The 114,257-nt window shown below is 71.9% G+C and carries 101 protein-coding genes and 2 riboswitches (2 of these 103 running past the window's edge); of the genes, 32 read left to right on the forward strand and 69 right to left on the reverse strand.

Translation table 11 applies throughout. The features are described from left to right. A protein-coding gene (locus AC0B9F_RS01040) for an alkaline phosphatase D family protein (RefSeq protein ID WP_471998091.1) crosses the window boundary here: on the forward strand, positions 1-753 show its 3' portion. Its footprint begins 921 nt before the window's first position; 753 of the gene's 1,674 nt are visible here — the last part of the coding sequence; its start codon lies off the left edge, out of view; the stop codon is at positions 751-753. Between the two features lie 258 nt (positions 754-1,011). Next, entirely contained in the window at positions 1,012-1,995 is a 984-nt protein-coding gene (locus AC0B9F_RS01045) for a zinc metalloprotease (protein WP_471998092.1), read from the forward strand. Between the two features lie 6 nt (positions 1,996-2,001). Here AC0B9F_RS01045 and AC0B9F_RS01050 read toward each other — a convergent pair whose 3' ends face one another. Next, complete coding sequence (locus tag AC0B9F_RS01050) at positions 2,002-2,571, reverse strand: dienelactone hydrolase family protein (RefSeq protein ID WP_471998093.1); 570 nt, start codon at positions 2,569-2,571, stop codon at positions 2,002-2,004. Between the two features lie 78 nt (positions 2,572-2,649). Between AC0B9F_RS01050 and AC0B9F_RS01055 the strand changes: the two genes are divergently transcribed. Then, positions 2,650-3,762 carry a mechanosensitive ion channel family protein gene (locus tag AC0B9F_RS01055; protein WP_471998094.1) on the forward strand — a complete coding sequence of 371 codons (1,113 nt, stop codon included), beginning with the start codon at positions 2,650-2,652 and terminating at the stop codon, positions 3,760-3,762. Positions 3,763-4,046: 284 nt separating this feature from the next. On the opposite strand, the gene AC0B9F_RS01060 is transcribed toward AC0B9F_RS01055, so the two are convergent. The 6 genes from AC0B9F_RS01060 to AC0B9F_RS01085 form a co-directional block, all read right to left on the reverse strand. Next, on the reverse strand, positions 4,047-4,787 hold the full coding sequence (locus AC0B9F_RS01060; RefSeq protein WP_471998095.1) for an SDR family NAD(P)-dependent oxidoreductase: 741 nt from the start codon (positions 4,785-4,787) through the stop codon (positions 4,047-4,049). A gap of 36 nt (positions 4,788-4,823) precedes the next feature. After that, complete coding sequence (locus AC0B9F_RS01065) at positions 4,824-6,410, reverse strand: Na+/H+ antiporter (protein WP_471998096.1); 1,587 nt, start codon at positions 6,408-6,410, stop codon at positions 4,824-4,826. A 140-nt stretch (positions 6,411-6,550) separates the two neighbouring features. Next, complete coding sequence (locus tag AC0B9F_RS01070; protein ID WP_471998097.1) at positions 6,551-7,021, reverse strand: GNAT family N-acetyltransferase; 471 nt, start codon at positions 7,019-7,021, stop codon at positions 6,551-6,553. Beyond that, positions 7,018-7,962 carry an RluA family pseudouridine synthase gene (locus AC0B9F_RS01075; RefSeq protein WP_471998098.1) on the reverse strand — a complete coding sequence of 315 codons (945 nt, stop codon included), beginning with the start codon at positions 7,960-7,962 and terminating at the stop codon, positions 7,018-7,020. The genes AC0B9F_RS01070 and AC0B9F_RS01075 overlap by 4 nt, the downstream gene beginning before the upstream one ends. A 63-nt stretch (positions 7,963-8,025) precedes the next feature. Continuing rightward, positions 8,026-8,625: a signal peptidase II gene (lspA, locus tag AC0B9F_RS01080; RefSeq protein WP_471998099.1), complete on the reverse strand. Its 600-nt coding sequence runs from the start codon at positions 8,623-8,625 to the stop codon at positions 8,026-8,028. A 70-nt stretch (positions 8,626-8,695) separates the two neighbouring features. Then, entirely contained in the window at positions 8,696-10,291 is a 1,596-nt protein-coding gene (locus AC0B9F_RS01085) for a TraR/DksA family transcriptional regulator (RefSeq protein ID WP_471998100.1), read from the reverse strand. Between the two features lie 613 nt (positions 10,292-10,904). Between AC0B9F_RS01085 and ileS the strand changes: the two genes are divergently transcribed. After that, entirely contained in the window at positions 10,905-14,048 is a 3,144-nt protein-coding gene (gene ileS / locus AC0B9F_RS01090) for an isoleucine--tRNA ligase (protein ID WP_471998101.1), read from the forward strand. Between the two features lie 191 nt (positions 14,049-14,239). Here ileS and AC0B9F_RS01095 read toward each other — a convergent pair whose 3' ends face one another. The 16 genes from AC0B9F_RS01095 to rsmH all read right to left on the reverse strand — a co-directional run bounded on the left by AC0B9F_RS01095 (position 14,240) and on the right by rsmH (position 32,539). Next, positions 14,240-15,385, reverse strand: coding sequence for a DivIVA domain-containing protein (locus AC0B9F_RS01095; RefSeq protein ID WP_471998102.1), 1,146 nt, complete (start codon positions 15,383-15,385; stop codon positions 14,240-14,242). A gap of 52 nt (positions 15,386-15,437) precedes the next feature. After that, complete coding sequence (locus AC0B9F_RS01100; protein WP_471998103.1) at positions 15,438-15,728, reverse strand: YggT family protein; 291 nt, start codon at positions 15,726-15,728, stop codon at positions 15,438-15,440. A 51-nt stretch (positions 15,729-15,779) separates the two neighbouring features. Further along, positions 15,780-16,421: a cell division protein SepF gene (locus AC0B9F_RS01105; protein ID WP_471998104.1), complete on the reverse strand. Its 642-nt coding sequence runs from the start codon at positions 16,419-16,421 to the stop codon at positions 15,780-15,782. Positions 16,422-16,549: 128 nt separating this feature from the next. Further along, positions 16,550-17,269, reverse strand: coding sequence for a YggS family pyridoxal phosphate-dependent enzyme (locus AC0B9F_RS01110; RefSeq protein WP_471998105.1), 720 nt, complete (start codon positions 17,267-17,269; stop codon positions 16,550-16,552). A gap of 6 nt (positions 17,270-17,275) precedes the next feature. Continuing rightward, complete coding sequence (pgeF, locus tag AC0B9F_RS01115) at positions 17,276-18,004, reverse strand: peptidoglycan editing factor PgeF (RefSeq protein ID WP_471998106.1); 729 nt, start codon at positions 18,002-18,004, stop codon at positions 17,276-17,278. Beyond that, a complete protein-coding gene (gene ftsZ, locus AC0B9F_RS01120) occupies positions 18,001-19,200 on the reverse strand; it encodes a cell division protein FtsZ (protein WP_471998107.1) in 1,200 nt (399 codons plus the stop codon). Before ftsZ ends, pgeF begins: the two co-directional genes overlap by 4 nt. Positions 19,201-19,478: 278 nt before the next feature. Next, positions 19,479-20,273 carry a cell division protein FtsQ/DivIB gene (locus AC0B9F_RS01125; protein WP_471998108.1) on the reverse strand — a complete coding sequence of 265 codons (795 nt, stop codon included), beginning with the start codon at positions 20,271-20,273 and terminating at the stop codon, positions 19,479-19,481. 137 nt (positions 20,274-20,410) lie between these two features. Next, positions 20,411-21,505, reverse strand: a complete 1,095-nt coding sequence (murG, locus tag AC0B9F_RS01130) for an undecaprenyldiphospho-muramoylpentapeptide beta-N-acetylglucosaminyltransferase (protein WP_471998109.1) — start codon at positions 21,503-21,505, stop codon at positions 20,411-20,413. Positions 21,506-21,511: 6 nt separating this feature from the next. Then, positions 21,512-22,873: a putative lipid II flippase FtsW gene (gene ftsW, locus AC0B9F_RS01135; RefSeq protein ID WP_471998110.1), complete on the reverse strand. Its 1,362-nt coding sequence runs from the start codon at positions 22,871-22,873 to the stop codon at positions 21,512-21,514. A 69-nt stretch (positions 22,874-22,942) separates the two neighbouring features. Beyond that, on the reverse strand, positions 22,943-24,376 hold the full coding sequence (gene murD, locus AC0B9F_RS01140; RefSeq protein ID WP_471998111.1) for a UDP-N-acetylmuramoyl-L-alanine--D-glutamate ligase: 1,434 nt from the start codon (positions 24,374-24,376) through the stop codon (positions 22,943-22,945). After that, the gene (gene mraY, locus AC0B9F_RS01145) at positions 24,358-25,428 is read right to left on the reverse strand and encodes a phospho-N-acetylmuramoyl-pentapeptide-transferase (protein ID WP_361632849.1); all 1,071 of its coding nucleotides are present in this window, start codon (positions 25,426-25,428) and stop codon (positions 24,358-24,360) included. The genes murD and mraY overlap by 19 nt, the downstream gene beginning before the upstream one ends. Beyond that, entirely contained in the window at positions 25,428-26,843 is a 1,416-nt protein-coding gene (locus AC0B9F_RS01150) for a UDP-N-acetylmuramoyl-tripeptide--D-alanyl-D-alanine ligase (RefSeq protein WP_471998112.1), read from the reverse strand. Before AC0B9F_RS01150 ends, mraY begins: the two co-directional genes overlap by 1 nt. 4 nt (positions 26,844-26,847) lie before the next feature. Continuing rightward, positions 26,848-28,503: a UDP-N-acetylmuramoyl-L-alanyl-D-glutamate--2,6-diaminopimelate ligase gene (locus AC0B9F_RS01155; protein ID WP_471998113.1), complete on the reverse strand. Its 1,656-nt coding sequence runs from the start codon at positions 28,501-28,503 to the stop codon at positions 26,848-26,850. A 133-nt stretch (positions 28,504-28,636) separates the two neighbouring features. Continuing rightward, on the reverse strand, positions 28,637-30,616 hold the full coding sequence (locus AC0B9F_RS01160; RefSeq protein WP_471998114.1) for a peptidoglycan D,D-transpeptidase FtsI family protein: 1,980 nt from the start codon (positions 30,614-30,616) through the stop codon (positions 28,637-28,639). A 5-nt stretch (positions 30,617-30,621) separates the two neighbouring features. Beyond that, on the reverse strand, positions 30,622-31,179 hold the full coding sequence (ftsL, locus tag AC0B9F_RS01165) for a cell division protein FtsL (protein ID WP_471998115.1): 558 nt from the start codon (positions 31,177-31,179) through the stop codon (positions 30,622-30,624). A 403-nt stretch (positions 31,180-31,582) separates the two neighbouring features. Next, positions 31,583-32,539: a 16S rRNA (cytosine(1402)-N(4))-methyltransferase RsmH gene (gene rsmH, locus AC0B9F_RS01170; protein WP_471998116.1), complete on the reverse strand. Its 957-nt coding sequence runs from the start codon at positions 32,537-32,539 to the stop codon at positions 31,583-31,585. Between the two features lie 734 nt (positions 32,540-33,273). Here rsmH and AC0B9F_RS01175 point away from each other — a divergent pair. Genes AC0B9F_RS01175 through AC0B9F_RS01185 form a run of 3 tightly spaced genes read left to right on the forward strand, consistent with a single transcriptional unit; the run spans position 33,274 to position 38,146 of the window. After that, the gene (locus AC0B9F_RS01175; RefSeq protein ID WP_471998117.1) at positions 33,274-34,308 is read left to right on the forward strand and encodes an AAA family ATPase; all 1,035 of its coding nucleotides are present in this window, start codon (positions 33,274-33,276) and stop codon (positions 34,306-34,308) included. Next, positions 34,308-35,684 carry a DUF58 domain-containing protein gene (locus AC0B9F_RS01180; protein WP_471998118.1) on the forward strand — a complete coding sequence of 459 codons (1,377 nt, stop codon included), beginning with the start codon at positions 34,308-34,310 and terminating at the stop codon, positions 35,682-35,684. Before AC0B9F_RS01175 ends, AC0B9F_RS01180 begins: the two co-directional genes overlap by 1 nt. Beyond that, on the forward strand, positions 35,684-38,146 hold the full coding sequence (locus AC0B9F_RS01185) for a transglutaminase TgpA family protein (RefSeq protein WP_471998119.1): 2,463 nt from the start codon (positions 35,684-35,686) through the stop codon (positions 38,144-38,146). Before AC0B9F_RS01180 ends, AC0B9F_RS01185 begins: the two co-directional genes overlap by 1 nt. 542 nt (positions 38,147-38,688) lie before the next feature. Here AC0B9F_RS01185 and AC0B9F_RS01190 read toward each other — a convergent pair. The 3 genes from AC0B9F_RS01190 to AC0B9F_RS01200 all read right to left on the reverse strand — a co-directional run bounded on the left by AC0B9F_RS01190 (position 38,689) and on the right by AC0B9F_RS01200 (position 40,841). Next, the gene (locus tag AC0B9F_RS01190) at positions 38,689-39,081 is read right to left on the reverse strand and encodes a DUF3040 domain-containing protein (RefSeq protein ID WP_471998120.1); all 393 of its coding nucleotides are present in this window, start codon (positions 39,079-39,081) and stop codon (positions 38,689-38,691) included. A gap of 287 nt (positions 39,082-39,368) precedes the next feature. Beyond that, positions 39,369-40,139, reverse strand: a complete 771-nt coding sequence (locus tag AC0B9F_RS01195) for a methyltransferase (RefSeq protein WP_471998121.1) — start codon at positions 40,137-40,139, stop codon at positions 39,369-39,371. 135 nt (positions 40,140-40,274) lie between these two features. Beyond that, complete coding sequence (locus AC0B9F_RS01200) at positions 40,275-40,841, reverse strand: SAV_6107 family HEPN domain-containing protein (protein ID WP_471998122.1); 567 nt, start codon at positions 40,839-40,841, stop codon at positions 40,275-40,277. A gap of 166 nt (positions 40,842-41,007) precedes the next feature. Between AC0B9F_RS01200 and AC0B9F_RS01205 the strand changes: the two genes are divergently transcribed. From AC0B9F_RS01205 to AC0B9F_RS01220, 4 genes are all read left to right on the forward strand, one after another. Beyond that, complete coding sequence (locus tag AC0B9F_RS01205; RefSeq protein ID WP_471998123.1) at positions 41,008-41,889, forward strand: ATP-binding cassette domain-containing protein; 882 nt, start codon at positions 41,008-41,010, stop codon at positions 41,887-41,889. Then, positions 41,861-43,945, forward strand: coding sequence for a YhgE/Pip family protein (locus tag AC0B9F_RS01210; RefSeq protein WP_471998124.1), 2,085 nt, complete (start codon positions 41,861-41,863; stop codon positions 43,943-43,945). Before AC0B9F_RS01205 ends, AC0B9F_RS01210 begins: the two co-directional genes overlap by 29 nt. A gap of 71 nt (positions 43,946-44,016) precedes the next feature. Continuing rightward, entirely contained in the window at positions 44,017-44,643 is a 627-nt protein-coding gene (locus AC0B9F_RS01215; RefSeq protein WP_471998125.1) for a TetR/AcrR family transcriptional regulator, read from the forward strand. 445 nt (positions 44,644-45,088) lie between these two features. Beyond that, positions 45,089-46,600 (forward strand): phytoene desaturase family protein, encoded by a 1,512-nt coding sequence (locus tag AC0B9F_RS01220; protein WP_471998126.1) that lies wholly within the window; start codon positions 45,089-45,091, stop codon positions 46,598-46,600. A gap of 16 nt (positions 46,601-46,616) precedes the next feature. Here AC0B9F_RS01220 and AC0B9F_RS01225 read toward each other — a convergent pair whose 3' ends face one another. The 6 genes from AC0B9F_RS01225 to AC0B9F_RS01250 form a co-directional block, all read right to left on the reverse strand. Continuing rightward, the gene (locus AC0B9F_RS01225; protein WP_471998127.1) at positions 46,617-47,555 is read right to left on the reverse strand and encodes an SCO2102 family sporulation regulator; all 939 of its coding nucleotides are present in this window, start codon (positions 47,553-47,555) and stop codon (positions 46,617-46,619) included. 56 nt (positions 47,556-47,611) lie between these two features. After that, positions 47,612-48,535, reverse strand: coding sequence for a methylenetetrahydrofolate reductase [NAD(P)H] (gene metF / locus AC0B9F_RS01230; RefSeq protein ID WP_471998128.1), 924 nt, complete (start codon positions 48,533-48,535; stop codon positions 47,612-47,614). A 150-nt stretch (positions 48,536-48,685) separates the two neighbouring features. Next, a complete protein-coding gene (thiE, locus tag AC0B9F_RS01235; RefSeq protein ID WP_471998129.1) occupies positions 48,686-49,336 on the reverse strand; it encodes a thiamine phosphate synthase in 651 nt (216 codons plus the stop codon). 1,660 nt (positions 49,337-50,996) lie between these two features. Continuing rightward, on the reverse strand, positions 50,997-51,362 hold the full coding sequence (locus tag AC0B9F_RS01240; protein WP_471998130.1) for an Rv2175c family DNA-binding protein: 366 nt from the start codon (positions 51,360-51,362) through the stop codon (positions 50,997-50,999). A gap of 135 nt (positions 51,363-51,497) precedes the next feature. Then, positions 51,498-52,736: an NAD(P)/FAD-dependent oxidoreductase gene (locus AC0B9F_RS01245; protein ID WP_471998131.1), complete on the reverse strand. Its 1,239-nt coding sequence runs from the start codon at positions 52,734-52,736 to the stop codon at positions 51,498-51,500. Positions 52,737-52,768: 32 nt separating this feature from the next. Then, positions 52,769-53,140: an avidin-fold protein gene (locus AC0B9F_RS01250; protein WP_471998132.1), complete on the reverse strand. Its 372-nt coding sequence runs from the start codon at positions 53,138-53,140 to the stop codon at positions 52,769-52,771. Positions 53,141-53,192: 52 nt separating this feature from the next. Further along, a riboswitch (TPP riboswitch) is annotated at positions 53,193-53,306 on the forward strand. Between AC0B9F_RS01250 and thiO the strand changes: the two genes are divergently transcribed. From thiO to AC0B9F_RS01280, 6 genes are all read left to right on the forward strand, one after another. After that, positions 53,304-54,494, forward strand: a complete 1,191-nt coding sequence (gene thiO, locus AC0B9F_RS01255; RefSeq protein ID WP_471998133.1) for a glycine oxidase ThiO — start codon at positions 53,304-53,306, stop codon at positions 54,492-54,494. (Overlaps the previous riboswitch by 3 nt.) Then, on the forward strand, positions 54,491-54,691 hold the full coding sequence (gene thiS / locus AC0B9F_RS01260; RefSeq protein WP_471998134.1) for a sulfur carrier protein ThiS: 201 nt from the start codon (positions 54,491-54,493) through the stop codon (positions 54,689-54,691). The genes thiO and thiS overlap by 4 nt, the downstream gene beginning before the upstream one ends. A gap of 3 nt (positions 54,692-54,694) precedes the next feature. Beyond that, positions 54,695-55,489 (forward strand): thiazole synthase, encoded by a 795-nt coding sequence (locus tag AC0B9F_RS01265; RefSeq protein ID WP_471998135.1) that lies wholly within the window; start codon positions 54,695-54,697, stop codon positions 55,487-55,489. 116 nt (positions 55,490-55,605) lie between these two features. Beyond that, positions 55,606-57,570, forward strand: coding sequence for a Stk1 family PASTA domain-containing Ser/Thr kinase (gene pknB, locus AC0B9F_RS01270; protein ID WP_471998136.1), 1,965 nt, complete (start codon positions 55,606-55,608; stop codon positions 57,568-57,570). A gap of 179 nt (positions 57,571-57,749) precedes the next feature. Beyond that, on the forward strand, positions 57,750-58,646 hold the full coding sequence (locus AC0B9F_RS01275; protein WP_471998137.1) for a deoxyribonuclease IV: 897 nt from the start codon (positions 57,750-57,752) through the stop codon (positions 58,644-58,646). Between the two features lie 198 nt (positions 58,647-58,844). Continuing rightward, positions 58,845-59,351: a DUF4396 domain-containing protein gene (locus tag AC0B9F_RS01280; RefSeq protein WP_471998974.1), complete on the forward strand. Its 507-nt coding sequence runs from the start codon at positions 58,845-58,847 to the stop codon at positions 59,349-59,351. Between the two features lie 20 nt (positions 59,352-59,371). Here AC0B9F_RS01280 and AC0B9F_RS01285 read toward each other — a convergent pair whose 3' ends face one another. Beyond that, on the reverse strand, positions 59,372-60,004 hold the full coding sequence (locus tag AC0B9F_RS01285) for a sulfite oxidase-like oxidoreductase (RefSeq protein ID WP_471998138.1): 633 nt from the start codon (positions 60,002-60,004) through the stop codon (positions 59,372-59,374). A 185-nt stretch (positions 60,005-60,189) separates the two neighbouring features. Between AC0B9F_RS01285 and bfr the strand changes: the two genes are divergently transcribed. After that, complete coding sequence (gene bfr / locus AC0B9F_RS01290) at positions 60,190-60,669, forward strand: bacterioferritin (RefSeq protein WP_471998139.1); 480 nt, start codon at positions 60,190-60,192, stop codon at positions 60,667-60,669. A gap of 79 nt (positions 60,670-60,748) precedes the next feature. Here the strand turns inward: bfr and AC0B9F_RS01295 are convergent, their stop codons facing one another. The 3 genes from AC0B9F_RS01295 to AC0B9F_RS01305 all read right to left on the reverse strand — a co-directional run bounded on the left by AC0B9F_RS01295 (position 60,749) and on the right by AC0B9F_RS01305 (position 64,114). Continuing rightward, positions 60,749-60,982, reverse strand: coding sequence for a (2Fe-2S)-binding protein (locus AC0B9F_RS01295; protein ID WP_471998140.1), 234 nt, complete (start codon positions 60,980-60,982; stop codon positions 60,749-60,751). A 191-nt stretch (positions 60,983-61,173) separates the two neighbouring features. Beyond that, entirely contained in the window at positions 61,174-62,523 is a 1,350-nt protein-coding gene (locus AC0B9F_RS01300; RefSeq protein ID WP_471998141.1) for a class II 3-deoxy-7-phosphoheptulonate synthase, read from the reverse strand. A gap of 118 nt (positions 62,524-62,641) precedes the next feature. Continuing rightward, positions 62,642-64,114, reverse strand: coding sequence for a hypothetical protein (locus tag AC0B9F_RS01305; protein ID WP_471998142.1), 1,473 nt, complete (start codon positions 64,112-64,114; stop codon positions 62,642-62,644). A gap of 85 nt (positions 64,115-64,199) precedes the next feature. Between AC0B9F_RS01305 and AC0B9F_RS01310 the strand changes: the two genes are divergently transcribed. Beyond that, positions 64,200-64,256: a trp operon leader peptide gene (locus tag AC0B9F_RS01310; protein WP_471998975.1), complete on the forward strand. Its 57-nt coding sequence runs from the start codon at positions 64,200-64,202 to the stop codon at positions 64,254-64,256. A gap of 98 nt (positions 64,257-64,354) precedes the next feature. Then, positions 64,355-66,277 carry an anthranilate synthase family protein gene (locus AC0B9F_RS01315; protein WP_471998143.1) on the forward strand — a complete coding sequence of 641 codons (1,923 nt, stop codon included), beginning with the start codon at positions 64,355-64,357 and terminating at the stop codon, positions 66,275-66,277. 90 nt (positions 66,278-66,367) lie between these two features. On the opposite strand, the gene AC0B9F_RS01320 is transcribed toward AC0B9F_RS01315, so the two are convergent. From AC0B9F_RS01320 to AC0B9F_RS01335, 4 genes are all read right to left on the reverse strand, one after another. Then, positions 66,368-67,396 (reverse strand): 6-phosphofructokinase, encoded by a 1,029-nt coding sequence (locus tag AC0B9F_RS01320; protein WP_471998144.1) that lies wholly within the window; start codon positions 67,394-67,396, stop codon positions 66,368-66,370. 89 nt (positions 67,397-67,485) lie between these two features. Beyond that, positions 67,486-68,163 carry a response regulator gene (locus AC0B9F_RS01325; RefSeq protein WP_471998145.1) on the reverse strand — a complete coding sequence of 226 codons (678 nt, stop codon included), beginning with the start codon at positions 68,161-68,163 and terminating at the stop codon, positions 67,486-67,488. Then, on the reverse strand, positions 68,160-69,383 hold the full coding sequence (macS, locus tag AC0B9F_RS01330) for a MacS family sensor histidine kinase (protein WP_471998146.1): 1,224 nt from the start codon (positions 69,381-69,383) through the stop codon (positions 68,160-68,162). Before macS ends, AC0B9F_RS01325 begins: the two co-directional genes overlap by 4 nt. Before the next feature lie 30 nt (positions 69,384-69,413). Then, a complete protein-coding gene (locus AC0B9F_RS01335) occupies positions 69,414-70,160 on the reverse strand; it encodes a lysophospholipid acyltransferase family protein (RefSeq protein ID WP_471998147.1) in 747 nt (248 codons plus the stop codon). Between the two features lie 169 nt (positions 70,161-70,329). Here AC0B9F_RS01335 and AC0B9F_RS01340 point away from each other — a divergent pair, with 169 nt between their 5' ends. Together AC0B9F_RS01340 and AC0B9F_RS01345 are read left to right on the forward strand one after the other, a co-directional pair. After that, positions 70,330-71,109, forward strand: a complete 780-nt coding sequence (locus AC0B9F_RS01340) for an alpha/beta hydrolase (protein WP_471998148.1) — start codon at positions 70,330-70,332, stop codon at positions 71,107-71,109. After that, positions 71,102-71,680 carry a hypothetical protein gene (locus AC0B9F_RS01345; RefSeq protein ID WP_471998149.1) on the forward strand — a complete coding sequence of 193 codons (579 nt, stop codon included), beginning with the start codon at positions 71,102-71,104 and terminating at the stop codon, positions 71,678-71,680. The genes AC0B9F_RS01340 and AC0B9F_RS01345 overlap by 8 nt, the downstream gene beginning before the upstream one ends. Positions 71,681-71,686: 6 nt before the next feature. Here AC0B9F_RS01345 and AC0B9F_RS01350 read toward each other — a convergent pair whose 3' ends face one another. The 6 genes from AC0B9F_RS01350 to AC0B9F_RS01375 form a co-directional block, all read right to left on the reverse strand. Further along, complete coding sequence (locus AC0B9F_RS01350) at positions 71,687-72,433, reverse strand: endonuclease/exonuclease/phosphatase family protein (RefSeq protein ID WP_471998150.1); 747 nt, start codon at positions 72,431-72,433, stop codon at positions 71,687-71,689. 127 nt (positions 72,434-72,560) lie between these two features. Further along, a complete protein-coding gene (locus AC0B9F_RS01355; protein WP_471998151.1) occupies positions 72,561-73,514 on the reverse strand; it encodes an ROK family glucokinase in 954 nt (317 codons plus the stop codon). Between the two features lie 107 nt (positions 73,515-73,621). Next, entirely contained in the window at positions 73,622-74,113 is a 492-nt protein-coding gene (locus tag AC0B9F_RS01360; RefSeq protein WP_471998152.1) for a DUF5304 domain-containing protein, read from the reverse strand. A gap of 57 nt (positions 74,114-74,170) precedes the next feature. After that, positions 74,171-75,343 (reverse strand): ArsA family ATPase, encoded by a 1,173-nt coding sequence (locus tag AC0B9F_RS01365; protein ID WP_471998153.1) that lies wholly within the window; start codon positions 75,341-75,343, stop codon positions 74,171-74,173. Between the two features lie 72 nt (positions 75,344-75,415). Then, positions 75,416-75,856: an SRPBCC family protein gene (locus AC0B9F_RS01370; RefSeq protein WP_471998154.1), complete on the reverse strand. Its 441-nt coding sequence runs from the start codon at positions 75,854-75,856 to the stop codon at positions 75,416-75,418. Positions 75,857-75,985: 129 nt separating this feature from the next. Next, positions 75,986-76,783 carry a metallophosphoesterase family protein gene (locus tag AC0B9F_RS01375; RefSeq protein WP_471998155.1) on the reverse strand — a complete coding sequence of 266 codons (798 nt, stop codon included), beginning with the start codon at positions 76,781-76,783 and terminating at the stop codon, positions 75,986-75,988. Positions 76,784-77,100: 317 nt separating this feature from the next. On the opposite strand from AC0B9F_RS01375, the gene AC0B9F_RS01380 reads away from it, so the two are divergent. Next, positions 77,101-78,897 (forward strand): AMP-dependent synthetase/ligase, encoded by a 1,797-nt coding sequence (locus AC0B9F_RS01380; protein ID WP_471998156.1) that lies wholly within the window; start codon positions 77,101-77,103, stop codon positions 78,895-78,897. 64 nt (positions 78,898-78,961) lie between these two features. Here the strand turns inward: AC0B9F_RS01380 and AC0B9F_RS01385 are convergent, their stop codons facing one another. Continuing rightward, a complete protein-coding gene (locus AC0B9F_RS01385; RefSeq protein WP_471998157.1) occupies positions 78,962-80,104 on the reverse strand; it encodes a glycosyltransferase family 4 protein in 1,143 nt (380 codons plus the stop codon). A 96-nt stretch (positions 80,105-80,200) separates the two neighbouring features. Here AC0B9F_RS01385 and AC0B9F_RS01390 point away from each other — a divergent pair, with 96 nt between their 5' ends. After that, positions 80,201-81,448: a glycosyltransferase 87 family protein gene (locus tag AC0B9F_RS01390; protein ID WP_471998158.1), complete on the forward strand. Its 1,248-nt coding sequence runs from the start codon at positions 80,201-80,203 to the stop codon at positions 81,446-81,448. Between the two features lie 97 nt (positions 81,449-81,545). Further along, positions 81,546-82,076, forward strand: coding sequence for a PadR family transcriptional regulator (locus AC0B9F_RS01395; RefSeq protein ID WP_471998159.1), 531 nt, complete (start codon positions 81,546-81,548; stop codon positions 82,074-82,076). Between the two features lie 194 nt (positions 82,077-82,270). Here AC0B9F_RS01395 and AC0B9F_RS01400 read toward each other — a convergent pair whose 3' ends face one another. From AC0B9F_RS01400 to AC0B9F_RS01420, 5 genes are all read right to left on the reverse strand, one after another. After that, positions 82,271-83,464, reverse strand: coding sequence for a hypothetical protein (locus AC0B9F_RS01400; RefSeq protein ID WP_471998160.1), 1,194 nt, complete (start codon positions 83,462-83,464; stop codon positions 82,271-82,273). Positions 83,465-83,493: 29 nt separating this feature from the next. Then, a complete protein-coding gene (locus AC0B9F_RS01405; RefSeq protein ID WP_471998161.1) occupies positions 83,494-84,519 on the reverse strand; it encodes a C40 family peptidase in 1,026 nt (341 codons plus the stop codon). 274 nt (positions 84,520-84,793) lie between these two features. Continuing rightward, the gene (locus AC0B9F_RS01410) at positions 84,794-85,828 is read right to left on the reverse strand and encodes a C40 family peptidase (protein ID WP_471998162.1); all 1,035 of its coding nucleotides are present in this window, start codon (positions 85,826-85,828) and stop codon (positions 84,794-84,796) included. 211 nt (positions 85,829-86,039) lie between these two features. Next, the gene (locus AC0B9F_RS01415; RefSeq protein ID WP_471998163.1) at positions 86,040-87,383 is read right to left on the reverse strand and encodes an NYN domain-containing protein; all 1,344 of its coding nucleotides are present in this window, start codon (positions 87,381-87,383) and stop codon (positions 86,040-86,042) included. 58 nt (positions 87,384-87,441) lie between these two features. Next, positions 87,442-87,681 (reverse strand): hypothetical protein, encoded by a 240-nt coding sequence (locus AC0B9F_RS01420; protein WP_471998164.1) that lies wholly within the window; start codon positions 87,679-87,681, stop codon positions 87,442-87,444. A gap of 156 nt (positions 87,682-87,837) precedes the next feature. Here AC0B9F_RS01420 and AC0B9F_RS01425 point away from each other — a divergent pair, with 156 nt between their 5' ends. Continuing rightward, positions 87,838-88,581 (forward strand): rhomboid family intramembrane serine protease, encoded by a 744-nt coding sequence (locus AC0B9F_RS01425; protein WP_471998165.1) that lies wholly within the window; start codon positions 87,838-87,840, stop codon positions 88,579-88,581. Continuing rightward, a complete protein-coding gene (locus AC0B9F_RS01430; protein ID WP_100572304.1) occupies positions 88,578-88,859 on the forward strand; it encodes an Lrp/AsnC family transcriptional regulator in 282 nt (93 codons plus the stop codon). Before AC0B9F_RS01425 ends, AC0B9F_RS01430 begins: the two co-directional genes overlap by 4 nt. A 72-nt stretch (positions 88,860-88,931) precedes the next feature. Here AC0B9F_RS01430 and AC0B9F_RS01435 read toward each other — a convergent pair whose 3' ends face one another. The 6 genes from AC0B9F_RS01435 to ctaE all read right to left on the reverse strand — a co-directional run bounded on the left by AC0B9F_RS01435 (position 88,932) and on the right by ctaE (position 96,240). After that, the gene (locus AC0B9F_RS01435) at positions 88,932-90,293 is read right to left on the reverse strand and encodes an aminotransferase class V-fold PLP-dependent enzyme (protein ID WP_471998166.1); all 1,362 of its coding nucleotides are present in this window, start codon (positions 90,291-90,293) and stop codon (positions 88,932-88,934) included. A gap of 141 nt (positions 90,294-90,434) precedes the next feature. Then, positions 90,435-90,551, reverse strand: a riboswitch (SAM riboswitch). Positions 90,552-90,626: 75 nt separating this feature from the next. Further along, positions 90,627-91,691 carry an anthranilate phosphoribosyltransferase gene (gene trpD / locus AC0B9F_RS01440; RefSeq protein ID WP_471998167.1) on the reverse strand — a complete coding sequence of 355 codons (1,065 nt, stop codon included), beginning with the start codon at positions 91,689-91,691 and terminating at the stop codon, positions 90,627-90,629. A gap of 351 nt (positions 91,692-92,042) precedes the next feature. After that, on the reverse strand, positions 92,043-93,680 hold the full coding sequence (gene qcrB / locus AC0B9F_RS01445) for a cytochrome bc1 complex cytochrome b subunit (RefSeq protein ID WP_471998168.1): 1,638 nt from the start codon (positions 93,678-93,680) through the stop codon (positions 92,043-92,045). After that, complete coding sequence (gene qcrA, locus AC0B9F_RS01450) at positions 93,677-94,732, reverse strand: cytochrome bc1 complex Rieske iron-sulfur subunit (protein WP_471998169.1); 1,056 nt, start codon at positions 94,730-94,732, stop codon at positions 93,677-93,679. Before qcrA ends, qcrB begins: the two co-directional genes overlap by 4 nt. Further along, positions 94,729-95,541, reverse strand: a complete 813-nt coding sequence (gene qcrC, locus AC0B9F_RS01455; protein WP_471998170.1) for a cytochrome bc1 complex diheme cytochrome c subunit — start codon at positions 95,539-95,541, stop codon at positions 94,729-94,731. Before qcrC ends, qcrA begins: the two co-directional genes overlap by 4 nt. A gap of 78 nt (positions 95,542-95,619) precedes the next feature. Beyond that, positions 95,620-96,240: an aa3-type cytochrome oxidase subunit III gene (gene ctaE / locus AC0B9F_RS01460; RefSeq protein ID WP_471998171.1), complete on the reverse strand. Its 621-nt coding sequence runs from the start codon at positions 96,238-96,240 to the stop codon at positions 95,620-95,622. A 179-nt stretch (positions 96,241-96,419) separates the two neighbouring features. On the opposite strand from ctaE, the gene AC0B9F_RS01465 reads away from it, so the two are divergent. After that, the gene (locus tag AC0B9F_RS01465) at positions 96,420-96,821 is read left to right on the forward strand and encodes a response regulator (RefSeq protein WP_363267111.1); all 402 of its coding nucleotides are present in this window, start codon (positions 96,420-96,422) and stop codon (positions 96,819-96,821) included. 111 nt (positions 96,822-96,932) lie between these two features. On the opposite strand, the gene AC0B9F_RS01470 is transcribed toward AC0B9F_RS01465, so the two are convergent. The 4 genes from AC0B9F_RS01470 to ctaC all read right to left on the reverse strand — a co-directional run bounded on the left by AC0B9F_RS01470 (position 96,933) and on the right by ctaC (position 101,432). Continuing rightward, positions 96,933-98,189: a L,D-transpeptidase gene (locus AC0B9F_RS01470; RefSeq protein ID WP_471998172.1), complete on the reverse strand. Its 1,257-nt coding sequence runs from the start codon at positions 98,187-98,189 to the stop codon at positions 96,933-96,935. 152 nt (positions 98,190-98,341) lie between these two features. Next, the gene (locus tag AC0B9F_RS01475; RefSeq protein WP_471998173.1) at positions 98,342-98,740 is read right to left on the reverse strand and encodes a cytochrome c oxidase subunit 4; all 399 of its coding nucleotides are present in this window, start codon (positions 98,738-98,740) and stop codon (positions 98,342-98,344) included. Next, positions 98,737-100,476, reverse strand: coding sequence for an aa3-type cytochrome oxidase subunit I (gene ctaD / locus AC0B9F_RS01480; RefSeq protein ID WP_471998174.1), 1,740 nt, complete (start codon positions 100,474-100,476; stop codon positions 98,737-98,739). Before ctaD ends, AC0B9F_RS01475 begins: the two co-directional genes overlap by 4 nt. Beyond that, positions 100,473-101,432 carry an aa3-type cytochrome oxidase subunit II gene (gene ctaC, locus AC0B9F_RS01485; RefSeq protein WP_471998175.1) on the reverse strand — a complete coding sequence of 320 codons (960 nt, stop codon included), beginning with the start codon at positions 101,430-101,432 and terminating at the stop codon, positions 100,473-100,475. Before ctaC ends, ctaD begins: the two co-directional genes overlap by 4 nt. Positions 101,433-101,714: 282 nt before the next feature. Between ctaC and AC0B9F_RS01490 the strand changes: the two genes are divergently transcribed. Further along, entirely contained in the window at positions 101,715-103,091 is a 1,377-nt protein-coding gene (locus tag AC0B9F_RS01490) for an aminotransferase class V-fold PLP-dependent enzyme (RefSeq protein WP_471998176.1), read from the forward strand. 114 nt (positions 103,092-103,205) lie between these two features. On the opposite strand, the gene AC0B9F_RS01495 is transcribed toward AC0B9F_RS01490, so the two are convergent. Beyond that, a complete protein-coding gene (locus AC0B9F_RS01495) occupies positions 103,206-104,180 on the reverse strand; it encodes a carbohydrate kinase family protein (RefSeq protein ID WP_471998177.1) in 975 nt (324 codons plus the stop codon). A gap of 130 nt (positions 104,181-104,310) precedes the next feature. Between AC0B9F_RS01495 and AC0B9F_RS01500 the strand changes: the two genes are divergently transcribed. Continuing rightward, positions 104,311-104,520, forward strand: a complete 210-nt coding sequence (locus tag AC0B9F_RS01500; RefSeq protein WP_471998178.1) for a hypothetical protein — start codon at positions 104,311-104,313, stop codon at positions 104,518-104,520. A 235-nt stretch (positions 104,521-104,755) separates the two neighbouring features. Next, the gene (locus AC0B9F_RS01505; protein WP_471998179.1) at positions 104,756-106,318 is read left to right on the forward strand and encodes a hypothetical protein; all 1,563 of its coding nucleotides are present in this window, start codon (positions 104,756-104,758) and stop codon (positions 106,316-106,318) included. A 94-nt stretch (positions 106,319-106,412) separates the two neighbouring features. Here AC0B9F_RS01505 and AC0B9F_RS01510 read toward each other — a convergent pair whose 3' ends face one another. Further along, entirely contained in the window at positions 106,413-106,769 is a 357-nt protein-coding gene (locus tag AC0B9F_RS01510; RefSeq protein WP_471998180.1) for a HesB/IscA family protein, read from the reverse strand. Between the two features lie 269 nt (positions 106,770-107,038). Between AC0B9F_RS01510 and nadA the strand changes: the two genes are divergently transcribed. Continuing rightward, complete coding sequence (gene nadA / locus AC0B9F_RS01515) at positions 107,039-108,223, forward strand: quinolinate synthase NadA (RefSeq protein ID WP_471998181.1); 1,185 nt, start codon at positions 107,039-107,041, stop codon at positions 108,221-108,223. 78 nt (positions 108,224-108,301) lie between these two features. Here nadA and AC0B9F_RS01520 read toward each other — a convergent pair whose 3' ends face one another. The 5 genes from AC0B9F_RS01520 to AC0B9F_RS01540 form a co-directional block, all read right to left on the reverse strand. Continuing rightward, positions 108,302-111,415, reverse strand: coding sequence for an efflux RND transporter permease subunit (locus AC0B9F_RS01520; RefSeq protein ID WP_471998182.1), 3,114 nt, complete (start codon positions 111,413-111,415; stop codon positions 108,302-108,304). 203 nt (positions 111,416-111,618) lie between these two features. Next, positions 111,619-112,308 (reverse strand): response regulator, encoded by a 690-nt coding sequence (locus AC0B9F_RS01525; protein ID WP_471998183.1) that lies wholly within the window; start codon positions 112,306-112,308, stop codon positions 111,619-111,621. Between the two features lie 299 nt (positions 112,309-112,607). Next, the gene (locus AC0B9F_RS01530) at positions 112,608-113,828 is read right to left on the reverse strand and encodes a sensor histidine kinase (protein WP_471998184.1); all 1,221 of its coding nucleotides are present in this window, start codon (positions 113,826-113,828) and stop codon (positions 112,608-112,610) included. Between the two features lie 61 nt (positions 113,829-113,889). Beyond that, on the reverse strand, positions 113,890-114,168 hold the full coding sequence (gene pspAA, locus AC0B9F_RS01535) for a PspA-associated protein PspAA (protein WP_471998976.1): 279 nt from the start codon (positions 114,166-114,168) through the stop codon (positions 113,890-113,892). A gap of 36 nt (positions 114,169-114,204) precedes the next feature. After that, positions 114,205-114,257, reverse strand: the 3' portion of a protein-coding gene (locus AC0B9F_RS01540) for a PspA/IM30 family protein (RefSeq protein ID WP_471998185.1). 733 nt of this gene lie beyond the right edge of the window; the window shows 53 of its 786 coding nt (coding positions 734-786); the start codon falls outside the window, past its right edge; its stop codon occupies positions 114,205-114,207.

A 114,257-nucleotide genomic window follows, 5' to 3' on the forward strand; every position in this document is an offset into this window, starting at 1 on the left:
CGCCGGCTGCGCTTCGGCAAGCTCGCCGACCTGTCCCTGCTGGACCTGCGCTCCTTCCGCTCCCAGCAGGCGTCCACGGCCTCCGGTTCGGTGGACGACCCGGACCGCACGATCACCGGGCGGGCGCAACTGGACTGGCTCAAGGCCGGGTTGAAGGCCTCGGACACCACGTGGCGGCTGGTCGGCAACTCGGTGATGATCTCGCCGTTCGCCATCGGCTCGCTCTCCGCGGACCTGCTGAAGCCGCTGGCCAAGCTGATGGGACTGCCGCAGGAGGGCATCGCGCTCAACACCGACCAGTGGGACGGCTACACCGACGACCGCCGTGAACTGCTGGCCCATCTGCGGGCCAACGCCATCCGCAACACCGTCTTCCTGACCGGCGACATCCACATGGCGTGGGCCAACGACGTGCCGGTGGACGCCGGGACGTACCCGCTCTCCCCGTCGGCGGCCACGGAGTTCGTGGTCACCTCGGTGACGTCCGACAACCTCGACGACATCGTCAAGGCGCCCGAGGGCACGATCTCCGCGATCACCTCGCCGGTGATCCGGGCCGCCAACCGGCACGTCCACTGGGTCGACACCGACCGGCACGGCTACGGCGTACTGGACCTCACCGCCGGCCGGGCGCAGATGGACTATTACGTGCTGTCCGACCGCACCGACCCGGACGCGACCTCCACCTGGGTCCGCTCCTACCGCACCCGCAGCGGCACGCAGAAGGTCGAGCGGACCTACGACCCTGTGTGACAGCTGTGAGCGAAGGACGGTTTTCAGCCATCGCAACGGCTTCGTTGAATGGCTGACTTCTCGTCGCGCCACCCGGGCGGGTGGTGTGATCCGCAGTCGAATCCGGACACACCACCCGCCCGGTACAGGGGTATCCCTATAAGCCGATGTGGCTTGATCACTGCTCTTCCCGCTTGGTCATGTGCACGTAATCTCCGGGCCACGACACAGGAAACCCCCCTGCGTCGCATACCCCACCGCCTCCACCAGGAGACACCCATGCGTGCGCTTGCCCGGATATCCCCCTCCACGCGCAGACGCCTGCTCGGCACCGCCGCCGTGGCCGGAACCCTCCTGCTCTCCCCGCTGTCCGCCCCCACCGGCGTGGCCGCGGCCGCCCCGGCGGCCACCGCCTGCGCCGACAGCGGCAACGCCGCCGCCCGCGCGGCCCGCCCCGCGGACGGCCGGCACGTCGCCGAGCCCAACGAGGTCACCGCCGCCAAGGCCCAGGCCATGGACGCCGACCTGCACAAGAAGCTCGACCAGCTGCGCACGAGCGGCCGCAGCTCGCTGGCGGCCGCCTCCACCACCATCCCGGTGTACTTCCACGTCGTCCACGACGGCGCCGCCGGCAACCTGAGCGCCACGGACATCAGCGCCCAGATGAACGTGCTGAACGCGGCGTACGCCGGACAGGGCACCGGCAACAACGACTCCGGCTTCCAGTTCACGCTGGCCGGCACCGACTACACGGACAACGCCGCCTGGTACAACCTGACCGACGGCTCCGCCGAGGAGAAGGCGATGAAGACCGCCCTGCGCAAGGGCGGCGCGAACGCGCTCAACCTCTACACCGCCAACCTCGGCGGCGGGCTGCTCGGCTGGGCCACCTTCCCCAGCTCCTACAACTCCAGCCCCGCCATGGACGGCGTGGTCATCCTGGACGCCTCGCTGCCGGGCGGCTCCGCCGCCAACTACAACGAGGGCGACACCGCGACCCACGAGGTCGGCCACTGGATGGGCCTGTACCACACCTTCCAGGGCGGCTGCACCGGCAAGGGCGACTACGTCGACGACACCCCGGCCGAGAAGAGCGCCGCCTACCAGTGCCCGACCGGCCGGGACACCTGCACCACCAAGCCGGGCGCCGACCCGATCCACAACTTCATGGACTACACGTACGACGCGTGCATGTACCAGTTCACCGCCGGCCAGGTGACGCGCATGCAGCAGAGCTGGGCGGCCTACCGCGCGGCCGGCTGACCTGACCTACAGACTGCCGAGGAAGCCGAGCGCCACCTGCCAGGTGGCCTCGGCGGCCTCCGCGTCGTAGTCCGGCAGACCGGGGTCGGTGTAGAGGTGACCGGCCCCCGCGTAGCGGTACACCTCGACGTCCGCACCGGCCCGGCCCATCTGCAGATACCAGGCGTTCAGCCAGTCGTCCGTCTCGAACGGATCCGGCTCCGCCACGTGCAGCTGCACCGGCAACTCGTCCACCTGCGCGTTCGGCGCGATGTCCGACGTGCCGTGCAGCAGGAGCAGCCCGCGCGCCTTGTCGTCGCCGAGGGCGAGAGTCTGCGCGATGGACGCGCCCAGCGAGAAACCGGCGTACACCAGGCCCCGCTCCGAGTAGGGCGCGGCGGCCAGCACGGCCCGCTTGAGCAGCTCGTCCTTGCCGAGCTCCTCCTTGTACGCCATGCCCTCCTCGACCGTGTCGAAGGTCCGTCCCTCGAAGAGGTCCGGGGTCCACACCTCGTGTCCGGCTTCCCGCAGCCGGTCCGCGGCCTCGCGCACCGCGGGGCGCAGGCCGTAGGTCGAGTGAAAGAGCATGATGTTCATGACCTCAATGGTGCCGTACCCACCAGGCCCCGGAACTCACATGTTCATCAGCCGCCGGGCCCGGTTAGGAGCGGAGGCATGGAAGACGTACTCCGCCCACTGATCGTCATCGGGGGCTCAGTCGTCCTCACCCTGGCCACCGGCTGGGCCACGGACCGGCTGCTGCACAAGGCCGACGCCCGCACCCCGCACACCCCGCTGTGGGGTCTGCTGCGCCGGGGCCGCATCCCCTACCAGGTCGTGCTGTGCGCCGCCCTGCTCAGAGGGTCCTACGTCCAGGCGGGGGTACTGCCCCACCACCGGGTCGGCGTCGGACGGACGCTGACCCTGGTGCTGATCGGCTCCACCGCGTGGCTGGTGATCCGGATCGCCGCCGCGGTCGTCGAGTCCTCCTACACCCGCTACGCCAGCGCCCGTGCGCACCGCGACCCCGCCCGGGTCCGCCGGGTGCGCACCCAGGTGACGCTGATCATGCGGGTGGTGTCGGCACTCGTCGGTGTGGTGGCGGTCTCCGCGATGCTGCTGACCTTCCCCGAGATGCGCGCGGCCGGCGCCTCGCTGCTGGCCTCCGCCGGCATCATCGGCGTGGTCGCCGGTGTCGCCGCCCAGTCCACGCTGAGCAACATGTTCGCCGGCTTCCAGATCGCCTTCGGCGACATGGTGCGCATCGGGGACACCGTCGTGGTGGACGGCGAGTGGGGCACGGTGGAGGAGATCACGCTGACCTTCCTGACCGTGCGGACCTGGGACGAACGCCGGATCACCATGCCGGTGTCGTACTTCACGTCCAAGCCGTTCGAGAACTGGTCGCGCGGCACCCCGCAGATGACCGGCACCGTCTTCTGGCACCTCGACCACTCCGCGCCGGTCGACGCGATGCGCGAGAAGCTGCGGGACATCCTGCGCGAGTGCCCGGCCTGGGACGGCCGCGACTACAGCCTGGTCGTCACCGACTCCACGCCCAACACCCTCCAGGTGCGGGCCCTGGTCACGGCCAAGGACGCCGACGACATCTTCATGGTGCGGGTCACCGTCCGCGAGCAGATGATCGCCTGGCTGTGCGACCACCACGCCTACGCCCTGCCCCGCGTCAACACGGCGGACGCCGTACGCCCACCGGGCGTCCCGTCGGCCCGCACCACACACCGCGCCTACGAGACGACTCCCCCCTCGGGCTCCGGCCGCGGCTGACGACGCCCCGCAGCCGCCGACGGCGGGAAGGGGCCGGGGTGGGGGGTACCCGCCCGCAGCGTCCGGCACCGACCAACAGCGAGCGCGTCGGAAACGGCCGGCCGGACCGAGGACGGACACCCCCCACCCCGGCCCCGACCCACAACGCACCGCAGGCGCGACCAGCCACCCACCGGACAGCAACGGGCCGCCGCAGGCATCAAAGGGGCGCGGGGAACGGCGCGACCAGCCACAACGAAACCCGCAGACGACCACGCACCCAGCGCCGCAGGCACCCGCAGGCATCAGTGGCCGCGCTCAGCCCCCCCATTGACCTGGATGATCTGCGAGGTCACATGCGCGGCCCCCGCCGAGGCCAGCCAGTGCAGCGTGGCCGCCACATCGCCCGGCGTCCCCGCCCGCCCGTTCGACGTCTCCGCGATCCGCAGCGCCCGCCGCTCGTCGGTCATCGTGTCCCCGAAGAACTCGGTGTCCTCGATGTAGCCGGGCGCGACGACGTTCACGGTGACCCCGCGCGGCCCGAGCTGCCGGGCCAGGTCATGGGCGTACGGATGCAGCGCGGCCTTGGCCGCCGCGTACGCCCCGCTGCCCGAACCCCGGTAGGCGGCGATGGAGCTGAGGAAGAGCACCCGGCCGCCGGGGTCGGCGAGCCGGTCCCTGAGCGCTTCGGTGAGCAGGGCCGCGGTGAGCGTGTTCTGCCGGAAGTTGAGGTTCCAGTCGTAGGCGACCCGCTCCAGCGGGTCCTCGCTCCCGCTCGCGGGCTCCAAATAGCCGGCCCCGCCCGCACTGTGGATCAGCACGTCCACCGTGCCGAACTCGTCGGCGACGAACCGCTCCACGCGCCGCACCTCGGCCGGCTCGGCGAGGTCGGCGGCGAACGTCAGCGCCCCCGGCACCCCGGCCTTCTCGAGCACCTCGGCCCGGCGCCCGAGCAGCAGCACCTGGTCCCCGTCCCCGGCGAACACCCGCGCCGCGGCGAGCCCGATCCCCGTTCCTCCACCACTGATCACCACGTTGCGCGTCATGATCCGATCATAGGCACGGGTCTCCCTGAGGGTGTGTCAGCGAAGTGAACGTACGTCCAGGTGCCGCAGCACCCGGTCCACGATCTCCGGGTCCGCGCCCGGTTCGCTGCGCGCCGCCAGCACCTCGTGCCGCGCCGCGCTCAGCATCTCCTGCTGGATCCTGCGCACCCGCTTCAGCCGCCGCACCCGCTGCTCGTGCGCCTCGCGCCGCTCCTCCTCACCGATGTCCGGGCTGATGCGCACCCCGATGTCGAAGGCCCGGCGCAGCATCTGCTCGGACAGTTCCTCCGGCAGCTCCTCCACCGTCTCGATCTCCCGCAGCCGCCGCTTGGCCGCCTTGGCCGCGCGCACCGCCAGTTCCTTCTCGAAGTCCTTCTCCCGCTCGGTGTCGGCCCGCACGCCGAGCCGCTTGACCAGCCACGGCAGGGTCAGCCCCTGCACCACCAGCGTCGCCATGATCACCCCGAAGGCGATGAACACGATCTCGTCGCGGTCCGGGAAGGGCCCGCCGGCGTCCGTCTTCAGCGGCACCGCCAGCGCCAGCGCCACGGAGGCCACCCCGCGCATCCCGGACCACCACATGACGACGGTCTCCCGCCAGCTCATCGGGATGTCCTCGTCGTAGTCGCGCCGTGCGTGCAGCCGCTTGGTCAGCCAGGTCGCCGGCAGCAGCCACGCCAGCCGCACGAGGATCACCACGCCGACCACGGCGCCGGCCCAGCCGAGCATCTCGCCCCAGCGCCCGGACGCGGTGCGGATCGCGTTGTGCAGCTCCAGCCCGATCAGCCCGAAGGCGACGCCCGTGACGAGCGTGTCGACGATGTCCCAGAAGGTGTGCCCGGCGAGCCGCGTCATCACGTCGTCGGCGTCCGTCGCGTACTCCGCGAGGAAGAGGGCCGTCATCAGCACGGCCAGCACTCCCGACCCGTGCAGTTCCTCGGCGAGCACATAGGAGGCGTACGGCACCAGCAGGGACAGCCCGATCTGCAGGGTGGCGTCGCCGAGCAGGTCCATCAGCTTGTTGGCGCCCCAGCCGAGCGCCAGGCCGATGGCGACCGCGACGACGGCGGAGAGCAGGAAGTCCAGCCCGGCCCGCCACGGCGAGAAGGTGCCGCTGACGGCGGCGGCGATGGCGACGTGGTAGAGCACGATGGCCGTCACGTCGTTGAACAGGCCCTCGCCCTCCAGGATCGACACCAGACGGCGCGGCAGCCCGAGCTGACCGGCCACGGCGGTCGCCGCCACCGGGTCCGGCGGCGCGACCAGCGCGCCCAGCGCGACCGCGGCGGCGAGCGGCAGTCCCGGCACGATGGAGTGGGCGACGGTGGCCACGCACAGCGTGGTGACGAACACCAGCGCGACCGCGAGCAGGAAGATGGGCCGTCTGTTGGCCGCGAACTGCCGCCAGGACGTCCGCCGCACGGCCGCGTACAGCAGCGGCGGCAGCAGCGTGGGCAGGATCAGCCCGGGCGGGATGTCGACATTCGGCACGAAGTCCAGTACGGCGAGGACGACGCCGAGGATCGTCATCAGCACCGGCGCCGGCAGCCCCCACCGGTCCCCGGCCGGGACGCTGATCACGGCCCCGAGCAACAACACGAACAGCAGGGCCAACTGATCCACGGTCAGCGCTCCGGAGACGAGACGACGGGGCTACGGGAGCTGGGCGATCAAGCACGTCCAGACGTCCAGCGTGCCACGCCTGCCGCTTTGCCGCCCTCAGCACACGGAGTACCCCGGCGGCCGGCGAGCGCGCCCGCCGCTCACAGCACGCGGCGCATCGCCCGGTGCGGGATGCCCGCGTCGGGGAACTCAGGGCCGTACACCTCGTAGCCGAGGCGCTCGTAGAAGCCCAGGGCGTGGGTCTGCGCGTGCAGGTCCACGGCCCCGAGGCCACGCGCGCGTGCCGCCTCCTCGATGGCCCGCACCAGCGCCGCGCCGACGCCGAGGCCGCGCGCCGCCCCGGTCACGGCGAGCCGGCCGAGGGAGCCGACCGCCGGGTCGCCGCCGTTCTTGGCCGCGGCGGCCTCGCCGTACAGCAGGCGTCCCGTGCCGAGCGGCACGCCGTCCGCGCGGACCGCGAGCACATGCACGGCGTCCGCGTCGTAGGCGTCGTACTCGATGTCCTCGGGTACGCCCTGCTCGCGGACGAAGACGTCCTTGCGCACCGCGAAGCACGCCTCACGGTCGGCGGGGTCCTCGGCGACCCGCACCTCGTACACCGCGCCGCTCACGCGTACGTCTCCTCACGGACCTGGTCGAGGGCCTTCTGCAGGTCCTCCGGGTAGTCGCTGGCGAACTCCACCCAGTCACCGCTGCCCGGGTGCTCGAAGCCCAGCCGTACGGCGTGCAGCCACTGGCGGGTGATGTGCAGCCGCTTGGCGAGGGTGGGGTCGGCGCCGTAGGTGAGGTCGCCGACGCAGGGATGGCGGTGGGCGGCCATGTGGACGCGGATCTGGTGCGTGCGGCCGGTCTCCAGCTTCACGTCGAGCAGGGAGGCCGCGCGGAACGCCTCGATGAGGTCGTAGTGCGTGACGGACGGCTTGCCCTCCGCCGTGACCGCCCACTTGTAGTCGTGGTTCGGGTGGCGGCCGATGGGCGCGTCGATCGTGCCGCTGGTCGGGTCCGGGTGGCCCTGGACGAGCGTGTGGTAGCGCTTGTCGACCGCGCGCTCCTTGAACTGGCGCTTGAGCGAGGTGTACGCGTACTCCGACTTGGCGACGACCATCAGGCCGGACGTGCCGACGTCCAGGCGGTGCACGATGCCCTGGCGCTCGGCGGCGCCGGAGGTGGAGATCCGGTAGCCGGCCGCGGCGAGCCCGCCGATGACCGTGGGGCCGCTCCAGCCGGGGCTGGGGTGGGCGGCGACGCCGACCGGCTTGACGATCACGACCACGTCGTCGTCGTCGTGCACGATCTCCATGCCCTCGACCGGCTCGGCGACGATCTGCACCGGCGCGGGCGCCTGCGGCATCTCGACCTCCAGCCAGGCCCCGCCGCTCACGCGCTCCGACTTGCCGACCACCGCCCCGTCGACCATGACCTTCCCGGCCGCGGCCAGCTCGGCCGCCTTGGTGCGGGAGAAGCCGAACATGCGGGAGATGGCGGCGTCGACGCGCTCGCCCTCCAGGCCGTCGGGCACGGGCAGGGTGCGGATCTCGGGAAGCGTGCTCACCCGTCGAGTATGCCGGACGGGTCCGGCAACGCCGTACGGCGCCTGTGGACGACCCCGGCTCGCTCAGTCCTCGTGGACAGTGCCGTCCGGGTCGAGCCCCTTGAAGGACAGCAGCACGATCAGGATGCCGCCGCACACGATCGCCGAGTCGGCGAGGTTGAACACGGCGAAGTGCTTGGGCGCGATGAAGTCCACGACCGCGCCCTCGAACACGCCCGGCGCCCGGAAGATCCGGTCGGTGAGGTTGCCCAGCGCGCCGCCGAGCAGCAGGCCCAGCGCGATCGCCCAGGGCAGGCTGTACAGCTTGCGCGCGAGCCGGGCGATGACGACGATCACCGCCGCCGCGATCACCGTGAAGATCACGGTGAAGGCCTCGCCGAAGCCGAACGCGGCGCCCGCGTTGCGGATCGCGTCCAGCTTCAGCCAGTCGCCGACCAGCTCGATCGGCGCGTGGTGCTCCAGCTTCGCGACCACCAGCAGCTTGCTGCCCAGGTCGAGGAGGTAGGCGAAGGCGGCGACCGCGAACAGCACGGCGATCCGCCGCCTGCCCCTGGGCCGCGCGTCGGCGCCGGCCGGCCCGCCCGGACCGGACGACTGGTCCGGTCCGGATCCCGGCGCCTCAGGAGTCTCCGGCGTACCGATGATGCGCTCCGCCTCTGCCACGTGAGTCCCTCAACCTAGGTGCCTGACTGAGCACGAGGGTACGGCACGCCTACCGGCGCCCCGGTCCCCCTCAGTACCTGCGCTCCTGCTTCTGCTTGCACTCCACACACAGGGTGGCCCGCGGGAACGCCTGCATGCGGGCCTTGCCGATCGGGTTGCCGCAGTTCTCGCACAGGCCGTACGTGCCCGCGTCGAGCCGTTCCATCGCGTGCTCGATCTGGGTGAGCATCTCGCGCGCGTTGGCGGCCAGCGCCAGCTCGTGCTCGCGGGTGATGTTCTTGGTGCCGGTGTCCGCCTGGTCGTCGCCGGCGCCGTCGCCCGAGTCGCGCATGAGCCCGGCCAGGGACTTCTCCGAGGAGTCCAGCTCCGCGCGCAGCCGGTCCCGCTCGGCCTGCAGCTCCGAACGGGCGTCCTCGACCTCCTCGGGGGTCCAGGGGTCCTCGCCGGGGCGCACCGCCAGCTCGCCGGGCTCCGCCGCGGCGACGCGTGCCTTGGGAACGGCGGTCGTGGCCGCCGTGGCCGTGCCAGGAGTCTTCTTCGCAACCACCGTCGTGGCTCCCGTCTGCTCCGCGGCCTCAGCCGCGCCCGCCTTCTTGGCCGTGCTCTTCTTACGGGTCGTGCTCTTACCCGCGCTCTTCACAGGGGCCGCGCCGGTCGCGCCGCGGGTTGTGCCCGTGCCGGCGGCCGCGCCGTGGGGCGTGGACTCGCCGGCGGCATCGGCCGGGGCCGGGGCTCGGGCCGGTTTCCCTGCGGCGACCCTGCGAGCCGCGACCTTCCGAGCCGCGGTCTTCCTGGCCTGGGACGTCTCGGGCGGGGGCGACTCGGCGGCCCCCTTCTTGGCGGCGCCCTCGGTCACCGCGGTGGTCTTCTTCGCCGTCGGCTTCCCCGCCGGCGTCCTTCCCTCCGTGGCCTTTCCCGCCTCGCTCTTCTTGCCGGCTGCCTTCTTCGACGCCGCCGTCTTCTCCGCCTTCTTCTCCGCCGCCGTCGCCTTCTCGGCAGCCGTCGCCCTCTCCGCCGCCGTCCTCTTCTCCGCCCCCTTGGCCGGGGCCGCAGTCTTGTGCGCCGCCGCCTTCGATGGGGCCGCAGTCTTGTGCGCCGCCGCCTTCGGTGCCGCCGCCTTCTTCTCCGCCGTGGCCTTCGGTGTCGCCGTCGCCTTCTTGGCCGCGGTCCTCCCCGTCGCCGACGTCTTCTCTGCCCCGGAAGACCGCGCGGCAGACCTCCCCTCCGCAGATCTCCCCTCCGCGGACGCCTTCGTCCGCGGTGCCTTCCTGGCGGGCGCCTTCTTGGCGGACGCTTTCTGCCCGGCCGCCTTCTGCGCAGCGGCATCCTTCACGACCGCCTTCTTCACGACCGCCTTCTTGACGGCCGCCTTCTTCACGACCGCCTTCTTGGCGGCCGTCTGGTTGACTGCCGTCTTGTCGACGGCCGTCTTCCTCACTGCCGTCTTCTTCGCGGCGCCCGTCGCAGCCGATGTCTCCCCCGGCAGCGTCCCCGCGCCGCTCGTCGCCGCCGCGACCTTCTTCCCGGCCGCTTTCCCTGCGCCCGCTCTTCCCGCAGCCGTCTTCCCCGCGGCAGCGGTCCCGCTCACGTCCTTGGCCGCACCGCCGGAGGCCTGCGTGGGCTCGCGGGACGCCGACTGCTGTACGGCGGTCTTTTTCGCCACCATGGCCGCGGCCCCTTCACATATTGTGATCTTGCTCGCGAATCGTGCTGGGACGATAAATCGACTTGAGTCCCGCGGCAACGGGGCACGCCGCCCGATTCGCCCACCCCGCGCCCCCCGCGCGGCAGGTCTGCATGCGTTGTGCCCAGCTCTCCGCCGGGTATGCCGCGCAGCCGCAGGTACCGGAATCCGGCCACCCGGCCCCTGACCATTCGGGTCACCACCGCGGCCCCGGCGCCCCTCCTCCCACGCGGGAAAACCGGGGGCCACGGGAAAACCGGTCGGCCGCTGTCCGTGCGGCGCCGTACACTGGGCTGAGCGAAAAGCGTGGATGGGGACGAGTAGCGGCGTACGCAGCCCAGAGCGACCCGGGGACGGTGTGAGCCCGGGGGCGAGCGCGACGTGAAGATCACCCCGGAGCCGCCGGAAGAACACCCCCGCAGGGGCCAGTAGACCCGGCATCGCGACCCCAATGAGGGGGCTCACCGGCGCATACGACGCACCGGAGGGCCAAGGAGGGTGGTACCGCGGGAGCGCGCCGACAGCGGCGTAAGGCACGACAAAGGCTCTCGTCCCTCCGACGGAAGGCAGAAAGTCCGTTGGAGGAAGCTCGCAGATGACAGCGCCGACGTACCGCCAGGTACCCGCTCAGGTCGACCTGCCCGCGCTCGAGCACGCGGTGCTCGACTTCTGGCGCGAGCAGAAGATCTTCGCCAAGAGCCTGGAGCAGTCCGAGGGCCGCCCCGAATGGGTGTTCTACGAGGGGCCGCCCACCGCCAACGGCATGCCCGGCGCGCACCACATCGAGGCGCGCGTCTTCAAGGACGTCTTCCCCCGCTTCCGCACCATGCGCGGCTACCACGTGGGCCGCAAGGCCGGCTGGGACTGCCATGGCCTGCCGGTGGAGCTGGCGGTGGAGAAGGAGCTGGGCTTCTCCGGCAAGCAGGACATCGAGGCGTACGGCATCGCCGAGTTCAACGCCAGGTGCCGAGAGTCCGTCACCCGGCACACCGACGCCTTCGCCGAGCTGACGACCCGCATGGGCTACTGGGTCGACCTCGACGACGCCTACCGGACCATGGACCCCGAGTACGTGGAGTCCGTCTGGTGGTCGCTGAAGGAGATCTTCAACAAGGGCCTCCTCGTCCAGGACCACCGCGTCGCCCCCTGGTGCCCGCGCTGCGGCACCGGCCTGTCCGACCACGAGCTCGCCCAGGGCTACGAGACGGTCGTCGACCCGTCCGTGTACGTCCGCTTCCCGCTGACCTCCGGCCCGCTGGCCGGCGAGGCCGCGCTGCTGGTGTGGACGACGACCCCGTGGACCCTGGTGTCCAACACGGCCGTCGCCGCGCACCCCGAGGTCACCTACGTCGTCGCGACCGACGGCGAGGAGAAGCTGGTCGTCGCCGAGCCGCTGCTCGCCAAGGCGCTCGGCGAGGGCTGGGAGAGCACCGGGCAGACCTTCACCGGCGCCGAGATGGAGCGCTGGACCTACCAGCGTCCCTTCGAGCTCGTCGAGTTCCCGGAGCCTGCGCACTTCGTGGTGAACGCCGAGTACGTGACCACCGAGGACGGTACGGGTCTGGTCCACCAGTCCCCCGCCTTCGGTGAGGACGACCTCAAGGTCTGCCGCGCCTACGGCCTGCCGGTGGTCAACCCGGTCCGCCCGGACGGCACCTTCGAGGAGGACGTGCCGCTGGTCGGCGGCGTCTTCTTCAAGAAGGCCGACGAAAAGCTCACCGAGGACCTCCAGCAGCGCGGCCTGCTCTTCAAGCACCTGCCGTACGAGCACAGCTACCCGCACTGCTGGCGCTGCCACACGGCGCTGCTGTACTACGCGCAGCCGTCCTGGTACATCCGCACCACGGCGATCAAGGACCGCCTGATCGCGGAGAACGAGAAGACCAACTGGTTCCCGGAGACGGTCAAGCACGGCCGCTTCGGCGACTGGCTGAACAACAACATCGACTGGGCGCTGTCCCGCAACCGTTACTGGGGCACGCCGCTGCCGATCTGGCGCTGCGAGGACGACCACCTCACCTGCGTCGGCTCCCGCGCGGAGCTGACGGCGCTGTCCGGCGCCGACCAGTCCGGGCTGGACCCGCACCGCCCCTACATCGACGACGTGACCTTCGCCTGCCCGCACGAGGACTGCGGCAAGGCGGCCACGCGCGTGCCGGAGGTCATCGACGCCTGGTACGACTCGGGTTCGATGCCGTTCGCGCAGTGGGGCTACCCGTACAAGAACAAGGAGCTGTTCGAGAGCCGGTACCCGGCGCAGTTCATCTCCGAGGCGATCGACCAGACCCGCGGCTGGTTCTACACGCTGATGGCGGTCGGCACGCTCGTCTTCGACCAGTCGTCGTACGAGAACGTCGTCTGCCTGGGCCACATCCTCGCCGAGGACGGCCGCAAGATGTCCAAGCATCTGGGCAACATCCTGCAGCCGATCCCGCTCATGGACCAGCACGGCGCGGACGCGGTGCGCTGGTTCATGGCGGCCGGCGGCTCCCCGTGGGCGGCGCGCCGCGTGGGTCACGGCACCATCCAGGAGGTCGTCCGCAAGACGCTCCTCACGTACTGGAACACGGTCGCCTTCCAGGCCCTGTACGCGCGCACGACCGGCTGGGCGCCGAGCGAGGCCGACCCGGCGCCGGCCGAGCGCCCGCTGCTGGACCGCTGGCTGCTCAGCGAGCTGCACGCGCTGACCGACCAGGTCACCCAGGCCCTGGAGGCCTACGACACCCAGCGCGCCGGCAAGCTGCTCTCGGCGTTCGTCGACGACCTGTCGAACTGGTACGTGCGCCGCTCGCGCCGCCGGTTCTGGCAGGGCGACAAGGCGGCGCTGCGCACGCTGCACGAGGTGCTGGAGACGGTCACCAAGCTGATGGCGCCGATCACCCCGTTCATCACCGAGCGGGTGTGGCAGGACCTGGTCGTCCCGGTCACCCCGGGTGCGCCGGAGTCCGTGCACCTGTCCGGCTGGCCCGAGGCGGACCTGTCGGCGATCGACCCGCGGCTGTCGCAGCAGATGCTCCTGGTGCGCCGGCTGGTGGAGCTGGGCCGCGCCACGCGCGCCGAGTCCGGCGTGAAGACGCGTCAGCCGCTGTCCCGGGCGCTGATCGCGGCGGCGGGCTTCGACGCGCTCCACCCCGAGCTGCACACGCAGATCACGGAGGAGCTGAACGTCTCCGCGCTGGCCTCGCTGTCCGAAGTCGGCGGGTCGCTGGTCGACACGACGGCGAAGGCCAACTTCCGGGCGCTGGGCAAGCGGTTCGGCAAGCGGGTGCAGGACGTGGCGAAGGCGATCGCGAACGCCGACGCGGCGGCGCTGTCGCTGGCGCTGCGCGAGGGCAGGGCGTCGGTCGAGGTCGACGGCGAGACGGTCGACCTCGCGCCGGACGAGGTGATCATCACGGAGACGCCGCGTGAGGGCTGGTCGGTGGCCTCCGACTCCGGTGCCACGGTGGCGCTGGACCTGGAGATCACGGAGGAGCTGCGGCAGGCGGGCCTGGCCCGTGACGCGATCCGCCTGATCCAGGAGGCCCGCAAGAACAGCGGCCTGGACGTCGCGGACCGGATCGCGCTGCGCTGGGTCTCGACCGACCCGGCGGTGATCGCAGCGCTGGCCGAGCACGCGGAACTGATCGCGGAGGAGGTCCTGGCGACCGACTTCGCCCAGGGCGAGGCGGACGGCAGCTTCGGTGAGCCGTTCACCGACGAGGGACTGTCTCTCACGTTCCGGCTGCGCAAGGCGTAAGCGCCGAGCGGATCGAGAAGGGCCCGGTCTCCCCTTCAGGAGGCCGGGCCCTTCTTCATGTGCGCGGTCGGTTCAGTCACTGTGCGCGGTTCCTCGCGCGCACAAAAAGGGCGGGCCCCCAGGACCGAAGTCCCAGGGGCCCGCCCTGATGACGTTGCCGACGCCGTTGTCGTACTCGTCTCAGCGGCCTGTCAGTTGTCGTCCTCGTCGATGAGGAAGCCGCGCATCGGCGACGGGGCCTGGCCCATCGGGGACGGGCCCTGCGGGCGGACCGGCGCCATCGGCTGGGTCATCGCCGGCGACATCTGCTGCTGGCCGCCGTAGGACGGACCGGACTGGGAGGAGTTGCCGCCCATCGTCTGGTTGCCGCCGTACGACGGGGCGCTCGCGCCGGCCGGAGCCATGGAGGGCGCCGGGGACGGCGGCAGCGACGCGGTCGCCGGGGTGCGCGGCGGGGCCAGCGAGTCGTCGGCCTGGGTCTCCAGCTGACGCAGCTGCGACTCCAGGTACGACTTCAGTCGCGTGCGGTACTCGCGCTCGAAGCCGCGCAGGTCCTCGACCTTGCGCTCCAGCGTGGCGCGCGCGGACTCCAGGGAGCCCATGGCGACGCGGTGCTTCTCCTGCGCGTCCCGCTCCAGGGCGTCGGCCTTGGCACGGGCGTCACGCTCGAGGCCCTCGGCACGCGAACGCGCCTCGCCGACGATCTTGTTGGCCTCCTGACGGGCCTCCGCGATCGCCTGGTCGGCGGTCTGCTGGGCCAGCGACAGGACACGGGCGGCGCTGTCGCCACCGGGACCCTGACCCATTCCACCGGGACCCTGACCCATCGGACCGGGGCCGCCCATGGGGCCGCCCATCGGGCCGCCGGGGCCCATCTGGCCCTGCATCTGACCCTGCATCTGGCCCTGCATCGGGCCCTGGCCCATCGGACCCGGACCCATCTGGCCGGGACCCTGCGGACCCTGGCCACCCGGGCCGGCGGGCAGCTGCGGGGCACCGCTCGGCAGCTGGGGCGGGCCACCCATGGGGCCACCCATCTGCTGCGGCGGGCCCGATATCCCGGCGGGCACCGGCTGGCCGGGACCTCGCATGCCCTGCGGCGGCTGCTGCTGCTGGTCCTGCTGGTCTTGAGGCTTGCGCATGTTCTGCTGGTTCTGCGCGGCCGCGCGCGTGGCGGCGGCCAGCTTGGCGCGCAGGTCCTCGTTCTCGCGGAGCAGGCGGGTCAGTTCGGCTTCGACCTCGTCGAGGAAGGCATCGACCTCGTCCTCGTCATAGCCTTCTCGGAGGCGGACGGTCGTGAACTGCTTGTTCCGCACGTCCTCGGGGGTCAACGGCATCTCTTCACCTCAACGTAGTCATCGGCAGTCGGCAAGACCGTATCGTCCACATTCACCTCGCGAAGCTGCCCACGAGGGAGATCAGGATGTAGACGATGATCATCAGTACGAAGAAGGACAGGTCGAGCGCCACGCCCCCGAGACGCAGCGGCGGAATGAACCGCCGCAGAAGCTTCAGCGGTGGATCGGTGACAGTGTAGGTGGCCTCCAGGACGACCACCATCGCCTTGCCGGGCTGCCACGAGCGGGCGAACTGGAAGACGTAGTCCATGACCAACCGGAAGATCAGCACGATGAGGAACACCATCAGCGCGATGTAGATCACCTGCGCGAACACGCTCATGGCTGGTGCTTCCCTCTCCCCTGTTTCGTACTGCGTTTCCGGTCAAGCGTCTCAGCTCTGGTTGAAGAACCCGCCTTCTGCGATGCGGGCCTTGTCCTCCGCCGTGACATCGACGTTAGCAGGCGACAACAGGAACACCTTCTGCGTCACCCGCTCGATGCTGCCGTGAAGACCAAACACCAGACCGGCCGCAAAGTCGACAAGTCGCTTCGCGTCTGTGTCATCCATCTCAGTCAGATTCATGATCACCGGGGTGCCCTCACGGAAGTGTTCCCCGATGGTACGGGCCTCGTTGTAGGTCCGCGGGTGAAGTGTGGTGATCCGGTACGGCTCTCGTTCCGACACGACCTTGGGCATGATCACCGGTGCGTTCTTCTCCAGGGACTGACGTTCTTGTGTGATGGATGACACGGGCGCGATGCGCGCCGGGCGGCTGGATTCCGCGGGGAGCGAAGCGGCGCGTGCCACCGGCTCGCGAGGGGCGGGCGGTTGGACGATTCGCACGTCTTCGTCCCTTTGGGACTGATGTGCACCGTGCGACTGGTGGGACGGCTCGTGCCGTCGGTGATCCCGCTCGGGCTCCGGGTCCAGCTCGGGCTCGAAGTCGTCGTCGGGGTCGAATCCCCGGCCGTCGTACCCATCGTCCTCCACGAGGCCGAGGTAGACCGCCATCTTGCGCATCGCGCCGGCCATTCTCTGAGTCCTCCGCTCTGTGGTGGATCGGCTCACGCTGCCGAGTGCCTGCGATCCACGTGGTCCTTCTGCCCGCCTTTCAGCGGAAATGACCATATTTTCTGCTGTGGTCCGACTTCTTGGCGACGTTACCCGAGCCTGGGTCGGACTCCGAGTACCGCCGTACCGACGCGCACATGTGTCGCCCCGGCCGCCACGGCCTCCTCGAGGTCCGCACTCATCCCTGCCGAGACCATGGTTGCAGCCGGATGGGCTCGGCGCAGGTCGGTCGACAAATCCATCAACCGCCCGAACGCCTCGCGTTGGCGACCGGCGTACTCCCCGGTGAGCGGGGCGACGGTCATCAGGCCGTCGAGCCGCAGCCCCGGCGAGGCGGCGACGAGGTCGGCCAACTCTTCGATTCCCGCGGGAGCCACACCCCCGCGCTCCCCTCTCCCGCTCACGCCCGCGTCGAGCGCGACCTGGAGGAGGCAGCCGATCTCCCGCCCGGCCCGCACGGCCTCCTTCGACACGGCCGTGACGAGCTTGGCACGGTCGACGGACTGCACGACATCGGCATAACCGACCACGGAGCGCACCTTGTTGGTCTGCAACTGACCGACGAAGTGCCATTGAAGGGGCAGATCCGCGCAGGCGGCGGCCTTGGGAGCGGCGTCCTGGTCGCGGTTCTCGGCGACATGGCGCACCCCGAGCTCCGCGAGCATCCGCACATCGCTCGCCGGATAGGTCTTGGTGACCACGATCAGGGTCACCTCGTCGCGCGGGCGCCCGGCGGCCGCGCAGGCGGCGGCGATGCGCTCCTCCACCTTCGCCAGGTTTCCGGCGAGTTCGTCCTTACGGTCCGTCATGCCCCATCAGTCCAGCCACACATAGCCCGCGAGCCGCCCGGTGGTGCGGTCGCGGCGGTACGAGAAGTGGTCGCGCGACTCGCGCGTGCACACCGGCGAGTGCTCCCGGTCGCGCACCCCGAGCCGCTCGAGCTGCGCGTGCACGCCGGCGCTCACATCGAGCGCCGGTGTGCCCCAGCTCGTCTCGGCGTACGCCGCCGGTTCGACGGCGGCCACCTCGGCGCGCATCTCCTCGGGAACCTCGTAGCACCGGCCGCACACCGCGGGTCCGGTGCGGGCGACGATCCGGGACGGTTCGGCGCCCAGTTCCATCATCGCGCGCAGCGCGGCGGGCACGACTCCGGCGACCATGCCGGGCCGTCCCGCGTGGGCCGCGGCGACGACCCCGGCGACCGGGTCGGCGAGCAGAACGGGGGTGCAGTCGGCGGTGAGCACGGCGAGGGCGAGGCCGCGCCGGGTGGTGACGAGCGCGTCCACCTGCGGAACGGGCCGCTCCCCCCACGGCTCGTCGACCACGGCGACGTCGTCGCCGTGCACCTGGTTCATCCACACCACCCGCGCCGCGTCCAGTCCGAGGGACTTCGCGGCGAGCTCCCGGTTGGCGGCGACGGCGCCGGGGTCGTCGCCGACCGCGCCGCCGAGGTTGAGCTCCTCGTACGGAACGGCGCTCACCCCGCCCCACCGGTCGGTGAAGGCGAAGTGCGCGCCGCTCACGGTGTCGCGCTGTCCTATCACTTCAGGAAGTCCGGGACGTCCAGCTCCTCGGCGGCGCTGTCCGCGTAGGTGCGCGGCGCCGGCGGGACGGGCGGGGCGACCGGGATGTCGGGCGCGGGCTCGGGGGAGGGAGCGGGCTCCGGCTCCTCCTTGGGCTTGACGCTGCCGAGCGAGCCGAAGCTCGGACGGCTCTCGGGCTGCCGTACCGGTGTGGGCTCCTCACGCTTGGCCGAGGAGGAGCCGAGGACGTTGTCCCGCTTGGCCGGGGGCTGGCCGCCGTCGAAGCCGGCCGCGATCACGGTGACCCGCACCTCGTCGCCGAGGGCGTCGTCGATCACCGCGCCGAAGATGATGTTGGCCTCGGGGTGGGCGGCCTCGCTGACCAGCTGGGCGGCCTCGTTGATCTCGAACAGACCGAGGTCGGAGCCGCCGGAGATGGACAGCAGCACGCCGCGGGCGCCGTCGATGGACGCCTCCAGCAGCGGGGAGGAGATCGCCATCTCGGCCGCGGCCACCGCGCGGTCGTCGCCGCGGGCCGAGCCGATGCCCATCAGCGCCGAACCGGCCTCGGACATGACCGACTTGACGTCGGCGAAGTCGAGGTTGATCAGGCCGGGGGTGGTGATGAGGTCGGTGATGCCCTGGACACCGGAGAGCAGGACCTGGTCGGCCGACTTGAAGGCGTCCAGGACCGAGACCTGGCGGTCCGAGATGGACAGCAGCCGGTCGTTGGGGATGACGATGAGGGTGTCGACCTCTTCGCGGAGTTCGGCGATGCCGTCCTCGGCCTGGTTCGCGCGGCGCCGTCCCTCGAAGGTGAACGGGCGCGTGACCACGCCGATGGTGAGGGCGCCGAGCGAGCGTGCGATGTTGGCCACGACGGGTGCGCCGCCGGTGCCGGTGCCGCCGCCTTCACCGGCCGTCACGAAGACCATGTCGGCCCCCTTGAGGACCTCCTCGATCTCCTCGCGGTGATCCTCGGCGGCCTTGCGGCCGACGGCCGGATTGGCTCCGGCGCCGAGTCCCCGGGTGAGTTCACGGCCGACGTCGAGTTTGACGTCGGCGTCGCTCATCAACAGAGCTTGCGCGTCGGTGTTGATGGCGATGAACTCGACGCCCTTGAGACCGACCTCGATCATCCGGTTGATGGCATTGACACCACCGCCGCCGACACCGATGACTTTGATGACTGCGAGGTAGTTCTGCGGTGCTGCCACGTCGAAGGCCTCTCGCCTCGAGTTACGTGTCGCCGTCTCGCGTTGTGGCGCGCTCCGGCGACTGATGCCGAATGGGACGGTCCGAATCGCCGACCCGAACCCTAACCCTGAAGTTTAGGGTTACCAGTGTGTCTGTTCCTTGGAGTCTTCTGAACAGGACACTAAGTCGACAAGTGGCGCACGTTCAACGAACACGCCGAACCTCCCGTTTTTCTTTTCACCCTATGTGATCAGCCGTAGCGCTGCCCAACCAGGGTGCTGGCCTGCGCGAATGTGCGTCAACTTCCCGCTGACGCGGGGGCGGTGGGGACACTCACGTCGAAGTGCCGTGCGCGTGGGGCGGCTTTCATCAGCGCGGTCAGGGTACGGGCCTTCAGGGGCCCCTTCTCGGCACTCCCCCAGGCCACCGTGCGGTTGCCGCCCAACTCCAGCGAGATGTCGTCGTAGGAACGGACCTTGACCACACGGGTCTCGTGCGCCACGGCGGCGGGAAGGGCGCCCGCCACGGACACCGCGGCGCGCACCAGCCGGCCCTCGCCGAACCGGCGCAGGCTCGCGGTGGCGGAACCCGGTTGAGCGGTCATCAATTGCAGCAGCGGAGCGCCTTTAATCGGCTCGGAAATCGTGGCAAAACGGACACCTTCCGCGTCCACTTCCACGAAGTTTCTGCCGTTTTGCACGAGCAGAACCGGAGTTCGCTCCACCACTTTCAGCGTGATTCCGTGCGGCCAGGAACGCTCCACGTCCACGGTGTCGATCCGCAGGAGTTTCCGGCGCAGCCGCGCCTCGATCGCGTCGGTGTCGACCGACGCCAGCGGTGCGTCCAGCGGCACGTGCGCCACCTCGCGCACCTGCTGCGGCGTGAGTTCCCGGGTGCCGGAGACGGTCACCCGCTGCACGCGCAGCCACTGGGAGCCGTAGAGCGCCCACAGGGCGCCCGACGCGACCAGGACGAACGCCAGCGAGAGAACGATGATCATACGAAGCCGGCGCCGCCCCAGCCTGCGGACCAGGGGCGGGCCGGACGACTCCTGCTGGCGTTCCCCGCGCTCGGCGGTGGTGGGTCCGGCCACGCGCACTCCTTTCGAGGCCCGTTCGCCTCCGGGGCGGCACGGCCGGCGCCGGGAGGCCGGCCGCGCTCAGCCCTTCGGGCCCGTGCGCGCTCCAGCTCCCGGCACCGGCGCGCCCCTTCGGCTCGCGCGCCGATGCTTTACTGGCGGCGGTGCGAGGCGACCGCCTCGTACACCATGCCGACGAGGAGGTCGTCGGCGTCCCGGCGACCGAACTCGGCGGCGGCGCGGGACATCTGGTACAGCCGGTGCGGGTCGGCGAGCACGGGCAGGACGTTGTGCTGCACCCACTCCGGGGTGAGGTCCGCGTCGTCGACCAGCAGACCGCCGCCGGCCTTGACCACCGGCTGGGCGTTCAGCCGCTGCTCACCGTTGCCGATGGGCAGCGGGACGTAGGCGGCCGGGAGCCCGACGGCGGAGAGTTCGGCGACGGTCATCGCGCCCGCGCGGCAGAGCATCATGTCGGCCGCGGCGTACGCGAGGTCCATCCGGTCCAGGTAACTTACCGGGATGTAGGGGGGCATCCCCGGCATCTGGTGCACCTGCGGCAGTTCGTTCTTCGGGCCGACCGCGTGCAGGATCTGGATACCGGCCTGCTGCAGCCAGGGCGCGACCTGCTGGACCACCTCGTTGAGGCGGCGGGCGCCCTGCGAGCCGCCGGAGACCAGCAGCGTGGGCAGGTTGGGGTCGAGGCCGAACATCGCGCGCGCCTCGGGACGGACGGCGGCCCGGTCCAGGGTGGCGATGGAGTGGCGCAGCGGGATGCCGATGTAGCGCGCGTTGCGCAGCTTGCTGTCCGGGGTGGCGACGGCGACCTGGGCGGCGTACCGCGAGCCGATCTTGTTGGCCAGGCCCGGGCGGGCGTTCGCCTCGTGGATCACGATCGGCACACCGAGGCGCTTGGCGGCGAGGTAGCCGGGCAGGGCCACGTACCCGCCGAAGCCGACCACGGCGTCCGCCTTGGTGCGCTCCAGGATCTGCTCGGCCGCCTTGATCGTGCCGCGCAGCCGGCCCGGGACGGTGATCAGCTCGGGGGTGGGCTTGCGCGGCAGCGGTACCGCCGGGATCAGCGCGAGCTCGTAGCCCCGCTGCGGCACGAGCGTGGTCTCCAGGCCGCGCTCCGTGCCCAGGGCCGTGATCCCTACGGTCGGGTCCTGCCTGCGCAGGGCGTCCGCGAGGGCGAGCGCGGGCTCGATGTGGCCCGCGGTGCCCCCGCCGGCGAGTACGACATGCACCGAAATTCACCGCTCTCCGGACGAGCGCGCCGCCGAGGCGCGCCGTCGCATCGTGTTCCAACTCCGGGCACTCCGGGCGGACCCGGAGCCCCCGGCCCCCCGCTTTCTACCAAAGCGGGGTTGCCGCAGCGCAAGCGCCGCCCGCGCAGCGGGATCGTCACGCGCGAAGGCGATCAGCAGCCCGATGGCGAACATGGTCGGCAGCAGGGCGGATCCCCCGTAGGAGAACAGCGGGAGCGGGACGCCGGCGATCGGCAGCAGGCCGAGCACCGCACCGATGTTGATCACCGCCTGGGCGGTGATCCAGGTCGTCACGCCTCCCGCGGCGTACCTCACGAAGGGGTCCTCCGTGCGTCCGGCCACGCGGATACCCGCATAGCCTAGAGCCGCGAACAGGGCGAGGACCGACAGCGTCCCCGCCAGACCCAGCTCCTCACCGGTGACGGCGAAGATGAAGTCGGTGTGCGCTTCGGGGAGTTGGCCCCATTTTTCCACACTGGCACCGAGTCCGGATCCGAACAGTCCGCCGGAGGCGAGGGCGTAGATCCCGTGCACGGCCTGCCAGCAGCTGTCCCCCGGCCCGGGGTCGGTGGCGCCGATGCACGCCAGGCGGGCCATCCGGTTGGGGCTGGTCTTGATCAGGGTCACACCGATCAGGGCGGCGACGGACAGCACACCGACGAACATCCGGGTCGGCGCCCCCGCGAGCCACAGCAGGCCGAACAGGATCGCGGTGAGGATGATCGCCGTGCCCATGTCGCCGCCGAGCATGATCAGCCCGAGCAGCAGGAACGCCATCGGCACCAGCGGGACCAGCATGTGCTTCCACTGGTTGAGCAGGTTCTTGTCCTGCTTGCGCGCCATGAGGTCGGCGCCCCACAGCACCAGCGCCAGCTTGCCGAACTCGCTGGGCTGGATCTGGAAGGAGCCGCCGAGCGAGATCCAGTTCTGGTTGCCGTTGACCGCCATCCCTATCCCCGGCACCTGCACCAGGGCCATCAGGAACACCGCGCCCGCGAGGATCGGGTAGGCGAGCCCCCGGTGCAGTTTCACCGGCATCCGGGAGGCGGCGTACAGCAGCGCCCCGCCGATCACGGCGGCCAGCAGCTGCTTGCGGAAGAAGTACGAGCCGGTCAGCCCCATCTGCAGCGCGGTGATCTGGGAGGCCGAGTAGACCATCACCAGGCCGAGGACGGTGATCAGCGCGCTGCCGCCGACGATCAGGTAGTAGGCGGTCAGCGGCCGGTCCCAGGCCCGCCGTGCCCGCGCGTACGCCCGGGTGACGGCGTTGTCGCGGGGTGGGCGGGGGGCGGGGGGCCGGCGTACGGCCCGCTGCACGGGCGGCCGGCCGGTACGGCTACTGGGCATCAGCGCCTCCGCTGCGCATCGCGCGTCCCACGCGTCCCTCCCGAGGTCGCCCGGCGCCAGGCGGCCGGGTCAGGCGCCGAGTTCGGACACGGCCTGAGCGAACGCGTCGCCGCGCTGGTTGTAGTTGGCGAACATGTCCATGGAGGCGCAGGCCGGGGCGAGCAGCACCGTGTCGCCGGGCTCGGCGAGCCGCTGGGCCTCCTGGACAGCCTGGAGCATCGCCCCAGTGTCGGTCCGGTCGAGGTCGACGACGGGTACTTCCGGGGCGTGTCGCGCGAGGGCCTCCCGGATGAGGGCCCGGTCGGCGCCGATGAGGACCACGCCACGCAGCCGCTTCGCCGCCCCCGCGACCAGCTCGTCGAAGGTCGCGCCCTTCGCCAGACCGCCCGCAATCCATACGATCGGCTCATATGCCGCCAACGAGGCCTGCGCGGCGTGCGTGTTGGTGGCCTTGGAGTCGTCGACGTAGGCGACGCCGTCCACGTCCGCGACGTGCGCGATGCGGTGGGCGTCCGGACGGAAGTCCCGCAGACCGTCGCGTACGGCCCGGGGCTCCACTCCGAAGGCACGGGCGAGGGCCGCCGCGGCAAGGGCGTTGGCGATGTTGTGCGGGGCCGGCGGGTTGACGTCCGAGACCTCGGCGAGCTCCTGGGCGTTCTTGTGCCGCATCTCGACGAAGGCGCGGTCGACCAGGATGCCGTCGACGACGCCGAGTTGGGAGGGCGCGGGCGCACCCAGCGTGAACCCGATGGCGCGGCAGCCCTCTTCGACGTCCGCCTCGCGCACCAGGTCCTCGGTGGCCTTGTCGGCGACGTTGTAGACGCAGGCAATCCGGTTGCCCTCGTAGATACGGCCCTTGTCGCGCGCGTACGCCTCCATGGAGCCGTGCCAGTCCAGGTGGTCCGGGGCGAGGTTGAGCACGGCCGCGGAGTGGGCGCGCAGCGAGGGCGCCCAGTGCAGCTGGTAGCTGGACAGCTCCACGGCGAGGACGTCGTAGGTCTCGTCGCCGAGGACGGCGTCCAGCAGGGAGACGCCGATGTTGCCGACGGCGGCGGTGCGCAGCCCGGCGGCCTTCAGGATGGAGGCCAGCATCTGCACGGTGGTGGTCTTGCCGTTGGTGCCCGTCACGCACAGCCAGGGGGCCGCGTCGGGCCCGCGCAGCCGCCAGGCCAGCTCGACGTCGCCCCAGACCTCGACGCCGGCCTTCTCCGCCGCCTGGAACAGCGGCTTGGTGGGCTTCCAGCCCGGCGCGGTGACGATCAGCTCGGTGCCCTCGGGCAGGGTGTCGCCGTCGCCGAGGCGCACGGTGACGCCGAGCGCCTCAAGTTCGGCGGCCTGCTCACGCGCGCGTGCGTCGTCGCCGTCGTTGACGACCGTGACCAGGGCCCCGCGCGCGTGCAGCACCTTGGCCGCCGGCACGCCGGAGACGCCGAGCCCGGCGACGGTGATGCGCTTGCCCTGGAAGTCCGGGGACACCGAGGAGGTCACTTGTCCGCTGCCCATCCCGCGTAGAAGAGGCCCAGTCCGACGATCACACAGATGCCCTGGATGATCCAGAAGCGGACCACCACAAGGACCTCGGACCAGCCCTTGAGTTCGAAGTGGTGCTGGAGCGGCGCCATCCGGAAGACGCGCTTGCCGGTGAGCCGGAAGGAGCCGACCTGGATGACGACCGACATGGTGATGAGGACGAACAGGCCGCCCATGATGGCCACCAGCAGCTCCGTGCGGGAGAGGATGGCCAGACCCGTGAGCACGCCGCCGAGGGCGAGCGAGCCCGTGTCCCCCATGAAGATCTTGGCGGGCGACGTGTTCCACCACAGGAAGCCGAGGCAGGCGCCCATCAGCGCGGAGGACACCACGGCGAGGTCCAGCGGGTCGCGCACCTCGTAGCAGGCGCCCGGGTTGGTGAGGGTGAGCGCGTTGGCGCAGGACTCCTGGAACTGCCAGACGCCGATGAAGGTGTAGGCGCCGAAGACCAGCACGGAGGCGCCGGTGGCCAGACCGTCCAGACCGTCGGTGAGGTTCACGCCGTTGGACATGGCGAGGATCATGAACAGCGCCCACACGACGAACAGCACCGGACCGATCGTCCAGCCGAAGTCGGTGATGAAGGACAGCTTCGTGGACGCCGGGGTGTTGCCGCGGGCGTCGGCGAACTGCAGCGAGAGCACGGCGAAGGCGATGCCGACGATCAGCTGGCCGGCCATCTTGGCCTTGGCCCGCAGACCGAGCGAGCGCCGCTTGACGATCTTGATGTAGTCGTCGAGGAAGCCGACCAGGCCCATGCCCACCATCAGGCCTAGGACCAGCACACCCGAGTACGTCGGCGCGTAGCCGGTGATGACCTTGGCCAGGAAGTAGGCGGCGACCGTCGCCAGGATGAACGCGATACCGCCCATGGTCGGCGTGCCGCGCTTGCTGGCGTGCTCGCGCGGACCGTCGTCGCGGATGTACTGGCCGTATCCCTTGCGGGCGAGCAGTTTGATCAGCAGCGGGGTGCCGACCAGGGTGAGGAAGAGGCCAATGACTCCTGCGAACAGGATCTGCTTCATCATCGGGCGGCAACCTCACCCTCGGCACCGGTCTCGAGCAGCGCCTGCGCGACCGCCTCCAGACCGACCGAACGCGACGCCTTCACGAGTACGACGTCCCCCGGGCGCAACTCGCTGCGCAACAGGTCGACAGCCGCCTGTGCGTCGGACACGTGCACCGACTCCTCACCCCACGAACCCTCGTTATATGCGCCCAGTTGCAGCCAGGCGGCTTCCCTGCCCCCGACCGCGACGAGCTTGCTGACGTTGAGCCGGACGGCGAGCCGTCCGACCGCGTCGTGCTCGGCGAGCGCCTCGTCCCCCAGCTCGGCCATCTTGCCGAGCACCGCCCAGGTCCGCCGCCCCTTCCCCATGGCCACCAGCGCGCGCAGAGCGGCCTTCATGGACTCGGGGTTGGCGTTGTAGGCGTCGTTGACGATGGTCACGCCGTCCGGGCGCTCGGTGACCTCCATGCGCCAGCGGGAGAGGGAGCCCGCCTCGGAGAGCGCGGTGGCGATCTCTTCCGCGGACATGCCCAGCTCATGGGCGACGGCGGCCGCGGCGAGCGCGTTCGACACGTGGTGCTCACCGTACAGGCGCATCGTCACATCGCTTGCACCGGAGGGTGTGTGAAGCCTGAAGGAAGGCTGTCCGGTGTCCGTGAGTCGCACGTTCTCGGCGCGTACGTCCGCTTCGCCGGACTCACCGAAGAAGACCACTTTCGCCTTGGTCCGCGAGGCCATGGCGCGGACGTAGGGGTCGTCGGCGTTGAGGACCGCGACACCGCCCTCCGCCTGCGGCGGCAGCGACTCCACCAGTTCGCCCTTTGCCTGGGCGATCTGCTCGCGGCCGCCGAACTCGCCGATGTGCGCGGAGCCGACGTTGAGGACGAGGCCGATCCGCGGCGGGGTGAGTTCGGTGAGGTAGCGGATGTGCCCGATGCCGCGCGCACCCATCTCCAGCACGAGGAACCGGGTCTCCTCGGTGGCGGACAGGGCGGTCAGCGGCAGCCCGATCTCGTTGTTGAGTGAACCGGGCGTGAACACTGTCGGCGCCTTGCGCTGGAGCACCTGCGCGATGAGGTCCTTGGTGCTGGTCTTGCCCGCCGAACCGGTCAGCGCGACGAGGGTCGCGCCGAGGCGCTGGGCGACATGGCGGGCGAGGGCGCCGAGGGCGCGCGGGACGTCGTCCACGACGATCGCGGGCACGCCGACGGGGCGCGAGCCGAGCACGGCGGCCGCGCCCGCCCGGACGACCTGATCGGCGAAGTCGTGGCCGTCCACGCGCTCGCCGACGAAGGCGACGAAGAGGCTGCCGGGCTCCACCTCGCGGGAGTCCCGGACCACCGGCCCGGTCACCTGCACCGACGGATCCGGTATGTCGTACGTCTGCCCGCCGACGACGCTTGCGATCTCGGCGAGGGAGAGGGCGATCACTGGTTCATCCCTGGGTCTTCTGGATTGCTTCGCGAAGCACCTGGCGGTCGTCGAAGGGACGGACCACCCCGGCGATGTCCTGCCCCTGCTCGTGACCCTTGCCCGCCACCAGCACGGTGTCCCCGGGCTGCGCGCGGTCGACGGCGGCGGCGATCGCGGCGGCGCGGTCCTCGAAGAGGACCACCTCGCCGCGCTCGTGCGCGGGCACCGAGGCCGCGCCCTGGAGCATGGTCGCGAGGATCGCGAGCGGGTCCTCGGAGCGGGGGTTGTCGGAGGTCAGTACGGCGGTGTCGGCGAGCCGCGCCATGGCGGCGCCCATCGGCGCCCGCTTGGTCCTGTCCCGGTCGCCGCCGCAGCCGAGCACGATGTGCAGGCGGCCCTTGGTGACCTTGCGCAGCGCCTTGAGCACCGACTCGACGGCGTCGGTCTTGTGGGCGTAGTCGACGACCGCCAGGTAGGGCTGCCCGGCGTCGACGCGCTCCAGACGGCCCGGCACACCGGGTACGGCGGCGATGCCGTCGGCGGCGGTCTGCGGGTCGAGGCCGGCCGTGGCGAGGGCGACGAGGGCGGCGAGGGTGTTCGCCACGTTGAAGGGGCCCGCCAGCGGCGACTTGGCGCGGATGCGCTGCCCGTCGGGGCCGATGACGGTGAACGTCGAGTCCATGGTGCCGACCTCGACGTCCTCGGCGCGCCAGTCGGCGTCGGGGTGGCCCTCGGCGGAGTAGGTGACGACCGGGACGGTCGCCTCCTTCGCGAGCCGGCGGCCGTAGTCGTCGTCGAGGTTGACCACGCCGCGCTTGCTGCGTTTCGGCGTGAACAGCTGCGCCTTGGCCCGGAAGTAGTCCTCCATGTCGGAGTGGAACTCCATGTGTTCCGGGCTGAGGTTGGTGAAGACGGCGATGTCGAAGACACAGCCGTCGACCCGGCCGAGCACCAGCGCGTGGCTGGAGACCTCCATGGCGACCGCCTCGACGCCGCGCTCGCGCATGACCGCGAACAGCGCCTGCAGATCGGTGGCTTCGGGGGTGGTGCGCTCGGACTTGATGCGCTCCTCGCCGATCCGCATCTCGACCGTGCCGATGAGGCCGGTGGTGCGGGCGGTCTTCAGGCCGCCCTCGACGAGGTAGGCGGTGGTGGTCTTGCCCGAGGTGCCGGTGATGCCGATCTGGAGCAGGTCCCGGCCCGGGTGGCCGTAGAGCGTGGCCGCCAGTTCGCCCATCCGCCCGCGCGGGTCGTCGACCACCAGGACCGGCAGGCCGGTCGCTTCGGCGCGCTCGGCGCCGGTCGGGTCGGTCAGCACCGCGGCCGCGCCCAGGCTCGCGGCCTGGGTGACGAAGTCGGCGCCGTGCGCGCGGGCGCCCGGCAGTGCGGCGTACAGGTCGCCGGGGCGGACGGCGCGTGAGTCGTGGGTGATGCCCGTGACCGCCGCGGCGCTCTCCGGCTGCTGGATCCCCAGCTGGTCGGCGAGGTCCGCGAGGGGTGTGGCGGAGACCTCGGCCGGCCGGGGCGGTCCCGGATATGTCACGGAAGCGCCCTTCTGGGTGGTGTGGGACTGATCAGCGTGTGGCACGGCGGTGAGCGTACCGGGCGCACCCGCCCCTGAGCGAAGTGAGGGGCTGGAGGCGCTCTGGTTCCCGGGCTGGGGAGTGATCATGGTCACGGCTCGTTCCTGGCTGGTCGCGCTGATCGGCAGGGGGTCGGGTCCGGGGGTCGGCGGGGGTCAGGGCTGGTCGGGGACGGGGCCGGGGCCGGCCCCGGTCACGGCGGGGAAACAGGGCCGGGGGCCGGCCCGGTCACGGCTGGTAGGAGACCGGCAGGTTCGCGGGGTGGGCGCCGGTCGGCGGGACCTGGAGGGTCTTGAGCGCGAACTCCATCACCTGCTTGTAGATGGGACCGCAGATCTGGCCGCCGAAGTAGCTGCCCGCGGTGGCGTTCTGGATCGCGCAGTACACGGTGATGCGCGGCTGGTCGGCGGGCGCGAACCCGGCGAAGGACGAGGTGTAGCCCTTGTAGCGGCCGGTGGCCGGATCCACGCGGTTGGCCGTGCCGGTCTTGCCCGCCACCCGGTACCCGGGGATGCGCGCCTTGATGCCCGTGCCCTGCTCGTCGTCCACCACCGACTCCAGCATCTGGGCGAGCGTCTTGGCGGTCTTGGCGCTCACCACCCTTGTCTCCTGGGGCTTCTGGGCGGGGGTGAAGCGCCCGTCGGGTCCCTTGGTGCCGCGGACGAGGGTGGGTTCGACGCGGACTCCGCCGTTGGCGATGGTCGAGTAGACGGACGCCGCCTGGATGGCGTTGATGGAGAAGCCCTGGCCGAAAGGGATCGTGTACTGCTGCGAGGTCGACCACTGTCCGGGCGGCGCGAGGATGCCCTTGGTCTCGCCGGGGAAGTCGAGGCCGCTGTAGCTGCCGATGCCGAACCTGCGCAGGTAGGAGTAGAGCACCCGGTTCGCCTGCGGCTGGGTCTTGCCGAGCTGGCCGGTGGCCAGGATGGTGCCGATGTTGGAGGACTTGGCGAGCACGCCGTTGAGCGTGAGGTACCAGGTGGCGTGGTCCATGTCGTCCTGGAAGAGCCGGTCGCCGCGGTGCAGCCGGTTCGGCACGACGACGTGCGTGAGCGGCGTGGCGGCGTTCTCCTCCAGTACGGCGGCCATCGACATCACCTTCGCGGTGGAGCCGGGCTCGTAGGCGTCCTGCACGGCCGCGTTGCCGAGCGCGGCGGGGTCGGCGTGCCGCAGGTCGCCCGGGTCGAAGCCGGGCGAGTTGGCCATGGCGAGGATCTGGCCGGTGCGGGTGTCCTGGACGATGACGTAGCCGCGGTCGGCCTTGGACTTCTTCACCTGGTCGGTGATGGCGTTCTGCGCGGCCCACTGGATGTCGCGGTCGATGGTCAGCTCGACCTGGGAGCCGGGCACGGCGGGCGTCTCCGTGGAGCCCGCGGTCGGTACCTGCCGGCCGCCGGACTGGGCGTAGCGGATCTTGCCGTCCTTGCCCGAGAGCGTCTTGTTCAGCTGCTGCTCGATGCCGCCGCCGCCGCGGCCGTCGGCGTTGACCCAGCCCAGTATCCCGGCGGCGAGGTCGCCGTTGGGGTAGATCCGCTTGCTGCTGGGGTCGGCGAAGACGCCGGCGAGGACGTTGACGGTGGACTTGTCCGTCCGGGCCTTCTTGGCGAGGGCGAGCCTGAGGTCCTTGATCTGCGTCCACACCTGCGGGGTGCGGCTCAGGGCGAGCCGCACATAGCGCAGGTCCTTGTCCTTCGGCCGCAACTTCTTGACCAGGGCCGCCTGGTCCTGGCCGAGGATCGGGGCGAGCAGCGCGGCCGCCTGCTCGGGACCGTCGTCGATCTTGAGCTGCTTGCGGGTGAACATCGTGGGGTCGGCCGTGATGTCGTACGCGTCGACGCTCGCCGCCAGGGCGACGCCGTTGCGGTCGGTGATGCCGCCGCGCTCGGCCGCCAGGGTGTGCACGACGTACCGGTTCTGCTCGGCCTTGGCCGAGTAGGTGCTGGCGTCGACGGCCTGCACCTGGAGCAGGCGGAAGACGAAGGCCGCCATGACGAGGGTCAGGCCGAGGCCGACCAGGCGCAGCCGGGGGCGCGCACTGGCGAGCCGCAGTGTGCGCGGGGCGGCGGCCCCGCGCGGCGCGGGGCGGCGCGCCGGACGCGCGCCGGGGCCGGGCTGCCGTCGGCCCGCCCCGGACCGGGCGGGCCGGCTGGGCCGGGCCGGGCCGGGCACGCGGCGGCGCGGCGGTTTCCTGCCGAAGTCATCGACCACTTCCGTCACCTGCCGGGGGGCGTCGTCTGGGGCTGGGGCGTGGTGGGGGCCGCCGGGGAGGCGGTGGCCGCGGGTGCGGTCGCCGTCACTGCCGCCGTCGGGGAGGGGGTGGCCGAGGGGGACGCCGTGGGCGTCGGCGCCTGGCCGGTGGGCGCGGCCTCGGGGGCGAGGACGAGCGGGGCGTCCTCGGGCTCCGCGGCGGCGGGCGAGGGGAAGCCCTTGACGGTGCCGTCCAGGCCGAGGAAGGCGGGGTCGGCGCCCGGCACCATGCCCAGCTCGCGGGCGCGGCGCTGCAGGGCCTCGGGGGCGGAGTAGGCGTCCACGTCGCGTTGCAGGGCCTGCTCCTCGTCGGTGAGCGACTTGGTGTCCTTCTGCAGGTCGTCCAGCTTGAAGGAGCCCTCGCTGAGCGCGGAGTTCAGCACGAGGAGCCCGATGAGACCGCCGCCGAGCAGCAGGACGACGAGCAGGACGAACGGCGTACGGGCCGCCTGCCCCCGCCCAGCCCCCGGAAACAACCGGGCAAGCCGCGCGGCCCGGCCCTTCAACTGCGGTTTCTTGGTCACTCGCCCTCCCCAGGGGTCGCAGACCGACGTGACGGCGGAGGTACGTGACGGCGGAGGCGGGTGCCGAGGTGGAGGGCGGGGCGGGTGCCGGGCCGGGGGCTGCGGTGGGTGCCGGGGTGGGTGCCGGGCCGGAGGCCGGGGTGGGTGCCGAACCGAAGGGCGAACCGGAGGCCGGGGCGGGTGCCGAACCGGAGGCCGGGGCGGGTGCCCGCCCGGCGGACACTCACGCCAATGGCCCCGGCCGCCATCGGCCGCCGCGGCCGGACACCCCCGCCGGGTGTCGCGGTCGTCATCGGCTGTCGTGATCGCCCGAGCCGGAAGGACCTCTCGCGTGCCGCGGGTGTCGCCGGCTCCGGCCGCCGGGGGGCGGCGGTCCCCCCGCGTGCCCGCCGCGTCGCCTGGCTCACTCCACGTCCTCCCTGATGCGCTCGGCGCCGCGCAGCCGCGCGGGGGCCGCCCGGCGGTTCTCGGCGACCTCTTCCTCGGTGGGAAGTTCGGCACCACGGGTGAGCAGCTTGAGCCGGGGCTGGTAACGCTCGGGCACGACGGGCAGCCCGGGCGGCGCGGTGGTGGCGGCGCCGGCCGCGAAGACCTGCTTGACCAGCCGGTCCTCCAGGGACTGGTACGACAGGACGGCGACGCGTCCGCCCACCGCGAGCGTCTTCACCGCGGCCGGGATCGCCCGCTCCAGGACCGACAGCTCCCCGTTGACCTCGATGCGCAGCGCCTGGAAGGTGCGTTTGGCCGGGTTGCCGCCGGTGCGCTTGGCGGCCTGCGGCAGCGCGTCCCGGATCAGCTCCACCAGCCGCGCGCTGTTGCTGAACGGCTCCTTCTCCCGCTCCCGCACGATCGCGGCCACGATCCGCTTGGCCTGCTTCTCCTCGCCGTACGCGCGCAGGATGCGGACGAGTTCCCCGGGCGGATAGGTGTTCAGCACCTCCGCGGCGCTGACGCCGGTCGTCTGGTCCATGCGCATGTCCAGCGGCGCGTCCTGCGCGTAGGCGAACCCGCGGTCCGCCTCGTCCAGCTGCATGGAGGAGACGCCCAGGTCGAACAGCACCCCCTGCACGCGCGCGATGCCGAGCCGGTCGAGGACCTCGGGCAGCTCGTCGTAGACGGCGTGCACGAGGGTGGCGCGGTCCTGGTACGGCGCGAGCCGCTCCCCGGACAGCCGCAGCGCCTCCTTGTCGCGGTCGAGGCCGATCAGCCGGGCCTCGGGAAAGCGGGTCAGCAGCGCCTCGCTGTGGCCGCCCAGGCCCAGGGTGCAGTCGACGACGACCGCCCCCGGCTCCTGCAGGGCGGGCGCCAGCAGGTCCAGACACCGCTGGAGCATCACCGGGACGTGTCGACTCTGACTCAAGGGGCCCTCTCAGGTCCGGCGCGAACGCTCCGCACCGCCGGGTCCCCGCCCGCTCCCAGAAGGGGAGGCCGACCGGCGCCTCACGGCGGCGGCCGACCGGGAGCGGGAGGAGGCCGAGCCGTACGTACGCGCCGCGCACGTGGGAGATCTCCGGACAGCACGCCGGGGTCTTGCAGGGTTCTTACGGGGGACGGGACGTCCTGTGGGGAGGGCCTCGCCTCCCGCTTCGCGTCACTTTAGTCCACCCTGTCTCGCGGTCAATCAACCGGCCTGCGCGTCGCGCACCGGCACGCGCGCGTAGCGCCGGATCCCCGGAATTCACCCGTTCGGCACCGCCTGCGTTACCCATGTGGGTCACGTCGCGTGAGTGACGTGCTGACGACTCCGAAAACGCCGACCAGCCCGCCCGGCACGGCATGCACAGCCGGCACGGTCGGCCCGGCCAGGACGGTCGGCACGGCCACGACGGTCGCTGAAGCCCTTTCCCGGTCCCGCCCCCGCGTTCTCCTCACGCATCGTTCGCGAAATCCGGCGTTCCCAGGGCCGAAAGGCCGCAAGGCCCGACATATCGCAGCCACTTGTCCACAGGCGAGTGACACGAACCGGTAACGGCAACAAGAATGCCGTTGTGACGTCGCGCGGAACCTTTTTCGCGGGGTGTTCGTGATCCGGGTGGGCCGGTTTCGCATCACAGAGCGGCGGCCCGAAAGAAAGTACGGGCCGAGGAGGGCCGGGTGACGACCTATGACGAGCGAGCGAGCCTTACAGATCTGACCGCTACCGCGGAGCGTGTGCGCAGCTCCGTGGAGGGAGTGATCGAGGGCAAGCCCGAGGTCGTTCGGCTGGCACTGACGGTGCTGCTCGCCGAGGGGCACCTCTTGATCGAGGACGTCCCCGGTGTCGGCAAGACGATGCTCGCCAAGACGCTGGCGCGTTCCATCGACTGCTCGGTGCGGCGGATCCAGTTCACGCCGGACCTGCTGCCCTCGGACATCACCGGTGTGTCCATCTGGGACCAGCAGCGCCGGGACTTCGAGTTCAAGCCGGGTGCGATCTTCGCGCAGATCGTGATCGGAGACGAGATCAACCGGGCCTCGCCCAAGACCCAGTCGGCGCTGCTGGAGTCGATGGAGGAGCGCCAGGTCACCATCGACGGGCAGACCTACGAGCTGCCGAGCCCCTTCATGGTCGTGGCCACGCAGAACCCGGTCGAGATGGAGGGCACCTACCCCCTGCCGGAGGCCCAGCGCGACCGTTTCATGGCCCGCGTCTCCATCGGCTATCCCAGCCCGGAGGCCGAGCTGCAGATGCTGGACGTGCACGGCGGCGTCAGCCCCCTGGACGACCTCCAGCCGGTGGCGCACGCGCACGACGTGGTGAAGCTGATCGACGCCGTCCGCGGCGTCCACGTCGCCGACACGGTGCGGCGCTACGCGGTGGACCTGGTCGCGGCCACCCGCACCCACCCGGACCTCAGACTGGGCGCCTCCCCGCGCGCGACGCTGCACCTGCTGCGCGCGGCGAAGGCGTCCGCCGCCCTCAGCGGCCGGGAGTACGCGCTGCCGGACGACGTGCAGGCACTCGCCGTGGCCGTCCTCGCGCACCGACTGCTGCCCACCGCCCAGGCCCAGCTCAACCGCCGTACGGCCGAGCAGGTCGTGCTGGAGCTCCTGCAGCACACCCCGGTCCCGGCGGCCTCCCCGCAGCACGGCCTCGGCCTGGGCGCCACCGCCCCGGCCTACCCGCAGCAGCCACCGCGGAGGCTGTGATGACGTACGACGGGGGGACGGGACGTCCGGAGGCCGGCCACGGGGAGCAGGGCGGCATCCGGACGGCCCTGGCCGGGCTGACCACGCGCGGCCGCTCCTTCCTGGCCGCCGGCATCGCCGCCGCGATCTGCGCCTACGTCCTCGGGCAGTCGGGTCTGCTGCGCGTCGGTCTGCTGCTGGCGGCGCTGCCGCTGGTGTGCGCGGCCGCGCTCTACCGCACCCGCTACCGGGTCGCCGGCAGCCGCCGGCTGAGCCCCGCGCGGGTGCCCGCGGGCAGCGAGGCCCGGGTCCATCTGCGGGTGGACAACGTCTCACGCCTGCCGACGGGCCTGCTGATGCTCCAGGACCGGGTGCCCTACGTCCTCGGTCCGCGCCCGCGTTTCGTGCTGGACCGGGTGGAGGCCGGCGGGCGCCGCGAGGTGTCCTACCGGGTCCGCTCCGACCTGCGTGGCCGTTTTCCGCTGGGCCCGTTGCAGCTGCGGCTGTCGGACCCGTTCGGCATGTGCGAGCTGACACGTTCCTTCTCGTCGCACGACACCCTGACGGTGATCCCTCGGGTGGAGCCGCTGCCGCCGGTGAGGCTGACCGGCGAGGCGAAGGGGTACGGCGACGGACGGCAGCGTTCGCTGGCCCTGGCCGGCGAGGACGACGTCATCCCGCGCGGCTACCGCTACGGCGACGATCTGCGCCGGGTGCACTGGCGCTCCACCGCCCGTTACGGCGAGCTGATGGTGCGGCGCGAGGAGCAGCCGCAGCGCTCGCGCTGCACGGTGCTGCTGGACACCAGGAGCGTCGCCTTCCGCGGCGCGGGCCCGGACTCCGCGTTCGAGTGGGCGGTGTCCGGTTGCGCCTCGGTGCTGACGCACATGCTGGAGCGGGGATTCTCGGTGCGGATGCTGACCGACACGGGCAGTTCGGTGCCCGGCGAGGGTGCCGACGGGTTCGCGGGCGCGAGCCATGAGTCCGCGGACGCTGCCGGGCTGATGATGGACACCCTGGCGGTGATCGACCACTCCGACGGCGCGGGCCTGTCCCGGGCCTACGACGTGCTGCGCGGCGGCAACGAGGGGCTGCTGGTGGCGTTCTTCGGCGACCTGGACGAGCAGCAGGCCGCGATGGCCGCCCGGATGCGGCAGCGCAGCGCGGGCGCGATCGCGTTCGTGCTCGACAGCCAGGTCTGGCTGCGTGAACCGATCGGCACTCCTCGTCCGATGAACAGGACAGAGGAGCGGTTGCGGCTGCTGCGGGAGGCGGGCTGGACGGCGCTGAGCGTCCCGCGGGAGGCGACGCTCGCGGATCTGTGGCGTCAGGCGGACCGTGAGCGCACGGGGCTCGCGGCCGCCGGCGGCGCGGGCAGTACGGGGGAGGCACGATGATGAGCGGACGGGCACGGCTGGCGCTGTGCGCGTGGGCGGCCACGGTGATGGCGTCCTGCGCGCTGCTGCCCCTGGTCGACCCGGCCACGTGGATCCTGCAGGCGGCGATCCTGCTGGCGATCCAGTCCGGCGTGGGCGCGGCGACCCGGCGGGTGCCGCTGGCCCGGCCGCTGACCGTGGCCGCGCAGGCCCTGGTCACCCTGCTGCTGCTCACCCTGGTCTTCGCCGGCCGGCAGGCCGTGGCCGGGTTCGTACCCGGCCCGGAGGCGTTCGAGCACTTCTCCGATCTGCTGCGGCAGGGCTCGGACGACATCGCCCGGTATGCGATCCCGGCGCCCCTGGAGTCCGACGGCATCCGGCTGATGCTGGTCGGCGGTGTCCTGCTGATCGGGTTGCTGGTGGACACGCTCGCGGTGACCTACCGCAGCGCGGCCCCGGCGGGGCTGCCGCTGCTCGCGCTGTACTCGGTCGCTGCGGGACTGTCCGACGGCGGCATGGACTGGCTGTGGTTCCTGGTGGCGGCGGCCGGATATCTGATGCTGCTGCTCGCCGAGGGCCGGGAGCGGCTGTCGCAGTGGGGCCGCGTCTTCGGCGGCACCCCCCGCGTCCCCGGGGCGCCGGACGGCCCGCTGGCGCCGGTGCGCACGGGACGGCGGATCGGCGCCGTCGCGCTGGGCATCGCGCTGGTGGTGCCACTGCTTCCGCTGCCGGCGATACAGGGCGGACTGCTGGCCGGCGCCCGGAGCGGCGTGGGGGTGGGCAGCGGCGGCGGGGGCACGATCTCCGCGGTCAATCCCCTGGTCTCGCTGCGCGACAGCCTGAACCAGGGCGAGGACCGCACGGCCATGGTCCTGCGCACCAACAGCGACGACGTCTCCGACCTGTATCTGCGGATCGTGTCGCTGGACGACTTCGACGGCACGACCTGGAAGCCCGCCAAGCGGCACATCACCGCGGTGCCGGAGGAGTTCCCCAGCCCCGACGGCCTGGGAGCGGACGTCAGGCGCGAGCAGATCATCACCCGTATCTCCGCCGCCGACTGGTACGCCCAGGACTGGCTGCCGATGCCGTACCCGCCGAGCGGTGTGACCGTGGGGGGCAAGTGGCGTTACGAGCCGGTGGGCATGACCTTGGTCGGCGACCACGGTCAGACCACGCGCGGTGAGACGTACGAGGTGCGCAGCCTCGCCATACGGCCGACGGCCGAGCAGCTGGCGGCGGCCCCGCAGGCGCCGGAGCGGATCCGGCAGGAGTACACCAAGGTGCCGAGCTCGGTGCCGTCCGTGGTGGCGCGGACCGCCCGCCAGATCACCCGGGACGCGACGAACGACTACGACAAGGCCGTCGCGCTGCAGGACTACTTCGCGCTGACCGGCGGCTTCCAGTACGACACGCAGGTGGAGGTGGGCAGCGGGCCCGACGCGATCGCCCGGTTCCTGCGGAACAAGGAAGGCTTCTGCGTCCATTTCTCCTTCGCGATGGCGGCGATGGCCCGGACACTGGGCATCCCGGCCCGGGTCGCGGTCGGCTTCGCGCCGGGGACGGTGCAGGGGGACGGCTCGGTGGCGGTGAGCGTCAAGGACGCGCACGCCTGGCCGGAGCTGTACTTCGAGGGCGTGGGCTGGACCCGCTTCGAGCCGACGCCGACCCGTGGGACGGTGCCGTCCTACACGCAGCCGGACAGCCCGGGCAACAACATCCCGCAGGCTCCGCAGGCCACGCGCTCGGCGGGCGCCGCCCCGTCGGCGGCGCCCTCGGCGAGCACGAGCTGCTCGGTGCAGGCCAAGAAGCTCGACGAGTGCGCCGGTGCGCTGCCGCTGGACCCGACGCAGGGCAGCGACAGCTCCACGCCCTGGTGGGCGATCACCACCTGGACGCTGCTGGGCCTGGCGGCGGCGACCGTGCTGCTGCTGCCCATGCTGTGGCGGGTGCGGCGGCGTTCGCTACGGCTGACGTCGGCGCAGCACGCGCCGGGCCGCAAGGGTGGCGTCGAGGACCTCGAGGTGGTCGCGGAGCCGGCCGAGCTCGCCGTGCAGCAGGCGGCGGCCGGGCATGTCCTCGCGGTGTGGCGGGAGCTGATCGACACGGCGTGGGACTTCGGCATCCCGCCGAACGAGGCGCTCACTCCGCGCAAGGCGGCGGCGCGGATCGTACGGCTGGGCGAGCTGGAGCTGGACGGACCGGCGGCCGCGTCGGTGCACCGGGTGGCGGGCGCCGTGGAACAGGTACTGTACGCGCCGCGGCCACGGGCGGAGGCCGGGCTGGCCGACGACGTGAGACGGATGCGGGCCGCGCTCCGGGCGAAGGCCGACCGGCGCACCCGACTGCGGGCTCTTGTCGCCCCCCGCTCCGCGGTCCGGGCGCTGTGGGACCTCTCGGCCCGCTGGACGGCCCTGCGAACCCGCTGGTCGACCCGCTGGGCCCACCTCCTCCGCCGCCCCTCCGGCCAGCAAACCGGCTGACGCCACCAGGGCCAACCGCCGGAAGCCGGTGGGCGACCGCCGGGAGCCGGTAGGCGACTGCCGGGAGCCGGTAGGCGACTGCCGGGAGCCGGTAGGCGACTGCCGGGGCCCACGAGCGACGGCCCGGGAGCCGACGGGCGAGCGCTCGGAGCTGGTGGGCAACCGCCCGGACCGACGAGCGACGGCCAGGGAGCTGACGGGCGACCGCTAGGAGCCCGCGGGCGAGCGTCCGGACGCACGGCCGACCGCGCACGGCCGCGGCGGCGCGGGCGGGGCTGCGGGTGGCTGCCGAGCCGCGTGCCCGGGCCCGACATCGGACCGTGCCCGGGGTCGCCGCCGGGCCCGGGCCCATCACCGGTGACCGATGGCCTCGTGCGACGCCATCGGTCACCGTGCACCCCGCGCCCCCGCGCCCCCCGCACCCCCGCGCAGTGCGCAGCATGCCGAGTGCCGCGTACCGCCCGTGCCGGTGCTGCAGACGACCGAGGGGTGGCCACCTGCTGGTGGTCACCCCTCGGGGATGTCGTCGGAACCCTGGGCGCTCAGTGCCCTTGTTCGTCGCGGCGCCGTTGCCAGCGCTGTTCGATACGGTCCATCATGGAGCGCTTCGGCGCCCGCTGCCGCCGTGCGTGCGGACCGGCTGCGGCGGGCTGCTCGCCCGGCTTGGGCGCCTTGCGCCAGCCGGTCACCGCGAGGACGGCACAGCCCAGCATCACCAGGAAACCCACGACGCTGAGCCAGACCTGCTTGGCGACCATTCCGGCCATGAGGAGCGCGATACCCACGAGGAAGCCCGCGACCGCCTGGTAGACCCGGCGCCGGGTGTACGTACGCAGCCCGCTTCCCTCGAGCGCCGACGCGAACTTGGGATCTTCGGCGTACAGCGCTCGCTCCATCTGCTCGAGCATGCGCTGCTCGTGCTCCGAGAGCGGCACGGAGTCCTCCTCATCGTGCAGTCGCCGGGGCGACCCGGGGGGTCCCTTCAGGATAGGCAGGGAATCGCCCCCGTGAAACCCGCCCCTCTGCGCCAATTGGCCAACCGGAGTCCGTCATGGGCGTCCCGGCTCGCTGAGGCTTCCATTCCCCGGCGGCCGACCCGTCATGCCGGATGGTCTCCTTAGATCATACGGCGACAAGCCCCCGAACGGGCGGTCTGTGGCGGACTCCATCCGCGGCCAACGCGCTGATCAACAGCGCACCGCGGAACGCCTCCGGAGCCGGCTCAGTCCCCCGTCGTCGCCCTCGTCTCACCCAGGACGTGCAGCTGGGTCGCCACGGAGTGGAACGCGGGGAGCTCGGCGGCGGCCTCCTCCAGCTTCAGCAGCGCCTCCAGGGCGCCGGGCTCGGTGTCGACCAGCACACCGGGGACGAGGTCGGCGAAGACCCGCACGCCGTGCACCGCGGCGACCCGCAGCCCCGCGCTCTCGACCAGCCCGGTGAGCTGCTCGGTGGTGAAGCGCCGCGGCACCGGGTCGCCGGTGCCCCAGCGGCCGTCGGGGTCGGCGAGGGCCTGCCGGGCCTCCGAGAAGTGCCCGGCGAGCGCCCGGGCGAGCACGGCGCCGCCGAGGCCGGCGGCGAGCAGGCTCAGCACCCCCTCGGAGCGCAGCGCGGCGACCGCGTTGCGCACGCCCTCGGCCGGGTCGTCCACGTACTCCAGGACGCCGTGGCACAGGACGGCGTCGTAGCCGCCGCGCTCGACCACGTCGAACAGGCCGTGGGCGTCGCCCTGCACGCCCTGCACGCGGTCGGCCACGCCCGCCTCGGCGGCACGGCGCTCCAGGGCGAACAGCGCGTTGGGGCTCGGGTCGACGACGGTGACCTTGTGGCCGAGGCGGGCGACGGGCACCGCGAAGTTGCCGCTGCCGCCCCCGGTGTCGAGGACGTCCAGCACCTGCCGGCCCGTGGCCTTCATCCGGCGGTCGAGGGCGTCCTGGAGAACCTCCCAGACCACAGCGGTACGAAGAGAGGCTCGGGGTCGCATCGGGTCCGACACGTTGGTTGACTCCTCGGCGCGGCACCGCCACGTCCCGGCGGCGCGATACGGGCTGCCCTCCGCGCCCGGGTGCGGGACGGAAGGCTTCAGGCGTGCTCCACCCTATTGCCTCCCTGGTCGCCGCAGGCACCGCGGTCAGCCCGCGTCCGGCATGTCCGCGCCCCTCACCTCCCGGCGGCCCGCCTCGCCGGTGTCCTGACGAGGCCCCGGCAGGACGGGCTGGAGGACCAGCATCCGCTCGACGAGGCGGAGGAACATCGCCACGTCGCGTATCAGGTCGTCGGCGTCGCGGTTGCTCGCCGCGCCCTGGATGCCCGCCTCGGCGCGGGCACGGCGCCGGGCGCCGGAGGCGAACAGGGCGCTCCACTCGGTCAGTTCGGGCGCGATCTCGGGGAGCACTTCCCAGGCGCTCCGGATCCTGGCCCGCTTCCTGGGACTGGCCTCGGGGCGGCCGCGCGCGGCGAGCACGGCGGCGGCGGTGCGCAGCGCGGCGAGGTGGGCCGTGGCGTAGCGCTCGTTGGAGGTCTGGAGGACGGCGGCCTCGTCGAGGCCGGCACGTGCCTGGGCGAGCAGGTCGAGTGCGGCGGGCGGGGCAGAGGCCCGGCGCAGCACCGGGTGCACGTCGCTCGCCGGGCCGTTCAGTGAGGGGGCAGGGCCGGTGGCGCGGCGCCGGTGCGGGGCTGCTGCGGAGTAGGTGGCCATGACGAACCTCCTGTCGTCTGCGTGACGGCACTGCCCTACGGGGTGCCGTATGTGCCCATCGTGAGGTATGCCACTGACAATCCGTTCTGACCTGGGCTTTTGCCTCGATCGAAGGTTCGGGCTAGTTTTTGCACTGACCAGTCAGTTCAAAAACGCAGGGGGTCACGTGGACGACGACTCGCCCGGGCTCGCCGTGTCGGCCCGCGGCCTCGGACTCAAGGGGCCGCGGGGCTGGGCGTTCCGCGGCATCGGCATCGACGCGCAGCCCGGCTCGCTGATCGCGATCACCGGGCCGTCCGGCTCGGGCCGTACCTGTCTCCTGCTCGCGCTCACCGGACGTATGCGTCCCACCGAGGGGTCCGTCACGGTCGGCGGCCATCGGCTGCCGAAGCAGATGGCCGCCCTGCGCCGAGTCGCCGCCCTCGCTCACGTTCCCGGCGTGAGTGACCTCGAACCGGCCCTGACCGTCGGCGAGCACCTGCGGGAACGGGCGCTGCTGGAGCGGCGTTTCGGTGACGGGCTGCGCGCCCTGCTGCGGCCGCGCGCGGAGCGGGCCGCGACGGCCGCCGAGCGCGTCGACGCCGCCCTGGTGGCCGCCGGACTGGACCTGGAAACCCTGCCCAAGGGGGCCCGCACCCCCGTACGGGACCTGGAGCGGCTGGAGGCGCTGCGGCTGTCGGTCGCGCTGGCCCTGATCGGGCGGCCCCGGCTGCTCGGCGTCGACGACGCGGACCTGAAGCTGGCGGGCGCCGAGCGCGCCGGGATGTGGGAGCTGCTCAGGTCCCTGACCGAGTCCGGCATCACCGTGGTCGCGGTGTGCAGCGAGGCCCCCGAGGGCGCCGTCACCGTGGCGACCGACGGCGATCAGAAGGCATTCGAGGACGACACCGCCCCCGGGGGCGACGACATGACGGGCGAGCGCGACCAGGCCCCTCAGGGCGTCTGGACGGCCGAGGACGACGGCAGGACGCGCGAGGGCGACGAGAGCCCCGAGGACGACGAGAAGGAGGCGGCGGCCGATGCGCTCACCGAAACTGGCCGCTCTTGAGCTGCGGCGCTTCGGCCGGGGCAAGCTGCCACGCGCCGCCCTGGTCGCGCTGCTGCTGCTCCCGCTGCTGTACGGCGCGCTGTACCTGTGGTCGTTCTGGGACCCCTACGGCCGCCTCGACCGCATCCCCGTCGCCCTCGTGAACGCCGACAACGGCACGAGCGTCGACGGCAAGAAGCTGACCGCCGGCGACGACATCACCAAGCGGCTGCTGGAAAGCAGCACGTTCGCATGGCATCAGGTGAGCGCCGAGCAGGCCCGCCGTGGCGTTGAGGACGGCACGTACTACCTGTCGCTGACCATGCCCGCCGACTTCAGCAAGCGGATCGCCTCCAGCGCGGGCGACAGCCCCGAGACCGGCGCCCTCCAGGTGCGCACCAACGACGCCAACAACTACATCGTCGGGCAGATCTCCCGCACGGTGTTCAGCGAGGTGCGCTCCGCGGCCTCCAGCAAGGCCTCGCGCTCGTTCCTGGACAAGATCTTCATCTCGTTCTCCGACATCCACGACAAGACCGTCCAGGCCGCGGGCGGCGCCGACCGGCTCAGCACCGGCATCGGCAAGGCGGAGAAGGGCTCCAAGGACCTCGCCGACGGGCTGAAGGACGCCAAGGCCGGCAGTGGCAAGCTGTCCACCGGCCTCACCAAGCTGGACCAGGGCGCGAGCGACCTGGAGGACGGCTCGCAGCGGGTGGCCGACGGCACGCAGACGCTCGCGGACAAGGTCAACGGCACCGCCGACCAGGTGCGCCCGTTCCTCAAGGCCAACCAGAAGACCATCGGGGACACCGCGCGGCTGGTCGCCGACGCCGCGGGCGCGGTGCAGCACAACCTCGACGACCTGGTGAAGCGGGCCCCGCAGGCCGCCAAGGGCGCCCATCTGGCGTCCGACGCGCTGAACACGTTCTACCGGGAGCACTGCGAGAAGTCGCTGCTGCCGGACTCCGGCTGCGCCAAACTGAAGGACGCCAAGCAGGCCGCCGCCGACGTGGCGGGCATCGCGGACGACCTCAACACCCTGATCGCCGACCAGAACGGCGACCTCACGACCATGCGCGCCAACCTCGGCACGCTGCAGAACCAGGCGCAGTCCCTCGCCAGGCGCGCCCCGCACCTCACCCAGGACCTCGACGACGCCGTATCGAAGATCAACAAGCTGAACGACGGCGCCGCCAAGGTCGCCGCGGGCGCCAAGAAGCTGCACAGCGGGCTCGGCACCGCCTCCACCGGCGCGGACACCCTCGACCAGGGCGTCGGCAAGCTCAAGACCGGCGCCGAGACCCTGAACGGCGGCATGTACAAGCTGGTCGACGGCTCCGGGAAGCTCGCCGGCGGGCTGCACGACGGCGCCGGGAAGATCCCCGACTACGACCGGCGGGAGCGCGACCGGCGCACCGGCGTCATGGCCGACCCCGTGCGGCTCGCCGCCCAGGACCTGCACAAGGCGCCCAACTACGGCACCGGGTTCGCGCCGTACTTCATCCCGCTGTCGCTGTGGGTGGGCGCGATGGTGGCGTACATGCTGATCCCGCCGATGAACCGGCGCGCGCTCGCCGCGGGCGCCCCGGCCTGGCGGATCGCGCTGGCGGGCTGGCTGCCGGTGGTGGCCGTCGGCGTCCTGCAGACGGCGGCGCTCATGGCGGTCCTGCACTGGGCGATCGGTCTGCAGATGGCCCGCGCGGCCGGCACGGTCGGCTTCCTGTTCCTGGTGGCGGCGTGTTTCGCGGCGATCGTGCAGTGGCTCAACGCCCGCTTCGGAGCGGCCGGCCGCATCCTCGTCCTCGCTCTGCTGATGCTCCAGCTGACCTCGGCGGGCGGTACCTATCCCGTGCAGACGTCGCCGGGCTTCTTCAACGCGATCCACCCGTTCCTGCCCATGAGCTACGTCGTCGAGGCGCTGCGCAGGCTGATCACCGGCGGCGGACTCGGACCGGTGTGGACGGCGTGCGCGGTGCTGACGGCGTTCACGGCCGGGGCGCTCGCCCTGACCGCCCTGTCGGCGCGGCGCCGGCAGGTGTGGACCCTGGACCGGCTGCACCCGGAACTGAGCCTGTGACGACCGCACCGGGAGCCGAGCCCGTGACCACGCGCGCGTACCGTCCCGCGGGACCTGTGACAATCAGGGCCATGGACAGCAGCACCACCCCGGGCGGCAGCTCCCGCCGCGAGGCCACCCGGCAGAAGCTCTACGAGGCCGCCGTCACGCTCATCGCCGAGCAGGGGTTCTCCGCCACCACGGTGGACGAGATCGCCGAACGGGCGGGCGTCGCGAAGGGCACGGTCTACTACAACTTCGCGAGCAAGTCCGTCCTGTTCGAGGAGTTGCTGCGGCACGGCGTGGGCCTGCTGACCGCCTCCCTGCGCCAGGCCTCCGAGAGCACCGTGCACGGGGGCGGCTCCCGCGTGGACGCGCTGGACGCGATGATCCGCGCGGGCCTCGTGTTCATCGACCGCTACCCGGCCTTCACCCAGCTGTACGTGGCGGAGCTGTGGCGCACCAACCGGGCCTGGCAGTCCACCCTGATGGTGGTCCGGCAGGAGGCGGTCGCGGTGGTCGAGGGCGTCCTGCGCGAGGGGGTGGAGCACGGTGAGTTCAGCGAGGAGATCGACGTCCCGCTGACCGCCGCTGCGCTGGTCGGCATGGTGCTGGTGGCGGCCCTGGACTGGAAGTCCTTCCAGCCGGAGCGCTCCCTGGACGACGTGCACGCGGCGCTGTCCCGGCTGCTGCAGGGCCGGGTGAGCGGCCGCCGCTGACCGGGGGCGGCGGGCCCTGGCCCAGGGCCCGCCGGGCGCAGACGAAAGCGCCGGTTCGGCGTGGCCGCGTCCCCCGCGGGCCACGCCGAACCGGCGCTTTGCTGCTCCCCCGTACGTTCCCCCGTACGTCCCCCCGTGAGACCCCCGTGGTGCGGTCGTTCCCGGGGTCTCCCCCGTGTCTCCCTCGTGTCTCCCCCGTGTCTCGCTCCCGCCGGCGACCGCCGGCGGAAGGAGCGGATCGAGGGCCGCCGAGGTTCCGGCGCCCCGTGTCGCCGGTACTTCGGCCGTGCCCCTTCTCCGTGTTCTCCACTCTCTCGTTCATGCAGGTCCGGGCCCATCCGCGCACCTACTCATCTCGCCGGCTGAGTACGGATACTCAGACGTGCGCACTCATGCCCAGGGCACTCGGTCGGCGCTGTCAGTGGGGCCGGATAAAGTCGCAGGCATGGCACGGATTGCGGTGATCGGCGCCGGGATGGGCGCGATGGCGGCCGCTGCCCGGCTGGCCGTCGCGGGCCACCGGGTGGTGGTGTACGAGCGGTCGGACACATACGGCGGAGCGGTGCGCCGCTTCGAGCGGGACGGGTTCCGCTTCGACACGGGCCCGGGGCTGCTGCCGCTGCCCGCGGTGTGGCGGGACCTGTTCGTCAAGACCGGCAAGGAGCCGCTGGAGAGCTGCGTCGATCTGGTGCAGGTCGACCCGGCCTCGCACCACGTCTTCCCCGACGGCACGCGCGTGTCCTTGCCGAACGCCTCCCGCGCGGGCGTGGTCGCCGCCCTCGACGAGGCGCTCGGCAAGGGCGCCGGTGAGCGCTGGGGCGACTTCCTGGTCCGGGCGCGCGAGACGTGGGACCGCACCCGCCGGCCCTTGCTGGAGGAGCCCCTGTGGCCGAACTGGCGGGTGCTGGCGGACCAGGAGCCCTACCCGGCGCTGGAGCGCAAGCGGCTGCTGCGGACGCGGAAGGCGGCGACGCTGGAGCAGATCGGGATGTGGGAGCTGGGGGACGAGCGGCTGGGGGCGCTGCTGGAGAGTTGCGTGCTCGGATACGGCCTCGATCCGCGGACCGCCCCGGCGAGCGCCGCCGTCCTGCCGTACATGGAGCATGCCTTCGGCATCTGGTACGTGCGCGGCGGCATCAGGGAGCTCGCCCGTGCGGTGTACGAGCGGTGCCTGGCGCGCAAGGTCGAGTTCGTCTTCGGCGCCGAGGTCACCGGCATCGTGGAGAAGGACGGCCGGGCGGCGGGAGTCGAGCTCGCCGACGCGACCGTGGCCGAGGCCGACCATGTCGTGGCCGACGTCGATCCGGTGCGGCTGGCCGCGCTGACGGACCGTCCGCTGGATGACGGGAGCGATGTGCGGCCGAACCCGGTGTCGCCCACGCCGGGGCGGTTCACCGTCCTGCTGGCGCTGCGCGGCGCCCGTGAGCCCGGCGCCGCGCATCGCACGGTGGTCCACCCGCCGGCTCCCGAGTCGGAACTGGACTTCCTGGTCGCCCCAGGTGGCGACCTGCCGCCGCGTCCCACGGTGACGGTGCTGCGCCCGGCCGACCCCACGCTCGCCCCGGACGCAGGCCACGAGTCCGTGGTGCTCTCCGCGGTGGTGTCGACCGAGGCCGGCTGGGAGGACGAAGGCACGATCCGGCGCTACACGGACCATCTCCTTCAGGCCGCCGGTGACGCGATGCCGGCGCTGCGCGAGCGAGTCCTCTGGCACGAGGTGCGCACGCCCGTGCACACCGAAGGGGAGACGGGCGCCCACTTCGGCGCCGTGCCCGCCCCCGCACTCGCCGCCGGCCAGGGACGGTTCCTGCACCCGGCCAACACCACCCGCCTGCCCGGCCTCTACCGCGTCGGCGGCTGGTCGCACCCCGGTGGGGGGCTCCCGCACGCCGGGATGTCGGGTGCTCTGGTCGCCGGGCTCATCGTCGAGGGGCCGGAGTTCCGCGGCTCCCAGTGAGGACCGCGGGGCGGCGTCAGAAGCGGTACTGCTCGTCGAAGCCGTGGCCGGCCTGCTGCTGGCCGGTCCCGGTGCCCTGCTGGTAGGGGTACGGCTGCTCCTGCGGGGCCTCGCCGCCGTAGGAGTCGTCGGTGCGCTGCTGCGGGACCCACACGCCGTCGGGCGGCGTCTGGTCGTAGCCGCCGAGGTAGGCGTCCTGCCCGTAGCCCTGCTGGTCGTACGAGCCGCCGTAGGTGGTGTCGTACGAGGCGCCGCCGTAGGTCTGCGTGCCGATGTACGGGTCGGAGTAGGCGGCGTACTGCTGCTGGCCGGTGGTGTCGTAGCCGTACTGGCCGTAACCGGAGTAGTCGTAGCCGTAGGACGACTGCTCCTCGGCGGCGGGCTGGGCCGTCGACGCGTAGGCGGTGGAGGACGCGGGGTGGCCGTAGACGCCGTAGGAGCCGGTGTCGTCCGGAATGGGCTGCGGCTCGTAGACCATGGTCGACTCGGCGGCCGTGGCGGCGGCCGGACGAACCGGGGTGAAGACGTCGTCGTGGTCGTCGTCGGAGCCGTAGGACATGGCGTCGGGGGCGAAGGCGCCACCGTGGTGCGCGTCCGCCGCTTCGGTGTGTTCCGCGTCGGCCGCCTCCGGATCGGAGACCTCCAGCGTCGGGTCCCGGCGCTCGGACCGGCCCCGGCGTCCCTTCACGGGCCCGGCGTCCTTGCGGCGGACCGCCCAGCCCGCGGCGAAGCCCCGCCGGAACGACAGCGTGACGTAGGTCTGCCCGATGGCGAACGCCGCCGCGCCCAGCCCGATGACGACGACCGACGGGATCAGTACCCCGAGGACGACGCCGAGGAAGCCGGTGAACGCGAGCAGCCGCCAGCGAAGGCGCGCCTTGTACTGCAGCAGCACTTCACCGAGCAGCCACAGCGCGACGCCGCCGAACGCGATGTAGAGGACCGTCCAGCCCATGTACGCCCCTCTCCCAGTGGCCGCACCGCAGTGTGTCGTACGGCGGTGCGGCCGGTCTAGGCCTGCGGAGGGTGGTGCAGGCCCAGGTTCTCGTGGATTTCCAGCGTCGCCGTGGAGTTGTTGAGCGTGATGAAGTGCAGACCCGGCACTCCCTCGGCCAGCAGCCGAGCGCAGAACTCCGTGGCGAAGTCGATGCCAATGGAGCGTACAGCGGCCGGATCGTCCTTTGCTGTGAGGATCCGTTCTTTCAGCTCGTCCGGGAAGGCGGCGGTGCTCAGCTTGGGCAGCCGCTCCAGCATTTTCATGCTGGTCACCGGAAGGACCTCCGGGATCACCGGGGTGTCGCAGCCTGCCGCGGCCACGCGGTCACGCAGGCGCAGATAGGACTCGGGGTGGAAGAACATCTGTGTGATGGCGTAGTCCGCGCCCGCTCGGCACTTGTCGACGAAGTGCCGGATGTCGGTGTCCCAGTCGGTGGAGCGCGGGTGCATCTCCGGGAAGGCGGCGACGCCCACACAGAAGTCGCCCGACTCCTTGATGAGCCGGACGAGGTCGGCGGCGTACGTCAGGCCCTGCGGGTGCGGCACCCACTCGCCCATGGGGTCGCCGGGCGGGTCGCCGCGCACGGCGAGCATGTTGCGGATGCCCGCGTCGGCGTACTGGCCGATGATGTTGCGCAGTTCGGCGAGGGAGTGGTTGACCGCGGTGAGGTGGGCGACCGGCGTGAGCGTGGTGTCCACGACGATCTGCTGGGTCTCCTTGACCGTGGTGGTGCGGGTGGTGCCACCGGCGCCGTAGGTGACGGAGACGAAGTCGGGGGCCATGGCCTCGACCCTGCGCAGCGCGTTCCACAGGTTCCGCTCACCGGCCGGCGTCTTGGGCGCGTAGAACTCGAACGAGTACGTCGGCTTGCCGGTGGCGAGGATGTCGCGCACGGTACGGGCGCGATCAGTCCTGGTGGATGCGGTTCCTAGGGCCATACGGGCAGGTTAGCCAGGGGTGGACGGTCCCCCAACCGAAAGCGGGAAATTTGCCCGAATTGTCGGGTTGTTGTCCACCCCTTGGACATTCATGAGACGACGACGGGTGAGCCGCGGGGAGCCGAGGCCTGCCGTCACCGCCCCGGCGCCTCAGAGCCGGCGCAGCCGCTTGGCGAACTCCGCCGCGGCGGCACCGGGGTCCTGCGCCTCGGTGATCGCCCGGACGACGACGACACGGCGGGCGCCCGCCTCCAGCACCTCGTCGAGGTTGCCGAGGCCGATGCCGCCGATGGCGAACCAGGGGCGGTCGGTGCCGAGCGCGGCGGTGTGCCGGACCAGGTCGAGGCCGGGGGCTTGCCGTCCCGGCTTGGTGGGGGTCGGCCAGCACGGGCCGGTGCAGAAGTAGTCCACGCCCTCCTGGACGGCGGCGGCCTCGGCCTCCGCCGCGGCGTGGGTGGAGCGGCCGATCAGCACGTCGTCGCCGAGGATCGCGCGGGCCGCCGGGACCGGGAGGTCGCCCTGTCCGAGGTGCAGGACGTCGGCCCGGGCCGCGTGGGCGACGTCCGCGCGGTCGTTGACCGCGAGGAGCTTGCCGTGGCGGGCGCAGGCGTCGGCGAAGACGCTCAGGTGCTCCAGTTCCTCGGCAGCCTCCATGCCCTTGTCGCGCAGCTGCACGATGTCGACCCCGCCGGCGAGGACGGCGTCGAGGAACTCGGGCAGGTCGCCCTGGCGCCTGCGGGCGTCGGTGCACAGGTAGAGCCGGGCGTCGGCGAGGTGGGCGCGAGCGGTGGCGGCGGTCATGCGTGGTCCCCCCGGGGGGTGCGGTGTCCGGATCGTACGGGGCGCGGCTGTGCGGGGCGGCGGCGCGCTCCGCGGACCCGGCCCACGGACGCGCCCCAGGAACGTATCCCGCGAACCGTTTCGACCGGGAGACCGGGCCCCGCGTCGACGGACACCGGACCACCGGCCGCAGCGGCCACCACGAGGGAAGCCGCAACCCCGCAGCCGTCGGCTACCAGCGGGACCGTCCTCCGGCCGCGGGCTGCGTTCGAGCGGGCGTGGGCCTGGGCTGCGGCGACGGATTGCACTCGGGTCGGGAAGCGGGGCTGGGTTACGGCGGCCCCAGGGCTGAGCTGCGGCGCCACTTGCCACGGGGCTGGGCTGCGGGCAGGGGCGGGCCTGGACCTGTGCAACGGCGCGGTCCGGCGACAAGGCTGGACCCCGGAGGCGAGCTGCGTTCGAGGGGCCTGAGCCTCGGCGGGCGGGTCCTCCGGTGCGGGGCCCTTGGACTGCGGCACAACCTTGCGACGGGGTCGTATTCGGGGGGCGGGCTGGGACACGGGACTGGGCTGCGGGCAGGGGCGGATTTCCGGCGGGCCTGGGCCTGAGCAACGGCGCGGTCCGGCGACAAGGCTGGACCCCGGAGGAGAGCTGCGTTCGAGGGGCCTGAGCCTCGGCGGGCGGGTCCTCGGGTGCGGAGCCCTTGGGCTGCGACACGACCTTGCGACGAGGCCGTATTCGGGGCGCGGGCTGGGTCAGTGGTTCTGAGTTGGGGCCTGCGGCGCAGGCTTGCGGCGGGGCTGGGCACGGTCTGGGTTCGGGCGGGCCCGGGCACTGCGGCGCCGGTTGGCGACGAGGCCGGACTCCCGGGGGCGGGGGCCCGCGCTCCCGGCCCGGAGCATCGGCGCGAGCTTCCCGTGGACCGGGGCTTCGCAGCGCGCGGCTGGATCCCGGCACGGCCGGGCGGTCGTACGGCCCCTCGGATCAGTTCCGGAAAGGCCGGGCGGTCGTGCGCACGCACCGGACGGACGCAGCGGGCCGTCCCGGACCCGTGCGCGGCGCGGCCGAAACGACCCCTCCGAATCAGCCCCCGCGACGAAGCCCAGCCCGGCTGGAGCAACTCCCACTGCCCTCTGCACAGCAGTCGGCGTTCCGCAGGCCACGCCTGCCGAGCCCCAGCCCTCAGGCCACGGCTGCCCCGCCACAAGCCCCGCAGCCCACCGCCGCCCCAGCCGCAGCTCTCGGGCCACGCCGCAGCCCACCGCCGCCCCAGCCGCAGCTCTCGGGCCACGCCGCCGACCGTCGGCCTCGGGCAGCGCTAGTCGGGCGCAGCCCCCAGCGCAGGCCCACCCGACAGCCCGCGGCCGCGGGCCACGCCTCGGGCAGCGCTAGTCGGGCGCAGCCCGCAGCGCAGGCCCACCCGGCAGCCCGCGGCCGCGTGGCCACCGGCGCCGCGCCACACGCCCCGCCGGCGCCGCGCCACACCCGCCGGCGCCGGGCCACACGCTCGGCCGGCGCCGGGCCACACGCCCCGTCGGCGCCGGACGCGACCGTCACCGCGCCCCGCCAGTGGCCGCGCCGCGTAACCCGAGAAGCCGCGGCCGTGGGCATACCTGGCCCTGGCCGCGGCCCTCGGTGAGGGCCGTGGCCCATGGGTCGGACGGTTGTCAGTCTGTGTGCGTCAGACGGCGAGCGCCTGGGCGCGGCGCTTCACCTCCGTGCCGCGATTCTCGCTCAGCGCCTGCGCGGGCGTACCGGGCAGGCTCGGGTCCGGCGTGAAGAGCCACTCCAGCATCTCCTCGTCCGAGAACCCGTCGTCCCGCAGGAGCGTCAGGGTGCCGGTCAGGCCCTTGACGACCTTGTCCCCGTCGATGAAGGCGGCGGGGACGTGCAGCGCGCGGTTCTCACCGCGCCGTACGGCGATGAGCTGGCCCTCCTTGACCAGCTGCCGGACACGCGTCACCTCGACGCCGAGCATCTCGGCGATGTCGGGCAGGTTGAGCCAGGCGGGGACGAGAGCATCGATCTTTGCGTCAATCTCGGTCACGGGACAAGCCTGCCATCTGCCACTGACAGTCGGAAGTCGGGCCCGTCCACCTGGGCCATCCACGCCGTCGTCCGCCCCTCCGTCCACCCCGCCGTCCACCGGGCCGTCCACCAGGAGCGACATCACCCGGGTGGCTCAGGCCGTGGCCGCCTTCAACGGCCTCGCCGGGTCCGCCAGCAGCTGGGGATCCATCGCCGTGCCCGCCTCGATCAGCCGCCGCGCCTGGGCCAGATCGCGGGGACGGCCCACCGCCAGCAGGGCGACCAGCCGCCCCTCGCGCAGCCAGCACACCGTCCAGGCCGGCCCGGACGCGTCACCGCGCCACACGGTGCGGTCGGCGGCGGTGTGATGCCCGGCGTACTGAACGAAGCGGCCGAACTGCTCGGACCAGAAGTACGGCACCGGGTCGTACTCCGCGGGCGTGTCGCCGACGATGTTCGCGGCGACCGTGCGGGGGCCCTGGAGGGCGTTGTCCCAGTGGTGGACGAGCAGACGTTCGCCGTAGCGGGCGGAGGGGAAGGAGGCGCAGTCGCCGACCGCGTACACGTCCGGCAGCGAGGTGCGCAGATGCGCGTCGGCCACGACCTCGCCGCGCGGCCCCAGTTCGATGCCGGAGCCGGCCAGCCAGCCGGTCGCGGGCCGCGCGCCGATGCCGACGACGACCGCGCCGGCGGGCAGCCGGGTGCCGTCGTCGAGGACCACCACGCCCTGCTCGACGCCCGCCACGCGCGCGTGGGTGCGCAGCTCGACGCCGGCGTCGGCGTACCAGGCGGTCATCGGCGCGGCGACCTCGGCGGGCAGCGCCCCGGCGAGCGGGCGGTCGGCTGCCTCCACGACGGTGACCGCGCAGCCCGCCTCACGCGCGGCCGTGGCGAACTCCGCGCCGATCCAGCCGGCGCCGACGACCACGATGTCGTGCTGCAGGGCGAGCACCGGGCGCAGCCGCTCGGCGTCGTCCAGGGTGCGCAGCAGGTGCACCCCGGGCACGCCCTGCGCGCCGGGCAGGGTGATCGGTTCGGCGCCGGTGGCGAGCACGAGGACGTCGTAGGGGACGGGTCCGGCCCCGGTGTCGAGTTCATGGCCGGCGGGGCGCAGGCCCAGCACCTCGCAGCCGAGCCGCAGCTCGATGCCCAGCGCCTCGAAGTCCACGTCGAAGGCGGAGCCCTCGGCCGTGCCGAGCAGGACGGCCTTGGACAGCGGGGGCCGGTCGTAGGGCTGGTGGGGCTCGGCGCCGATCAGCGTGACGGTGCCGGTGAACCCCTGATCGCGCAGGGCCACCGCGGTCTGCACCCCGGCCATGCCCGCGCCCACGACGACCACGCGCCGCGCCTGCGCCGTCGCCGGTGTGCCCCGTTGCTGCGTCTGCTCGCTCACCTGATCACCATAGACACCTGACAGAGCGTCAGTCAGCGCTCCTGTGCCGTGACCTGCTCCACACGCGCGTGCAGCTCCTCCACCACGCTGGTGCCGCTGCCGTCCTGGGACTCCCACTCCCAGGTCTCCTCCAGCCGCAGCCGCCCGTCGGGCAGCTCCACGACCGTGGAGACGCAGTGCCCGCAAGACGTCGTCCCGTCCTGCTTGAGCTGCACGTACCGGAAGTCCAGCCGGTCCCCCTCCCGGGTGCCCACGAGATGGCCGCGCACCACGTCGCCGCCGGCGTACTCGGCCCAGATCTCGCCGCCGCGCTGGTGGTAGGTGAAGCGGGTGCGGGTGCCCACCTGACCGGGCGCCTGGTCGGCGACCGGGGCGAGGACGAGACCGTCGAGGGACCGGGTCATGACGGAAGGCTCCCTTACAGACACGCAGCGGCACGGGCTAGGGTGGCCACCGTAAAGCACTCGCGGGAGCCCGGACGCACCGGGCTGAGAGGGAGGCTGGGACGGCCTCCGACCGTACGAACCTGATCCGGGTCATGCCGGCGAAGGGAGGGGCTGGACGCCCATGTCGCCTACGCGTACGTCAGACGTCCTCGTCATCGGGGGCGGGATCATCGGGCTGGTCACGGCCTGGCGGGCCGCACAGAGGGGGTTCACCACCGCGGTCGTGGACCCCGAGCCCGGCGGCGGCGCCGCGCAGGTGGCGGCCGGGATGCTGGCCGCCGTCACGGAACTGCACCACGGCGAGCAGACGCTGCTCGGCCTCAACCTCGCCTCGGCGCGCCGCTATCCGGACTTCGCGGCCGAGCTCACCGACGCCACCGGCCACGACCTCGGCTACCGCCGCAGCGGCACGCTCGCCGTGGCCCTGGACGCCGACGACCGCGCCCATCTGAAGGAACTGCACGCCCTGCAGCGGCACTCGGGCCTGGAGTCGGAGTGGCTGTCCGGCCGGGACTGCCGGCGGCTTGAGCCGATGCTCGCGCCGGGCGTGCGCGGCGGGCTGCGGGTCGACGGCGATCACCAGGTGGACCCGCGCCGGCTGGCGGCCGCGCTGGTCACCGCCTGCGAGCGGGCCGGGGTGGTGTTCCACCGGACCCGGGCCGAGCGGCTCACGGTGGTGCGCGAGCGCGCGGCGGGCGTCGTCACGCGCGAGGGCGAGGAGCTGGGCGCAGGGCAGGTCGTGCTCGCGGCCGGCAGCCTGAGCGGACGTCTCGCGGGCGTGCCGGAGGCCGTGCTGCCGCCGGTGCGGCCGGTGAAGGGGCAGGTGCTGCGGCTGGCCATGCCTCACCACCGCACGCCGTTCCTGAGCCGGACCGTGCGCGCGGTGGTGCGCGGCGGCGCGCTCTATCTGGTGCCGCGTGAGAACGGTGAGCTGGTCGTCGGCGCGACCAGCGAGGAGATGGGCTGGGACACCACGGTCACCGCGGGTGGTGTCTACGAGCTGCTGCGCGACGCCCACGAGCTGGTGCCCGGCATCACCGAGCTGCCGCTGACGGAGACCCGGGCCGGACTGCGCCCCGGCTCCCCGGACAACGCGCCGCTGCTCGGCCCGACCGCGCTGGACGGGCTGCTGCTGGCCACGGGGCACCACCGCAACGGCGTCCTGCTCACCCCGGTCACCGGCGACGTCCTCGCCCACGCCCTCGTCACCGGTGAGCTGCCCGAGGAGGCCCGCCCCTTCACCCCGAAGCGCTTTTCCCCCGCAGCGGCCGCGCAGCAGCCCGCACGCACCCTCACGGAGCAGCCCGCATGAACATCTCCGTCAACGGTGAGCCCCGCCGCATCGAGCCCGGCACGGCTCTCGACACGGTCGTGAAGTCGCTCACCGCGGCCCCCTCCGGGGTGGCCGCCGCCCTCAACGAGACCGTCGTCCCGCGCACCCGGTGGGCCGCCACGGCCCTCGCCGAGGGCGACCGCGTCGAGATCCTGACCGCCGTCCAGGGAGGCTGAACCATGGCTGACGACCCCTTCGTCCTCGGCGGCACGCCGCTCACCTCCCGCCTGATCATGGGGACGGGCGGCGCGCCCAGCCTGGAGGTGCTGGAGCGGGCGCTGGTCGCCTCCGGCACGGAGCTGACGACCGTGGCGATGCGGCGGGTCAACCCCGACGTGCACGGCTCGGTGCTGTCGGTGCTGGACCGTCTCGGCATCCGGGTGCTGCCGAACACCGCCGGCTGCTTCACCGCCGGGGAGGCGGTGCTCACGGCCCGGCTGGCCCGGGAGGCACTGGGCACGGACCTGGTCAAGCTGGAGGTCATCGCCGACGAGCGCACGCTGCTGCCGGACCCGATCGAGCTGCTGGACGCGGCGGAGACGCTGGTCGACGACGGGTTCACGGTGCTGCCGTACACCAACGACGACCCGGTGCTGGCGCGCAAGCTCCAGGACGTCGGCTGTGCGGCGATCATGCCGCTGGGCTCGCCCATCGGTTCCGGTCTCGGGATCCGCAATCCGCACAACTTCCAGCTGATCGTCGAGCACGCGCGCGTACCGGTGATCCTGGACGCGGGGGCGGGCACGGCGTCGGACGTGGCGCTGGCGATGGAGCTGGGCTGCGCGGGTGTGATGCTCGCCTCGGCGGTGACGCGGGCACAGGAGCCGGTGGTGATGGCGGAGGCGATGCGGCACGCGGTGGAGGCGGGACGGCTGGCGTACCGGGCGGGCCGCATTCCCAAGCGGCACTTCGCCGAGGCGTCCTCGCCCACCGAGGGCGTCGCCCGGCTGGACCCGGAGCGGCCGGCCTTCTGAAGCCCCCGGCCGGAGCGTGCCGCCGGTGCGCGCGACACGTCACAGGTCGGCTGCAGTCACCCCCCTGGCCGGGAGAAACGGCCGGGGTGTCGGTGACGGCTCGTACACTCGCCTGCGTGGATACGACCCTCTCGGACCCCCTCGTCGGGCAGGTGCTCGACGGCCGGTACCGCGTCGACGCGCGGATCGCGGCCGGCGGGATGGCCACGGTCTACCGGGCCCTGGACACCCGTCTGGACCGCGTGCTCGCGCTGAAGGTGATGCACCCGGCGCTCGCGGCCGACGCCTCGTTCGTCGAGCGGTTCATCCGGGAGGCGAAGTCCGTCGCCAGGCTGGCGCACCCCAATGTGGTGCAGGTCTTCGACCAGGGCGCCGACGGCAGGTACGTCTATCTGGCGATGGAGTACATCGCCGGCTGCACCCTGCGCGACGTGCTGCGTGAGCGCGGGGCGCTGCAGCCGCGCGCCGCGCTGGACATCCTGGAGCCGGTGCTGGCCGCGCTGGGCTCCGCGCACCGGGCGGGGTTCGTGCACCGGGACATGAAGCCGGAGAACGTCCTGATAGGGGACGACGGCCGGGTCAAGGTCGCCGACTTCGGGCTGGTGCGCTCGGTGGACACCGTCACCAGCACCACCGGCGAGGTGCTCGGCACCGTTTCCTACCTGGCGCCGGAGCAGATCGAGCACGGCACCGCCGACCCGGGCGTGGACGTGTACGCGTGCGGTGTGGTGCTGTACGAGATGCTGACCGGTGGCAAGCCGCACGACGGCGACTCCGCGGCGGCCGTGCTCTACAAGCATCTGCACGAGGACATCCCGGCGCCTTCGACGCTGGTGCCGGGGCTGCCGTACGGGCTGGACGAACTGGTCGCGGCGGCCACCGCCCGCGAGCCCGAGGTGCGTCCGCGCGACGCGGTGGCGCTGCTGGCGCGGACGCGCGAGGCGCGGGCCGGGCTGAGCGAGGAACAGCTGGACGCGGTGCCGCCGCAGGCGCTGACCGCGGCGCACGACATCGCCGACGACCGCACGAGCGTGATCCCGCGCGCACTGACCGCCCCCACGCTCGACTTCGCTCGCGCGGGGGGACCCCCTTCGCGTCCGCTGCCGGTGAACGAGGACGGTGAAGCGGCCGCGCTGAACCGCACCAGCCGCTTCGAGGCCCCACCGCCCGCTCCCCCGCGGCGAGGCCTGTCGCGGTCGCGGCGGCGGCTGATCACCCTGGTCGCCGCCGTGCTGCTGGTGTTCGGCGTGGGCGCGGGGGTCTGGTACATCAACTCCGGCCAGTTCACCAAGGTGCCGCCGCTTCTGGCGCAGTCCGAGACGCAGGCGAAGAAGCGGCTGGAGCAGTCCGGTCTGGAGACCGGCAAGGTCACGTACGCGTACAGCGACACCATCAGGCGGGGCCGGGTCATCAGCACCGACCCGGAGCCGGGCGCCCGCATCCGTGACCACGACGCGGTGCGACTGACCGTGTCCAAGGGCCCGGAGACGGTGAAGGTGCCCGATCTGCAGGGCTACAAGCTGGACAAGGCCCGGTCGGTGCTGAAGGACAGCGGACTGGAGCCGGGCATGATCAACCGGGAGTTCAGCGACGAGGTGACGCGCGGCTCGGTGATCGGCACCGATCCCGAGGCGGGTACGGTGCGCCGCGCCGGCTCGGCGGTCGCGCTCACCGTCAGCAAGGGCAGCGCGGTCGACATCCCGGACGTCACCGGGTCCGACCTGGCGGACGCCCGGTCCCAGCTGGAGGAGGCCGGCCTGAACGTGAAGGTGGCCCCGGAGCGGGTGAACTCGGAGCTGGACGCCGGGCAGGTCGCCGCGCAGTCCCCGGACTCCGGCGGTCAGGCCGCCGAGGGCGACACGGTGACGCTGACCTTGTCGAAGGGGCCGCAGATGATCGAGGTCCCGGACGTGGTCGGCGACAGCGTCGACGACGCCAAGCAGGCCCTGAAGGACGCCGGTTTCGGTGTGAAGGAGGACCGCGGGCTGCTCGGCCTGTTCGGCGACACGGTGAAGAAGCAGTCCGTGAAGGGCGGCGAGAAGGCGCCGAAGGGATCGACGGTCACGATCACCATCCGCTGACCTCCGTGCCCCGCTGTCCGCTGGCTTCCGCGCCCCGCCGTCCGCTGACTTCCGCGCCCCGCCGTCCGCCGGCGTCCGTGCCCGCCGTCCGCGCCCGCTGTCCGTCCGCCGCCCGGCGGTGACCGAGGCCACCTCGGCCGCGTGAGGGGGCACGCCGACGGCCATGGCAGGCTGAACGGGTGACACCTCCCTCCCCCTTGCGCAACCCCGTCGGCTCGCACGTCCCGGTGGCCGGCGGACTGCACTCCGTCGGGCTGTCCTACGCCCGTGACCTGGGCGCCGAGACCGTGCAGGTCTTCGTCGCCAACCCGCGCGGCTGGGCCACGCCCGCCGGGAACCCGCGTCAGGACGAGGCGTTCCGCTCGGCGTGCGAGGCCGGGTCGATCCCGGCGTACGTCCACGCGCCGTACCTGATCAACTTCGGCTCCCACACGGAGGCGACGGTCGAGAAGTCGGTCGAGTCGCTGCGGCACTCGCTGCGGCGGGGGCGCGAGATCGGGGCGCTCGGCGTGGTCGTGCACACCGGCAGCGCGACCGGCGGCCGGCACCGGGAGGTGGCGCTGAAGCAGGTGCGCGAGCACCTGCTGCCGCTGCTGGAGGAGCTGACCCACGACGACGACCCGTTCCTGCTGCTGGAGTCCACGGCCGGTCAGGGCGCCTCGCTGTGCTCGCGGACCTGGGACTTCGGGCCGTACTTCGACGCGCTGGACCGGCATCCGAAGCTCGGCGTGTGCCTGGACACCTGCCACATCTTCGCCGCCGGACACGATCTGACCGGACCGGACGGCGCGCACCAGACGCTGGATCTGCTGGTGGACACGGTCGGCGAGGGGCGGCTGAAGCTGATCCACGCCAACGACTCGAAGGACGTGGTGGGCGCGCACAAGGACCGGCACGCGAACATCGGCGCCGGGCACATCGGTGAGGACGCGTTCCGCGCGCTGCTGACCCACCCCGCCACCGACGGCGTGCCGCTGGTCATCGAGACGCCCGGCGGCAAGGAGGGACATGCGGCGGACGTGGAGCGGCTGAAGAAACTCCGCGACTCGCTCCCCGGCTCGCTCCTCGACTCATAAAGCGTTGAGGAATACCCCAGGGGGGTATACGGTTCCTGTCATCGCAGGAACCGTTGCCCGACGTTGGGGGAAGTCATGCAGCACGAGGCGCACACCGAGCACGCCCATCACCGCGAGGCGCACAGCCACGAGGGCCACGGCCACGAGCACCACGCCGACCACGCCGACCACGCCGACCACGCCGACCACCTGGACCACGTGGACCACGGCAGCCACAGCGGCCACGCTCACGGCGGTCACGCTCACGGCGGTCACCACCACGCGCCGTCCGCGAGCTGGGCGATGGCCGCGCAGGCCACCCTGCACTGCCTCACCGGGTGCGCCATCGGGGAGGTGCTGGGCATGGTGATCGGCACCTGGCTCGGGTGGGGCAACGTGGCGACGATGGTGCTGGCGATCGCGCTGGCCTTCGTCTTCGGCTACTCCCTCACACTGCGCGGCGTCCTGAAGGCCGGCGTGGACTTCCGTACGGCCTTCAGGGTGGCGCTGGCCGCGGACACCCTGTCGATCGCCGTGATGGAGCTGATCGACAACGGCGTGATCGCGCTGTGGCCGGCCGCGATGGACGCCCACCTGGACGACCTGCTGTTCTGGGGCGCGCTGGCGATCTCGCTGGCGCTGGCGTTCGTCGTGACGACCCCGGTGAACAAGTGGATGATCGGCCGCGGCAAGGGCCACGCGGTGGTGCACCAGTACCACCACTGACCGCGGCGCACCGCCAGGACTCAGAGCTCGGGGCCGTCCCCGGGCTCTTCCTGGTAGGAGTAGCGCTGTTCCTTCCAGGGGTCGCCGATGTTGTGATAGCCGCGCTCCTCCCAGAAGCCGCGGCGGTCGGCGGTCATGTACTCGACGCCCCGCACCCACTTGGGGCCCTTCCAGGCGTACAGATGCGGCACGACCAGCCGGAGCGGGAACCCGTGCTCGGCGGTCAGCAGCTCGCCGTCCTTGTGGGTGGCGAACAGGGTGCGCCCGGCGGTGAAGTCGGCGAGGCGGAGATTGGAGCTGAAGCCGTACTCCGCCCACACCATCACATGGGTGACCTCGGGCGCGGGCGGCGCGATGTCCAGCACGGCCCGGGCGGGGACGCCGCCCCATTCCGCGCCGAGCATGCTGAACTTCGTCACGCAGTGCAGATCGGCGACGACCGTGGTGTACGGCAGGGCCGTGAACTCCTCGTGGGTCCAGCAGTGCTTCGCGCCGTCGGCGGTGGCGCCGAACACCCGGAACTCCCAGCGTTCGGGCCGGAACTTGGGCACCGGCCCGTAGTGCGTGACCGGCCAGCCCCTCTGCATACGCTGTCCCGGCGGAAGCTCGGACCGTGCCGCTTCTCCAGACTCTCGCTCCACCGGATGACCCATGTATCCATCCTGACAGACCGGGAGCGGTGCACAGGACCAGCCGGTCACCGAACCGGACAACTCGCTGCGAATTCCGCCAAGCATGCACTTACCTACTAAGTGCGCACTTACTGGACGATCCACGAGGCCGGTGCAATCATGCCGCCGCAACCTCCCGATCCCCCAGGTGGAAGGAGCCCGCCGCGATGCAGGGCGACCCCGAGGTCATCGAGTTCCTCAACGAGCAGCTGACCGGTGAGCTGACCGCGATCAACCAGTACTTCCTGCACGCGAAGATGCAGGACAACTTCGGCTGGACCAAGCTCGCCAAGTACACGCGGCACGAGTCGTTCGACGAGATGAAGCACGCCGAGGTGCTCACCGACCGGATCCTGTTCCTGGAGGGGCTGCCGAACTACCAGCGGCTGTTCCACGTACGGGTGGGTCAGACGGTCACGGAGATGTTCCAGGCCGACCGCCAGGTCGAGGTGGAGGCGATCGACCGGCTCCGGCGCGGCATCAAGGTGATGCGCGAAAAGGGTGACATCACGTCCGCGAACATTTTCGAGGACATCCTCGCCGACGAGGAGCACCACATCGACTACCTCGACACCCAGCTGGAGCTGATCGAGAAGCTCGGCGAGGCGCTCTACATCGCGCAGCTGATCGAACAACCGGAGAGCTAGCCAGGTGATCGAGCAGCCGCAGAGCCAGGCGGGGGATCGGGCAGCCGCAGAGCCAGCCGGGGATCGAGCAGCCTGGAGTTCAGGCCGCCTCGTCCAGACCCGGCAGCTCCGTGAGCACCGGCTGACCCTGGTCGGCGAGCTCGCGGCGCGGGCAGGAGCCCCGGCCCAGCAGCGCCTGGATGCGGCGGACGCAGGAGCCGCAGTCGGTGCCGGCCTTGCAGGCGGAGGCGATCTGGCGGGGGGTGCAGGCGCCGTTCTCCGCGTGCTGCTTGACCTGGGCCTCGGTCACACCGAAGCAGCTGCAGACGAACACGCGGGTCACCTCCCGGTCGGTCGGGGTCGTGCCATCCCGACCCTTGATCGGTGAGGCTAACCTAACCTTACCTGTCGTGCGGGGGCCGCAAAAGAGCCGTGGGGCGCGGATCGTATGTGATCCGCGCCCCACTTCCTGGCCGAGAACAACCCCTGCCGGGCGGCCCCGTCACTGGCCGCCGTGCAGGTCGCTCACTGGTCCCGGTACATCTCCGCGACCAGGAACGCCAGGTCGAGCGACTGGCTGCGGTTCAGGCGCGGGTCGCAGGCCGTCTCGTAGCGCTGGTGCAGGTCGTCGACGAAGATCTCGTCGCCGCCGCCCACGCACTCCGTGACGTCGTCGCCGGTCAGCTCGACGTGGATGCCGCCCGGATGCGTGCCGAGCTCCTTGTGCACCTCGAAGAAGCCCTTGACCTCGTCGAGCACGTCGTCGAAGCGGCGGGTCTTGTGCCCGGAGGCCGCCTCGAAGGTGTTGCCGTGCATCGGGTCGGTCACCCAGGCCACGGTGGCGCCGGAGGCGGTGACCTTCTCCACCAGCTCGGGCAGCTTGTCGCGGACCTTGTCGGCGCCCATGCGGACGATGAAGGTCAGCCGGCCCGGCTCCCGGTCGGGGTCGAGGCGCTCGATGTACTGCAGCGCCTCCTCGGCCGTCGTGGTGGGGCCGAGCTTGATGCCGATCGGGTTGCGGATCTTCGAGGCGAACTCGATGTGCGCGTGGTCCAGCTGCCGGGTGCGCTCACCGATCCACACCATGTGCGCCGAGACGTCGTACAGCTTCCCGGTGCGCGAGTCGACGCGGGTCAGCGCCGACTCGTAGTCGAGCAGCAGCGCCTCGTGCGAGGAGTAGAACTCGACCGTCTGGAACTCGGCCGGGTCCGTGCCGCAGGCCCGCATGAAGTTCAGCGCGTTGTCGATCTCGCGCGCCAGCTGCTCGTAGCGCTGCCCGGACGGCGACGACTTCACGAAGTCCTGGTTCCAGGCGTGCACCTGGCGCAGGTCGGCGTAGCCGCCGGTGGTGAAGGCGCGCACCAGGTTCAGCGTCGACGCCGACGCGTGGTACATGCGCTTGAGGCGCTCCGGGTCCGGGATGCGCGCGGCCTCGGTGAAGTCGAAGCCGTTGACGGAGTCGCCCCGGTACGTCGGCAGCGTCACGCCGTCACGGGTCTCGGTCGGCTTCGAGCGCGGCTTGGAGTACTGGCCGGCGATGCGGCCCACCTTCACAACGGGGACGGACGCGGCGTACGTCAGTACGGCGCCCATCTGGAGCAGCGTCTTCAGCTTGTTGCGGATGTGGTCGGCGGACACGCCGTCGAATGCCTCGGCGCAGTCGCCGCCCTGGAGGAGGAACGCCTCTCCCTTGGCGACGGCCGCCATCCGGGCGCGCAGCTGGTCGCACTCGCCCGCGAAGACGAGCGGCGGATACGACTCGAGGTCCGCGATCACTGCGCGCAGAGCCTCGGGGTCGGGGTACTCGGGCTGCTGCGCCGCGGGCAGGTTTCGCCAGGTGTTGCCAGCGCTGGAGCTGGTTGCGTTCACGGTCACGCCCTCAACATTACGGGGTCACCGCACGCGTCCAGGCCCTGGCTCACAGGATGAGACGGACGGGTCCGCCGCGCGGCCGGCGCGCGGCGGACCCGTCCGGGCCGTCCTCCCGTGGCCGTCAGTGCAGGTCCTGCACCGCCGGATCGGTGAAGCCGACGGAGAACACCGCGCGCAGGGAGAGGTTGTCCGCGCCCTGGTAGCCCAGGCACGCGTCACCCTCCCCGGTGGCGGCCTGGAACTCGGGGTGAGCCGCCCGCAGGGTGCTGCCCGCGCAGATGCCTTCGGTCAGTCCCCACACCTCGTCGACCTGCTCGGCGTCGAGTTTCGGCCAGTAGCTGAGGGCCTGCGGCGGGCCCGCCGACCAGTTGCCGCCAGCCGCGCAGGTGGTGCCCGCGCGGGTGTCGCCCGCCCAGGTGTGCGAGTACACGCCGGGCTGGGTGCCGCAGCCCTTGTGGAAGGCGAAGTTCAGCACGCCCCGGTCGTCGGTCCAGGTCATGCCGCCCTGCAGGCCCCGGTAGCGGGAGGCGGCCCAGGCGTCCTGGATCACCGACGTGCCGCCGGACATGTTGAGCAGTCCGGGGTAGGAGGCCGACCCGGCCGGGTTCAGCTGGTAACGCACCACGCGGCCGCCGTCGGCGTACCCCTGCCACTCGCCGGCGACCAGCTTGTAGGGCGCCCCGCCGGTCTTGTCCAGGGACAGCCAGGAGAAGCACAGATGCCCGGGGTCGATGGTGTGGCCCGAGCAGTCCGAAGGGGTGCCCGCCTGCTTGTAGTAGTGCACCTGCGGCAGCACGTACGGGTAGCCGCAGGCGCTGGAGCGGCCGGCGCCGTCGATGCCGTAGGTGCTCACACCGGAGCCGTAGGTGTCGGCCTTGGCGAGCTTGTTGAGGTCGAAGACCCGGATGCCGTTCGCGGTGTCCGTGACGTACAGGTAGTTGGCGTACCAGACGATGCCGCCGCCGTGGCCGGTGACGAACCGGAAGTTCGTGCCGGAGCCGGTGGGCTCGGCGAGCAGGACGTGACGGTACTTGCCGGTGTCGCGGTCGAGCAGGGTGAGCTTGAGCAGGTTGTCGGTCTTGCAGCCGGTGGACGTCTCGTCGCTGAGCGTGCGGTAGTGCCAGGCGACCGCCAGGACGTGCCGGCCCTGGATGGCGCCGTCGGCGCCGTCGGCGGTGCCGGTGCTGCTCATGCCCTGCGGCCACCAGTGCGGGCTGGTGTCGTCGGTGTGGGCCTGCGACCAGCACCAGGCCGTCCTGGTGCCCACCGGGGGCAGGGCCTTGGTCTCGGTGCCGGTGCAGGAGCGCATCGAGCGCAGGTTCAGCCAGGGGTCGCTCGCCCCGGCGGAGTTCCTGGTGAGGTCGGTGGTGACCACGTCGGAGAGACTGGCGTGGCTTGTGAGGTAGTTGGTGTAGAGGTTGTTCGCGGCCGACACGGAGCTGGTGTCGGTCAGCTTGAACTGATCGCCGGTGAGAGACAGTTGCGTCATCGTCGGCGCGTCGGCGGCGGCGGCCGGACGGACGGTCAGAGCCGTCAGCAGCGCCGCGGTGGCCACGAGCCAGGCGAGCAGCCTGGATCCCCGTATGAGTCCCATGCAGACCTTCCGTGGAATCGATAGGGACATGCCAAAAGGCAGACGGGGATCGTAACCCTCCGCGGCATCGGGTAGGGTGCCGGGCATGTTCGCGCAACTCGTCCAGAACTGGTGGTGGACCGCTCATCCGGCGGCCCACTGACTGCGCGTACGCAAGACTTCGCGAAGGCCGCCCGAGGGGCGGCCTTCGGTGTGTCCGGGGTCGTTCCTCTCCATCGACAGATCGAGAAGGACCCCCGCATGAACCTGACGGACCTGCTGTCCGACCCCCGCCCCTTCGCGCTGCTGCGCCGCCGCACCCCCGGTCACCGCGGGGACGTGGTCGAGCTGCTGATCGGCCCGGTCGCCCACTACGACCGCCTCGCCGACCTGCCCGACGAGTGCCTGGCACTGGTGCCGTTCCGGCAGATCCGCGAGCGCGGCTTCGACGTCCGCGACGACGGCACACCGCTGGCGGCGCTGGTCCCCGAGGAGCGGCACACGCTGCCCCTGGACACCGCGCTCGCCGAGCTGCCCACGCACGCGGTGCGGGTCGAGGACGGCGGCTTCGACATCGACGACGAGGAGTACGGCGCGATCGTCGCGCGGGTGCTGCGCGAGGAGATCGGCCGGGGCGAGGGCGCGAACTTCGTCATCCGGCGTACCTACGAGGGCGGCATCCCCGGATTCGGGAGGGCCGACGCGCTCGCGCTGTTCCGGCGGCTGCTGGCGGGCGAGCGGGGCGCGTACTGGACGTTCGTCGTGCACACCGGGGACCGCACGCTCGTCGGCGCCAGTCCCGAGGTGCACGTGCGGATGTCGGGCGGGACGGTCGTGATGAACCCGATCAGCGGGACGTACCGCTATCCCGCCGAAGGGCCGACGCCGGAGCATCTGCTGGACTTCCTCGCCGACGGCAAGGAGATCGAGGAGCTGTCGATGGTCGTCGACGAGGAGCTGAAGATGATGTGCACCGTCGGCGACATGGGCGGGGTCGTCGTCGGCCCGCGGCTGAAGGAGATGGCCCACCTCGCGCACACCGAGTACGAGCTGCGCGGCAGGTCGACGCTGGACGCGCGGGAGGTGCTGCGCGAGACGATGTTCGCGGCGACGGTGACCGGCTCGCCGGTGCAGAACGCCTGCCGGGTCATCGAGCGCCATGAGCCCCCCGGGCGGGACGGCGCGGGACGCGGTTACTACTCGGGCGCCCTGGCCCTGCTCGGCCGGGACTCCGGCGGCGCGCAGACCCTCGACTCCCCCATCCTCATCCGCACCGCCGACATCGCCGCCGACGGGACGCTGCGGGTCGCGGTCGGCGCGACGCTGGTGCGCGGCTCGGACCCGGCGGGCGAGGTCGCCGAGACCCACGCGAAGGCGGCGGGCGTCCTCGCCGCCCTGGGCGTACGGCCGTCCCGCCCGCGCGAGGAGCGGGGGCGGCCCCGGCTCGCGGACGACCCGCGGGTGCGGGCGGCGCTGGACGGGCGGCGGGCGTCGCTCGCGCCGTTCTGGCTGCGGATGCGGGAGTCGTCGGCGGAACTGACCGGGCACGCCCTGGTCGTCGACGGTGAGGACACCTTCACGGCGATGCTCGCGCACGTCCTGCGGGCCGCCGGCCTCACCGTGACCGTCCGCCGCTACGACGAGCCGGGCCTGCGCCCGGCGGTCCTCGCGCACGACGGCCCGGTGGTGCTGGGCCCCGGCCCGGGCGACCCCCGCGACCGGGACGACCCCAAGATGCGCGTCCTGCGGGACCTGACCGCGGCCGTCCTGCGCGAACACCGGCACGGCGTTCTCGGCGTCTGCCTCGGGCACGAGCTGATCGCGGCCGAGCTGGGCCTGGACCTGGTGCGCAAGGAGGTGCCGTACCAGGGGGCGCAGACGGTGATCGACCTGTTCGGGCGGGACGAGACCGTCGGCTTCTACAACAGCTTCGTCGCCCGCTGCGACGACGAGAGCGCCGAGGAGCTGGCCGCGCACGGCATCGAGGTGAGCCGCGGCGCGTCCCACGAGGTGCACGCCCTGCGCGGGCCGGGTCGTGCCGCGGGTGCGCCGATGAACGCGTTCGCGGGCGTCCAGTTCCACCCGGAGTCGGTGCTGTCGCTGAACGGCGCCGCGGTGGTGCGGGAGCTGCTGGGCCGGCTGCGGGGCACCAGCACGTTCTCCGAACGGCGGCCCGCGCTGTAGTCGGGGGTCGGAGGGCCGCTTCACCGGCTCGGAGGCCGCTTCAAGGAGGTCGGAGGGCCGCTTCACGGGGGGCCGGCCTGGACGTGCCGGTCAGCCGAAGAACACCCCGACCTCCTCGTACAGCGCCGGTTCCACCTTCTTCACCCGGGCCGTCGCCTCGGAGATCGGCACCCGGACGACGTCCGTGGCGTGCAGGGCGACCATCGTGCCGAAGTCGCCCTCGTGCACGGCGTCGATGGCGTGCAGGCCGAAGCGGGTGGCCAGCCACCGGTCGAAGGGGCTGGGCGAGCCGCCGCGCTGGATGTGGCCGAGGACCGTCGTGCGGGCCTCCTTGCCGGAGCGGTGCTCGATCTCCCGGGCGAGCCACTCGCCCACCCCCGACAGCCGCACCTGCCCGAGCCCGCCGGCCGGCGTGTGCTGGAGCACCATCGACCCGTCCCGCGGACGCGCCCCGTCGGCGACGACGACGATCGGCGCGTAGGACGCCCGGAAGCGGGAGGTGACCCACGCGCACACCTGGTCGACGTCGAAGGGCTGCTCCGGGATGAGGATGACGTTCGCGCCGCCGGCCAGGCCCGAGCGCAGCGCGATCCAGCCCGAGTCGCCGCCCATCACCTCCACCACCAGCACCCGCTTGTGGGACTCGGCGGTGGTGTGCAGCCGGTCGATCGCCGCGGTCGCCACGGAGACGGCCGTGTCGTAGCCCACCGTGTAGTCGGTGCCGGACAGGTCGTTGTCTATGGTCTTCGGTACGCCGACCAGGGGCAGCCCGTACTCGTCCGCGAGGCGGGCCGCGGTGCCCAGCGTGTCCCGGCCGCCGATCGTGATCAGCGCCTCGACCTCGTGCTTGGCCAGGTTCTCCCGGATCCGGCGGACACCGTCCGGGTGGTCCAGCGGGTGGGTGCGCGAGGAGCCGAGGATGGTGCCGCCGCGCGGCAGGGTGCCGCGCACCTGGGCGATGCCGAGCGGGACGGTGTCGCCGTCCAGGGGGCCGCGCCAGCCGTCCACGAAGCCGACGAACTCGTCGCCGTACTCCTGGACGCCCTTGCGGACGACGGCGCGCACCACGGCGTTGAGGCCCGGGCAGTCACGGCCTCCGGTCAGTACTCCGACGCGCATGGGATGTCCCTTCGCGGACGTCACGCTGCTGCTCCCCACGAGCTGCTGCTCTCCACGCTAGCGGTGCGGCGGGGCCGGGCGCGGGCGACTCACTCGTCGTCGAGACCGCGCTCTATCGCGTACCGCACCAGCTCCACCCGGTTGTGCAGCTGGAGCTTGCCGAGGGTGTTCTGCACATGGTTCTGCACGGTGCGGTGGGAGATGACGAGACGCTCGGCGATCTGCTTGTAGCTCAGGCCCTTGGCGACCAGCCGCAGCACCTCCGTCTCGCGTTCGGTGAGCCGGGGCGCGCTCGGCTCGTCGGCGTCCGGGGCGGCCCCGGGTTCGGAGGCCAGGCGCCGGTACTCGCCGAGGACCAGCCCGGCCAGGCCCGGGGTGAAGACCGGGTCGCCGGCCGCGGTGCGGCGCACGGCGTCCAGCAGCTCCTCGGTGGAGGCCGACTTCAGCAGGTAGCCGGTGGCGCCGGACTTCACCGCCTCCAGGACGTCGGCGTGCTCGCCGCTCGCGGACAGCACCAGCACGCGCAGCGCCGGGTCGGCGGCGACGACCTCCTTGCAGACCTGGACGCCGGGCTTGGCGGGCAGGTTCAGGTCGAGGACCAGCACGTCAGGCGCGGCGGCCTTGGCGCGGCGCACGGCCTGCTCGCCGTCGCCGGCGGTGGCGACCACCTCGAAGCCGGACTCGCCGAGGTCGCGGGCGACGGCGTCGCGCCACATCGGGTGGTCGTCGACCACCATGACCTTGATCGGATCCTGCTGCTCGCTCATCGCTGCTCCGCCTTCCCCCGTGCGGCCGTCGCCTTCGGTACCTTCAGTTCCACTTCGGTGCCCTGCCCGGGCGTCGAGATCAGTTCGGCGCTGCCGCCGAGGTCGCGCAGCCGGCCGCGGATCGACAGGGCGACACCGAGCCGCCCCTCCCCCTCGGCCTGCGCGAGCCGTCCCTCGGGGATGCCGGGGCCGTCGTCGCGCACGGTCACCACGACCTCGCCGGGCTCGTCCTCCAGCAGGATCCAGGCCCGCGCGCCGGCTCCCGCGTGGCGGCGGACGTTGTCCAGCGCCGCGCCGACCGCCGCGGCCAGCTCCCGCGCGGCGAGCGGCGGCAGCGGCACCGGCGCGCCGGGCTCGGCGAAGGAGACCCGGTCCGCGGCGTACGGCGCGAGCAGCGCGCGCAGGTCGACCGGGCCGGCGTCGTCGTCCGGTTCCTCCACGGCCCGCACGAACGCCCCCTCGGCGGCGTCCTCGGACACCCGGGAGAGGGGCACCAGACCGCCGGAGACCAGGGTGCGCAGCGCCACCTCCTGCTCGCCGGCCAGCCGGCCCAGTTCGCCCGCCTCACCGCCGAGCGCGGCGCCGCGCCGCTTCACCATGGCCAGCACCTGCAGCACGCTGTCGTGGATGTCCCGGGCGAGCCGCTCGCGCTCCCTGGTCGCTGCCTCGATCTCCAGGGCGCGGGCCAGGGTGCGTTCGGAGGCGCGGGCCACCTCGACGACGTAGCCGATGGCGATGGAGGCGACCCAGACGAGGATCACGTTGTGGACGGTGTCGCGGGCCGGGGCGCCGCGCTCGATCAGGTTGGCGACGGCGACGAGGGTGGAGGCGTACGCCGCCCAGCGCCAGCCGCCCTTGATGGCGAAGGCCAGCACGGAGCCGGCGGTCCATATCGACGGCAGCGTCGGGCCGCCGTCCACGATCCGCTGGTGGGCGTCGGCGAGCGGGGTGAGCAGGATGCCGGCGAGCGCCACGGTCAGGTCGGCGGCGAGGAAACGCCGGCTGCAGGCCTGCGCGTTCGCCACCCTGGGCAGGGTGGCGAGGGTCCACACGCACAGCACCGCGAAGTACGCGATGGCGAGCCACGGGCGGGTGAAGCGGTCGTAGGCGGTGGCGAACAGGCCGACCGCGTACAGCGTGGTCAGCACCCGGTAGGCGGTCAGCGCACGCCACAGCGGCAACTCGACCGACATGCGCATGACGCGCTCGCGCCTGGCCATGTCCCCCTCCCCCGTCGGTCCGCGCGCCCCTTAGGCGTCCTGCTCCTTCTTCGCCTGTTCCTTCTCGGCCTTCGCCAGCGCGGCCTCGGCCTCCTTCTGCGCCTTCGCCGCCTCCGCGATCTGCCGCTTGGCGGCGGTCGCGTACATGTCGACGTACTCCTGGCCGGAGAGCTTCATGATCTCGTACATGACCTCGTCGGTCACCGCGCGCAGCACGAACCGGTCGTGCTCCATGCCCTGGTAGCGGGAGAAGTCGAGCGGCTTGCCGATGCGGATGCCGGGCCGCATGACCTTCGGGACGACCTTCCCGGGCGGCTGGATCTTCTCCGTGTCGATCATCGCGACGGGGATCACGGGCGCGCCGGTGGCGAGCGCCACGCGCGCGAGCCCGCCCGGCTTGCCGCGGTAGAGACGGCCGTCGGGCGAGCGGGTGCCCTCGGGGTAGATCCCGAACAGCTCGCCGCGCTCCAGCACCTCTATACCGCTCTTGATCGCGGCCTCACCGGCACCGCGCGCCCCCGAGCGGTCCACCGGGAGCTGGCCGACGCCCTTGAAGAACGCCGCCGTCAACCGGCCCTTGACCCCCGGAGTGGTGAAGTACTCGGCCTTCGCGATGAACGTGACCTTGCGGTCGAGCACCGCGGGCAGGAAGAACGAGTCGGAGAAGGAGAGATGGTTGCTCGCCAGGATCGCCGGACCCTCGGCCGGGACGTTCTCCAGGCCTTCCACCCAGGGCCGGAAGACGAGCTTCAGCGACCCTCCGATAGAAACCTTCATCGCGCCGTACAACAACCGAGTGCCTCCTGTATGTGTCGAACAGACCTTAACCCGGTGGGCCGCGAACAGCCCGACGCCCCTGGTCGGTGTCAGTGCCGTCGCGTACGGTGAAGCTCACCTGGAAGTCTCGGGAGTCGTGCACACCCTTCTCACGAACAGGAGACCGACCGTGCCGGTCCTTCCTGGAGCCGAGCCGTACCGCCACGAGGGCGGGGAGGTGGGGGTCCTCCTCTGCCACGGCTTCACCGGTTCCCCGCAGTCGCTGCGCCCCTGGGCTCACCACCTCGCCGAGCACGGACTGACCGTCTCGCTGCCGCTGCTGCCCGGGCACGGCACCCGCTGGGAGGACATGCAGGTCACCGGCTGGCCCGACTGGTACGCGGAGGTGGACCGCGAACTGCGCGCCCTGCGGGAGCGGTGCACGCGCGTCTTCGTGGCCGGCCTGTCCATGGGCGGCGCGCTCGCCCTGCGGCTCGCGGCGCGGCACGGGGACGCCGTCGAGGGCGTCGTCGTGGTCAACCCCGGGAACAAGGTGCACGGCCTCGCCGCGCACGCCCTGCCCGTCGTACGTCACCTGGTGCCGGCGACGAAGGGCATCGCCAGCGACATCGCCAAGCCGAACAGCACCGAACTCGGCTACGACCGGGTGCCGCTGCACGCGGCGCACTCGCTGCGGAACTTCTTCCGCCTGGTCGACCGCGAGCTGCCGCAGGTCACGCAGCCGCTGCTGCTCCTGCGCAGCCCGCAGGACCATGTGGTCCCGCCGGCCGACTCGGCGCGCATCCTCAGCCGCGTTTCGTCCACGGACGTCACGGAGATCCTGCTGGAACAGAGCTACCACGTGGCGACGTTGGACCACGACGCGGACCGCATCTTCGCCGAGAGCCTCGCGTTCATCGGCCGGCTCGCACCCAGCTTCGGCAAGGAAGGGACGGCGGCAGGTGGCTGAGCACGACTCGGAGCGCGAGGAACGCGAGGGCCGCGAGGAACGCGAGCCCCAGGAGCAGAACGTGCCCTTCGACGAGGACGCCGCCTGGAAGGCGATCATCGCGGCCTACGGCGAGGAGCCGCCGGACCCGCCGGGCAGCAGGCCGTATCGATCGGTGGAGGACCTGGCGCTCCCGGAACCCGCCACGGACGACGAGCCCCAGGAGCGCAAGCCGGCGAAGCCGGCCCGGCCGCTCGGCAGCTCGATCTCCTTCGCGCCCGGCCTCGGCCCGCGTGACCACAGCGCCCCGGAACCCTCCGACGACGACTTCGACGAGGACGACGAGGGCCACTTCGTGCCGCCGGAGCCGCCGCCGCTGCCCGAGGCGGACGCCACGGCGAAGTTCGCCTGGCTGGGCGTGATCGGCGGCCCGCTGCTGCTCCTGCTGGCGGTGCTGCTGCGCTGGGAGATGACCTGGTGGCTGGCGACCCTCTCGGTCGGCGGCTTCCTCGGCGGCTGCGTGACGCTGGTGGTGCGGATGCGGACGGACGACGAGGACGACGGGGACCCCGGGCGCGGGGCCGTCGTCTGAGGCCTCCTACGGCGCGGGGATCTTGAGGGCGGCCAGGACCGGAAGGTGGTCGGTGGCCGCCCTCAGGTCTGCCTCCGTGATGCCCGGGGCGCCGGCGGGCACGCCGCAGCCGAGCACCTCGATGCCCTTCGTGGCGAAGATCGCGTCGATGCGCTGGTAGGGGTCGGCGGAGGTCCAGGTGTTCTCGCCGCCCCAGGGCGCCACCGCGCGGCAGTCCCGCACGGTCTCGGTGATACGGCGGAAGGCGGGGCCGTCGGGGCGTTCGTTGACGTCGCCGCCGACCACGATGTGCTCCACGTCCAGCGCCTCGAGCCGGTCCAGGAGCAGCCCGGCCTGGGTGTGACGCTCGTCGTCGTCCAGGGACAGGTGGCAGCTGACCACGCCGAGCCGGACGCCCCCGAAGCGGACCACGGCCGTGGCCAGACCCCGGCGGTGCAGGGGCGGGGCGTGCGGCAGCAGGACGTCCTCGGTGTGTTCGACGGTGGCGCGCAGGTTGCTCAGGATGGCCGGTCCCGTGGTCGTGGCGCCGCCGGTGACCATGACGAGGTCCGCCGCGTGCGCGAGCCGGGCGAGCTTCTTGCGCCAGCGGAAGAAGCGGGGGGCCTCCTGGATCAGGACCAGGTCGGGGGCGCAGGCGCGGATGACGCGGGCCAGGGCGTCGGTGTCGTCCCGCATCGAGCGGATGTTGTAGTTCAGGACGCGGACCGTGGCGGAACCGTCGGGTTCCGTGCGGGAGTTGGGGAGCGGCTCCATGTGGATCAATGTACGCCCAACAGCTCGGGGCGCGGGGTTCGTGCGCGACTGCCGGTCCGTCGTGGCTTGTCGCGCCGTTTCCCGCGCCCCTGAGTCGGACGGCCCGCCGTATGCCGCCTCGTCAACGTCACATGATCGGGTCGGGCTCGCGGGCCAGGTCCGCCGCGCCCACCAGGCCCGCCTCGTTGCCCAGTTCCGCGGCGCGGACCTCGGCGACGGGGCGCCAGTTGCCGCCGACCAGCCAGCGCTTGTACGACTTACGGATCGGGTCGAGCACGAGTTCGCCCTCGTCCGACAGGCCGCCGCCGACGATGAAGGCGGACGGGTCGAAGAGGGAGGCGAGGTCGGCGAGTCCGGCGCCGACCCAGCGGGCCAGCTCGCGGTAGGAGTCGACGGCGACCTTGTCGCCCTGGCGGGCGGCCACCGAGATGTGCTTGCCCTCGATGCCGCCGGGCGAGCCGTCGCCGAGGCCGAGCAGGATCTCGGCGCGCTCCGGGGTGGCGTTGGCGCGCTGCCGGGCGTAGCGCACGAGGGCGCGGCCGGAGGCGTACTGCTCCCAGCAGCCCTGCGAGCCGCAGCCGCACAGCAGGCCGTCCGGCACCATGCGGATGTGGCCGAACTCGGCGGCCACGCCGAAGTGACCGCGGCGCAGCTTGTTGCCGATGATGATGCCGCCGCCGAGGCCGGTGCCGAGCGTGATGCAGATGACGTTGCGGTGGCCCTTGCCCGCGCCGAACTTGTACTCGCCCCACGCGGCGGCGTTGGCGTCGTTCTCCACGACGACCGGGAGGCCGGTGCGCGCCTCGACCTTCTCCTTCAGCGGCTCGTTGCGCCAGTCGATGTTGGGCGCGAAGTAGACCGTCGAGCGCTGCCGGTTGACGTATCCGGCGGCACCGATGCCCACACCGACGATCTCGTGCCCGGCGCGTGCGCCCTCCACCGCCGAGGCGATGGCGTCGATGATGGCCTCGGGCGTGGTGGGGGTCGGCACCTTGAAGGTCGAGAGGATGTTGCCTTCCTCGTCGACCACGCCGGCCGCGATCTTCGTGCCGCCGATGTCGACGCCGATGGTGAGTCCCATGAATCCCTCAGTTTCGGTCGAGCCCCGCTACGGCCCACGGTACCCGAGGCGTTTGCCCTCGGGTCGCCGTCGTCCGTCCGGTGGACCCGGCGCCCACGGGGTGTGGCTCAGTCGAGGTCGATGCGCTGCCCGGGGCCGTCGTCGCCGCCGCGCCGCCGCAGGTCGTCGTCCAGGCCGCTCGTGCCGGCCGTCCAGCGCTTCTCCTGGGCCTGGACGGCGGAGCGGTAGGCGGCGAGCAGCTCGTTGCCGGCGGCGGCGAGGTGGTCGAAGACGTCCGGGTTGCGTTCGATGACCGGCTCGACGGCGGCCTTGGCCTGCTCGACGACTTGCCGCACCACCTGCTGCGCGGCCGGTCCGGCGACCGAGCCGAGCAGTGGTGACTGGATGCCGGTGAGCTTTTCGGCGACCGAGTCGACGAGCTTCTTCAGCTCCTCGGCGGCCGAGCCGGGCGGCGGGCCGTTCTGCGGACGCCGGCGGGCCTTCTCCGCCGCCAGGTCCTCGGCGCAGGCGGTGGCCCAGGCGTCGGCGTCGGCGGCGCGGGGCTCCTCGCCGGCACTTCGCTGCTCACCGGCGCCGGACGGGGGGTGCTCTTCGCTCATGACCCACTCCTGACTACGGCTGGTCCTTACGACGTTACCCGAACGGCGGTACGCGGTTCACCGCTCGCGGGGCCACAGCGCGGGGTCGGGCACGAACCGGACGCACAGCTCGCCGTCGCGCAGGGCTGCGCCGTCGACGGCGCAGCGGCGCAGGGCGGAGGGCAGCGGGACGATCCGGCGGAAGGGGCCCGCGCTGATGACGAGTTCGTCGCCGCGCCGCACGAGGTCGAGTTCCTCGCGTACGGCGCCGGGCAGGGGGAGGTGCCAGACGAGGACGCCGTCGTCGGCGAGGTGGTCGGTGAGCGGCCACTCGACGGGAGCGGGCGCCGGGTTGACGCCCGGTGCCGCGAGGGCGGTGAGGTCGTCGGCGCCGCGCGGGTCACGGCCCAGGTGGGCGACCTCCCGCACCGGGCCGTAGCTCTCCCGCCACTCCTCCAGGGCCTTGCGCTGCTGGGCGACGGGGCCCGTGAGCCAGGAGCCGGCGGCGTCCTCGGGCAGGACGCGGTTGGCGACCGCCGACTCCACGGGCAGGGCGCGCAGGGCGAGCCCCAGGGCGGCGGTGCGCAGGGCGTCGGTGCCGGCCGGGCCGGGTTCGGCGACGAGGCGTACGGCGGTGTGCCGGTCGGCGAGGACGGCCTCGACCGCCGCCAGCTCGGTGTCCCAGCGGCCGGCGGTGTCGTACAGCCACTCCGCGGGCATCGGTACGCCGGCGAGGCGGCCGAGGACCGGGCGCAGCGCGCGGGCGGCCTGCCGCTCCGGCGGGAGCAGGCGGCGCAGATAGCGGCGCAGTTCCTCGGGGAGGGCGAGCAGGGCGAGGGCCTGCGGGGTGGGCGGCAGGTCGACGACGAGCAGGTCGTGGTTCTCGGCGAGGGCGGCGTCGCGCAGGGCGCGCAGCAGGGTGAGTTCCTCGGCGCCGGGCAGCGGGGTGACCTCTTCGGGGTCCAGGCGGGAGGCGCCGAGCAGGTCGAGGATGTTCGCGGCGCGGTCCTGGAAGGCGGTGAGGTCGTCACGGAAGCCGGCGGCGGCGTCGGGACGCCAGGCGGTGAGCTGCGGCGCCACCTGCCGGGGGGTCTCTGCGGTGGCGGTGCCGAGGGCCGCGCCGAGGGTGTCGGTGCGGTCGGCGCTCAGGACGAGGGTGCGGGTGCCCTCCCGGGCTGCGGCGAGTGCGGTGGCAGCGGCGACAGTCGTACGGCCACTGCCACCGGGACCGGTGATCAAGAGGGTGCGCATGAGGGTGAACGGTACCCGTGCCCGTGGGCAGGCCGGATGCGCCGCGTGACCGCGGCCTCTCCGCCGGGAGAGCTACTGCCCGGACTCGACCCGCTTCTTCAGCCCGGCCAGGGCCCGGTCGATGATGACCTTCTCGGCCTTGCGCTTGATCATGCCGAGCATGGGGATCTTGACGTCGACCGTCAGCGAGTACGTGACCTCGGTCGACCCCGTGCCCACCGGCTTCAGCAGGTAGGAGCCGTCCAGCGACCGCAGCATCTGCGACTTCACCAGCGTCCAGGAGACCTGGTCGCCCCCGGTCCAGGTGTAGGCCAGTGTCTGGTCGTCCTTGATCGCACCCGCGTCCATGACGAGCCGCACCTGCTCCGCGCGGCCCGCCTCGTCGGTCTTGAGGACGTCCGCCTCCTTCACCTCGCCGGTCCAGTCGGGATAGCGGGCGAAGTCGGCGATGACCGCCATGACGTCGGCCGGTGCCGCCTCGATCACGATGCTCGAGCTGGTGTGTTCCGCCATCGCCGTGGCTCCTCCAGATGCGGGCCGGTTGGGAGAGGTAACAGGTGAGGTAAGAGGTGAGGTGACAGGTGCGGTGTGTGGTGCGGTGTGAAGGCTACCGCGCCCGCGACCAGCCGCCTTCACCGCCGGTCACCACTCCAGTGCCCACGGCTCGCCCGTCCCCGCGAAGTGCCCGACGTTCACGCACTCGGTGGCGCCGATTCGCATCCGCTTCACCAGCGGCTGGTGCACGTGCCCGAACAGCGCGTACCGCGGCCGGGTGCGCCTGATCGCCGCCAGCAGCGCGCGGCTGCCGCGCTCGAAACGGCGCGCGACGGTGTCGTAGACCAGCTCCGGGACCTCGGGCGGGATGTGCGTGCACAGCACGTCGACCTCGCCGACCGCCTCGATCTTCGCCGCGTACTCCTCGTCGGAGATCTCGTACGGCGTGCGCATCGGCGTGCGCAGCCCGCCGCCGACGAAACCGAAGGTCCAGCCGCCGATCTCCACGCGCTCGCCGTCCAGGACGGTGGTGCCGGGGCCGGCGTACTCCTTCCACAGCGCCGGCATGTCGACGTTGCCGTACGTGGCGTACGTCGGGGTGGGGAACGCCGCGAACAGCTCCGCGTACTGCCGCCGCACCGCCTGCTCGATCACCGCGGCCCGCTCGCCCTCGATGCCCGCCCACAGCCGGGCGCCCAGCTCGCCGGCCTCCTTGAAGCGGCGTGCGGTGCGCAGCGCGACGAGGCGGTCGGCGTTCTCCGTCCCGAACAGGTCGGGGAAGATGCCGCGGGAGTGGTCGGCGTAGTCGAGGAAGAGGACGAGATCACCCAGGCAGACCAGGGCGTCGGCGCCGTCGCCGGCCCGGGCCAGGTCACGGACGTTGCCGTGCACGTCACTGACCACATGAACACGTGTCCTGCCCCTGCGGGCCGGTGTGGATGACATGGCGATCAAGCGTAGGCGCAGCGGTGCACCTGTGAACAGTGGCAGCCGGACCTGCGGTTACTGGCTAGTCAGGAAAGCCGTGGACTACTGTGCGCGAAGGAACACCAATCTGTGTGACGCAGCGAACATCTCGCCGGGACCCCCTGTCGAAGAAGCCATACCGGCGGGTAACGTCCGGGCAGTCCAGTCGTGCTCAGGATTTCAACCAGTGGGCTCCCCATCCTCCTGGCGTCCTCCCGAGCACCTGCCCGAGCCTTGGACCGGACCGTCGCATCACACAACGTCGTGGCGCCGGCGCCCTATGAGGAGCAGCAGTCTTGCGCGAGTTCAGCCTTCCGGCTTTGTACGAGGTCCCTGCGGACGGCAACCTGACCGACATCGTCCGCAGAAACGCCGCGCAGCACCCGGACGTCGCCGTCATCGCCCGTAAGGTCGCGGGGTCCTGGCAGGACGTGACGGCCACCCGGTTCCTGGCCGAGGTGCACGCCGCCGCCAAGGGCCTGATCGCCTCCGGTGTGCAGCCCGGCGACCGGGTGGGCCTGATGTCCCGCACCCGCTACGAGTGGACGCTGCTGGACTTCGCGATCTGGAGCGCGGGCGCGGTCACCGTGCCGGTGTACGAGACCAGCTCCCCCGAGCAGGTGCAGTGGATCCTGTCCGACTCGGGCGCCACCGCCTGCGTCACCGAGCTGGACACCCACACCGCGACCGTGGAGTCGGTGCGCGAGCGGCTGCCCGCCCTCAAGCACGTCTGGCAGATCGAGGCGGGCGCCCTCGAGGAGCTGGGCCGGGTCGGCCGGGACGTCTCCGACGAGACCGTGGAGGAGCGCGGATCGCTCGCCCGGGCCGACGACCCGGCGACCATCGTCTACACCTCCGGCACCACCGGCCGTCCCAAGGGCTGTGTGCTCACCCACCGCAGCTTCTTCGCCGAGTGCGGCAACATCGTCGAGCGGCTGCGCCCGCTGTTCCGCACCGGTGAGTGTTCGGTCCTGCTGTTCCTCCCGCTCGCGCACGTCTTCGGCCGGCTGGTGCAGATCGCCCCGATGATGGCGCCGATCAAACTGGGCTGTGTCCCGGACATCAAGCACCTCACCGACGAGCTGGCCGCCTTCCGGCCGACGCTGGTCCTGGGCGTGCCGCGCGTGTTCGAGAAGGTGTACAACTCGGCGCGCGCCAAGGCGCAGGCCGACGGCAAGGGCGCGATCTTCGACAAGGCCGCGGACACCGCGATCGCCTTCAGCAAGGCGCTGGACTCCCCCTCGGGCCCGTCCCTCGGTCTGAAGGTCAAGCACAAGGTCTTCGACAAGCTGGTCTACAGCAAGCTGCGCGCGGTCCTCGGCGGCCGCGGCGAGTACGCCATCTCCGGCGGCGCCCCGCTCGGCGAGCGCCTCGGCCACTTCTTCCGCGGCATCGGCTTCACGGTGCTGGAGGGCTACGGCCTGACCGAGTCCTGCGCGGCGACCGCGTTCAACCCGTGGGACCGGCAGAAGATCGGTACGGTCGGCCAGCCGCTGCCCGGTTCGGTGGTCCGCATCGCCGACGACGGCGAGGTGCTGCTGCACGGCGAGCACCTGTTCAAGGAGTACTGGAACAACCCGGGCGCGACCGCCGAGGCGCTGGCCGACGGCTGGTTCCACACCGGTGACATCGGCACCCTCGACGAGGACGGCTACCTCCGCATCACCGGGCGCAAGAAGGAGATCATCGTCACGGCGGGCGGCAAGAACGTCGCACCGGCCGTGATCGAGGACCGGATCCGGGCGCACGCGCTGGTCGCGGAGTGCATGGTGGTGGGCGACGGGCGGCCGTTCGTGGGCGCGCTGGTCACCATCGACGAGGAGTTCCTCGGCCGCTGGGCGGCGGAGCACGGCAAGCCGGCCGGCGCCACGGTGGCGTCGCTGCGGGACGACGCGGATCTGCTGGCCGCGGTCCAGTCGGCGGTCGACGACGGCAACGCGGCGGTGTCCAAGGCGGAGTCGGTGCGCAAGTTCCGGATCCTGGGCGCGCAGTTCACGGAGGAGTCCGGCCATCTGACCCCGTCGCTGAAGCTGAAGCGGAACGTGGTGGCGAAGGACTACGCGGACGAGATCGAGGCGATCTACGCGAAGTAGACCTACGACGACGCATGGCGCGGCACCCTGGCACAGGGGCCGCGCCATGGGCGTGTCCGGTCGGCTACAGCAGCTCCTTGAGGTGCTCCGCCAGCAGGTCCCAGCGCCACTTCTCCTCGACCCACTGCCGGCCCCGCTCGCCCATCCGGCGGCGCAGTTCCGCGTCGCCGAGCAGGGCGACGATCCGTTCGGCGGCCTCGTCGGGCGAGCCGCCGCGCACCACCCAGCCGGTCTCGCCGTCGAGGACCGCGTCGGGCGCCCCGCCGGAGTCTCCGGCCACCACGGGCAGTCCGGTCGCGGAGGCCTCCAGATAGACGATACCGAGGCCCTCGACGTCGAGCCCGCCGCGCCGCGTCCGGCACGGCATCGCGAACACGTCCCCGGCGCCGAAGTGGGCGGGCAGGTCGGACCAGGGCACCGCGCCGGTGAAGCGCACCGAGCCGGCGACGCCGCTGTCGGCGGCGAGGCGGCGCAGGTCCTTCTCGTACGGCCCGCCGCCGACGATCAGCAGCACCGCGTCCGGCTCGGCGGCCAGGATGCGCGGCATGGCCTGGATGAGCGTGTCCTGCCCCTTGCGCGGCACCAGCCGTGAGACGCACACGACGACGGGCCGGTCGGTCAGCCCGAGCCGGGCGCGCACCTGGTCGCCGCCCGACGCGGGGTGGAAGGTCTTCTCGTCGACGCCGGGCGGCAGTTGCACCATGCGCGCGGCCGCCTCGGGGGTGAGCGCGCCCGCGATCCGCGAGCGCGTGTACTCGCCGAGGTAGGTGATCGTGTCGGTGCCCTCACCGATCCGGCGCAGCAGTTGCCGTGCGGCGGGCAACTGGGCCCAGCCGGCCTCGTGCCCGTGGGTGGTGGCGACCAGCCGCCGCGCGCCGGCCCTGCGCAGCGCCGGCGCCATCAGCCCGAGCGGCGCGGCCGCCCCGAACCACACCGACGTGCACCCGTGCTCGCGCAGCAGCCCCACCGCCCGCCGGGTCACCCCGGGCGTGGGCAGCAGCATCGTCGTGGAGTCGCGTACGACGGTGAAGGGCTGCTCGGCGTCGAAGGCGGCGGTCGCCTCGGCCCCCTCCCGGCCGCGCTTCCAGGTGGAGGCGTAGACGACGACCCGCTCGGGGTCCAGCCGGAGCGCCATGTTGTGCAGGAAGGCCTGGATGCCGCCCGGCCGGGGCGGGAAGTCGTTCGTCACGATCAGGGTCTTGTGCATCGCCGCCGACCTTACAAGAGCCCCCGTATGTGGCAGGCACACAGCCGCGCACGCCATCATGTCCTTCAGGCAGGTATTCGAACGGACGGGGATCATGTGAAGACGACGGCCGCCAGGTGGTCCCTGACCGGACTGCTCGCCGTGTGGGCGGTGACCCGGCTGTTGCTGCTGCTGTTCGTCTTCCGGGTGTACGTCTTCCCCGGCCCGGACGTCACGAGCGACGTGTGGGTGATCTACCAGGGCTGGTACGACGTCCTGCGCGGCGGAACGTTCCCGCAGCAGGACGTCACCTGGCAGTACCCGCCCGCCGCCGCACTCGCGATCCTCTCCCCCGCCGCGCTGCCCTTCCTCGGCTACGCGCACGGCTTCTTCGTCCTCGCCTTCCTCGCCGACCTGGTGACGCTGGCACTGCTCGTGTACGCGGGCCTGCGCCCCGGCAAGTCGCTGTGGGGTCCCTGGGTGTGGGTGGTCGGCGTCCCGCTGCTCGGCCCGACGGTGTACGCCCGCTACGACGTGATGGTGACCGCCGTGGCGGTGGCCGCGCTGCTCGCGGGCGTGCGGCGGCCGCGGCTGCTGGGGGCGCTGGCCGCCTTCGGGGCGATGCTGAAGGTCTGGCCCGCGCTGCTCCTGGTCGGCGTGTGGGGCGCGGCCAGGCGCCGGGCGTGGACGACGGCCGTGGCGACCGCGGCGGTGCTGGCGGCCGTCTTCGCGCTCTGGATGCCCGGCGCCTTCGCCTTCCTGACTGCCCAGCGGGACCGGGGCACCGAGGTGGAGTCCCTCGGCTCGACGGTCTTCCATGTGGCCCGGCACTTCGGCTGGAGCGGGCAGGTGCTGCTGAACTACGGCTCGGTGGAGTTCCTCGGGCCGTACGTCCAGGTCGTCAGCACGGCGGCGCTGGCGCTGACCGGGGCGGTGTTCGCCTGGCTGCTGCTGTGGCGGGTGCTGGCGTCCCGGTTCGCACCGAACTCCCTGGCCGACGCGGCGTTCACCGCCGTGCTGCTGTTCACCACGACCAGCCGGGTGATCAGCCCGCAGTACCTGGTGTGGCTGGTGGGTCTGGCGGCGGTCTGCCTGTGCTTCCGCTCCACCCGGATGCGGTGGCCGGCGGCGCTCGTGCTGGCGGCGACCCTGTTCACGGTCCTGGAGTTCCCGGTCCACTTCGGGAACGTGGTCGCGAGCGACAACCTGGGCATGACGCTGCTGTTCGTCCGCAACGGCCTGCTGGTCGCCGCCACGGCCACCGCCGCCGTCCTGCTGTGGCGCTCGACGGTCCCCCCGGCCCCGCGCAAGGCGGTCACCGCGCAGGAGGCGGCCGACCCGGACAAGGCCCCGGTCGCCTCCTGAGCCGCGGAGCGACAGCAGCGCCCTCGCCGAGTACCTCGGAACGAGATAGCTCGGTCAGAGCTACGATGGCGCGCGGGACGACCCGCAAGGAGGCCGCGTGCTCGAGCTGTCCATCCTGGGCTTTCTCGCCGAGGAGCCCTTGCACGGGTACGAGCTGAAGGAGCGCATCAAGGCGCTCAGCGGTCACGTCCGCCCGGTGAGCGACGGCGCGCTGTACCCGGCGATCACCCGCCTGGTCAACGCGGGCCTGCTCAGCTGGCACACCGAGCAGGGCGCGAGCGCGGCCCCCCGCCGGGTGCTGTCCCTCACCGAGGCCGGCCGCGCGGACCTGCTGGAGCGCCTGCGGCGGCCGAAGCAGGTGGAGATCACCGACCAGGTCCGCTTCCACGTGGTCCTGGCGTTCCTGCGGCACCTGCCGGACCGCCGGGAGCAGGCGGCCGTCCTGCGCCGGCGCCTGGAGTTCCTCCGGACGCCGTCGAGCTTCTTCTACCGGGACGGCGTCCCGGTGCGCGCGGAGGAGGCCGGCGACCTGTTCCGCCAGGGGATGCTGCGCGTGGCCCGGGCGGCCGGCAAGGCGGAGCGGGCCTGGCTGACTGAGGCGATCGACCAGCTGGAACAGCCGGGCTGACCACCGGGCCGACCATCAGCCCGGCTGACCACCGGGCCGACCAGCTGGACAGCCCGGCCGGCCCCCCGGCCGACGCACTGAAATAGCCCGGCCGGCCTGCTGGCCAACCCGCTGGAGCCACCCGGCCGGCCGGCCCCCGGCCCCGCCCGCCCGGCCCCGGCCCGGCCGCCTTCGCCCCGCCCCGGCCCCCTCCCTCAGCCCAGCTGTACCCGCAGATAGTCCCGCCACTGTGCCGTGAAGTCCGGCAGGGTGACGCCGAGCGTCGTCCGCATCGCGTCCTCCACCGCCCCGGCCCGCTCCCCGTGCTCGCCCACCGCGCGGTAGAACGCCCGCAGCCGCGCCTCACCCCACCGCTCGGCGATCATCCGGCAGGCCAGCCAGCCGCTCTCGTACGCCCGCGCCAGCCGCCCGGCGTCCCCGGAGAAGCCGAAGTCCGCATCGCCGGGCAGCGCGGCCGGCACCTCGCCGTCGGCCACGGCCCGCTGAAGCTCCGGAGCGGCCTGCGCGGCGGTGCGCCCGCTGCCGCGGTAGCCGATCCAGTCGGCGTACCCCTCCGACAGCCACAGCGGGGTGGCGGCGTCGGTGGCGCGCCGGGTGGCGACGTGGGTGGTCTCGTGCGTGAGGACCACCTGCCGGCCGAGCGAGCCGAGCATGCCGTAGGCGTCGGGGTTGACGATGACCCGGTCGGCGGCCGCCTTGGCCGGCGCCCCGGTCTCGCCGGTGGTGACCGCGGCGATCCCGCGATAGGAGGAGGCGGGCGAGCCGAGCAGCCGCGCCATCGCGTCCAGCGACTTCGGCACCAGCACCACGATCCGGCCGGGCCAGTTCGCGCCCCAGGCGTCGGTCACCGCGGGCACCGCCCGGTCGGCGAGCGAGGCGTAGGCGCGCAGCTGCCCGTCGGACTGGCCGACGCCCAGCACGAGGCTGTACCGCCCGCGCACGACCCGCACCGCGCCCTGGTCCCACAGCTGGTCGGCGGAGTTCGGCGCGGGCCGGTCGGCGGCGACCGACCACCGGCCGTCCGGGGAACGGGTGAGCGTCAGCGTGCGTCCCGCAGCGACCGGGGCCTGGTCGTACCCCCGCACCCGGTAGCGCAGCTCGGCGTCCACGGTCGCGGTGTCACCACTGCGGCGCACCCCGTTGACCCGGTACGACCACGACGTGAGCGGCACCGCCCGCACCTCGGCGAACCCGGCCCGCGTCCCCGTGGTGCCGTAGCCCGCCGCGTCGTGCCGCAGCACCGCCTCGGCCCGCCGGTCGAGCAGACGCTGCACGTCGGCCCGCACACCGTCGGCTCCGGTCTGCCCGCCGCACCCCACGAGGGGCACGAGCAGCAGGCACACCGAGACGAGAACCGACACCCCCGACGCACGCCCTCGACCAGCCACCTTCCCGAGGGTACGGGGACAGGGCCCGGTCAGACCCTGGTCACCGACGAGATCGGCATCATGCCGACCGGGTCGTAGCGCACCGGGGCGCCCGGATAGGGGGCGTGGATGACCCGGCCGTTCCCGACGTACATCCCGACGTGGCTGGCGTCGGAGCGGTAGACGACCAGGTCGCCGGGGCGGGCCTGGGAGAGCGGCACCTGCCGGCCGGCGAAGCGCTGCTCCTGCGAGGTGCGCGGCAGATGCACCCCTGCCCGCGCGTACGCCCACTGCATCAGGCCCGAGCAGTCGAACCCGGAGGGCCCGTTGGCGCCCCACACGTACGGCCTGCCGAGGGCCGCGCGGGCGGCGGCGAGCGCGGCGGCGGCCCGCCCGGAGGCCGGCACGGCGCCGCCGAGGCCGGGCAGGTCGGTGCGGCCGGAGCGCGAGGTGCGCTGGTAGGCGGCGCGTTCGGCGTCCGGCAGGGAGTTGAGCAGCTGGCGCGCCTTGGCGAGCTTGTGCTCGACGGTCTTCTTGTGCCGGGCCACGGCCGCGCGGCTGCGCTCGAGTTCGGCCAGCTGCCGGGTCGCCTCGGCGCGTTCCTGGGCGAGTTCGCGCAGGGCGCCCTGCAGCTCGTGCAGCTGCCCGGCCTGGTGCGCGGTGATCCGGTCGAGCACGGAGGCCTTGTCCAGGTAGTCGTCGGGGTCGGCGGAGAACAGCAGCGCGACGGCCGGGTCGAGGCCGCCGGAGCGGTACTGGGCTCCGGCCAGCGCGCCCAGCGCCTCCCGCATGGTGTTGACCTTCTCCTGCTGACGGGCGATCAGGTCCTGGCTGTCGCTCACCTGCCGGTGCAGCGTGTCGGCGCGCTCGTCGGCCTTGTTGTACGCCTCGGTGGCCTTCTCGGCCTCCTCGTACAGGCGGTCGACCTCGGCCCGGGCGTCGCCCTGCGGCGCGGCTACGGCGGAGCCGGCCGGTACGGCGCCGAGGGCGGCGGCCGCGACGGACAGCGCACTGAGGGCGGCGCACGCGCCCCGGTCGAACCCGGAGTGCGCGAGGCGACGGCGATGGGAACCCACGGGTGGCCGCGCTCCTTCCACTGGGGAACAGGACTGCTCCCCGCGGCGCCGGGAACACCGTGAACGGCGCGGGCCGGGGGAAACGCGGCAGACAGTAGCCCCGTCACGGGCCGGCGGCCAAAGACCGCCGCGGGCACGCACGGTGACGCCCCGCCGCTGACGCAGGTCATCGGCGGGGCGTGGGGTCATTTCCCGTCGCCAGGATTCGCCCGTTCGGGCGGCACGGCGTGTTGATCTGGTCGAGGCCGGGGTGTCCCGGCGCGGCCCGCGAGGGTCAGATCCGCACGCCGAACTGGAAGGGCATGTTGTTGATCGACTCGTAGCGCACGACGGTGCCGGTGCGCGGGGCGTGCAGCACCTGGCCGTTGCCCGCGTACAGGCCGACGTGGTGCAGGTCGCCGTAGAAGAGCACCAGGTCGCCGACCTGGAGGTCGCTCATGGAGTAGATGCGCGTGCCGGCGTTGGCCTGAGCCTGCGAGGTGCGCGGGATGGAGACGCCGGCCTGGGCGTAGGCCCAGGAGGTCAGGCCCGAGCAGTCGAAGGAGGACGGGCCGGTGGCGCCGTAGACGTACGGCGAGCCGAGCCGGGACTGGGCGGCGGAGAACGCGGCGGCGGCGCGGCCGGAGGCGGCCTTGGTGTTGCCGAGGTCGACGCGCTCGCTCGCGGAGCGGCTGGCGCGGGCGTCCTCGGCGGCCATGGCGGCCTTCTCGGCGGCCGTCAGGGAGTTGAGCAGCTTCTGCGCCTCGGCGAGCTTGCCCTGGACTTCCTTCTTCTTCTTGCCCAGCTCGGTGCGGGTGGCGGAGAGGTCCTTGAGCTTGCCGGCGGCCTCGGAACGCTCCTGGGCGAGCTGGCGCTGCTTCTCCTGGATCTTCTTCAGCGCCGCGACCTGCTGACCGCTCAACTGGTCGAGCGTGGAGGCCTTGTCGAGGTAGGAGTCCGGGTCGGCGGAGAGGAACAGCTGCACGGAGGAGTCGATGCTGCCCGTGCGGTACTGGGCGGCGGCCGCCTGGCCTATGCCGTCACGCAGCTCGTTGAGCTCTTCCTGGCCGCGCGCCACGTTGTCCTGGATGGTGGAGATCTCCTTCTGGAGCGTCTCCTGCTTCTCCTTGGCGCCGTTGTACTGCTCGGTGGCCTGCTCGGCCTCCTCGTAGAGCTTGTCGACCTTGGCCTTGACCTCGTCCTTGCTCGGCTTCTCGCTGGGCGCGGCGCTGGCCGCCTGGGCGCTGATGGCGACGGCAGCGGCGGCTGCGGTGGTCAGCACGGTCACACGTGCACGGCTCGGCTGCTTGGGTCGACGGTGGGACGCCACGGAGGCGAACTCCTTCTTGTGAGTAATCACCCGTTCGGAGGTTCGAAGGCAGACCCTAGTGACCTGGTTGTGATGAGTTCAAATCCTCACAGCAAAAAAACCGGTCACGCCATGCATTCTTTGCACACAACTCACCAGCAGTGACATGGGATTGACCGTCTGTTGATCGTCACGGGCGCCAATTCGGGCATTGGACCCGTGCGTTCATCTTCTAGGACAGTCGCTTCAGGAGTACCGCAGAAGCCACCGGCCGGGCACCGGCCCGCGCGACGCCGTCGGCCACCTCGCGGTCGGTGGAGGCGACGATGACCGGACGGCCCGGCGGTTCGGCGCGCACCAGCTGGCGGATCAGCTCGTCCGCCGTCACGCCCGGCTTGGAGAACAGCACCCGCACCCCGCGCGGCGGCGCCAGCAGCACCGGCGCGGCCAGCTCGGCCCCGTCGAAGACGCAGGTGACCTCTGCGCCGGTCTGCGCGGCGAGCGCGGACAGCTGCCCGAGGAGCCGCAGGCGCTGCTTCTCCAGCGGCATCTGCGGATAGCCGGTCTTGGTGACGTTGTAGCCGTCGACGACCAGGTGCGCCTGCGGCAGCGCGAGCAACTGGTCGAGGATCGCCGGATCGTTCTCGGACAGCGCGCGCGCCGCGATGTCCTTCGGCGTCATCCGTCCCGGCTCGACGGCGTCCACGGTCTCGGCCGGGCGCACGGACACCGGCGGCAGGGCGAGTTCGCGCCGCAGGCCCTGGGTGGCGTCCAGCAGGGTGTCCAGCAGCAGCCGGACCCGCATGTCCTCCACGCTGCGGCCCTCGCGCGCCGCGCGGCGGGTGGCCTCCAGGGCGGCCTCCGCCTCGCTCAGACGCGCCTTGAGCCGCCGTGACTCGCTCTCCGCCGCGGACACCTGCGCCTGCGCCTCGGCGCGCGCGGCGTCGGTCTCGGCCTGCGTCTTGCGCAGGGCCGCCTCGCCGCGCTTGACGTCGCTGAGGGCGGCGCGCAGCTTGCGATGGAGCGTTTCCGCTTCCTTCTTCGTGCGGTCCAGCTCGGTGCGCAGGCGCTCGGTCTCGGCCCGGGTGTGTTCCTTCGTCTGCGCGAGCAGCTCGCGCAGCCGCTCCAGCTCGGCGCGGTTCTCCTCGTCGGCGCGCTCGGCGTGGGCGCGCTGCGCCTCCTCGCCGGCCGCGGTGACCAGCTTGACCCAGCCCGCGGGGCGCAGAACATAGGCCGCGGCCGCCACGTCGTGCGGGTCCGCGGCCGGGGGCGGGGAGCCGGAGTCCAGGGCGCCGGCCAGTTCCGGCTGCGCTTCTCTGAACTTCTCGCCGATCCGCTGCCGGAACAGCGCATCGGTCTCCAGCGCGGCCGCCATCGCGTTCCCGGCGAACTTGGCCCGCCGGTTCGGCGCGAACCGTGCGTACTGCCGAAGCTGTGCGGGCAGTTCGCCGACGGTCAGCCCGCCGAAGCCGTCCGCGACGATCTGGACGACCTTGCGGCGCACACCGTCGGGCAGCGGACGGTCGAGCACCTCAGCGGCGCCGTCGCCCGGCCCCCCGCCTGTGGTCTCCACCATCCGTCACTCCTGTACCTGTCGTACGTGTTTCCCTGTCGGCCGTGAGGGGGCGCTCGGCTCAGGACTCGGCCGCGGGCCGGTCCACGAGCTCCACCTGGTCCACGGCGTTGCACCAGCGGCAGCGCACCGACTCGATGGTCTCACTGAGCACCTCGCGCTCCTCGACCTTCGGCTCGCCCGCGAGATCGAGGTGGACGTACTCGACGACCTTCGACGAGCGGGTCACGTCGAAGCGGGTGAGGTTGCCGCAGAGCGCGCAGCGCCACCGCGTCGTGGCGGTCGGCAGGGGAACCGTCATCGTGACTGTTCGCTTTCTTCCAGTGTCCGTGACGCGCCGGGCTCCCCGGTGCGTGTGGCACGTAACCCTAAGGCCTTGCGGTCACCGGCCGCTGGTCCGTCCACGGCGGCGAGGCGGCCTCGTCCGATACGTCCCGTTACGTCATGCTCTGTAGACATGATCGGCAACTGGACGACCGCGGTCGGCACGGCGCGAAGGACCCTGCGGCGCACCTCCGCCCCGGTGACGTACGCACTGATCGCCGTGTGCTGCCTGATCTTCCTGCTGGGCCCGGCGGCGGGGGTGAATCCGGCCTACGGCCACGGCGACGAGCTGCTCGCCGCCCAGCGCGCATACTTCCGGCGCTGGGGAGTGGTCCCGGCCGACCTCTTCCACGGCTCCCCCGGCGCGGCCCTGACGCCCGTGACGGCCCTGTTCGTGCACGGCAGCTGGGTGCATCTGCTCGGCAACATGCTCTTCCTCTACGTCTTCGGAGCGATGACCGAGGAACGCATGGGCCGCGTCCGGTTCGTCGTCTTCTACGTCGGCTGCGGATATCTGGCCCTCCTGGGATACGCCGCCGCCCACGCCGCGTCCGAGCAGTCGCTGGTCGGCGCCTCGGGGGCGATCTCAGCGGTCCTCGGCGCGTTTCTCTCCCTGTTTCCCCGCGCCCGCGTGACCAGTCTCCTGCCGTTCCTGTTCTTCCTGCCGCTGCGCTTCCCGGCGTGGGTCGTCCTGCCGTTCTGGGCGGCGCTGCAGTGGCTGGCGGCGGGGCGCGCCGCGCAGGGGCCGGGGGTGGCGTATCTGGCGCATCTGGTCGGCTTCGGGCTGGGGTTCGTGGTCGCGTGGGTGGTCGTCCGCCGTGGGACTAGAGTGAAACCCGCCCCTGCTCCGGCCCCCGAGGGAGAGAACCAGCCGTGATCACCGCGATCGTCCTCATCAAGACCAGCGTGGACCGGATCCCCGAGATCGCCGAGCAGATCGCCTCGCTGGACTCGGTGAGCGAGGTCTTCTCCGTCACTGGGACGTACGACCTGATCGCCATGGTGCGGGTGCGGCAGCACGAGGACCTGGCGGAGGTCATCCCGGGGCGGATCAGCAAGATCCCCGGCGTGGAGGGCACGGACACGCACGTGGCGTTCCGCACGTACTCCCAGCACGACCTGGAGGCGGCGTTCGCCATCGGTCTGGACTCCTGACCGAGGGAACACCGCCTCCCCGGGCGCTTCACGGCCTCGGACCGCGCCTCGGACCGCGCCTCGTCCCGCTCCTCAGACCGCGGGGACGCAGCGGCCGTCCTCCGTGCGGTAGGTCCACTTCGCGCCCTGCGTGACCAGTTCCTTCACCGCCGTGACGAAACGCTCCACGTGCTCGTCGGGGGTGCCCGCGCCGAAGCTGACGCGGATGGCGTTGAGGGACTTCTCGCCCGGCGCCGCCTCGGGGGCGCCGCACTCGCCCTGGGTCTGGGGGTCGCTGCCGAGCAGGGTGCGCACCAGCGGGTGGGCGCAGAAGAGGCCGTCGCGGACGCCGATGCCGTACTCGGCGGACAGGGCCGCGGCGAAGTGGGAGCTGTTCCAGCCCTCGACGACGAACGAGATCACGCCGACCCGGGGGGCGTCGTCGCCGAAGAGGGAGAGGATCCTCACCTCGGGCACGTCGGCCAGGCCCTCGCGGACCGTGGTGATCAGGTGCTGCTCGCGGGCGACCAGGGTGTCCCAGCCGGCCTCGGTCAGCGCCTTGCAGGCGGAGGCGATGGAGTAGGCGCCGATCACGTTCGGGGAGCCGGCCTCGTGGCGGGCGGCGCTGTCGTGCCACTCCACGTCCACTCCCCCGTCCTCGCGCCGGGCGACCTTGCGGCTGGCGCCGCCGCCGGCGAGGTAGGGGTCGGCGGCCTGGAGCCAGTCGGCGCGGCCGGCCAGGACGCCGGAGCCGAACGGTGCGTACAGCTTGTGGCCGGAGAAGGCGACCCAGTCGACGTCGAGGTCGCGCACGCTCACCGGGTGGTGCGGGGCGAGCTGGGCGGCGTCCAGGACGATCCGGGCGCCGTGGGCGTGCGCGGCGGCCGCCAGTTCGCGCACCGGCCACAGCTCGCCGGTGACGTTGGAGGCGCCGGTGACGCAGACCAGGGCCGGGCCGTGAGGGTCGCGGTCGGCGAGGGCGCGCTCCAGGGTCCGAACGGCCTGCTGCGGGGTGCGCGGGGCGTTGAGGTAGCTGACCTTCGCGTGCTGCCAGGGCAGCAGCGAGGCGTGGTGCTCGGTCTCGAAGACGAAGACCTGGCAGTCGGCCGGGATCGCCCGGGCCAGCAGGTTGAGCGAGTCGGTCGTGGAGCGGGTGAAGACGACCTGGTCGCCCTCGCGGCAGTCGAGGAACTCCTCGACCGCGCGGCGGGCGTTCTCGAACAGGTCGGTGGACAGCTGGGACAGATACCCGGCACCGCGGTGCACACTGCCGTAGTACGGCGCGTACGCGGCCACGTCGTCCCAGACGCGCTGCAGTGCGGGGGCGCTGGCGGCGTAGTCGAGGGCGGCGTAGGTGACCTCGCCGCCGGTGACGAGCGGGACGGTGACATCCCGGCCCAGAACGGACAGCGGGGCACAAACGGACTGGGCGGAGGCAGCGGTGGAGACAGACATGGCGGAACTCCCGTGAGGGTGCGCGGCAGAGCGCGGGAAAGTGAAGGAAAAAGGGTGCGCGGAGGCGGGGCTCGGCGGCCCTATCGCATTCGCTTGCTCACGGAAGACTCCTCGACGACCAGGACCCCTGGGTTCGCGAGGGGTCCGCGCTTGCCGCAGACCTTGCTGACTGCGGCCTGGTCTTCACCCGGGGCACCCCGCCACGGACGGAGGGTTGCCGGACAGTCGGCCGGGGCCTCATGACTGTCACTCATGACCTGGTTCAGGAACCTAACGGAAGTGATCGCCGCCCCGCAACCCGGGTCCGCATCGCGGGACGGCCACCGGCCGGCGTCAGGAGTTGCTGGCCGCCACCCAGCGGTCCAGGGTGCGCTTGGCCGAGCCCGAGTCGATGGACAGGGCCGCCTTCGCCATGGCGGCGCGGATCTGCTCGGTCAGGGGGGCGTCGGTCGGCGCGAGGGCGACCAGCGCGGCCGCGGAGTTCAGCACGACGGCGTCCCGGACGGCCCCGGGCTCTCCGTCCAGCATGCGGCGGGCCACCTCGGCGTTGTAGGAGGCGTCGGCGCCGCGCAGGGCCTCCACGGGGGCCAGGTCGATGCCGACGTCGCGCGGGTCGAAGGTCTCCTCGGTGACCTTGCCGTCGCGGACGACCCAGACCCGGGACGTGGAGGTGATCGTCAGCTCGTCCAGGCCGTCGTCGCCGCGGAAGACCAGGGAGGAGTTGCCGCGCTCGGCGAAGACGCCGGCGACGATGGGCGCCATCCTGGCGTCGGCGACGCCGACGGCCTGCGCGCGCACCTTCGCCGGGTTGGTCAGCGGGCCGAGCACGTTGAAGGTGGTGCGGATGCCCAACTGGCCGCGTGCGGCGGCCACATGGCGCAGCGCGGGGTGGAACTTCACCGCGAAGCAGAAGGTGATGCCGGCCTCCTCCGCCACCTGGGGCACCCGGTGCAGCGGCAGGTTGAGGTTGACGCCGAGCTTCTCCAGCACGTCGGAGGCGCCGGAGGCCGAGGAGGCGGCCCGGTTCCCGTGCTTGACCACCTTCGCGCCCGTGCCGGCCACGACGATGGAGGACATCGTGGAGATGTTCACCGTCTTGGCGCCGTCGCCGCCGGTGCCGACGATGTCGACGGTGGGGCCGGGCACCTCGATGACGTTGGCGTGGTCGTACATCGCCCGGACGAGACCGGTGATCTCCTCGACCGTCTCACCCTTGGCGCGCAGCGCGACCGCGAAGCCGGCGATCTGCGCGTCGGTGGCCTCGCCGCGCATGATCTGGTCCATCGCCCAGGCGGTGTCCTCGGCGCTCTGGTCGCGGCCCTCCAGCAGACCGTTCAGCACGCGCGGCCAGGAACGGCCCGCCGCGGTGTCGCCTCCAGCGGGGGTCACAGCGCTCATCAGCCGCTCCTGGTCGTCGTACGCATCGAATGACACCTCCACCCTATCCAGCCCCGCACACGGCGAAGGGCCCCGTCCGAACACCGGACGGGGCCCTGCCCACGCACGACAAGCCCCCGGGCCGCCCGAGCCGGGACGCCGGGAGCCCCGCGGCCCCGCGACCTCGCCCGGCCTACGAGCCCGCGGCCGCTCCCGCTCGGCCCCCGTCACCGGGCCAGCGCCTCGCGGAACAGCCGTCGGCGGACCACCGTTCCACCGAGCGGCCGGCCCGAAGGCCGACCGCACACGGCCGAAGGGCCCCGTCCGAACAGCGGACGGGGCCCTTCGGCCGTGGCGTGGCTGACGCAGCGATCAGTGGTGGCCGTGGCCGCTCGTGATCTCCCTGTACTCCTCGGCGGTCGGCTTCGGAATCTGCGACTCCTCGCCGAAGTACGCCTCGCTGAGCTTGGCGCGCAGCTTCTCGCCGCCCTTCACCTTGCGCTCGACACCGTTCTCGTCGACCGTGGGGCCGATCTCGAGCGGCTGGTACTGCTCGTGCGCGGTGAGGGTGTGCAGCGCCTCCTGGCTGAGCTGCTCGTGGACCTCGATGAACTCACCGTGCGGCAGGCGCTTGATGGTGCCGGTCTCGCGACCGTGCAGCACCTTCTCCTTGTCCCGGCGCTGCAGGCCGAGGCAGATCCGCTTGGTGATCAGGAACGCGAGGACCGGTCCGACGAAGACGAAGATCCGCACGAACCAGGTGACCGCGTTGATCGACAGGTGGAAGTGCGTGGCCCACAGGTCGTTGCCGCCACCGATCAGCAGGGTCAGGTACACCGTCATCCAGGCGACGCCGAGACCCGTGCGCGTCGGGGCGTTGCGCGGGCGGTCCAGGATGTGGTGCTCGCGCTTGTCGCCGGTGACCCAGGACTCGATGAACGGGTAGACCGCGATCGCCACCAGGACCAGCGGGAAGATCACCAGCGGGATGAACACACCGAGGACCAGCGTGTGACCCCAGAAGTTGATCTCCCAGCCCGGCATGAAGCGGATCAGGCCCTCGGAGAAGCCCATGTACCAGTCGGGCTGGGCGCCCGTGGACACCTGGTCCGGCCGGTAGGGGCCCATGGCCCAGATCGGGTTGATCTGCGCGACCGCGGAGATGACCGCGATGACACCGAAGACCAGGAAGAAGAAGCCGCCCGCCTTCGCCATGTACACCGGAAGCAGCGGCATGCCGACGACGTTCTTGTTCGTCTTGCCGGGACCCGCGAACTGGGTGTGCTTGTGGTAGAAGACCAGGATCAGGTGGGCCACCATCAGGCCCAGCATGATGCCCGGCAGCAGCAGGATGTGGATCGAGTAGAAGCGGGCCACGAAGTCGCCGCCCGGGAACTCGCCGCCGAAGAGGAAGAACGACAGGTACGTGCCGACGATCGGCACGGACAGGATCGCGCCCTCCATGAAGCGGACACCGGTGCCGGAGAGCAGGTCGTCCGGGAGCGAGTAACCGGTGAAGCCGGTGAACATGCCCAGGACGAACAGCAGGAAGCCGAACAGCCAGTTGATCTCACGCGGCTTGCGGAACGCGCCCGTGAAGAACACGCGCATCATGTGCACGAACATGCCCGCGAGGAAGATCAGCGCGGCCCAGTGGTGGATCTGCCGGATGAGCAGACCACCGCGCACGTCGAAGGAGATGTGCAGGGTCGACCGGAACGCCTCGGACATCATCTGTCCCTGGAGCGGGACATACGTGCCGTGGTACTCGACCTCGTTCATCGACGGGTGGAAGAACAGCGTCAGATAGACGCCCGTCAAGATGATGATGAGGAAGCTGTACATGCACACTTCGCCCAGCATGAACGACCAGTGGTCGGGGAAGATCTTGCGCATGTTCGACTTGGCGAGGGAGTAGATCCCCAGCCGGCCGTCGGCCCAGTCGGCGACGCGCTCGCCGGCCGGCGCCTTCCCGCGAGAGCGGGGTGCTTGGTTCGCTGCAGTACTCATCCGCGCTCCCAGAAAGCAGGACCGACGGGCTCTTCGAAGTCGCCGAGCGCCTCGAGGTAGCCCTCGTCGTTCACACCGATGCGCAGCTGCGGCAGGGCGTGACCGGCGGGACCGAAGATCACACGGGCACCGTCGGACAGGTCGAAGGTGGACTGGTGGCAGGGGCACAGCACGTGGTGCGTCTGCTGCTCGTACAGCGAGATCGGGCAACCGACGTGGGTGCAGATCTTGGAGTACGCCACGATGCCCTCGTGCGACCACTGGAGCTCGCGCTTGTCCTTGATGTTCTCCGGCTGGAGCCGGACGATCATCAGGGCCGCCTTGGCGATCTGGGTCTGGAAGTCCTCGTCGTGCTCCTCCAGGCCCTCGGGCTTGGCGAAGGTGAGCGAACCGACCGCGACGTCCTCGGGACGCAGCGGCTCGTTCGTGTTCATGTTGACGAGGAGCTTGCCCTTGGACCACAGCGTGTGCCGCAGGCTCGTCCCGGGCAGCGGACCGAGGTCACGCAGCAGGAACAGACCCGACAGCGGGACCAGGGTCAGCGCACCGAACATCGTGTTGCGGATCAGCTTGCGCCGGCCGATCGCCGACTCCTTGGCGCCCTGGCGGAAGTCCGCGTGGACCTTCGCCCGGACCTCCGGGGAGGCCTCGATCGGGTGACGCTCGTCGGCCACCTCCACGTCGGACATCAGGGTGCGGGCCCAGTGGACCGCGCCCGCGCCGATGCAGAACAGCGCCGTGCCGAGGGTCAGACCCAGCGCGAAGTTCATCGCGCTGAGGTGGCCGATCGGGAAGACGAAGATCGACTTGTGGTGCGGGATCGTCACGTACGAGGCGATGAAGCCGAGGGTGGCCAGCATCGACACCGTGAACAGCAGGGCCACCATCCGCTCGGACCGCTTGGCGGCCCGCTCGTCGATGTCCTGGATCCGGTGCTCGTGGGGCGGCAGACCGGGGTCGGCGAACGGGTTCTCGTCCGCGACGCCTACCGCGCCGTGCGCGTGGTCCTGCTCTGCGGGCAGGTTCTCTTCTGGAATGTCTTGGCTACTCATGACTTCTTGGCCTTTGCGGTCCGAGCGGCGACCCAGACGGCGACCGCGATCAGGGCGCCGAGGCCGAAGATCCAGGCGAACAGACCCTCGGTGACCGGCCCGAGGCCGCCCAGCTCGAGACCGCCCGGGTTCTCCGTCTCATCGCTGTTGACCGCGTGCAGGTACGCGATGATGTCCTTCTTGTTCTGCTCCGACATGGTGGTGTCGGGGAACGACGGCATGTTCTGCGGGCCCGTCTGCATGGCCTCGTAGATGTGCTTGGGATCCACACCCTCGAGCGTCGGGGCGTACTTGCCGTTCGTCAGCGCGCCGCCCTTGCCGGTGAAGTTGTGGCACTGCGCGCAGTTGGTGCGGAACAGCTCGCCACCCTTGGCGAGGTCCGCCCCTTCCGGGCCGTACTGCTGCTTCGTCGGGACGGCCGGGCCGGCGCCGAGCGAGGCCACGTAGGCCGCGAGCTGATCGATCTGCGCCTGCGTGTAGATGTTCTTCTTACGCGGGATCTGGGCCATCTGCGAGCTGGAGGCCGGCATACGGCCGGTGCCCACCTGGAAGTCGACCGCGGCGGCGCCCACGCCGACCAGGCTCGGACCGTCGGAGGTGCCCTGACCGCCGGTGCCGTGGCAGCTGGCGCAGCCCACGGTGTAGAGCTTCTTGCCCTCGTCGATGGCGAGGGACTGGGAGGAGTCGTCGGCCTGCGCCTTGCCCGCGGGCGCGAACGCGGCGTACAGACCCCCCGTGGCCGCCAGCGCGAGGAGTAGGACGACGACCGCCGCCAGCGGATGGCGTCGTCGTGCGGAAAGCTTTTTCACGGATTACCCCGGTGTCAGGATCTTCAGCGTCGATGCTTCTGGGTGTGCGTTGCGAGAACGCGCGCGGATCTTCTCCGGCTACTTGATCAGGTAGATCGTGGCGAAGAGGCCGATCCAGACGACATCGACGAAGTGCCAGTAGTAGGACACGACGATGGCGGCGGTCGCCTGCTCGTGCGTGAACCTCTTGGCCGCGTAGGTACGGCCGAGGACCAGCAGGAAGGCGATGAGGCCACCCGTCACGTGCAGGCCGTGGAAACCGGTGGTCAGGTAGAACACCGATCCGTACGGGTCCGAGGACAGCGAGATGCCGTCCTTCTTCACCAGGTCGGTGTACTCGTAGATCTGACCACCGATGAAGATCGCACCCATCATGAAGGTGACGATGAACCAGCCCCGGAGCTTCTTCACATCACCGCGCTCGGCCGCGAACACGCCGAGCTGGCAGGTGAGGGAGGAGAGCACCAGGATCGTGGTGTTCGTCGCGGAGAAGGGCACGTTCAGGGCATGCGCCATCTCCTTCCAATGATCGGCACCCGTCACCGAACGCAGGGTGAAGTACATCGCGAAGAGGGCCGCGAAGAACATCAGCTCGGAACTCAGCCAGATGATGGTTCCGACGCTGGTGAGGTTCGGCCGATTGACCGACGGGTGCGCGTGCCCGGTATCTACTGTCGTTGCTGTCGCCACGACCGACATTATGTCGGTCCCTTATCCCGCCCTCACTCCGGGGGGTGCCGTTCGGAGTGTTCCCCATGTGTGTACTGCCCGTATGGCCCATCGCAGAGGTGTTCCAACCGGTGTTGACGGGCCGCGCGAAGGAGTAGCATCCGCCGCAACGGGCTTGATCTCTACGACGCCGACGTCCCGGAGGAACCATGCGGCCGACCGCCACGGTGCTGGTCTACAGCGACGACTCCAACACGCGGGAGCAGGTGCGGCTCGCGACCGGACGGCGGCCCGCGCCGGACGCCCCGGTGGTGGAGTTCATCGAGTGCGCGACGCCCGAGGCGGTCCTGCGGGAGATGGACAAGGGCGGCATCGACGCCTGCGTGCTGGACGGTGAGGCCGTGCCGATGGGCGGCATGGGGATGTGCCGGCAGCTCAAGGACGAGATCTTCCAGTGCCCGCCGGTGCTGGTGCTCATCGCACGGCCGCAGGACGCCTGGCTGGCGACGTGGAGCCGGGCGGATGCGGCGGTGGCGCTGCCGGTGGAACCGGTGGAGTTCGCGTCGGCGTTGGCGTCCTTGCTGCGGCAGGAGCGGTTGCAGAGCGCCTAGGAGTTCGGGGCGCGAGGTGGTTGCGCGGGTGCGGGCCGTGCGCGCCCACGCGGCGGAGCCGCATGTCGATGCAGCCCCGCGCCCCTTGGGTCCGCTGCCGCCCGGGTGGGTCTAGAGGCTCTGTGGGCTCAGCCGGGCCTGCTCCTGACTGATCGTGTTGGTCTTGGCGCCGGTGACGGCGCTGCCCGTGCGCCATTTCTTCCAGTCCAGGTTCCAGTCGCCGAAGCCGTTGCCGAAGGGTTCCATCGTCTCGCCGCCCGAGTTCACGACCTGAACGACGTCGCCCTCGCGGACGTGGTCGAAGAACCACTCGGCGTTGGCGGTGGACATCCCGGTGCAGCCGTGGGAGACGTTGGCGTAGCCCTGCGAGCCGACGGACCAGGGGGCGGCGTGGACGTACTCGCCGCTCCAGGTGACCCGGGTGGCGTAGTAGACCGGCAGGTCGTAGGAGTCCGCGCTGCCCTCGGCGATGCCGATGGTGGTGCCGCGCATCCGTACGAAGTACTCCTTGCCGAGCACGACCTTGACGCCGTTACGGGTGTCGAAGCCGGGCTTGCCGGTGGTGACGGGGAACTGTTCGACCTCCTCACCGTTCTTGTAGTACGTCAGCGTGTGCGCCGCGGCGTCCGTGACGGCGATGACCCGGTCGCCGGTGGAGAGCTTCAGGGGGGCGGACTTGCCGCCCCAGAGGCGGTCGCCGACCTTGATGCCGTCCAGGTTGCTGCGCACCTCGATGGTGGCGTGGGCGGGCCAGTACTCCTCGGGCCGGTAGTGGAGCTGCTTGTCGTCGACCCAGTACCAGGAGCCCTGCACCGCGGGGGTGGAGGTCACCTTCAGGGCGCGTTCGACGACGGCCCGCTGGTTCTTGTCCTTGATGGGCTGGCTCAGCTCGGCGGTGACGGGCTGTCCGACGCCGTAGGTGCCGGCCTTGGGGCCGAACTTCACCGTGAGTGTCTTCTTCGACGTGGGCTTGCCGGTGTCGAAGGTGAGGACCTTGCGCCCGGGGGCGCCGTCGTCGTCCTCGGTGCTCACCCGGACCGTGTAGTGGGCGCCTGCGGCCAGCGGCTCGGTGCTGTGCCAGCGGGTGCCGTCGGCGGAGAGTTCGCCCGCCACGAAGCGCCCTGTGGCGTCCATGGCGGTGACGTCCGTGATCCGGTCGTCGTCCTCGGCGGTGACTTCCAGGGGCTTGTCCGGGTCGGCCTTCTTCCCGTCCCCTGAGGGGCCGTTGAAGGCGATCTGGTCGGCCGCGTCGTAGGGGCGGCCGGCGAGCGGGTTGCCGCCCGAGCCGCAGGCGGTGGCGGCCGCGCTCAGGGCGATCACCAGCAGCGTGCAGCCGACGGCTGTGCGGGGGCGGGAAGGCGTGCTCATGACTTCACGCTAGGAAGCTTCGTCAATGGCGGCGCGCGGTGTCACTCCCCCGAGTGAACGGGATTACGGCGAACGGCCTTGGGAACCGCCGCGAACGCGTGAGCCCGGACGCTCCGTGAGGAGTGTCCGGGCTCAGCGGTGTTCAGCGCGTGTTACTGGGTGCGGCTCTCACCGCGGTAGTACTCGAAGACCCAGCCCCAGATGCCGATGAGGATGATCGGGGCGGCGAAGTACAGCAGCCACCAGCCGACCGCGATACCGAGGAAGGCGATCGCGCCGCCGACGCCCAGGGCGAGCGGCTGCCAGCTGTGCGGGCTGAAGAAGCCCAGCTCGCCCGCGTCGTCCGCGACGTCGGCCTCCTTGTTGTCCTGCGCACCGGTGTCGACCCGCTTGGCCGTGAAGCCGAGGTAGAAGCCGATCATGATGGACAGGCCGAAGGCCAGGAAGAGCGCCGTGGTACCGGCCGGCTCCTTCGACCACACGCCATAGACACATGCCATGACGAGGATGAAGACGGCCAGCCAGATGAACATCTTGCCCTGGATCTTCACTTGCCGGCCTCCTTGCCGCCCGCGATGGCCTTCTCACCGTGGCCGGCGTGCGCCAGCTGGTCGAGCTCGGCGATCTCCGGGTGGTGCAGGTCGAACGCCGGGGATTCGCTGCGGATCCGCGGCAGGGTGAGGAAGTTGTGGCGCGGCGGCGGGCAGGAGGTGGCCCACTCCAGGGAGCGGCCGTAGCCCCACGGGTCGTCGACGCCGACCGGCTTGCCGTACTTGGCCGTCTTCCACACGTTGTAGAGGAACGGCAGGATCGACAGGCCGAGCACGAAGGACGCGATGGTCGAGATCGTGTTCAGGGCGGTGAAGCCGTCCGCGGCCAGGTAGTCGGCGTAACGGCGCGGCATGCCCTCGGCGCCCAGCCAGTGCTGGACCAGGAACGTGCCGTGGAAGCCGACGAACAGCAGCCAGAAGGTGATCTTGCCGAGGCGCTCGTCGAGCATCTTGCCGGTCATCTTCGGCCACCAGAAGTGGAAGCCGGAGAACATCGCGAAGACGACGGTGCCGAAGACGACGTAGTGGAAGTGCGCCACCACGAAGTACGAGTCGGACACGTGGAAGTCCATCGGCGGCGCGGCCAGGATGACACCGGTCAGACCACCGAAGGTGAAGGTGATCAGGAAGCCGGTCGCCCACAGCATCGGCGTCTCGAAGGACAGGCTGCCCTTCCACATCGTGCCGATCCAGTTGAAGAACTTCACACCGGTCGGGACGGCGATCAGGAAGGTCATGAAGGAGAAGAACGGCAGCAGCACACCGCCGGTGACGTACATGTGGTGCGCCCACACCGTCACGGACAGGCCGGCGATCGCGACGGTGGCCGCGATCAGACCCATGTAGCCGAACATCGGCTTACGCGAGAAGACCGGGATGACTTCGGAGATGATGCCGAAGAACGGTAGGGCGATGATGTACACCTCTGGGTGTCCGAAGAACCAGAAGAGGTGTTGCCACAGCAATGCGCCGCCGTTGGTGGCGTCGAACACGTGGGCGCCGAACTTGCGGTCCGCCTCCAGGGCGAACAGCGCGGCCGCGAGGACCGGGAAGGCCAGCAGGACCAGGACACCGGTCAGCAGCACGTTCCACACGAAGATCGGCATGCGGAACATCGTCATGCCCGGAGCGCGCATGCAGATGATCGTGGTGATGAAGTTGACCGAGCCGAGGATGGTGCCGAAGCCGGAGAAGGCCAGACCCATGATCCACATGTCGGCGCCGATGCCCGGCGAGCGGACCGCGTCCGACAGCGGGGAGTAGGCGAACCAGCCGAAGTCGGCCGCACCCTGCGGGGTGAGGAAGCCACCCACGGCGATCGTCGAGCCGAACAGGTACAGCCAGTAGGCGAACATGTTCAGCCGCGGGAAGGCGACGTCGGGGGCACCGATCTGCAGCGGCATGATCCAGTTGGCGAAGCCCGCGAACAGCGGCGTCGCGAACATCAGCAGCATGATCGTGCCGTGCATCGTGAACGCCTGGTTGAACTGCTCGTTCGACATGATCTGCAGACCCGGACGGGCCAGCTCGGCGCGCATGAGCAGAGCCATGACGCCACCGATGCAGAAGAACGCGAACGACGTGACCAGGTACAGCGTTCCGATGGTCTTGTGGTCGGTGGTGGTGAGCCACTTGACCACGACGTTGCCGGGCTGCTTGCGCCGCACCGGCAGCTCGTCCTCGTAATACGGCTTGTCGGCCGCCGAGGCACCCTGGGGTTCGTTGACGATGCTCACAGGACGTTCGACTCCCGGTTCTTCTCATGCCCCGTCTGCGCGATGCCGGCGGGAACGTAACCGGTCTGCCCCTTCTTGACGAGGTCCTTCAGGTGCTGCTCGTAGCGCTCGGGAGAGACGACCTTCACGTTGAACAGCATCCGGGAGTGGTCGACGCCGCAGAGCTCGGCGCACTTGCCCCGGAAGGTGCCCTCCGCGTTGGGGGTCACCTGGAACGCGTTGGTGTGGCCCGGGATCACGTCCTGCTTCATCAGGAACGGCACCACCCAGAACGAGTGGATGACGTCACGCGAGGTGAGGACGAACCGGACCGTCTTGCCCTTGGGGAGCCACAGCGTCGGGCCCGGGTTGTTGGTCTGCGGGTTCCGGGTCGCCGGGGTGCCGCAGTCGTAGACGCCGCCGGCGTTGGCCGGGAACGCCTTGGTGAACCGCTCCGGAATCGCGTTCAGTTCCGGGGCGGTCTTCGCGTCACCGGAGGAACCGCTGACGCTCTCGATGTAGTTGAAGCACCAGCTCCACTGGAAGCCGACCACGTTGACCGTGACGTCGGGCTTCTTGTCGAGGCTGAGCAGCTTCGACTCGTCACGGGCCGTGAAGTAGAACAGCACCGAGACGATGAGGATCGGAACGACCGTGTACAGGGCCTCGATGGGGAGGTTGTACCGGGTCTGCGGAGGAACCTCGATCTTGGTCCGGCTGCGCCGGTGGAAGAACGCACTCCACAGAATCAGACCCCACACCAGCACGCCAACGGCGAGCGCGGCAGCCCAGGAGCCCTGCCACAGGGAGAGGATCCGCGGAGCCTCTTCCGTGGTCGGGGTGGGCATACCAAGGCGGGGGAAGTCCTTGTATGTGCAACCGGTTGCGGTCGCCAGGACCAGGCCCGCGGTCAGTGCCTGCAGCAGCTTCCGCCGCATCGGGCGCCGCGGCGAGCGGTCGGAGCCGTTGGGACTCACGTAGCGCCTTCCCGAGAGTCTCGCCCGCGCTGTTCGGCTGCGGCCTTCTCGCTGGTCGGTCGCCGCCCTGCGTCGGGCAGGGGTTTGGATGTTTATGCGGACCAAACCCTAGCCGACGCTCTCCGAGGGTTCGCGGGGAGGGGGGCCTAGTGAAGGGGGTGGTTCGCTGGTTTGGCGGCTGCGGGTCTCGTCGCGGCTTGTCGCGCCCCGCGGCGGAGCCGCCATGCGCACAGTCCCGCGCCCCTGGAGTGGGCTGTTCCGCCGGGGTTTTAACGTTGACGTATGGGCTACTTTGACGCGGCTTCCGCTGTCCCTCTTCATCCCGTTGCTCGTCAGGCGCTGTTGGCCTCTTTGGATGAGGGGTGGGCTGATCCTGCTCGGCTGTACCGGGAGGGACGCAAGGCGCGGATGCTGCTGGACGCCTCGCGGGAGGCGGCTGCCGAGGTCGTGGGGTGCCGGGCCGATGAGCTGGTGTTCACCTCGTCGGGGACGCGGGCCGTCCACACGGGTGTCGCGGGAACGCTGGCCGGGCGGCGGCGCGTCGGACGTCACCTGATCGTGTCCGCCGTCGAACACTCCTCTGTCCTCCATTCGGCCGAGAGGCACCGGGCGGACGGGGGCACGGTGACCGAGGTGCCCGTGGACCGGGGCGGCCGGGTGGACCCTTCGGCGTACGCCGCGGCCCTGCGGGAGGACACCGCGCTGGCCTGTCTGCAGGCGGCCAACCACGAGGTGGGGACCGTGCAGCCGCTCGCGGAGGTGGCGGGGGCGTGCCGGGCGGCCGGCGTGCCGTTGCTGGTGGACGCGGCCCAGTCGCTGGCGTGGGGGCCCGTCGAGGGTGACTGGTCGCTGCTGGCGGCGAGCGCGCACAAGTGGGGCGGGCCGTCCGGGGTCGGGCTGCTCGCCGTGCGCAAGGGCGTGCGGTTCGCGGCGCAAGGACCGGTGGACGAGCGGGAGTCGGGGCGGGCGGCCGGCTTCGAGAACATCCCGGCGGTCGTGGCGGCGGCGGCCTCCCTGCGGGCCGTGCGCGCCGAGGCGGCCCAGGAGGCGGTACGGCTGCGGGAGCTGACGCGGCGGATCCGGGCGGCGGTGCCGCGGCTGGTGCCGGACGTGGAGGTGGTCGGCGCCGCGGAGCGGCGGCTGCCGCACATCGTCACCTTCTCCTGTCTCTATGTCGACGGTGAGGCGCTGCTGCACGCCCTGGACCGGGAGGGTTTCTCCGTCTCGTCCGGTTCGTCCTGTACGTCGAGCACGCTGACGCCGAGCCATGTCCTGAAGGCGATGGGCGTGCTGAGCGAGGGCAACGTCCGCGTGTCGCTGCCGCCGGGCACTCCCGAGGAGGACGTCGAGCGGTTCCTTCGGGTGCTGCCCCAGGCGGTGGCGGGCGTACGGGAACAGCTCGGGGCGCCGCCGGCCGCGGCCGTGGTGAGCGGGGACGAACGGGTCGTGGACGCCCTCGGCAAGCGCTGCCCCCTCCCGGTGATCGAGCTGGCCAAGGTCATCGGCACGGTGCCGGTGGGCGGCACGGTCCGCGTCCTGTCGGACGACGAGGCGGCCCGCCTGGACATCCCGGCGTGGTGCGAGATGCGGGAGCAGGAGTACCTGGGAGAGGAGGCAGCGCACAAGGGGACGGCATATCTGGTGCGCCGGGTGACCTGAAGGGGGTCCGGGGGCGCGGCCCCCGAAGGGGCGCGGGGAACGGCGCGACCAGCCCCCGCGGACCCACAGTCGGCGACGACGCGAACTGGGCAGACGAGCAGCCGCCCGCCCAGGTCATCCCAGGTGCTTCTTGACCTCCGCCGCCGCCTCGTCGCCGTACGCCTTGGTGAACCGCTCCATGAAGTGCCCGCGCCGCAGCTGGTACTCCTGCGTGCCGACCGTCTCGATGACGAGGGTCGCCAGCATGCAGCCCACCTGCGCCGCCCGCTCCAGGGACACGCCCCACACCAGGCCCGACAGGAACCCGGCGCGGAACGCGTCGCCGACACCGGTCGGGTCGGCCTTGCGCTCCTCGTCGGGGCAGCCGACCTCGATCGCGTCCTCGCCGGCCTTCTCGATGCGCACGCCGCGCGCGCCGAGCGTGGTCACGCGGTGGCCGACCCGGGAGAGGATCTCCTCGTCGCTCCAGCCGGTCTTGCTCTCGATGAGGCCCTTCTCGTACTCGTTGGAGAACAGGTACGTCGCGCCGTCCAGCAGTATCCGGATCTCGTCGCCGCTCATCCGGGCGATCTGCTGGGAGAAGTCGGCCGCGAAGGGGATCGCGCGGGAGCGGCACTCCTCCGTGTGGCGCAGCATTCCCTCGGGGTCGTCGGCGCCGATGAGGACCAGGTCGAGGCCGCCGACGCGGTCGGCGACGGTCTTCAGCTCGATGAGGCGGGCCTCGCTCATGGCGCCGGTGTAGAAGGAGCCGATCTGGTTGTGGTCGGCGTCGGTGGTGCACACGAAGCGGGCGGTGTGCAGGGTCTCGGAGATGCGGACGGAGTCGGTGTCGACGCCGTGCCGGTCCAGCCAGGCGCGGTACTCGTCGAAGTCGGCCCCGGCGGCGCCGACGAGGACGGGCCGGGTGCCGAGCTGGCCCATGCCGAAGGCGATGTTCGCGCCGACCCCGCCGCGCCGTACGTCCAGCTGGTCGACCAGGAAGGAGAGGGAGACCGTGTGCAGCTGGTCCGCGACCAACTGGTCGGCGAAGCGGCCGGGGAAGGTCATGAGGTGGTCGGTGGCGATGGAGCCGGTGACTGCGATGCGCACGGCGTGGACGCTCCTGTGTGGAGGGGGAATGACAGTTCACGCTACCCGCTCGGGGGCCGGCTGCGCAGCGGACGAAACTACCCGATAGTAGATCTTTCCCGGCGGGCCGGCCGGTGCCTACGGTTCCGCTATGACGAACCTCGAGTCCCCCCGGACCGCGCCCGCCGACCCGGAGGGCGGCCTGGCCTCGCTGATCGGCGACAGCGCCCGGATGGCACCGCACTGGGCGGCTCCCGAGCGGGCCGCGTCCCATCCCGTGCCGCCCTCGCACATCCACGGCGTGCGGGTTCCGGACACCTCCGCCCGGCTGCTGGAGGCGATGTCCGACTACGGCGACTGACAGCGCGCGGGCCCGCCACCGGTTCGGCGTAGGGCGCCACCGGTTCGGCGTACGGCGCCACCGGTTCGGCGTACGGCGCCACCGGTTCGGCGGACGAAGGGGAACCGTACGCTCCCCCGCTGCGTCCCATCGCTGTCCCCCAGGAAGGGGACGGGCGGTACGACCCCGAAGCAGGCCGCTTTGACAGGGCCTGGTCAGGGTTGAGGGACAGCTGTGCAGCCGAAGGAGCGATGCGGTGAACACCGAGCGACCCGACAACGACGACGCGCCGAGCGGGCCCGAGGAGCACGGGACCGCCGGTGAGCGGGGCGCCGCGCGGCGGCGCTCTCCGCTGGCCGTGGCCTCTGTGGCGGCCGCCGTGCTGCTGGTCGGGGGCGGCGGGGCGTACATGGCGGCGCACGCCGCAGGCGACTCGCAGGGGGGCGGCGCGTCCGGCGAGAACGGCTCGCCGACGCCCCTGGCGCTCGACGACTACGCGGCCGGGACGGGTTCGGGCTCCCCGGCTCCCGGCGGGACGAACGGGATCGCGCCCGGCGAGCCGAACCCGTACGGCGTGACCTACCGGGCCGGCGGCAAGCTGCCGGCGGGGCCCGACTCGGCGCCGGCGTACCGGGCGAGGGGCGAGGTGTCCCGCGAGGACGTGGCCCGGCTGGCGAAGGCGCTCGGTGTCGAGGGGGCGCCGGTGGCCGAGGGCCAGACCTGGCGGATCGGCACCGGCAAGGACGGCGCCGGGCCGATGCTGCAGGTGAACCGGCAGGCGCCGGGGACGTGGACGTTCGCCCGGTTCGCGCCGGGCACCGACAACTGCAAGGGCGAGGTGTGCGCCCCGTCCCCGGCCGATCCCCCCGGGGAGCCGGTGAGCGTGGCGGCGGCCGAGAAGGCGGCCGCGCCCGTGCTGAAAGCGGTGGGCCAGGACGACGCGAAGCTGGACGCGAGCCAGGTGATGGGCGCCCGCCGGGTGGTGAACGCCGACCCGGAGATCGGCGGGCTGCCCACCTACGGCTGGACGACGGGGGTGATCGTCGACGCGCACGGGCAGGTGGCCGGCGGCAGCGGGATGCTGCGGACGCCGGTCAAGGCCGACACGTATCCCGTGCTGAGCGCTGAGCGGACGCTGGCGCTGATGAACGCGGCGCCGGGGACGAGCACCGAGCACCGGATGGGCATCGGCGGCTGCGCCAGCCCGGTGCCGCTGAAGGACCGGCTGGAGTCACCCTGCGGCCGGTCCCCGGGCGACGGGCAGCGCCAGGTGATCACCGTACGGAAGGCGGTGTTCGGGCTGGCCACGCACTACTCCGCCGGGCGGCAGGTGCTGGTCCCGTCATGGCTGTTCGAGGTACGGCCGCCGGGCGCCAAGGACGACTTCACGGTGACGTATCCGGCGCTCGACCCGAAGTACCTGACCTCGGCCCGGCCGTCGACGCCGCCCTCGGCGCCGCCCGGTGAGCCGACCGGGCGGCCCAGCCCCCGGCCGACGGGGCCCGGCCACGGCTCGGCGCCGGCGCCGCACGGCGTGCAGGCGGACAGCTACACGGCCGAGGGCAGGGAGCTGACCGTGACGTTCACGGGCGGGGTGTGCGCGTCGTACGACGTGACGGCTTCGGAGAGCGCCGACCGGGTCACGGTGACGGTGACCGCGCATCCGGGGAAGGAAAAGATCTGCCCCATGATCGCGAAGTTCTACCACCGCACGGTGCAGCTGAAGGAGCCGCTGGGCGACCGCAGGGTGGTCGGGCCGGACGGCCGGGGCATTCCGCTGCAGAAGCCGGGGGCGCGGCTGCCGGCCGACCCGCGGTAGCCGGACACCGGTACACGGAAGGCGGTACACGGAAGGCGGCGACCCCCGGGCAGGGGGTCGCCGCCTTTCGCTGTGTCAGCTGTGCGGGCGCGGCTCAGCTGAAGGAGTCACCGCAGGCGCAGGAGCCGGTGGCGTTCGGGTTGTCGATCGTGAAGCCCTGCTTCTCGATGGTGTCGACGAAGTCGATGGTGGCGCCGCCGAGGTACGGAGCGCTCATCCGGTCGGTGACGACCTTGACCCCGCCGAAGTCCTTCAACACGTCGCCGTCGAGGGACCGCTCGTCGAAGAAGAGCTGGTAGCGCAGGCCGGAGCAGCCGCCGGGCTGGACGGCGACACGCAGCGCGAGGTCGTCGCGGCCTTCCTGGTCGAGCAGGGCCTTGACCTTGGACGCGGCGGCGTCGGTCAGGACGATGCCGTCGGTCACGGTGCTGGTCTCGTCCGATACGGACATCTACATCTCTCCCGGGTTGTACGGAGACTGCTTGCCGACGTATGCAACCGGCAGGGCCGCGGATTCATTCCGGGTGGACCCGGTGCTTTCGTCCTCGGCTCTTTTTCATGCTCGCACACGCGCCGGTGGACGCACAGCGGCCCGGCGCGGGAGAGGCCGCTCGGGCAAGGGGATTCACGTCACATCGACACGATGGCCATCGTCAAACTGACATGAAGCCGTTATGATATATAGCGTCAGTTCGACGAAAAGTAGAAAGGGTGCGTGTCGTGACCACCGCCCAGACCCCGGAGCTCGACGTGCAGCCGACTCCCCTCGCCCTGCTGCTGCTCGGCCGCGAGGCCGACCCGAAGAGCGAGCGGGGCGTCGAGTGCCCCGGCGACCTGCCGTCGCCCTCCGACCCCGACCTGGTCGAACGGGCCCGTGCCGCCAAGGCCCGGCTCGGCGACAAGGTCTTCGTGCTCGGTCACCACTACCAGCGTGACGAGGTGATCCAGTTCGCGGATGTCACGGGCGACTCCTTCAAGCTGGCCCGCGACGCCGCCGCCCGTCCCGAGGCCGAGTACATCGTCTTCTGCGGTGTGCACTTCATGGCGGAGTCCGCGGACATCCTGACGTCCGACGACCAGAAGGTGGTCCTGCCCGACCTCGCCGCCGGCTGCTCGATGGCCGACATGGCGACGGCCGAGCAGGTGGCCGAGTGCTGGGACGTCCTGTCCGAGGCCGGGATCGCCGAACAGGTGGTGCCCGTCTCGTACATGAACTCCTCCGCCGACATCAAGGCCTTCACCGGCAGGCACGGCGGCACGATCTGCACCTCGTCGAACGCGCAGCGGGCCCTGGAGTGGGCCTTCCAGCAGGGCGAAAAGGTGCTCTTCCTGCCCGACCAGCACCTGGGCCGCAACACCGCGGTGCGGGACATGGGCATGTCGCTGGACGACTGCGTGCTCTACAACCCGCACAAGCCGAACGGCGGGCTGACCGCCGACGAGCTGCGCGCGGCGAAGATGATCCTGTGGCGGGGCCACTGCTCGGTGCACGGCCGGTTCAGCCTGGACTCGGTCAACGACGTGCGCGAGCGCATCCCCGGCGTGAACGTGCTCGTCCACCCCGAGTGCCGGCACGAGGTCGTCGCCGCCGCGGACTACGTCGGCTCGACCGAGTACATCATCAAGGCGCTGGAGGCGGCCCCGGCCGGCTCCAAGTGGGCCATCGGTACGGAGCTGAACCTGGTCCGCCGCCTGGCGAACCGTTTCGCTCCCGAGGGCAAGGAGATCGTCTTCCTCGACAAGACGGTCTGCTTCTGCTCCACGATGAACCGCATCGACCTGCCCCACCTCGTGTGGGCCCTGGAGTCCCTCGCCGACGGCAAGCTCGTCAACCGCATCGAGGTCGACCCGGAGACCGAGGCGTTCGCGAAGCTGGCGCTGGAGCGGATGCTGGCGCTGCCGTAACCTCCGGCGGCATCACGGCGCGCGAAAGGGGCCGCACCGAGTCGGTGCGGCCCCTTCGTCATGCGCTCGGACCGGTCGTCACACCCGGGCCGGCTGCGGTTCCTCCGAGGCCTCCGGCTTCGCCTTCCCCTCGCGCCTGGCCGCGCGCTTCCTCGCCCGGCGCTCCTTGCGGAGCTCCAGCATCGCGTAGAGCGTCGGGACCAGGAGCAGGGTCAGCAGGGTGGAGGTGATCAGGCCGCCGATGACGACCACGGCGAGCGGCTGGGCGATGAAGCCGCCCTCGCCGGTGACGCCGAGCGCCATCGGGAGCAGGGCGAAGATCGTCGCCAGCGCCGTCATCAGGATCGGGCGCAGACGGTGGCGGCCGCCCTCGACCACGGCCTCCACCACGCCGTAACCCTGAGCGCGGTACTGGTTGATCAGGTCGATCAGCACGATCGCGTTCGTCACCACGATGCCGATCAGCATCAGCATGCCGATCATCGCGGGGACGCCCATCGGGGTGCCGGTGGCGACCAGCAGGCCGAGCGCGCCCGTCGCCGCGAACGGGATGGACACCAGCAGGATCAGCGGCTGGGCCAGCGAACGGAAGGTCGCCACGAGGAGCATGAAGACGATCGCGATCGCCGCGAGCATGGCCAGGCCGAGGTTCTTGAACGCGTCGCCCTGGTCCTGCGTCACACCGCCGATCTCGGCGCTCGCGCCCGCCGGGAGCTTCAGCGCCTTGATCTTCGACTGGAGGTCCGCGCTGACCGCGCCGGTGTTGTCGGCGGTCGGCTTGGCGGTGATGGTCGCCGCGCGCTGCCCGTCGATCCGCGTCATGGAGACGGGCCCGTCCACCAGCTTCACCTCGGCGATGTCACCGAGCCTCACCGGGCCGAGGCGCAGGTTGCGCAGTTCGTCGAGGGTCTTCGCGGGCTTGGCGGACGTGATGACGACGTCGCGCTCGGTGTCGTCCAGGATCGCCTTGGCCGCTGGGGTGCCGCGCACGGCCTGCCCGACCGCGGCGCCCAGCGTCTGGTCGTCGAAGCCGGCCGCGGCCGCCTTGGCGTTCGCCTTCACCGAGATGCGCGGCACGCTCTGCGAGAGGTCGCTGGTGACGTCGGTGACGTCGTCCAGCGAGGCCACCGCCTTGCGGACCTGCTCCGCGGCGCTGCGCAGCGCACCGGCGTCGGCGGCCTTCACGACCACGCTGAGGTCCTGGCTGCCGAAGCCGTCACCGGCGGAGACGGTGGTCGAGCCGATGCCGTCGAGCTTCTTCAGGCCGGCCTCGACGCGGTTCTGCACGTCGTCGTACTTCGCGGAGTCCTCCAGCATGACCTGGTAGGAGGCCTGGTTGCTGTCGGTGCCGCCGCCGAAGGCCGCCATGAAGCCGGAGGAGCCGATGGTGACCTGGTAGTCCTTCACTCCCGCGGTGGAGGCGAGCAGGTGCTCGACCTTCTTCGCCTGCGCGTCGGTCGCGGCCAGGCTGGTGCCCGGCTGCAGCTTCTGCTTGAGGGTCAGGACCTTCTGGTCGCCGGAGTCGAAGAAGTTCGTCTTCAGCAGCGGCGCCATGGCGAAGGTGGCGACGAGGACGACGACGGCGATGGCCACGCTGGTGAGCCGGCGGCGGGTGGCGAAGCGCAGGACGGGGACGTAGAAGCGCTGGAGGCGGCTGTTCGCCTCCTTCTCCTCGGCCCTGCGGCGGGCCTCCTCGGCGTCCGCCGGGGTGCCCTTCGGGGCGCGCAGGAACCAGAACGACAGGACCGGTACGACCGTCAGCGAGACGACCAGCGAGGCCAGCAGGGCCGCCGTCACCGTGATGCTGAACGAGCCGAACAGGGCGCCCACCATGCCGCCGACCAGACCGATCGGCAGGAACACGGCGACCGTGGTGAGCGTGGAGGAGGTGACCGCGCCCGCGACCTCGCGCACCGCGTCCAGGATCGCGGACCGGCGCTCCTCGCCGTAGCCGAGGTGGCGCTTGATGTTCTCCAGGACCACGATCGAGTCGTCGACGACCCGGCCGATGGCGATGGTCAGCGCGCCCAGGGTGAGCATGTTCAGGGACAGGTCGCGCGTCCACAGCACGATCAGGGCCAGGACGACCGAGAGCGGGATGCTGACGGCCGTGACCAGGGTGGAGCGGATCGACGCCAGGAAGAGCAGGATGACGAGGACCGCGAAGAGCAGGCCGAGCGCGCCCTCGGTGGTCAGGCCGGAGATGGACTTGGACACGGCCGGGCCCTGGTCGCTGACGACGGTGATCGTCGCGTCCTTGCCGAGGTCCTTGCGCAGGGCGGGAAGCTTGTCGCCGACGGCGTCGGAGATCGCCACCGCGCTGCCGTCGTGGTCCATGGTGACCATCACGGCGAGGCTGGGCTTGCCGTCGGTGCGGGTGATGGAGTCCGCCGGGGCCTGCTGCTGCCTCACCGTCGCCACGTCGCCGAGGCGGGCCGGCTTGTGGCCGTCCCGGGCGGGGATGGTGAGGTTCTGGATCTGCTCCAGGGAGGTGAAGCCGCCGCCGACCTGGACGGTGCGGTTGTGGCCGCCCTCGTCGAAGGCGCCGGCCGGCACGGTGACGCCGCCCGCCTGGAGGGCCTGGGCGAGGGACTGCGCGGTCAGACCCGCCGCGGCCAGCTTCGCGTCGTCCGGGGTGACGGCGACCTGGAGGTCGCGCACGCCGCTGACGGTGACCTGGCCGACGCCGTCGATGTCCTTCAGCGCCGGTACGACCGTCTTGTCGAGCTGGTCGGCGAGCGCCTGCTGGTCCTTGCCGGAGGTGACGGCGAGGACGACGGTCGGCATGTCGTCGGTGGAACCGGCGACGACCTGCGGGTCGACGGCGTCCGGGAGCTGGACGCGGGCGCGGTTCACGGCCTGCTGGACGTCGGCGACGATCCGCTTGGTGTCGTTGCCGTAGTCGAAGGACGCCATGATCACGGCGTTGCCCTCGCCGGCCTTGGAGGTGACGCCGGTGATGCCGTCGACGGCGTCGAGGCGGTCCTCGATCGGCTCGACGACCTGCTTCTCGACGACGTCCGGGGAGGCGCCCTGGTAGGGGGCGATGATCGAGACCATCGGCAGTTCGATGGTGGGCAGGAGCTGTTGCTTCAGCTGCGGGATGGCGATCGCGCCGAACGCGAGCGCGATGAGGGATATCAGGCCTATCAGGGCACGTTGTGCCAGGCTGAATCGGGACAGCCACGACATGGCTTCGGGGTCTTCCTTCTGTGAACGGCAGACTGTGACGGCGGAAGCGCGGCGAGTGGGGCCGGGTGACGATGGAGGCAGGGCGGGGTGCGGCAGGGATGCGGCCCTTTCACCCTGTGCCATGCGGGGGTGCCGTTCCGTAGGCCGTAGGTCCCGTTTGCTTATCGCGGGCATACTCCGGGCGCAGTACGACCGGGTTGAGGTCACTCCACCCTTGGACGGACCAGGCCGGACTCGTAGGCGATCACCACGAGCTGGGCCCGGTCGCGGGCGCCGAGCTTGGCCATGGCGCGGTTGACGTGCGTCTTCACGGTGAGCGGGCTGACCTCGAGGCGCTCGGCGATCTCGTCGTTGGAGTGCCCGCCGGCGACCTGCACCAGCACCTCGCGCTCGCGGACGGTGAGGGCGGCGAGGCGGTCGGCGCGCAGGGGGTCGCGGTCGTCGTCGTCCGGGTCGCCCTGGGCGAGGAAGCGGGCGATGAGGCCCTTGGTGGCGGAGGGCGAGAGCAGGGCCTCACCGGCGGCGGCGACGCGGATCGCGTTGAGGAGTTCGTCGGGTTCGGAGCCCTTGCCGAGGAAGCCGGAGGCGCCGGCGCGCAGGGACTGCACGACGTAGTCGTCGACCTCGAAGGTCGTCAGGATCACGACGCGGACGCCGGCCAGGTCGGGGTCGGCGCTGATCATGCGGGTGGCGGCGAGGCCGTCGGTGCCGGGCATCCGGATGTCCATGAGGACGACGTCGGCGCGGTGCTCCTTGGCGAGGGTGACGGCTTGCGCGCCGTCGGAGGCCTCGCCCACGACCTCCATGTCGGGCTCGGAGTCGACGAGCACGCGGAAGGCGCTGCGGAGCAGGGCCTGGTCGTCGGCGAGGAGGACGCGGATGGGGGTGGTCATGGGGGCAGGATTTCATGGGGGTTGGGGTCCGGTGCGGGGTGCCTGCGGCGCTGGGTCGCGGGTCGTCTGCGGGTGCGTGGTGGCTGGTCGCGCAGTTCCCCGCGCCCCTTTTGTGCCTGCGGCGGCCCGTTGCGGTTGCGTCGTGGCGTGCGTAGCGCCTGCCGTTCGTTGTGGGTCGGGGCCCTGGTGGGGGGTGTGCGTCAGTGGCGGCAAGCGGGGACACCTAGGGGCGCGGGGAACTGCGCGACCAGCCACGACGTGCCCGCACAGGCCGCCGCAGGCGAAGTGGGCGCCGGGGGTCATGCCCCCGGTCCCGGAGGGCTCAGCGGCAGCGTCGCGTGGATGCGGAAGCCGCCTCCGTAGCGGGGGGCCGTGGTGAGGGTGCCGCCGAGGGCCGTGGTGCGTTCGCGCATGCCGAGGAGGCCGTGGCCGCCGCCGGAGGCCGGCGTGGGGGCGTCCTTGCCCGCGCCGTCGTCGAGGACCGTGATCTCGATGCGGGGGCCCACCCGGACCACGCTGACCTCGGCCTTCGCGCCGGGGCCCGCGTGTTTGTGGACGTTGGTCAGGGCTTCCTGGATGATCCGGTAGGCGGCCAGACCGACGGCGGCGGGCAGGGTCGTGTCCTGGTCCGCGCGGACCACGGCCACATGCAGGCCCGCGTTGCGGAACGTGCCGGCGAGTTCGTCGAGGCGGTCGAGGCCGGGGGCCGGCTCGGTGGGCGCCTCCGGGTCGCCGGACTGTCGGAGCAGGCCCACCGTGGCGCGCAGTTCGTTCAGCGCGCTGCGGCTGGCCTCGCGGACGTGGGACAGGGCTTCCTTGGCCTGGTCGGGGCGTTTGTCCATGACGTGCGCCGCCACGCCCGCTTGCACGTTGACCAGGGCGATGTGGTGGGCGACCACGTCGTGCAGGTCGCGGGCGATGCGCAGGCGTTCCTCGGCGACGCGCCGGCGGGCTTCCTCCTCGCGGGTGCGTTCCGCGCGTTCGGCGCGCTCGCGGATCGCGTCGACGAAGGCGCGCCGGCTGCGGACGGCGTCGCCCGCGGCCGCGGCCATGCCGGTCCAGGCGAAGATGCCGAGGTTCTCCTGGGCGTACCAGGGCAGCGGGCCGGCGAGCATCGCCGCGCCGGTGAGGCCGGTCATCGTCAGCAGGCCGACCCGCCAGGTCGTGGGGCGGTCCGTGGTGGAGGCGACCGTGTAGAGGGCCACCACCGCGGACATCGCGACGGGAGCGCGCGGGTCGCCGGTGACGCATTCGACGACCGAGACGGTGCCCGTGACGAGCAGGACTCTCATCGGGGCCCGCCGGCGGGCCACCAGCGCCGCAGCCCCGAGGGCCATCAGCAGGAGGCTGAGCGGGTCGGGGCTTCGTACGCCCCAGGTCACGCCGTTGGCGCCGTGCGGGTCGACGAAGGATCCGGCGACCATGCAGAGCAGCACCCCGGCGGCCAGTCCCGCGTCGAGCGCCGCGGGGTGTGCCCTGAGCCGGCATCGGGCGCGGTCGAAGGTGCGGGGGGTGCTCACGCCTGAGTACGGTACGGCGTCCCGGGGCCGGGTGGCAGCGGGACGCCGTGGCCGGGGATGCTCAGCCGGGGATCAGGCCGTCGTCGCTGAGCAGCTCGCGGACCTCCTCCAGCGTGGCCTCGGCCGCGGGCAGGATCAGGTCCGACGGCTCCAGGGAGTCGTCGGGCAGCGGCGTGCCGAGCTCGCGCACCTTGGTCAGCAGGGCCGTCAGGGTGCGGCGGAAGCCGGGGCCGTCGCCCTTGTCCATCTCGGCCAGGAGCTCGTCGTCCAGCTTGTTGAGTTCGGTGAGGTGGCTGTCCGCCAGGCTCACCTGCCCCTCCCCCATGATCCGTACGATCATGTCGGCCATGTCGCCCTCCGGGCTCTCGGCGCTCGCCTACTGCTTGTCGAAGCGCGGGGTGTCCTGCGGCTGCTGCTGGGGCTGCGCCT

It is taken from the genome of Streptomyces sp. NPDC097129, assembly GCF_055668065.1.

Bases quoted from the DNA above. Each gene is read 5' to 3' on its own strand.
- AC0B9F_RS01045 (WP_471998092.1), top strand. From the start codon at position 1,012: ATGCGTGCGCTTGCCCGGATATCCCCCTCCACGCGCAGACGCCTGCTC.
- AC0B9F_RS01050 (WP_471998093.1), bottom strand. From the start codon at position 2,571: ATGAACATCATGCTCTTTCACTCGACCTACGGCCTGCGCCCCGCGGTG.
- AC0B9F_RS01055 (WP_471998094.1), top strand. From the start codon at position 2,650: ATGGAAGACGTACTCCGCCCACTGATCGTCATCGGGGGCTCAGTCGTC.
- AC0B9F_RS01060 (WP_471998095.1), bottom strand. From the start codon at position 4,787: ATGACGCGCAACGTGGTGATCAGTGGTGGAGGAACGGGGATCGGGCTC.
- AC0B9F_RS01085 (WP_471998100.1), bottom strand. From the start codon at position 10,291: ATGGTGGCGAAAAAGACCGCCGTACAGCAGTCGGCGTCCCGCGAGCCC.
- ileS (WP_471998101.1), top strand. From the start codon at position 10,905: ATGACAGCGCCGACGTACCGCCAGGTACCCGCTCAGGTCGACCTGCCC.
- AC0B9F_RS01095 (WP_471998102.1), bottom strand. From the start codon at position 15,385: ATGCCGTTGACCCCCGAGGACGTGCGGAACAAGCAGTTCACGACCGTC.
- AC0B9F_RS01100 (WP_471998103.1), bottom strand. From the start codon at position 15,728: ATGAGCGTGTTCGCGCAGGTGATCTACATCGCGCTGATGGTGTTCCTC.
- AC0B9F_RS01105 (WP_471998104.1), bottom strand. From the start codon at position 16,421: ATGGCCGGCGCGATGCGCAAGATGGCGGTCTACCTCGGCCTCGTGGAG.
- AC0B9F_RS01110 (WP_471998105.1), bottom strand. From the start codon at position 17,269: ATGACGGACCGTAAGGACGAACTCGCCGGAAACCTGGCGAAGGTGGAG.
- ftsW (WP_471998110.1), bottom strand. From the start codon at position 22,873: ATGCCCAGTAGCCGTACCGGCCGGCCGCCCGTGCAGCGGGCCGTACGC.
- murD (WP_471998111.1), bottom strand. From the start codon at position 24,376: ATGGGCAGCGGACAAGTGACCTCCTCGGTGTCCCCGGACTTCCAGGGC.
- mraY (WP_361632849.1), bottom strand. From the start codon at position 25,428: ATGAAGCAGATCCTGTTCGCAGGAGTCATTGGCCTCTTCCTCACCCTG.
- AC0B9F_RS01180 (WP_471998118.1), top strand. From the start codon at position 34,308: ATGACGTACGACGGGGGGACGGGACGTCCGGAGGCCGGCCACGGGGAG.
- AC0B9F_RS01185 (WP_471998119.1), top strand. From the start codon at position 35,684: ATGAGCGGACGGGCACGGCTGGCGCTGTGCGCGTGGGCGGCCACGGTG.
- AC0B9F_RS01200 (WP_471998122.1), bottom strand. From the start codon at position 40,841: ATGGCCACCTACTCCGCAGCAGCCCCGCACCGGCGCCGCGCCACCGGC.
- AC0B9F_RS01210 (WP_471998124.1), top strand. From the start codon at position 41,861: ATGCGCTCACCGAAACTGGCCGCTCTTGAGCTGCGGCGCTTCGGCCGG.
- AC0B9F_RS01215 (WP_471998125.1), top strand. From the start codon at position 44,017: ATGGACAGCAGCACCACCCCGGGCGGCAGCTCCCGCCGCGAGGCCACC.
- AC0B9F_RS01220 (WP_471998126.1), top strand. From the start codon at position 45,089: ATGGCACGGATTGCGGTGATCGGCGCCGGGATGGGCGCGATGGCGGCC.
- AC0B9F_RS01225 (WP_471998127.1), bottom strand. From the start codon at position 47,555: ATGGGCTGGACGGTCCTCTACATCGCGTTCGGCGGCGTCGCGCTGTGG.
- metF (WP_471998128.1), bottom strand. From the start codon at position 48,535: ATGGCCCTAGGAACCGCATCCACCAGGACTGATCGCGCCCGTACCGTG.
- thiE (WP_471998129.1), bottom strand. From the start codon at position 49,336: ATGACCGCCGCCACCGCTCGCGCCCACCTCGCCGACGCCCGGCTCTAC.
- AC0B9F_RS01250 (WP_471998132.1), bottom strand. From the start codon at position 53,140: ATGACCCGGTCCCTCGACGGTCTCGTCCTCGCCCCGGTCGCCGACCAG.
- thiO (WP_471998133.1), top strand. From the start codon at position 53,304: ATGTCGCCTACGCGTACGTCAGACGTCCTCGTCATCGGGGGCGGGATC.
- thiS (WP_471998134.1), top strand. From the start codon at position 54,491: ATGAACATCTCCGTCAACGGTGAGCCCCGCCGCATCGAGCCCGGCACG.
- AC0B9F_RS01265 (WP_471998135.1), top strand. From the start codon at position 54,695: ATGGCTGACGACCCCTTCGTCCTCGGCGGCACGCCGCTCACCTCCCGC.
- AC0B9F_RS01285 (WP_471998138.1), bottom strand. From the start codon at position 60,004: ATGGGTCATCCGGTGGAGCGAGAGTCTGGAGAAGCGGCACGGTCCGAG.
- bfr (WP_471998139.1), top strand. From the start codon at position 60,190: ATGCAGGGCGACCCCGAGGTCATCGAGTTCCTCAACGAGCAGCTGACC.
- AC0B9F_RS01305 (WP_471998142.1), bottom strand. From the start codon at position 64,114: ATGGGACTCATACGGGGATCCAGGCTGCTCGCCTGGCTCGTGGCCACC.
- AC0B9F_RS01315 (WP_471998143.1), top strand. From the start codon at position 64,355: ATGAACCTGACGGACCTGCTGTCCGACCCCCGCCCCTTCGCGCTGCTG.
- AC0B9F_RS01320 (WP_471998144.1), bottom strand. From the start codon at position 67,396: ATGCGCGTCGGAGTACTGACCGGAGGCCGTGACTGCCCGGGCCTCAAC.
- AC0B9F_RS01325 (WP_471998145.1), bottom strand. From the start codon at position 68,163: ATGAGCGAGCAGCAGGATCCGATCAAGGTCATGGTGGTCGACGACCAC.
- macS (WP_471998146.1), bottom strand. From the start codon at position 69,383: ATGGCCAGGCGCGAGCGCGTCATGCGCATGTCGGTCGAGTTGCCGCTG.
- AC0B9F_RS01335 (WP_471998147.1), bottom strand. From the start codon at position 70,160: ATGAAGGTTTCTATCGGAGGGTCGCTGAAGCTCGTCTTCCGGCCCTGG.
- AC0B9F_RS01350 (WP_471998150.1), bottom strand. From the start codon at position 72,433: ATGGAGCCGCTCCCCAACTCCCGCACGGAACCCGACGGTTCCGCCACG.
- AC0B9F_RS01355 (WP_471998151.1), bottom strand. From the start codon at position 73,514: ATGGGACTCACCATCGGCGTCGACATCGGCGGCACGAAGATCGCGGCC.
- AC0B9F_RS01360 (WP_471998152.1), bottom strand. From the start codon at position 74,113: ATGAGCGAAGAGCACCCCCCGTCCGGCGCCGGTGAGCAGCGAAGTGCC.
- AC0B9F_RS01365 (WP_471998153.1), bottom strand. From the start codon at position 75,343: ATGCGCACCCTCTTGATCACCGGTCCCGGTGGCAGTGGCCGTACGACT.
- AC0B9F_RS01370 (WP_471998154.1), bottom strand. From the start codon at position 75,856: ATGGCGGAACACACCAGCTCGAGCATCGTGATCGAGGCGGCACCGGCC.
- AC0B9F_RS01375 (WP_471998155.1), bottom strand. From the start codon at position 76,783: ATGTCATCCACACCGGCCCGCAGGGGCAGGACACGTGTTCATGTGGTC.
- AC0B9F_RS01385 (WP_471998157.1), bottom strand. From the start codon at position 80,104: ATGCACAAGACCCTGATCGTGACGAACGACTTCCCGCCCCGGCCGGGC.
- AC0B9F_RS01415 (WP_471998163.1), bottom strand. From the start codon at position 87,383: ATGGTGGAGACCACAGGCGGGGGGCCGGGCGACGGCGCCGCTGAGGTG.
- AC0B9F_RS01420 (WP_471998164.1), bottom strand. From the start codon at position 87,681: ATGACGGTTCCCCTGCCGACCGCCACGACGCGGTGGCGCTGCGCGCTC.
- AC0B9F_RS01425 (WP_471998165.1), top strand. From the start codon at position 87,838: ATGATCGGCAACTGGACGACCGCGGTCGGCACGGCGCGAAGGACCCTG.
- AC0B9F_RS01435 (WP_471998166.1), bottom strand. From the start codon at position 90,293: ATGTCTGTCTCCACCGCTGCCTCCGCCCAGTCCGTTTGTGCCCCGCTG.
- trpD (WP_471998167.1), bottom strand. From the start codon at position 91,691: ATGAGCGCTGTGACCCCCGCTGGAGGCGACACCGCGGCGGGCCGTTCC.
- qcrB (WP_471998168.1), bottom strand. From the start codon at position 93,680: ATGAGTACTGCAGCGAACCAAGCACCCCGCTCTCGCGGGAAGGCGCCG.
- qcrA (WP_471998169.1), bottom strand. From the start codon at position 94,732: ATGAGTAGCCAAGACATTCCAGAAGAGAACCTGCCCGCAGAGCAGGAC.
- ctaE (WP_471998171.1), bottom strand. From the start codon at position 96,240: ATGTCGGTCGTGGCGACAGCAACGACAGTAGATACCGGGCACGCGCAC.
- AC0B9F_RS01465 (WP_363267111.1), top strand. From the start codon at position 96,420: ATGCGGCCGACCGCCACGGTGCTGGTCTACAGCGACGACTCCAACACG.
- AC0B9F_RS01470 (WP_471998172.1), bottom strand. From the start codon at position 98,189: ATGAGCACGCCTTCCCGCCCCCGCACAGCCGTCGGCTGCACGCTGCTG.
- AC0B9F_RS01490 (WP_471998176.1), top strand. From the start codon at position 101,715: ATGGGCTACTTTGACGCGGCTTCCGCTGTCCCTCTTCATCCCGTTGCT.
- AC0B9F_RS01500 (WP_471998178.1), top strand. From the start codon at position 104,311: ATGACGAACCTCGAGTCCCCCCGGACCGCGCCCGCCGACCCGGAGGGC.
- AC0B9F_RS01510 (WP_471998180.1), bottom strand. From the start codon at position 106,769: ATGTCCGTATCGGACGAGACCAGCACCGTGACCGACGGCATCGTCCTG.
- AC0B9F_RS01520 (WP_471998182.1), bottom strand. From the start codon at position 111,415: ATGTCGTGGCTGTCCCGATTCAGCCTGGCACAACGTGCCCTGATAGGC.
- AC0B9F_RS01525 (WP_471998183.1), bottom strand. From the start codon at position 112,308: ATGACCACCCCCATCCGCGTCCTCCTCGCCGACGACCAGGCCCTGCTC.
- pspAA (WP_471998976.1), bottom strand. From the start codon at position 114,168: ATGATCGTACGGATCATGGGGGAGGGGCAGGTGAGCCTGGCGGACAGC.